Genomic DNA, 112,546 nt, shown 5'->3' with positions numbered 1-112,546 from the left:
GTGCGCCGAAATGCGCGGCATTGCGGGCGGCGAGTACACCGACAATCACATGCGCGAGTCGCCAGGCGATGGTGGTGAAGGCCGCGGGCACCGGCTCGGGATAGGTGTAGTCGATCGTGAAGTCGCCGGTACCGGGCTGGGCCAACGCGGTCGACGTGTCCCGTGGCCGCACCGTCCAAGCATCCGCCGCCGGTGACCAGAAGTACTCATCGTCGGTCAGTCCCCGTAGCCGGGCCCGAATCTGATTGTTCCAGTGGGTTTCCCACTGCTCACGAAGCGTGCGATTCCAGTCTATTTCAGCTGCCATGCACCCACCCTCACACCAATAGCGGACAGAATCGGTCCGCTATTTTGGGAAGGATGGGCGACATGGAAGATGGCGGCCGCCGCGGCACGGAAGCGGCGAATGGCCGCGACCCGGCTGATGCGGCGGGGCGCGACCCGGCCGATATCGCATCCGGTGAGGTGCGCGGTACCACCGAGCGGGTGCTCAACCTGCTCGGGCTGCTGCAGCAACGCCAAGTCTGGACCGGCCCCGAACTCGCCGACCGGCTCGGAGTCACACCGCGTACGGTTCGCCGGGATGTCGAACGCCTTCGTGCACTGGGCTATCCGGTACACGCGAGTCAGGGTGTCGGCGGCGGATATCAGCTCGGGTCCGGGCAGGATCTGCCGCCGCTGCTGCTCGACGATGAGGAGGCGATCGTCACCGCGGTCGCACTGCTGGTCGGCGCGGGTGGCGCGGTCGCCGGTGTCGGTGATGCCGCACTCCGGGCGCTCACCAAGCTGGATCGCGTGCTGCCCAGCCGTTTACGGCATGAGGTGCGCACCCTCACCGGGGCGATCGAATCATTCGACGGGGGCCGCACCCCCGTCGATCCGGAGGTGCTCATGACCCTGGCCAGGTCCTGCCGCGATGAACTCGAGACCGGCTTCGACTATCCGTCCGATGCCACGCTCCGCCGCCGCCGCGTCGAGCCGTACCGACTGGTCGCCTCCGACCGCCGCTGGTACCTGTTCGCTTACGACCTCGACCGCGCAGACTGGCGCAGCTTCCGCGTCGACCGCATGACCGCGGTCACCGCCCGCACCTGGCGTTTCCACCCCCGGCCCGCCCCCGACGCGGTCACCTATGTACAGGAGAGCGTGGCCAGCCGCGTCTACGCCCAGCAGGCCCGATTCCTGGTGCACGCCCCCGCAGCCACGGTCCGCGCGCAAATCCCGGCCGCAGCGGCCGTCGTCCAACCGCGAGGCCGGGAACGCTGCGAAGTGCTCAGTGGCGCAGCCGATCTCGACGCCGTCCTCCTCCATGTCCTACGACTCGGCCACGACTTCGAAGTACTGACCCCTCCCGAACTCGCCACCCGCTGCCACGCGCTGGCAAGCAGACTCCATGCCGCAGGTTCCAATAGTTCAGATTGATCTGAATACAGAATTATCTGTACTATTGGTCGGGTGGAAACGTCGCTACACACCGATGCCCTGGCCCGCTTCGGCCACGCACTCTCGGACCCGACTCGCACCCAAATCCTGCTGAGCCTGCGGACGGAGCCCCGCTACCCTTCCGACCTGGCCGACCGAATCGGCGTCTCCCGTCAGATCCTCTCCAATCACCTTGCCTGCCTACGCGGTTGCGGCTTGGTGGTCGCGGTTCCGGAAGGCCGCCGCGCCCGCTACGAACTGGCCGACCCCCGCATCGCCCGAGCCCTGGAAGACCTCCTGGGCCTCGTCCTGGCCGTAGATCCGGCCTGCTGCGCATCATCCGAAACCGAAGGCTGCTGCTGATATCGCTCGGCATGCCCTCCGTACCGTCGGTCGCGGCCCCCTCTCCTGAGCGAAAAGCGTTGCTAACCAGGCAGATCCGCTGGCTCGTCGCAGCAACCATCTCCTACAACGTGCTCGAAGCGATCATCGCCCTCACCGAAGGCAACCGAGCCTCCTCGACGGCCCTGATCGGCTTCGGCTTGGACTCGATAATCGAAGTCTCCTCCGCAGCCGCCGTGGCCTGGCAGTTCTCCTCCCCGAACCCGGAATCCCGCGAGAAAACCACCCTCCGCCTAATCGCCTTCTCCTTCTTCGCCCTGGCCCTCTACGTCACAGTCGACTCCGCCCGATCCCTCCTCGGCGCAGCAGACGCCGAACACTCCTCCATCGGAATCGCCCTGGCCGCAGCCAGTCTCGCAATAATGCCCGTCCTGTCTTGGTCCCAACGCAGAGCAGGCCGAGAGTTGGGCTCGGCCTCAGCGGTAGCCGACTCCAAACAAACCTTCCTCTCCGCAATCCTCCTAGTCGGCCTCCTCCTCAACACCCTCTTCACCTGGTCCTGGGCAGACCCCCTAGCCGCCCTGGCAATAGCCGCCATAGCCATCAAAGAAGGCATCAACGCCTGGAAAGGCGACTCCTGCTGCCCAACCCCCGCTACCGCGACCGCCGGGCCGGCAGCTTCACATGACTGCGACTGCTGCGCCTGAGCAATTCCCCATCGGACATTCATCCGAGCCGGCGATCTCCAATGTCCTTCAGCGCCAATGGCGATCGCCGATCAGAGCCACTTCCGAACCCCCATCGGCGAAGATGACCTGGCCGGTGACAAAGCGGTTGTCCGCACTGGCGAGCCAGCAGATGAGTTCGGCTACCCATTCCGGCTTTCCGGGGAAACCACCGAATGGTTGTGGCGCGGCGGTTTCCACGGCCTTGCGCACGTTGTCGTCGGCGAAGATGTACGCGGATGCAGGCGTGTCGACGACTCCCGGGGCAATGGCGTTGAGGGCGATTCCGGAACCTGCCCACTCGTCGGTGGCGGCGACATTACGCACCCAGCGATTCAGCGCCCGCTTTGCGATTCCGTATCCGCCGGTCGGACCGCCGGCGGTCGGATCCGATTCGAGATAGGTGACGGCAGCGTTCTCATCGCCCGCGAGGCACGCCAAGACGATCCGCTCATCTGCCGGAGCAAGAGACGAAGTTGATGAAACCACGACCGCGCGCGGCGCGGGGCTGAGCGCGAGTAGCGGTCGAAGCCCTTCCAAGGTCGCTACCGCGCCGAAGTAATTCGTCTCCAGCAGACGGGTTTTGCCGCCGCCTGCGATAGCGAGAACCGCGTCGATCGGGCCGTACTCGCTCACCTGATCGACCAGAGACTGTCTGCCTGCAGGTGTGGACAGATCGGCGTGCACCTCGGCAGCTGCGAGATCGCATCCGACAACCGTGGCCCCACGCTCCCGAAGCAGCCGGGCGGTCGCCGCGCCGATACCGGAGGCCGACCCGGTAACCACGTAGGTACGTCCCGCGAACCCCACCTGTGACGTCATCCGTATCCCTCCCCGTCGAACCAGCCCTGAAATCGGCTGCTGGACAGCTGCTCACAAGGAGCTGGCGGTGCAGTTTCCGCGCCGAAACTGACATAGGTTCCTGGTGATCATCTGACCAGTGACCCTACTTCGAGGCGAAGCGGTTGTGGTGACTAGGCTTCGCTCGCCCTTGCGGGCGGCAAGCCCCGTATTGTCGGCAGGGCCCGTCGCGCGTAGGTTCTCTCGGGTTCCACGGTGATCACATCGAGTTGCTGGACCAGCGTCCTCGGCACTTCCCCGCCCTCGAAATGTGCAGCGCCAGGGACGAAGACGGCTTCGGCGCCCAGGCGGGTTGCTTGCGCCTTCAGCCGAGCCAACGGAGGGCGACCGAACTTCGGGTCGTAGATCACCATGTCGGCGAAGTCGTAGCCGAGACGTGTTGCAAGCCTGCGGATGTAGGGGTCGGCCCTGGGCGCGGTGCCCGAGTTGCCTCGGGTCCGTTTCCCAGGACCGCCCTCCGAACCGGACGTGCGAGTCTCCCCGCATCCGGCTCTCCATGGACATCATGCTGGTGTTGCTGCGTATTCGAGTTGCGCTGCGCGGACACTCCACGGTGTCGGAATCGTGTTGCCCCGGTATCGGTATCGCTCGATGGCCATATCGCTGGGGTTGTAGAGCACGGTCCCATTCTCTTCTGGGCGCTGATCCGGTCTCTCGGTGAGGAACCGGCGTTTGATCTTCCGCCAACCCAGGCGCGGGTGTCGTTTCCTGAGCCACCGAACTACTGCCCACCACGTGTAGTAGGCCAAATAGCTGAAAGTGGCTTTGGAGACCCCGTGTCGGAAATAGAGACACCAGCCCCGAACAACAGTGTTCAGGTATTTGAGTAGCACCTCGAGCGTCTTGTAGGGTGACCCCTGCCTGCGGGTGATGAATCTGACCTTCCTGACGATCGAAGCCAGCGACTTCTTCGAGGGGTAGGTGTAGATCATCTTGGTGTTCGTGCCCGCCTTGATCCGGCGCTGGATGCGCCAGCCGAGGAAGTCGAAACCCGAATCCATATGCACGACATGGGTTTTCTCCGGCGACAAGGATAATCCCATCGGCCGGAGCACCTGCGCGACCTCTGTCCTGATCTCGTGGGCGTGATGTTCTTTCCCGTGGACCAGGACAACGAAATCGTCCGCGTAACGCACGAGACGATAAGTCGCGAATCCCTTGCGGCGCAAGGCCGCCCGCCGCGATTCCGGATAACGCACTCCACCGCCGGCGACATCCCACTCGTGTTGAAAGTGGTCGTCCAGGACCGAGAGTGCGATATTGGCCAGTAGCGGCGAGAGAATCCCGCCCTGCGGTGTTCCCATCAGGGAATTCCGGTCGGTTCCGTCCTCGGACAGAATTCCTGCTTTGAGGAACGACTTGACCAGTGCGAGAACGCGTTTGTCCACGATCCGGTGACGCATCCGCTCCAGCAGAGCGGTGTGATCGATCCGGTCGAAACACGCCTCGATATCCGCTTCGAGCACCCACTGATAGCCCTGGATGCCGAGGAAGTGGATCTCGGCGATCGCGTCCTGAGCACGTCTTCTCGGCCGGAACCCGTAGGAGCTGGGCTGAAAATCGGCTTCGAAGATCGGCTCGAGCACCAACTTCAGCGACGCCTGCACTATCCGGTCCGCTGTGGTCGGTATCCCCAGCCTGCGTTTCTTGGCGGAATTGCCCGGTTTCGGGATCAGCTTCTCCCGCACCAGGTTCGGCCGATAGCTCCGCTCCTTGAGCGCGATCTGCAACTGCGACACCAAGGCGATCAACTCCTTCGGGATCGAGCGAGGGACCACCCCGTCGACACCGGCGGTTCGTCCACCTTTGTTGCCGTGAACCCTTTCCCAAGCATGCACCAGAAACGCAGGGTCATACACAAGGTTGTGCAGGTCATCGAACAGCCGACCCGCCTCACGGGTCGACCACCAGTGCAGCTTGGACTGCATCCGACGTACTCGCGACCAGGCCTCATCGAAGTCCGGCCACGACTCACCCGTATTCACAAGCGTCTCCGTCCATTACGGCTCCTTACCGCGATATCCACTGGGGCCCTTCGCCATGCGGTCCGGCTTTCCCGGCCTCGGACTACTACGGCCCCTCCGCCCCACTCACACACCATCAGCTGACGACGAGCCTGCCCCGGAATCGCCACTGGCCGTGGCTATTCCGGGACGACGCGGAGTGGTTCCCGTGTTCACTGTTATCCATTCGGGACAGGAGGTGGCCAGCTATGCCCCTGCGGCATGGTCACGGCTACGCCGCAGTCCTTCACCGTGACCTCCCTACCGACACTCAGAAACCGGCTCGGGAGTTCCCGTCGCCACGAACGACGACGGTGCGCACCGCAATTCAGCCCAGATCCACCGAGTTTCGAGCTGACGGGACGCTTGAGGGGCTTAATGACACTGGTTCCTTGCGTCCACCTTTGTCCCACGCTTGCCGGACCTGCACCATTCGGCAGTGCTGACACCTCCCGGCGTTGTCAGGGCTGCTCCCATCCTCCCCGGCGTCTCCCGGATCAGACTGCCCTCAGCTACAGCGATCATGCTGCGACACAATCACTTCGGAGTCATCACACCTCCAACATGGATAACAGCGCCTCACGGCGCACCTGGGATTGGTCCCAGAGCTGGGCCACGCCAGAGACATCGGTGCGGAGGTAGCCGACAGCCGTTGGCTTGTACTTCATCACGAGCCCTTCGTCGTGCGGTCCGATCAGTGCACCGCGTCCGGAAAACTCCAGGTGGAACCCTGAGTAGTCATCGGATTCGTCTGCGGCGCTTTGTAGTTCGAACAGGCCGCCGGGAAATTCGTACAACCTGGTCTGCGGCGTGGCCCCGGGTTCGTCGGTCACGGCTGCCTCCTCGGGTCGATGGTGCGGCAGTCCGGGGGCGGGTCGACTGCACCTACCCCGAACGCCTGGAATTCGACGCTAGGAGTCCGCAAGCAACAGACGCCACAAAGTTTCTTGAAGTTTCTTCAAATTGTTCGATTCATTGACCGCTCAACACCGATGGAGCCACCATTGAAGGCGCGAAGAAACTTCGCGAAACACGCTGGGACAGGGAGAAACCCCATGTGGCTGACATTCCTCGGCAAGAACACCACCGGCAATCAATCACCTACGTTGTACCTCTCCGATCGCGGCACCTACGTGTGCCAAGGATGGAAGACGGACACACCCGGCCAGATCGAGATCCCGCACCGGCTACTCGAATTCCTGAAGCCGGGAACATGTTTGGGTACCTTGCTCGAGGACACCGGGCACGGCACATTCGTCCTCAGCGGGGCACCGGTCACCGACCTCGAAGCGCTGGCGCAGATGGCCACCCCCGACCACGAGATGAGTATCGAAGTACCCCTAGGACAGGAGATCCGCCCCGATGCTGTTGCATCACGGTGAGGACGCGGACCGCCTTTTCCGTGCGGATTGGTCTGTAGCGGTTCACCTCGAACTGGAGGACACCTACAGCAAGCCGGAGGAAGACGAGCCGTTCCGCAAGTTCCTGGCCGGCGAACCTGACGACTACGCCTGGTTCGCCGGCTGGGCGAGTGTCGTTCGCGACGCTACGGCTTCCGGGAAGGTCGTGCGGCGGGTCCGTGTAGTCACCGAACCCCATACTGACTACACGCGATTCGCTCTCCATATCGCGCAGCTCAACGCCGAAGCCGGCGAGGACGTCCGATACCTTCCCCGGCACACGGTTGATCCCACACAGCTCGGTGGCGATGACTGGTGGATCTTCGATGACAACCTCGTCGCCTTCAGCGTCTTCACGCCGACCGGTGCTGGGGCTGGATTGGCGACTACGACAGACCCAGTCATCGCCGCGCACATCCGAACTATCCGAGATCGATTGTGGCCGTTGGCCATCCCGTCCGCCGACTACGCTGTAGCCACTGCCGCCCAGTGACCGGTCCCGCACAGCAAGCCAGACAGGCGCTCGGCGGTCGGCTCCGCGAGATCCGCAAGGACGCGGCGCTGACCGCGCGGGCGCTGGCCGCTATGCATGGGTGGCCGCGATCGAAAATGTCGAAGATCGAACTGGGGCACCAGACACCCACCGAGAGCGACATCATCGCCTGGTGTCGTTCGTGCCGCGCGGACAATCAGATACCCGACCTGATTGCGTCCCTGCGGAATGTCGAAGCCGTGTACTTGGAGATCAAGCGAATGCGGCTCCCGGTTCGGCAACGACAGTCGATCAAATGGGAAGCCGAAACCAAGCTGATGCGCTGGTACGAGCCGTGGGTGGTGCCCGGACTGCTCCAGACACCCGCCTACATCGAGGCGCTGATAGGCCGAGTCCTGGACTTCTACCACGGAACCCGCGCGGACCTCGAGGCCATGGTGGCCGCCCGACTGGAACAACAACACGTCCTGTACCGAGGAGATCACCGATTCCACTTCGTCATCGCCGAACAGGCGTTGCATACCACCGTGGGTGACAACGACATCATGATCGGCCAACTCGACCGGTTACTCGTCGCGATGTCACTGCCACGCGTAGTACTCGGCGTGATTCCCGCGGACACCGAATACCTTGTCCCGCAATCGAACTTCTGCATGTTCGACCGCAGGAAGGTGCTCGTGGAAACAATCACCGCCGAACTCACCATCACACAACCACGTGAGATCGCCTTGTACGAGAAGACATTTCGCACACTCACCGAACAAGCCGTGATCGGCACCGCCGCCCGTACTTTGATCATGTCCGAGCTCGACAAACGGCGATAGACGCGCCTATTCCCGCGGCGGATTGGGTTCGATGTCGGCGAAGTCGCTGATCCAGGGGTGTGGGGGGCGGGGTGGGTTGGGTTCGCCGGGGCGGCTCACGCCGATTGCTTGCCAGCCTGCGGCTACGGCGGCGTCGAGTTCGTCGGAGTGGTCGGAGAGGAACAAGATGCTTTCGGCGGGGACTCCTATTGTGCCTGCGATCTTTTCGTAGGAGGAGGCTTCGCGTTTCGGGCCGGCGGTGGTGAGGTCGAAGTGGCCGGTGATCAGTGGGGAGAGGTTGCCGGGGCGGGCGTAGGCGAACCAGTCCTTTTGGTTGCGGACCGAACCGGAGGAGTAGATGTACAGTTCCAGGCCGGATTCGCGCCAGGCTCGGAGCATGGGGGGAACGTCGGGGAAGAATTCGCCGTAGAGGGAACCGTTGCGGAAACCTTCGGCGCAGATGATGCCTTGGGCCGATTTCAGTGGTTCGGCCTTTACGTCCGTGTTCAGCCAATTGATGAGGATGGCGGCAACCGCGGCGACGGACGCGTCCGGCTGCTCGGCCAGGGTGCGTGTCTCGGCGATGATGGATTCCGCTGCGCCGCTGCAGTTTTCGTCGAGCCAGCCGGGTAGGCGGGTGCGGGTGTAGCCGTACAGTTCGTCACGCACGGAACTGGTCGGACTGGTGGTGCCCTCGATATCGAGGACGATGACGTTGATCATGCGGCGAGGAGTTCGTCGAGGGTGGGGAACCCGCCGGAGATCTTGTCGCCGGTGAAATCGCCTATCCAGCCGTCTTTCTCCTCGAAGAAACGGACAGCCACGAATTCGGGCGAAGTACCCATATCGAACCAATGCAGGGTGCCCGCGGGGACCGACACGAGATCGCCTGCGGTGCACACGGTTGCGAGCACCTCATCGCCGAGATGCAGGTAGAAGCAGCCCTGACCGGCGGCGAAGAAACGCACCTCGTCCTCGGCATGCCGGTGCTCGTCCAGGAATTTGGTGCGGGCGGCCACGGCCTTGGCGGGCCACTCCGGGTCGGCCGCATCGGGGTGAATGCGCGCCACATCGATGAACTTGTAGCGCCCGTCCGAATTGAGTGCGTCGATGCGCGACTGATATTCGGCCAGCAGGTCCTCGGTCGAGGTTGCGGCGCTGAAGCCGTCGAACAGCGACCAGCGTTCGAAGGTGATGCCGCGCTTGTTCAATTCGGCGGCGATTACCGCGTCATCGCTGGTGCGCAGCTTGACCTCGGCGGAGTCCTGATCGGACATGATCTGCAGCAGAGTCATTTCGGGTTCCTCCTCGGAACTAATTCTCGCGCACCGGAATCTCACGGTGACCGGTCAAGGTGGTCAATTCGCACATGGCCTCGAGGCATTCGGCTCGATCGCGGGCCTGCGCCAAAGTGGCGCCCCATGCCGTAATCCCATGTCCGGCAATGAACAGCACCGGCGGGGCCTCTGGATGCGCGGTCAGGTACTTCTCGATATCCGCGCCGATCTGCGGCACATCGGCATGATTCGGGAACACCGGGATATCGATGAGGTCGGGGCGTACTCCACCCAGGCCCTTGATCAGCTCGTATCCGGCGAAACGCACGGGCTGCACATCGGCACCGGCCGCACCGATCGACAAGGCGGTCGCATGCGGCGGATGCACATGCACGACCGCGCTCGAATCGGTGGTGCGGTAGACGGCGGTGTGAATCGTGATCTCCGCGGACGGTTTCCGCCCGGTCGCCGATACCGGCTCGGAATCGGCGACCGCGACGGTCACCATGTCGGTCCCGTCGAGCTCCCCCTTGGAAAGCCCACTTGCCGTGACAACAGCCGTATCACCCTGGCGCACCGAGATATTGCCCGCAGTACCGGGCATCCACCCATTGGCGTAAAGCCCCCGCGCAATGGCCGCGATCTCGCGTCCCGCATCGAGTGCGGGATTGCCGAGCACGCCATTTTCGGTGACCACGGCCGTCACCAACTCGGGCGGAGTCACATCGAACGCCGGATTGAAGGTCGGCGTCCCCTCGGGAGCCGTTGCGACACCCCCGAATCCGGTCACCTCCCCCGCCGCCCGCTGCTCCACCACAATGTCACTGCCCCGCGCGGTCGCCACATCCCGAGTGGATTCGGGCGCCACCACAATGAACGGAATCCCATGCCGCCGCGCCGCAATGGCCAGCATGTAGGTGCCGATCTTGTTGGCCACCGAACCATCGGCGGTAATCCGATCCGCGCCGACCATGACCGCGTCCACACCCTCGGTCGCCATCGCCCAGGCGGCAGCGGAATCAATGGTGAGCCGATGCGGAATACCCGCCTCGGCCATCTCCCACGCGGTCAACCGCGCACCCTGCAACAGCGGACGAGTCTCGTCCACAATCACTTCCGCGAGCGCGCCCCGCTGATGCAGCACATTCAACGCGCCGATCGCGGTCCCGACCGCAGTGGTCGCGAGCCGACCGGTATTGCAGTGCGTCAGAATCCGCAGCGGCCGATCCGGGCAGAGCCGCTGCACGAGATCAGCGGCATGCGTGGCCGCGGCCAGATTCACGCGACCATCCTCGGCCAGCATGTCAAGGGCCTCGTCGAGCACGGCTTGCACACCATTCGGCAACTGTGCCAGCGCCCGCTTCACACCCCAGGCGAGATTGACCGCGGTCGGCCGGGCATCGGCGACACGCGCGGACTCGGCTTCGACCAGTTCGGTATTCACCACTCCATCGGTGGTGGCCGCGAGCGCAGCGAGCACCACCCCGAACGCCCCCGAAACCCCGATCGCCGGAGCCCCGCGAATCGCCAGCGATTTGATGGCGTCGATGAGATCGTCGACCGTGGTGATCCGCAGCTCCCGCAATTGCTGCGGTAGCGCACGCTGATCGATGGTGACCAGGGCACCGTCGACCCACTCGATCGAACTCTCAGCCATCTATCGTCTGTCCTCTCGCGAAATCGGCGCGGCCCGCCACGGTTTTCGCATCGCGACCGGCACCCGCCCACCGTATCGAACACGGATCGGCGCGTGACCGGCAGGTTTCAGATCAGCGGAATCCGAATCGGCGACGGTCATGCCGGTCCTGCCGGGTGGGATCGCACCGTTACCTTCTCGTGTTCTGGAGACATACCGCGCTATCCTTCCGGTATGGCGAGAGAACGTCGCACCCGCAAGATCACGGTCACCGTGCCGGAAGACGTCGCCGCCACCTTGGACGACTGGCGCAGCAAGGGCCGTATCGAATCCATCTCCGCCTTCGTCGCGGAATCGGTGAAGGTCCGCGTGGACCGCGCCGAATCGCTGGCCCGTATCGAACAGGTCTTCGGCGGCCGCCCGCCCCTGGATCTCATCAATCGCGCCCGTGCCGTGCAGGGCCTCCCACCCTTATCCGAGGAGGATGCCACCGGCGACCATGCCGGCGCGGCATGATCTCCGCCGGCTCCACCCTCGGCGGCGTCGTCTTCGATACGGCCGCGCTGACCGCATGGGCACATCGCGTCGCCTACGTGCAATCGGTGGTGTGGGCCACCGCCGATGCCGGGCACACCATCATCATTCCGGCGACGGCTCTGGCCGCGGCCCGCGCATTGATCCCGCCCGGCCGCCTGGACATTCTGGCCGTACTGCTGGATCTGCCCAATACCGTCATCCAGCCTCTCGACCGCCCTGCCAGCGACCAGCTCGGCGCGGCCCTGGCCGACCGCATCGACGCCGATGCCCTGATCCCCGCCGGGCACGCGACTATCGAAGCGGTGAGCCGTGATTGGCCCTGCCTGACCGATCGCCCCGACACCCTCCGCAAACTCGACCCGCGCATCCAAACCGACACCCTTCCCTGAATGCCCCATGTCGCGCTCGGGGACCGGCAGGAGACCTGAAGGTTTCGGCGCGAAAGTCGAGCCACCGTTGAACACGCGCGCCGGCGGCCGTCGCGGGTGGAGATTCCGGCCTGGTCTGTCGTTGCCGAAGGACCGGCGTGATCGATGATGGGTGCGTGAATCGGATTCCGGAGTGGCTGCGACCTTCCCGCTGGGGGCTGCGCGTCCGGTCCGCGCTGCTGGCCGCATTGGTGGTGGGTGCGGTGCTGCTGGTCGCCGCCGGAGCCATGCTGTTGCTGCTGCGACAGTCGCTGATGCGCGAACTCGACAATTCCGCCGTCGCCCAGCTGGATGCGATGGCACCCGAGCTGGCGCGGATCTCGGCGCAGGAGCCGCCGGAGAGCGTGGTCGCCCAGTTGCCCGCGTCGCTGTTCTCCACGGGCGGTTCGATCGACGCGGTCCAGGTGATCGATCCGCAAGGGCGGGTCCTGCGCTCCTCCGACCCGAAAACGACTGTGCCCCTGCTCGATCCGGCCAAGTTCGGAGACCGGGTGGTCGGCTGGGAGGCGGTGCCGGACGACGACGATCTGCGGGTCTCCGCGCGTGCGGTGCACACACCGCTGGGCCGATACACCGTCACGGTCGCGGTGAGTACCGAACCGGTCGAGCATGCGGTGACCAAAGTGGCCGCATTGGTCGCCGGCGGCGGCCCGATCGTCGTCGCCGCGGCGGCAGCGGCGACGTATCTACTGGTCGGGCGCTCGCTGCGCTCGGTGGAAGATATCCGTCGCCGGGTCACCGGCATCGGAACAACCGATCTCTCCGAACGCGTACCTGTCCCGCCCGCACACGATGAGATCGCGCGCCTTGCCGAGACCATGAACGCCATGCTGGCCCGCATCGAAGCCGGTCATCTGGCGCAACGCCGGTTCGTCGGCGATGCCTCTCACGAGCTGCGCAGTCCACTGGCGGCGGTCGCCGCGGCTTTGGAGTTGGCGCGCGACCGGCCCGAGGTACTGGACCGCGAACTGATCACCGGTACCCTGCTGCCCGAGACCGAACGCATGCGCCACCTCATCGAGGATCTACTCACCCTCGCCGCCGCCGATGAACACAGACTCGAATTGCGAACAGGCGATGTCGATCTGGACGATCTCGTCGATGCGCAGGCCGCCGCGCTGCGCGGCCGCGCAGCGCTCACCATCCGCACCGATATCCGCCCGACCCGGGTGATCGGCGATCCCGCCAGGCTGGCGCGGGCACTCCGCAATATCGCCGAGAATGCTGCGGCGCACGCCGATTCGAAGATCTCCCTCGCGGTGGCTCAGGACGGTGATTACGCCCGCATCGTCGTCGATGACGACGGCCCCGGCATTCCGGTCGCCGACCGGGCGCGCATCTTCGACCGCTTCGTCCGGCTGGAGCCGGATCGGGCGCGCGCCTCCGGTGGATCCGGGCTCGGCCTGGCGATTGTCGCCGAATTGGTCGCCGCGCACGGCGGCAGCGTCACCGTCGACGAATCACCTTGGGGTGGAGCCAGATTCGTTATCGCTCTGCCCGTCGCCGGTCCCCGGATCGATCAACCGGTAGCCGACGCCCCGTAGCGTCTCGATACTGCTCTGCCCGAACGGCGCGTCGATCTTCTTGCGCAGATAGCCGACATACACTTCGACCACATTCTCCGGGCCTTCATGGTGTGCATCCCAGACATTGCGCAGGATCTCGGCTTTGGTGACGGGAATTCCCTTGTGCCGCAAGAGATACTCAAGCAAGCCGAACTCCCGCGGCGTGAGCGTCAACTCGGTGCCCCCGCGCCGCACCGTCCGTCGCGCCGGATCGAGGATCAGATCCCCCGCCGACAATTGCGCGGGCTGCTGCGGTGACCTCCGGCGCAGCAGTGCCCGCAGTCGCGCGATCAACACCACGAATGAGAACGGCTTGGTCAGATAATCGTCCGCGCCCAGATCGAGGGCGTCGGCCTGCTCGTAATCCCCGTCCTTGGCGGTGAGCATGAGCACCGGCGTCGACACATCCCGGTGCCGTAGCCGCCGCAGCACCTCGTACCCGCTCAATCCCGGCAACATGATGTCGAGCACGATCACATCGAAATCATCCTCGATCGCCCACCACAGCCCCTCGCTGCCGGTGTGCGCGAGCTGCACCACGAAACCCTCCAGCTCGAGCCCGCGCGCAATGGTCCGCGCCAGCCGCTGTTCATCCTCGACCACCAGCACCCGCACCGCCCCAGCATGCACTACCGGCCGGCGCGCGAAGCAGGACGGCTCGGCAGAATTGTCGCGATCGCGGGTCGGCGGATGCGGAACGTCCGGCCGCCGATCCAGGTTCTCAACATCTTCTCAGGCGAAACGTGCCATGGTCGTGGGATGCCGTCCGCAGTTACCGCAAAGCAAATGGAGTCCTCGTCTGTGCCGACACAGCCACACCTGCCGAGTCCCGGCGTGCTCGGCACGCTCGCGGCATTGAGCCTGATAGTCCTCGGGCTCACGGTCGCGGTGCTGGTGCATCCGGGTCCGCTCGGACCGGACGCGAGCATGCTGCAGTGGTTCATCGACCACCGCAATGGCACGGCGACCGTGTTCGCCAAGGGGATCAGCGCGCTCGGCGACACCGCCACCATGACCGTGCTCGGGGTGGTCGTGTGCGCGGGTTTGGCATGGTGGAGGCATTGGGAGACAGCGTTTTTCGTGGGATTCACCGCTTTGGGCGCGGGCGCGCTGGTGTTCTTCGGAAAACTGCTGATCGCTCGCCCGCGCCCGCCGCTGATCGACCGGATGGTGGTCGAGACCAATCACTCCTATCCGTCCGGGCATGCGCTGGGTTCGACCGTTGTTGTGGGCGTGGTGGTCGCGGCGGTATTACTGCCACTGCTGCACGGCATTTGGCGCAGCCTCGTACTGGCGGTGACCGTCCTGTTCGCAGCGGGAGTCGGGGTGTCCCGGCTGTACCTCGGCGTGCACTGGCCGACCGATGTGCTGGCCGGATGGATCTTCGGCGCACTCTGGCTGAGCCTGTGCTTCCATTTCCGGCCCGTGATCGCCGAGCGCGCTCACGCCGTGCTGTCGAAGGTCGCGCCGGATTGATTCGCGCCCTGGGTCAGGCGCGACCCAAGGCGAGGGTGACATTGTGGCCGCCGAAGCCGAACGAATTGCTCAGCGCGTAATCCAGGGTCTGGCGGCGCGGCGCACGCGCGACGATATCCAACGCAGTCCCGGCATCGCCCTGCTCGAAATTCAAAGTGGGCGGGACGATTTGATCCTCGAGGGTCCGTAGCGTGAGGATCGCCTCCAACGCCCCGACCGCGCCGATGGAATGTCCGAGCGCCGACTTGGGTGCATACACCGAGGCGTCCGGGGTCACCGCCCCGATGGCATTGGCCTCGGAGGCGTCCCCGACCGGCGTAGAGGTGGCATGCGCGTTGACGTGCTGAATATCCTTGGCGCTCAACCCCGCTGAGCCGATCGCCTTGCGCATGGCCCGCGCCGCCCCATCACCGTCGGGTGCGGTCCCGGTGATGTGATACCCGTCCGAGGTAATGCCCGCCCCGAGTACCCGCCCATGAATCCGCGCACCCCGCGCCCGTGCGTGTTCCTCTGACTCCAGCACCAGCAATGCCCCCGCCTCCCCGAAGACGAATCCGTCGCGGTCCTTGTCGAAAGGTCGTGAAGCGCGGGCAGGTTCGTCATTGCGGGTGCTCATGGCCCGCATCATGGCGAAACTGGCGATCGGCACCGCATCGATATGCCCTTCGACGCCACCCGCGACCACCACATCGGCCTCGCCGGCCGCAATCAGCCGCCAGCCGTGCGCAATGGCCTCGGCACCCGATGCACACGCCGAAACCGGTGCGTACACACCACCTTTCGCGCCGATCTCCAATCCGACCGTCGCGGCTGGCCCGTTCGGCATGACCATGGGCACCGTCATGGGCGGCACCTTGCGATAGCCGCCGGCTCGCATCGCATCCACCGCGTGCACCAGCGCGTCGCCGCCACCCAGCCCGGTCCCCACCGCGACGGCGAGCCGCTCGGCCTCGACCTCGGGTGTTCCGGCCTCCTGCCAGACGCGCCGCCCGAGCACCAGCGCGAGCTGCTGCACGAACGACATCCGCCGCTGCTCGATTCGGGTCAGTTGCTCCCCCGGCTGATCGGTCAAACGCCCGCCGATGCGCACCGGCAGCTGCTGCTCGGTCACGAAATCATCTGTAAGCGTGCCGATTCCGCTGTCTCCCGCGAGCAGTCGCTCCCAGGTCGTCGCCAGATCGGGACCCAGGCAGGTGGTGACCGCCATGGCGGTCACCACGACACCGCGAGTTTCTGTACCAATTGCTACACCCATGTCGACATGAATACCTGTACCGTCCGCTACAGTCAACCCGTGCCCCGCCCCCTCGACCACGCCCGCCGCGCCGAACTCCTCGACGGCGTCATCGCCTACATAGCCGACCGCGGCCTGGCCGAACTCTCCCTGCGCCCCCTTGCGGAGTACTTGGGCACCAGCTCCCGCATGCTCATCCACTACTTCGGCACCAAGGAACAGATGCTGGTCGCGGCCCTGGAAACCCAGCGCCCCGACATCCCCGCCCTGTTCGCGGGCATAGACGACCCCGAAGTCCTCAAATCCCGCCTGGGCCAATCCTTTACGTTGAACACCACCGGCACCGCCTCGATCAGCATCCGGGTCCTGCTTCAGGTCCTCGGCGCGGCCACCGTCCCCGGCAGTCCCTTCACCGCCTACGCCACCGACGCGATCCAGGTACTCATCTCCGCCATGACCGAGACCCTCGCGCGCATAGACCCGTCGATCGCCGATCCCGAAGCGGCGGCAACCCTCATGATTTCCGGTATGCGCGGCGTGATCATGGACTGGTGGATCACCGGCGACACCGACCGCATCACCCGATCGGTCAATCTCCTGGTGAATCAGCTCTTCTGAAGCGTCCCGGTCAACGTCCCGCTGGCCCGCTCACTGCTGTAACCGGCCGCCCCATCCGCGTGCAGCCCCACCGTAGCCAGCGCCCCACTGTCATCGCACCCCACCCCACTGGTCAGTCGAAATGCGAATGTCAGCTCATTCTCGAACCCAAAAACCATCCGCCCGATGCTCACGCACCGATTGCCGGACCCTTTCGCGACACTCACCACATCCACCACCTCCTCGCCCCCCTTCCCCGATTTGATGGTGAACACCAGATCGAACGCCCCCGCACCCCCACTCACGGTCCCCACCCAATTCCCCAGAAACGCCTGCGGCACAGCCCAAACCGCCGCCACCGGCGTCGTATCCACCGGCCGACTGACAGTAGAACTCGGCGCAGTGGCCCCACTGCCCACCGAATCCCCACCGGACTGGCACCCGCCCACCCCTGCGACAACCCCAATAGTCACCGCAAAGACCGCCACACCCCGCCTCATCGCCCCGATTCTAGTTGAATTCCCTTGTCGCAGTGAGCGCTTCACCCCGAGGTCGATGTAGCCTTCATCGCCCCGAGTAGTTGTGTGAGCCAGGCCGGTGAGACTTATCTTCGCGACGGTGCTCCCCGCGACCGACCTCACCTGTCACGCCGACTGATTCTCGATAAGACCCGGTATCGCACGCCGAGATCGGAGCCGCTGCCGCCGAATCCCGCGATATCGCCACGACGTCGATCAAGGGACGGGAACTGCCTCCAGACTGGACGGCATCCAACCCCTCGCGAGTCTGGAATGGCAAGGGGCATCGGAATTTTGGTGTACAGGTCTTTGGTCCTCAATTTGTCCCGTACCGGGCACTTCGGGCACACCTCGGTGCCGGTGGCACCGGCGGATCTCGGGTAGCCCGCGGCGGCGGTGTACTTCATTGGAAGTGTGCCCAGTACCGTCGCAGACGGGTCCGGTCGGGTTACCTTAGCGCGGCAGCGGCGATCCGGGAATCCGCCCGGCGGCTCGATATCGGAAGCCGTGCGGCATCGAGAATTCGGCCGCGGTGCATCGCAACGCAAAGGAGCCCGGGATGAGCAATCGGAGTGTTCAAATTCGCCGTCTTGTCCTCGAGCAGATGAAATCGTCCCGTGCGTCGTTACCCATCGCGCGGCGGATGGCGCGTTAACGTAATTGTCTCTGGTCTATTTCGCCTTCCGACAACCCTTCCCCGGCGCGGTCGACGACGAGGATTCCACGTAGACCCACGGGGCGGGACGTTCTTCGGCATGCACCGGCGCAAACCGGTGCCTCAGCGCTGTACCGAGCCGTCCGAATCTGTTCCCCGGTGGAAAGGACATGTTTTGTCTACGAGTCACCGCTTGGCCGCTACCGTCGCTGTCTTCGGCGTCCTGCTCGCCGCGCCCCCGCTGATCACCCACGGTGCGGCACTGCCCATTCCGGCGCCACAGGCGACGATGAATTGTCAGGAGTCGGGGACGGTGTCGTGGGCTGCCCCTGGAATACGCAACGAGCCCGCGACCATCGAATGGAATGCCGGGATCGATTTCACCAATTGCACCGGACCGGCCGTCGATCAAGGACACCCGACCCCGGTCCGCCTGACCGAAAAGGGAACCGAACTCGTATCCTGTGACGGCGACGTTTCGGTGCACTCCGGTACCGGAGAAATCACCTGGTCGGACGGTTCCACCAGCAAGATCTCCGCCGGGGTGAACGTGCAGAGCAAATCCGCCGGCGCGGGCCACGGCGCCTTCCCGATCACCATTCTCACGGGCAACAATGTCGGCCATCCGGTAGTGGACGACAACACGGTGACGCCATCGGGCCAATCCTGTCCAGGTCTCACCAAGGCCACACTGACCGGCACGCTTTCCATATTCTGATCGACCCGCGCACCGCTCGGAATGAGCAACAATTCGCGCAGACCGATCCGCGAACCGGTGTGGCTGGTCAACCCTGGAATGCTGCCGAACACCATGACAGGGTTGTGGTCGCCGGACTCCAGCGGACCGCTCGCGGGCGCAGACGCCGATCCGATCACCACCGGTGAGGCCGAGCACGACAGGTTCTTCGGCATCCAACGCGTCTCGGCCGATCCCGCCAGCCTGTGGCGGACGGCCTTGACGCGCAGCCTTCCGCAGCTCAATTCCCAACTCGCCGCACAGATCCCGCCCCGGCACGAACCGAATCTACTCGCTGGGTTGGCTGCCGCGATGCCCCCTGAGGTCTTCCGATCTCTGATGTGGATGCCGGCCACGCCGGCCGACATCCCATGGACTGCGCTGGACTGGTGGGTGCAGGGGCACCGCCTCTTCGCGGTCCTGACTCAGATGACAACGGTGGCCCTGCGCCACGCCTGCCGGCACGAACGCCTGGGAATCCCCATCGCCGCCACCGCGGGCCTCGATATCGCCGCCGCTCTGTTCCATTCCAGCGCCGCGACATTGCGCATCACCGCGAACTTCAGCCCCACCCTCTATCGGGAGCAGATACGACCACTGATGACGCCGCCCCATGTCTCGGCAGGATTCAGCGGACTGCTGTCGGCGGATCATCGTGCGTTGGTCGCGGCGCTGCGGCAATGCCGGTACGGCATGGTAAGTCCTTCGACGCATCCCGGGGTCGCACGGCTGCGGGCCGCACTCGCGACGGTGTACGCGGCGCACGAAGGCGTGTGTGAACGCTTCGTCGGTGACACCGCACCCAGCCTCCGCACGGTGGCGAGCCCCCGCCGGTCGTCCGCGGTCATGGTGCTGCATGAGCTCGGACAACGGCGGATCGGGCTGCTCCCACCGAGTGCGCCCTCACCCGCCGACGACGGCGCTCCGGCTGATCCGATCCCAGGCGGCGGCGACATGCTCGAACCGGGTGGCTGTGCCGCCGATCGCCAGACGAAGCGTGAACACGCCATGAACCACGGTGTGGGACAGATAGATCCGCCCGGAGTCGTTGAGCGATTCGAGCAAGCGCTGATTGGGTTCATCGGTCCCACGAAGCCGGAAACAGACCAGTGACAGCCGATGCGGGGCCATCAACTCGAAGCGTTCGTCCGCACTCACCCATGTGGCGAACTGCTGTGCCAGCGCGACACTGTGCCGCAGGTGCGCCTGCAAACCCTCGACCCCGTAACAGCGGAGAACCGCCCAGAGTTTGAGCGCTCGGAACCGTCGCCCCAGGGGTACTTGCCAGTCCCGATAGTCGACGACCGCACCCGCGTCCGTCGCGGTATTACGCAGATACTCCGGCAGCACCGACAGCGCACCCACCAGTGCCTCCCGGTCGGCGACATAGCAAGCGTCGCAGTCGAATGCGGTGAGCAGCCACTTGTGTGGGTTGGTCGCATACGAATCGGCGTAGGCGGCCACCCCCTGATGAATCCACCGAAACTCCGGGCACACCGCGGCCACTCCGGCGTAGGCCGCATCCACATGCAGCCACACCCCGAATTCCTGGCAGATCTGCCCGATCGACTCGACCGGATCGACCGCGCCCGTGGAGGTGGTACCCACCGTGGCCATTGCCATGACCGGGGTAATACCCTGCGCCACATCCCTTTTCATCGTCGCCCGCAGCACGTCCGGATCCATCGACAGATCCGGGCGCGTTTCGATGAACCGTATCGACGATGTGCCGAGACCGCTGATCCGCACGCCCTTCTCCAGCGCGGAGTTCGCTTGCGTCGAGGTGTACACCGCATAGCGACCGCGCTCGATCCCGTCGCGGGCGACCTGACCGCCCGAGATCCGATGCAACGCGGCCACCAGCGCCACGAGTATCGCGCTCGATGCCGAGTCCTGGATGACACCGCCCCCGGTGCCCGCGAAGGTGAACTTCTCGGGCAACGCGAGCATTCCAGCCAGCCAATCGAGTACGTGCTGTTCCAACTCGGTGCACACCGGACTGGTCTGCCACAACATCCCCTGCACGCCCAGCCCGGACGCGAGCAATTCCGCGAGCACCGCCGGGCCCGAGGTGCTGGTCGGAAAGTAGGCGAAGAATCCTGGATGCTGCCAATGCGTCAGTCCCGGAACCACAATCGTGTCGAGGTCCGCCAGTACAGCGTCGAAGGGCTCACCCGCTTGCGGCGGTGCCGGCGGCAACTGCTCGCGCACCCACCCCGGTGGCACCTGAGACCGCACCGGCAGCGATTCCACTCGTCCCCAGTAATCCGCGATCCAATCCACCGCAGCCCTCCCGTGACGGCGAAACTCCTCGGCGGTCATGTGAACGGGCACAGGTGTTTCGGCCATCGTCGGTCGGGATCACGGCGCTCCAGCAGGCCGCTCTCCCATACTCCTTCTTGTCGTGGGTGCGCTGATGCGGTGGGCATTACCGAAATGCGAACAAACACGAGATGTGGAGCGGTCGGGCAGCGGAGACGATCTTATCCGCGGCTTTGGCCTGGCCGGATCAGCGGGTGTGGTGGAGTTCGGCTGCGAGGGTGAGGAGTTCGGGCATGTGGGGGCCGTCGGTGGCGGCGCGGTTCAGGGCCTCGGGGAGGGGGAAGGTGCGGACTTCGAGGATTTGTTCGGCGTCGTCGGGGTTGGTGGGGGCACCGGTGAGGCGGACGTCGGCGGTGCACCAGAGCCAGGCTTTGCGGGGGTGGGGTTGCCAGGGGCGGTAGGGGGTCGGGCGGTCGGTGATGGCGTGGTGGGCACCGAACCAGTGGATGGGGCCGAGGAGTTCGGCTCCGGCCTCCTCGTGGAGTTCGCGGATTACGCAGTCACGCACCGACTCCGATTCCTCGCGGGTGCCGCCGGGGACGAGCCAGATATCGCGGCTGTCGCGGCAGAGCACGATTTCGTCGCCGACGAAGCAGATGACGTGGATATTGGTGACCAGTTCATCAGGTGGCAGGTCGGTGGAGAATTGGACATCCAGGCCGCCCCATTCCCAGCGGGCGGGAGCGTGCAGCAGGGGGTACCGGTCGGCGAGCGTCACGATTCGACCGTAGCTCGAGGCGGTGTAATCGGCTGGGGCCGTGGAGTGCTGCGAAGCTCTCCGAACGACGCTGCCCGATTCGGGTACTCGCCCGGACGCCTAGAACTCGTTTCAGTATGGTTCCCCCATGACCCTTGTCATCGACAACAGCGTGGAGATCGACGCGCCCGCCGACCTGGTGTGGCAGGTGCTCACCGATGTGGCCAAGTACGGCGAGTGGAACCCCTTCGTCCCCTCCTGCCAGACCACCCTCGAGCCCGGAACCCCGATCGATATGCAGGTGAAACTTCTCGGCTCCAAGCCGCGCCAGCAGCGCGAATTCATCCGAACCCACACTCCGGGCAAGGAATTCAGCTACCAAATGAAGCCTGTACCGGGTATGTTGAACAGCCTGCGCCAGCACAATGTGATCCCGCTGGAGGACGGGCGTACTCGGTACACCTCGCACTTCGAGCTGAACGGTCCGCTGAGCATTGTGGTCAGCACCCTGTTCGGCGGTGCGATGCGCAAGGGATTCGGCGGTATGACCGACGGTCTGAAGAAGCGCGCCGAGGCGCTCGCGGCAGTACAGGGCTGACGAAAGCCGTTGCGCCGAAATCGAAATAGCGCTTATCCATCGAAACCGATGGATAAGCGCTGATCGATTACGCCTCGAACGGAATCGTATTGCCGGCGGCGTCCCGCATTCCCTGGCCGGCTTCGATGGCTTGCACCAGGTCATCGACGGTTGCCCACCGCAAGGGCGGGCGATCGTCGAGATTTCCGATGGTGTACCAGGTGTCGGTGTCGCGGTAGCGAACCAGAGCGGTTCCCGCCTCGTCGACGGCGACATCGAGCGCCCCCGACACCGTCCCTTCCTCCTGGGTCATGACGGCTGCTGCGGCGGGGATTTCGATGACGTCGATTATCTGAACCCTCCTTGTTTTACGCAGTCGTCGACTGCGGTACGCAGTGCTGTGCGCTCGTCGGGATCAACGGTCAGGTTGTATTTTATCTTTATCTGGAGATAGTGGTCGATATAGCCACACCGGAAGCTTCCCGGCGGAAGATAGTGCGCGGCATCCTGATCGCCCTTTGATCTATTCGCCGAGGGATCCGATGCGATGAGATTGATCGCGTCGTTGGCGATGTTCCGGCGGGTGTCCTCATCCATTTTGGCGGCGCCGGAACGCCAGGCTTCGGCCAGCGGGACAATGTGCTCGGCATCCACGCCTGCGGGGTCGGTGATGAACTTGTACGGCTTGAGCTTTCCGGTCTTCGCGTCGAGTACGCCGTACTGGTCTTTCCACCCGCCGTCTTTACCGACCTTCAGGTCACAGGTTTTCGCGTCGAGGGTGACCGCGCCGACCGAGTCGCGCAGCATCATCACATCGCGAGTCGTGCATTTGGCGTACTGCGCGTATGTCTGACCGAACCCGTGCGCGGGCGGATTGGTATCCCAGTGCGGGAACTTCTCCCGGCTGTAACCGGTCATCGGGAGTTCGTCCGCGACAGCGAGTTTCGCCACCAATGCGGCGACCTGTTTACCGTCGGCGGCAGGGGTGGCGGCAGGATCGGGGTGACCGCTGTCGGTGCCGCTCTTGTGGTCGAGGAGGACATAGACGACAACCAGCGCCAGCGTCAGGAACAGTCCGACCAAGGTGGACACGCTCTTGCGCGAGAGGCGTGGGAAGGATGGCTTACTCATGCCGCACCTGCCGCAAAACCCTGGGGCAGTATCGGTTTCCGGGGGCGCGATAGCTCTCTTTGCAACATATCCCGAACACCGTCGCAATCCTCGACCCGAAACGGCAAGTCGCACCGGCGGTTCGGAGACGCGGGTCACATTTGTGCCCCACGACCGAGGCGGTCGGCGAACGCGGTGCTGTCTCCATGGTGGGCCACGGCAAGATCGAGAACAACTGCGCCGCAGCCATTCCCGCAGAACACGCCGAGTACGGGCGCGGCGGAGGTCAGGTCTGATGCAGCCAGGCTATGAAAAACAGTGCCCCGGCGGCGGATAGGACTACCGCGGCTGGAATCGGCCACCACGGACCGAGGCGGCCGAGCAGGCGCGCGGTGAGTAGACGTTGCACGGCACCGAAACCGGCCAGCAACAGAATCCACAGCGGAAGCAGCCCCACACCGAGAAGGCCATGCACGGCCCACGCACCCGCCAATGTCGGCCCACCCCACGAATTTTGATAATCATGCGCCGCGATCAGCGGGTAGGCCACACCGCGCAACGCCCCGACCAGGGCCAGGAACAGTGCGAACCACGAGAGCAACGCGGTGGCCGCCGCCAGCACGGTATGCGCGGCGGCCCGCCACAGGCCGGGCGATTCGAGTTCGAAGGGTTCACGAAATACGCGCCTGGTCACGCGGGCACGAACACTGGTGTCGGCGAACGCGACCGGGAGCGAGAGCAGGCCGTAATACGCCGCGCGCAGCAGACGTTCGATCCTCGACATGAGGACCACGGTAATAGCGGAAGTAACGAAAACGTCGCGCCGACAGCAAAGGTGCTTGCCTCCGCCATGCCGACGCGCGCATCGAATCGGGCGATTCAGGGCCGGATTACCAGAACTCGAACATAGTTGCGATTCTGTGGATACCGTTTCGCACATGATCAGCGCGAAGTGTGGCCTCTGCCGACGACTGACGAACTGCACTCTGCGAGCAGTCGTAAGAGTGTGGTGAGTTGCCCATGCTGATCGGGAGAAAGTACCGGGTGGAGTTCACGGATGAACAGACTCATACCGCAGAAGCTATTGGGGCTGCGTGCCGGGCAGTGTGGAACATAGGCCTCGAGCAGCGGCGTGAGTACCGCAAGCGCGGTGCCTTCATGAACTACGCGCCACAGTGTGTGCAGTTGACGGAGGCAAAGGACGAATTCAGTTGGCTGTCAGAGGCTCCGGCGCAAAGCCTGCAACAGACATTGCGGGATCTGGACCGGGCATGTCGGGAACGGGGAACATTCCGAGTGCATTGGCGCGCAGAGCATCGATGGTCGCCATCGTTTCGTCTCCCAGAGGGCGCCAAGCTCCGCATTGAACGTCTGAACCGGAGATGGGGGCGTGTGAAACTACCGAAGCTGGGCTGGGTGCGTTTCCGATTCTCACGCCCGCTCGATGGTCAGGTCCGGTCGGCAACGGTGTCTCGCGACGGTGACGCTTGGTTCGTATCCTTCCTGATCGAGGACGGCGCAACCACACCTGAGAGCCATGCCAGCGTGTCGGCAGTTGGGGTGGATCGTGGTGTGGTGGTGGCCGTCGCTTGCTCGGATGGCAATCTTCTCGACCGCAAGTTCTCCACGCTGGGCGAGCGCAAACGATACCGGCGGCTCCAGAAGCGACTTGCGCGGCAACAGAAGAAGTCTGTGAATCGAGACAAAACGCGAGCGGCCATGCGACGAATCAAAGGCCGAGAACGGTACCGGCGCAAGGATTTTGCCGCCGTCGCCGCGTACCGCCTGGGTACGCGACATGGCACCGTGGTGATCGAAGACCTCCGCATCCGGAACATGACCAGGTCGGCTCGTGGCACCCTATCCGAGCCAGGTAGTCACGTCGCGCAAAAGGCGGGCCTCAATCGTGCCATCCTCGACAAAGGCTGGCATGTCATAGAGCTGGCTCTACACAATATTGCTCGACGTACGGGTTGTCGGATTGTGAAAGTTCCGCCCGCCTACACGTCACAACGGTGTTCGGAGTGTCATGTCGTGGACGCGAAATCCCGTGAGAGCCAAGCGGTATTTCGATGCACCGCCTGCGGTCATCGCGAGCACGCGGACGTAAATGCTGCGAAGAACATTCTGGCCGACGGGCTGTCGGTCACAGCCTGTGGAGACCTCCAGCCGTCTGGCGGGTCGGTGAAGCAGGAACCAGCACCCCCGCGAGGGGCCGTGCACCAACCCGCCTGAGCGGTGTTGAAATCCTTGCGCAATTCAGCGCTGGGAGGAGGTCATTGGTTGTTGAGCTTGTTCAGACGCTCGCAGGACTCCAGGTACTCCGAGATGAGGCGCTGCACCACGTCGGCGGAACGCTCGATCTTGTTCAGCTGGCCGACGACCTGGCCGACCGGGTTGAAGTTCACGTCCTTGGCGGCTTCGGGGTACTTGTGGCCGCGCTTGACGCCGTCGATGGTGACCATCATCTGCAGCGGCATGCCGAGCGGGTTCGGGGTGTCCTCCCGCTCCCACGCCTCGGTCCAGTCGTTCTTGAGCATGCGGCATGGCTTACCGGTCCAGGACCGCGAGCGCACGGTGTCGCTGCTGGTGGCGTCGATGTAGGTCTGCATCTGCGCGGGCGGCACATTGGCCTCCTCGACGGTCAGCCAGAGCGAACCGGTCCACGCGCCCTGCGCGCCCATGGCCAGCGCGGACGCGACCTGACGGCCGTTGCCGATGCCACCCGCGGCGAGCGCGGGCATATCGCCGATGGCGTCGACGACCTGCGGCCACAACACCATCGAGGAGACCTCGCCGCAGTGGCCACCACCCTCGGTGCCCTGCATGACGACGAAGTCGAGTCCGGCGTTCTTGTGGTTCAGGGCGTGCTTGACCGAACCGCACAGCGCGCCGATCAGGCGGCCGGAGTCCTGGATCTGCTTGATCACGTCATCGGGCGGGGTGCCCAGCGCGTTCGCGACCAGCTTGGCCTTGGGGTGCTTGAGGATTACCTCGATCTGCGGCGCGACCGTGGTGGCGGTCCAGCCCAGCAGCTGGTTCGGGCGCTCGTCCTCGGGCAGCTGCGGGACATTGTGATCAGCGAGGATCTTCGCGGCGAAATCCCGGTGGCCCTGCGGAACCAGCTTGGCCAGTTGGGCTTCCAGCTCCGCGGGGGTCAGGCCCTCGACGCCCTTGCCCTCGTACTTGGAGGGGATGACCAGGTCGACGCCGTACACACCCTGCACATGCTCGTCGAGCCAGGCCAGTTCGACCTCGAGCTGTTCGGCGGTGAAGCCGACCGCGCCGAGCACGCCCAGGCCACCCGCATTGCTGACCGCGGCGGCCACATCGCGGCAATGGGTGAACGCGAAAATGGGTACATCGATGCCCAGGCGGTCGCAGATCTCGGTACGCATGTGGTGGGGGCTCCTCTAACTTCCCGGCACTGGAATGTTCTGCCCATCACACTAGAACATGTTCTACATTCAGACCAGTCTCTCGACGACCGCCGGTTGGTAGCTGTCAACAACATGTTCTAGTTGTCGAGATCGGGCCGGTCAGCGAGGCGACCGTCCGCCACCAGATCGTCGAACAGCAGTTGATCGACGGGAGGAACGTGCGGGCGATCGGCGTAGGTGAACCAGGCCATCTCCTCGATCTCACTGCTGACCGCGAGCGTGCCGGAGTAGTCGGCGATATAGCAGGCCATACGTACCACGGCATCCGGAATCGCAGCCTCGTAAGTGCCAACGTGCGCAACGGATTCCGGCAGTAGCGCGACGGTGAGTTCCTCCTCGATCTCCCGTACCAGCGTCTCCAGATCGGTCTCCGCCCCCTCACGCTTACCGCCCGGGATATAGAAGACGTCCTTACCCTTCGGCCGCGCGCAGAGAATTCGCCCACCCTCGATTCGCACCCACGCCACAGTGTCGATCAGCCGCCGCTCCGTCCGCATCCCCGCAGCCTAAGCCAGCGCACACGTGGGTTACGGGCAGAGGGCGTGGGACATGAGGGTCATTATGTCGGGGTTGGTTTCGGGGGTGCCGGTCATGGCGATGGTGGCGGCTCGGCCTTCCTTGGTGGCTCCGGTGATGGTGGTGTAGCCGGCTATGCCGCCGGTGTGGCCGAAGTATTGGGTGCCGCAGGTCAATTCGGTGTTCCCGATACCCAGGCCATAGTTGAAGGTGGTATCGGGGATGGGAGTGCCGGTGAGCATTTGGTCGAGTTGGGCAGGCGGGACTATCCGGCCGGAGACGACAGATTGGTAGAAGTGGTTCAGGTCGGCGCCTGTTGAGACGATTGCGCCCGCGGTCCAGGCGACGGAGGGTTCGGAGCGGGTTACATCGGTGAGTGCGCCGTCAATGGTGGTGTAGCCGTGCGGGTGAGGGCCGCGGATATCCCGGTCCCCGGAGGCCGGGAGGTAGGTGTCGGCCAGGTGGAACGGGGTGGTGATGCGCCCGGTCAGTTCTTCCGAATAGGTTCTGCCGGTGACCTTTTCGATCAGCATTCCGGCGACGATGTAATTGGTGTTGGTGTAGACGTATTTCGTGCCGGGGGCGAATTTCGCGGGTCGGCGCAGAGCGATCGCGATCTCCTGCGCCGGGGTGTAGGTGCGGCCCGCCAATCCCGCGTGGTACTCGTCGATTTCGGGGTCGTCGGTCAATTCCGGTAGACCACTGCGATGTTGGAGTAGCTGGCGGACCGTGATGTTGCGGCCGTCGACACCGTCTCCGGTGAGCAGGCCGGGCAGGTAGGTGTCGATGGAGTCGTCGAGGCGAATCTTGTTCTCCGCCACCAACTGCATGATGATCGCGGAGGTGAAGGTCTTGGAGATGCTGCCGACCCGGACCTGTTGTGCCGGGGCCATCGGAATCGTCGCACCGGTGGCGCGGTCGGCCACACCCGCGGTGAGCGTCACCGTTTGACCGCCTTCGGTGAGGGTGGCGATCACGCCGGGGATACCGGAGCGCACGAGTGCGTCGATATCGCCGCGCACCTGGTCGACCCGGACGGGTGACACCTGCATCGGAGTCGTGGTGACGAGCTTGGGCGAGCTGTCGGTGCTCACACTCGAGCAGCCCGCCACCGCGAGCACGGCGGCCAAGGCGGTCACGGTCGGCATGATTCGCATGATTCGACGGTAGGCACCGGGGCTGCGGTTGAACATCGGGACTACCCCTGAGACCGGCCCTGAGAAGTCGGCCGGGCGACACCCACCTCCGGTCGGATGCGCGGGTGCCGCTCGGCCGACTTCAGGCAGTCGGGCGCGGTAGTCGCGCCGCCAAGCCGACGACTCCGGCCGCGAGCGCGGCACCGGCGATCACGTACCAGCCGCGCTGGAACGCCTCCAGCGTCGCGTCCGGCCCGACCGGAGAGCCCACCACCGCGACGAGAACCGCTACACCGATGGCCAATCCGAGCTGCCGGGCCATGCTCAGCACCGCCGATCCGGTGGCGAAACGCTGCGGCGGCAATCCGGCGGTCCCGGCGGCCATGCTCGTCGGCAGGGTGAAACCGACGCCCAGGCCGGTGAGCAGCATTCCGCCCAGCATTCCGCCCGCGAAATTCGGCGTCAGGGTGACAGAGATTGCCCACCACAGGATTCCGGCCGCGAACAGTACACCGCCGAGCGCGATCACCGGCCCCACACCGACGCGGGCAATCAGTCGCCCGGCCAGGATAGCCACGATCGGCACCACCAGCGGTCCGGGCGCGATGGCGAGTCCGGTTTGCAGCGCCGACCAACCCCACACGTTCTGCGCCCACAGCACCGCAGACAGCAGCATGCCCGCGAAGGCGATATTGAACAGCAGCGAATTACCCAGCATCAGAGCGAAATTCGGCAATCGGAGCAGTGCGGGATCCACGACCGGGCTGTGATGCCGCCGTGAGGACAGCGCGAACGCGATACCCAGCACGACCGCGGCCACCAGTCCGCCGATCACCCCGGCCGACCCCCAACCCCAATCCTCACCCTTCACGATCGCGAGAATGAGCGTCGCGACCGAGCCGACCAGCATGAGCGCGCCGAACATGTCGGGCAGTGCGCCGCCGTCACCGGCCGGATTCGGCAGCAGCCGCCAGCCGACCGCCAATGCCACGATCCCGATCGGCACGTTCACCAAAAACACCCAGCGCCAATCGATTTCGACGAGCAGCCCACCGAGTACCGGACCCAGTGCCGCGCCGAGTCCACCGAACGCGACCCACAGCCGCACCGCCATGGCCCGGCGCTCCGGCGGCGTCGCCGCGAGCACCAATCCGAGCGAGGCCGGGGTGAGCAGCGCGCCGCCGATGGCCTGCAACGCCCGGAACGCCACCAGCGCACCCACATTCCAGGCCAGCGCACACAGTGCGGACCCGAGAATGAACAGGCCGAGCCCGGTCAGGAAGGTGGTGCGATTGCCACTGCGATCACCCAGCCGCCCGGCGGGCACCAGCAGCGCGGCGAAGACGATCGCATACGCGTTCAGCACCCAGGACAGCCCGGAGATCTTCGATCCGGTGAAGTCGGTGGCGATATTGGGCAGCGCCACATTCACGATGAACAGATCCAGGCTGGACAGCAGGATGCCGACGGCGACGATACCCAGCACCACCCGCCCATCGGTGGTCCGCCGGTCCTGCTCCACCACAACGGTATTCACGATCTCTCCCCCATCGGTCGGCCGGGCAGGCCAGTGAGTTGCATCATGAAACGCACCATAGTCCTAGTGAGTTCTTTGAAGCAACCGACTATGCTCGGGTCATGCGCCGAACCAGCTTCGAGGACATGAACTGCTCCATCGCCCAATGCCTGGAGGTCGTGGGCGAATGGTGGACGCTGTTGATCGTCCGCGACGCACTCTTCGGCATCACCCGCTTCGACGACTTCCGCACCCGCCTCGGCATCGCCCGCAATGTCCTCACCCAGCGACTGGAACACCTGGTGGAACAGGGCGTCATGAGCCGCGAGCCATACCAGGAGAACCCGGTCCGGTACGACTATCGGCTCACCGACAAGGGCCGTGCGCTCTGGACCGTGGTCACCGCCATGCGTCAGTGGGGCGATACCTGGGCCGCGCCGGACGGTCCGCCGATCGAGTCCGTCCACAAAACCTGCGGGCACGTCATGACGGTCCAACCGGTGTGCTCGGAGTGCGGGGAAACTATGCACACCCGAGACATTCGCCTGCAATCAGGACCGGGTGCGCGCACACCGGATCTGCTGCCGACCGGCGGTCAGTGAGCCTACCGTGTGGATCCCGGCCAAAAGCATGCCGGGATGACCCACGGTGTGGGACTACTTGGCGGAGACCGTCAGTGGTGCGGTACCCACGGCGCGGGCCAGGTGCGCGGCTTCGATCTGTAGCTCCGATAGTGGTGCGGGGGCATCGTCGAACATCGAGACGATGAGGTCGGTGTCCACGATCTCCCAGGTGCCGGCGATCCAGCCGTTGATCAGGACGAGTGGGGAGATCCAGCCCGCGGTGCGGCTGACCTTGGCCCGATGTTCGGCGGAGAGTAGAGCGGTATCGCCTGTTCCGGGGCCGAGGACATATTGATCGAACGAACCCAGGAGCCGCACGGATTGTGCGGGTGCGGTGGTGGCGAGCGCGTCGGCGTGTTCGGTGAGCACGAATCCCCGGCGGCCTTCCACGTCGACTTCGGTGAGCCGGTCCCCCATGTCGGAAAACCATTGCCGCAGCGTGGTTTTGCGGATGCTGCCGCGAGACAGCCAGGCATCGAACGTCTCCGGGCTCGCCGGGCCGTATGCCCCGAGATAAGCCGAAATGACCTCGGGTGCGGCCGCATCGGGCTCGGGAATCCCCTTCCAAGCCGGAATCAGCCGCGCTGGACTGGCGAAGGTTACCGAGGTGCTGTCGGCGGGGCCGTGACACAGCGCGCCCTGCCAGGCCAGTGGTTTGAGCAATGCGCCCCAGCCGGAACGCAATTGCTCTTCCAGGGGATGGAACCGGGGTTCGGCGACGATCGCCGACACCAGTTCATCGCGCGTCAGCACCGATCCGTCGAGGATCTCTCCCACCGCGTCGACAAGTGCCGCTATATCCTGCGGTGTCGCCCCGAAATTCTTTGTCCAGGAAGGCTTCTCCCACGTCCGGGCGGAACCCATCAGCGACAGCACGCCGGCCGCGATCTCGGGTGTGAGCGGCGCAGGCACGGGCCTACCGACCGTCAGAGGCGCTCGATAATGGTGGCGTTCGCGAGCCCACCCGCCTCACACATCGTCATGAGGCCGTAGCGGCCGCCGGTCTGCTCCAGGTGGTTGAGCATGGTGGCGAGAATACGCATGCCCGAAGCGCCGAGCGGATGGCCCAGCGCGATCGCCCCGCCGCGCGGGTTCAGTTTGGCGAGGTCCGCGCCGACTTCCCGCGCCCACACCAGCGGCACCGGAGCGAAGGCCTCATTGACCTCGTAGGCGTCGATGTCGCGGATGCTCAATCCCGCTCGATCCAGGACCTTACGGGTGGCCGGAATGACCGCGGTCAGCATGAGCAGCGGATCATCACCGGTGACGGAGAACGAGTGGAAGCGCGCACGCGGCTTCAGCCCGAGCTGGGCGGCCTTCTCTTTGCTCATGATCAGCGCGGCGGATGCGCCATCGGTGAGCGGCGAGGAGTTGCCCGGGGTGATGGACCATTCGATTTCGGGGAATCGAGCCTGGAATTCGGCATCCGCGAAGGCGGGCTTCAGTCCGGACAGGCCCTCGACCGCGGTTGCCGGGCGGATCGTCTCGTCGGCGGTCAGCGTGCCCGCCGCGACGATCTCATTGTCGAATCCGCCGGAAGCCGCGGTGGCAGCTGCCAATTGGTGCGACCGCGCCGCGAACTCGTCCAGCGCGGACCGATCGAACTTCCAGCGCGCCGCGATGACCTCGGCCGAAATCCCCTGCTGCACAAGCCCGTCCGGATACCGGTGCGCGATCGGTCCGCGATTGGGGTCCTTACCTTGTGCATTGGAGAACATCGACACCCGGGACATGGACTCCACGCCGCACGCGATCGCGACGTCATAGGCCCCCGCGATCACGCCCTGGGCGGCGAAGTGCGCGGCCTGCTGTGAAGATCCGCACTGGCGGTCGACGGTTGTGGCGGGCACCGCTTCCGGGAAACCGGCCGCCAGCACAGCCGTGCGGGCGATATTGAAGGCCTGCTCACCGCTCTGGGTGACGCAACCGCCGATAACATCGTCGACCAGTGCCGGATCGATGCCGGTGCGATCGATGAGCGCCTCGAGAACTCCGGACAACAGTGTCGCGGGATGCACTTCCGATAGTCCCCCACCGGATTTCCCCTTGCCGGAGGGCGTGCGGACGACGTCGACAATGACGGCGGAGGTCATGGGCTTCTCCTTGTTCGTACCTGCCTACCGGATGTGAATTCCGGTTAACATCAGTACTGTACCGCACCGTCGCGGCGCCGCGTTCGCGTCGTATTCGAACTGCCGGAGCGCCTCAGATTCGGTTGCTAGCCTGTTGCCATGACCGCCACCGAGGACGTTTCACCAGGCCCTTTCTGGAATCTGGAGACCCGTCTGTCCTCGGTCCTGTCGATGCTGGCCGGATACATCGGCGCGGCCGCCTACGCGCACTCCGCGGGTTACTTCGTCACCTTCATGACCGGCAATACCGAACGCGCCATTATCGGAAACTTCGCCGGCGACCACACCTTGGCGGCAGGTGCGGCCCTGCTCATCGCCTGTTTCGTAGTGGGCGTCTTCGTAGCCTCGATGTGCCGCCGCTACTGGTGGACCAATCATCCGCACGGCGCGACCATGCTCACCACCCTGGCGCTGCTGGTCGCCGCGGTCGCCGATCGCATCGCCGGTGAACGCGGCATCGGGCTGATCCCGATTCTGGCGGTGGCGTTCGGAATGGGCGCGCTGAATACCTCGTTCGTGAAGAACGGTGAGGTGTCGATTCCGGTCAGTTATGTCACCGGCACGCTGGTGAAGCTCGCGCAAGGCGTGGAGCGGCATCTGGCCGGCGGCGGCTCGGTGCGTGACTGGGCCGGATATGCCGTGCAATACGGATCTTTCGCACTCGGCGCACTCCTCGGCGGACTGGTCAGTATTCCGGTCTCCGGTGAATACATGCTGGATGCGGCCGTGGTCGGCTCGGCGCTGGTCGCGGTCTATACCTGGCGGGCCGATGTGCGGTACTGCCGTCGCGGGAAGAATCGCCGAACCGACGGCGCATGCACCACATCACAACCTGACACCACACCGAGCAAATTCACAGAAAACTGACATACCTGGGCATATTCTCCGAAACATGACAACCAGCAAAGAGGAAGTTAACGAAGGGCCGGTGCATGCTCTGGCCCGGAGCGCCTGGCAATCGATCCTGGTCACCGGCATCCTCTCGGTGGTGCTGGGTATCCTGATCCTGGCCTGGCCGGGGAAAACGCTGCTCGTGGCGGGCGTCCTCTTCGGCGTCTATCTGATCGTGTCCGGTTTCTTCCAACTCATCGCGGCCTTCGGTACGCACCTGAGCGCGGGTATGCGAATCCTGGCCTTCATCAGCGCGATTCTGACGCTCATCCTGGGTTTCCTATGCTTCCACGACTGGCGGGACAAGGGTGAGGCCACCGCGGTGCTGCTGCTGGCCATCTGGATCGGCATCAGCTGGATCTTCCGCGGCGTCTCGTCGTTGATCGTCGGCATCTCCGGGGACGGCATGCCGGGCCGCGGCTGGGCGATCTTCTTCGGCATCATGCTGGTCATCGGTGGTGGCTGGCTGATCGCGGCCCCGTTCACCTCGCTGCTCACCCTGACCCTGGTGGTCGGCTGGTGGTTGATCTTCATCGGCATCATGGAGATCTTCAGCGCGTTCCAGGTCAGGCGTGGCGCGAAGAACGTGCCCGCGGGGCTGTAGTCTCCACCCGTTCACTCCGGCGGCCGTCCTTTGGGGCGGTCGCCGGATTATTTTGTGCCCAAATGGTTTTCAGTCAGCGCAGCCGCTTGGGTCGCTTATCCATCAGCCGCAGAATCAGCGGAGTGAAGATGAGCTGCATGGCCAGATCCATCTTCCCGCCCGGCACCACAATGCTGTTGGGCCGCGACATGAACGAATCGTGCAGCATGGACAGCAGATATGGGAAGTCGATCACCTTCGGATCGGCGAAGCGAATCACCACGAAACTCTCGTCCGCGGTGGGAATCGTCCTGGCGGTGAACGGATTCGAGGTGTCGACGGTCGGCACGCGCTGAAAGTTCACATAGGTTCGGGAGAACTGCGGGCAGATGTGCTTCACGTAATCCGGCATGCGCCGCAGGATGGTGTCGATGATCGCCTCGCTGGAGTATCCGCGTTCGGTCTTGTCCCGATGGACCTTCTGAATCCACTCCAGATTGATGATCGGCACCACCCCGACCAGCAGATCGGTATACCGGGCGACATCGATACCCTCGGTGGTGGCCGCGCCGTGCAGGCCCTCGTAGAACAGCAGATCACTGCCCGGCGGCAACTCCTCCCAGGGCGTGAACGTCCCCGGCGGTTGCCCATAGGGTTTGGCCTCGCCCTCGTCGTGCAGATATCTGCGGACGGCCCCCACCCCGGTTTCGCCGTAATCGCGGAAGAGCGTCTCCAATTCGCCGAGCAGGTTCGCCTCCGGCCCGAAGTGTGAGAACTGCAGATTGCGATTCTGCTCCGCCTCGGCCATGGCCAGTTGCATCTCATTGCGGTCGAAGCGATGGAACGAATCCCCTTCCACGAGTACCGCATTGATTCCCTCGCGGCGGAAGATCTCCTGAAAGGTTCGCGTGACGCTGGTCGTCCCCGCACCGGACGACCCGGTGATCGCGACCACCGGATGTTTGACCGACATGGCACCTCCTCGATTGCCGGACAACGAATTTCGGGCTCAGCGCCCGGCCGAACGGAACAGTGAGCGCGATCCGAACAGTGAGGCGTCGAAGCTCGGCCCCTCCTCGGGTTCGGAGTGATAGCGCTCGATGCGCTCGACCTCATTGCGCGATCCGAAGATGAACGGAATCTTCTGATGCAGCTCACCCGGCTGTACCTGCAGAATCCGCTCGTGTCCGGTGATGGCGGCGCCGCCCGCCTGTTCGACGATGAAGGCGATCGGGCTCGCGCCGTAGAGCAGCGAAACTCGGCCGGGGCGTTGCGGATTGCGGGTATCGCGGGGATACATGTAGAGCCCGCCGCGAGTCAGGATGTGGAAGGTGTCGGCGACGAGTGAGGCGACCCAGCGCATATTGAAATCCCGTCCGCGCGGGCCCTCGACGCCCTGCAGGCATTCGTGGACATAGCGGCGCACGGGTCGCTCCCAGAACCGTTCATTGGCGGCGTTGATGGCGAAACCCGAAGTGTCGTCCGGGATTCGCATACGCGGGTGGGTGAGCACGAAGGCGCCCACCTCGCGGTCGAGCGTGAACCCGTCCACCCCATTGCCGGTGGTGAGCACGAGCATGGTGGCGGGCCCGTAGAGGGTGAATCCCGCGCACACCTGCTGTACACCGGGTTGCAGGAAGTCTTCCGAGGTGGCGGCCCGGCCGTCCTCGGGAGCGCGCAGTACGCTGAATATCGTTCCGACAGGCAGGTTTACATCGATATTGCTGGACCCGTCCAGGGGATCGAAGGCGAGTAGATACTTCCCGCGCCTGACTTCGGTCGGCACGGCGTGAAACCCGCTCATCTGCTCGGACACCAGCGCCGAAAGCGGCCCACTCCACTGACTTTCGGCGACCATGATGTCGTGCGCGATGGCATCCATCTTCCGATGCACCGTAACCGGCAGATTGTCCGCCTCATATGCGCCGAGCGACCCCACGATGGCTCCCCGTGTCACCTGATTCGCAATGATCTTGGTGGCGGTGGCGAGCACATTCAGCAGCGCCGAGAACTCCCCGGACGATCCGGGATGCCGGTGCTCCTGCTCGATGGTGTAGCGGGTCAGGGTTTTCAGACCTTCGGGCATACCGCTTCTCAATTCCTCACGTGGCCGGCACCTCCGCGGGGGAGGCGAACACGCTGCTGCCGTAGACGTCGTTGTCTGTCAACGTGATCAGATCGGTGCGGCTCAGTGGCCGGTGCAATTCCACGAGGCGCTTGGCCTGGCGCAGGCGGCAGCGATCCAGGGCATTGCGGACGCTGCGGGCATTGGCGAAGCGGGGGCGGACCATGCGCAGTCGCAGGTACTGCGAAAAGGCTTGGGTGGCAGCCGCATCGAAGTGGAAGTTCTCCTGGGTCACCATGAGCTCGGCGATGGCCAGGAGTTCGTCATGGGTGTAGTCCGGGAATTCGATGTGATGCGCCACGCGTGAGGACAGGCCCGGATTGGCGGAGAAGAACGTGTCCATGCGGTCCGGGTAGCCCGCGAAAATGACTACGAGAGAGGTGCGTTCGTTCTCCATCTCCTGCAGCAGGATTTCGATGACCTCCTGCCCGTAGTCGCGTTCGTTCTCCGGCCGGAACAGGTAGTAGGCCTCATCGATGAACAGGACTCCCCCGGCGGCTTTGGCGAGGGCTTCCTTGGTCTTGGGTGCGGTGTGCCCGATGAACTGGCCGACCAGGTCGTCACGGGTCACCGTGTGCACCTTGGGTTTCCGGATATAGCCGAGCGAATGCAGCATCTCGGCCATGCGCAGGGCGACGGTGGTTTTGCCGGTGCCCGGCCCGCCGGTGAAGCTCATATGCATGGTGGGCCGGGTGGCCTGCAGGCCGAAGCGCTGCCGGGCGCGGTCGATGAGCAGTAGCGCCGCGATCTCGCGCACCCGTCGCTTCACATTGGCGAGGCCGATGAGTTCGGCATCCAGACGCGCGAGAGTGTCCTCGACATCCTTGCCCGCGATATCGGTGGACAGGTCCAGGAGCGCGTCGTCCGCCAGGTGATCGGCCGCATCCTCCGGACCGGAACCCTCGGCAGCCGATCCGCGCGACGGTGCGTTCATGGCCCCGGGCCGGTGCATGTGGAACCCGTTGCCCGCGCGGTCGGCCGCGGGTGCGCGACCGCCCGGAACGGCGGGATGCGGTGTGCTCACGATAGCCCTCCCGGACCGAAATCCGTTCAGCCGCTGTAACGTTCGCCGGGGCGTCGGTCCAGGGCGTACGGGTGGTAGCCGTAGCGCTGACTGCGGTCGGCGGCATCGGTGCGATCGAGACGGAAGCCGGGCTCATCCGGTGGTCGCTGCACCAGGAAGCTCAGCGCCGTGGTCTGGCGGCCGTAGGTGGCGTCGTAGGCGGTGAGGCGAATGTAGTGGCGCGGGAAGGTCGCCCGGCAGGCGTCGATCTCGGCGAGCACGCCATCGGGTTCGTCCAGGTCGAACAGCGGCAGGCCCCACATCTCCCAGTACACATTGCGCGGATGCGGATCGTCGGTGTATTCGATGGAGACCGGCCAATTGTTGAGCAGCGCGTAGCGCACCTGTGCCGCGATATCGGCATCGCTGAAATCCGGCAGGTACGAGAAGGTTCCGTGACGCAGTTGCATTGCGGTTCACCGCCTTTCAGTGGGTGGCTGTCGGGACGGCGTCGGGCGCGTCGGTGGAGGTGTATTCGAAGGTGACATCACCCCAGGTGGCCAGGGCGACCTCGAGGGGGTGATTGGTCTCGGCGGCGCGGCGCAGGATATCCGGGCCTTCCTTGAGCAGGTCGCGACCTTCGTTGCGCGCCTTGACAACTACTTCGAGGGCGACGCGATTGGCCTGCGCGCCCGCGGCGATACCCATGGGGTGCCCGATAGTGCCGCCACCGAATTGCAGGCAGACGTCATCACCGAAGAGGTCCAGGAGTTGATGCATCTGGCCCGCGTGAATACCGCCCGACGCCACCGGCATGACGCCGGGCAGGCTCGCCCAATCCTGATCGAAGAAGATGCCATTGCGTGGATTCGCCGGAATGTGGTTGTCCCGCAACGTGTCATAGAAACCCTTGACCGTGTGCGGATCACCCTCGAGCTTGCCGATGACGGTGCCCGCGTGCAGGTGATCGACACCGATCAACCGGCACCACTTGGCCAGTACCCGGAAGCTCACGCCGTGCGTCTTCTGCCGGGTGTACGTGGAGTGCCCGGCGCGATGCAGATGCAGCAGCATGCCATTGCGCCGCGCCCACTTGGACATGGACTGCATGGCGGTGTAGCCGACCGTCAGGTCGATCATGATGATCACGCTGCCGAGCGATTTGGCGAACTCCGCGCGCTCGTACATGTCCTCCATATCGGCGGCGGTGACATTGAGGTAATGCCCTTTGAGCTCACCGGTATCGGCAATGGCGCGGTTCACGCCCTCCATAGCGAAGAGATAGCGGTCGCGCCAGCGCATGAACGGCTGCGAGTTGATGTTCTCGTCGTCCTTGGTGAAATCGAGTCCGCCCTTACAGGCTTCGTACACCACGCGGCCGTAGTTGCGGGCCGACAGACCGAGTTTCGGTTTCACCGTCGCACCCAGCAGTGGGCGTCCGTACTTATTCAGGTATTCCCGTTCCATAACGATTCCGTGCGGTGGACCCTGAAAGGTCTTCACATATGCCACGGGAATTCGCATGTCCTCCAGGCGCAATGCCTGCAGTGGTTTGAAGCCGAAAACATTGCCGATCACCGAGGAGGTGAGATTGGTGATCGACCCCTCCTCGAAGAGGTCCAGATCGTATGCGACGTAGGCGAAGTACTCCCCCGGGCGGCCCGGCACCTCCTCGACGCGGTAGCACTTGGCCTGGTAGCGGTCGTGCGCGGTGAGGCGGTCGGTCCACACGACGGTCCATGTCGCGGTGGAGGATTCGCCCGCCACGGCTGCGGACGCCTCGATCGGGTCGACCCCCTTCTGAGGCGTCACCCGGAACACCGCGAGCACATCGGTGTCCTTGGGTTCATAGTCGGGCGCGTAATATCCCATCGACGCATACGACTGCACGCCTGGATCCCACCGGCCGCGGGTGCCATCCTGATCATCGGATACGACCATCATTCCTCCTGCGAACCGGGTTGGGCCACTTGCGATTCCCAGGATGACGGCAGTGTTAACGACAAACAATTCGATTGTTTCTCGTCTCCCTCAACCATTTCGTCGTGTTTGCTACCGTCTGACGATGGGTACGGTGAGCGCGGTCCGCATGGAAACGTTTCTCGCGGTGGCCCGGCACAGCAGTATCCGGCGCGCTGCCGCACAGTTGCATATCACCGAAGCGGCGGCCTCCGCGGCAGTTGCGCACATCGAGAAACAGTTGGGCGCCAAACTGATTGCGAAATCGGGGCGCGGAATCGCGCTCACGGAGGCAGGGCGGGTATACGCCGACTACTGCCGCAGCATCCTGGGATTGATGAAGGAGGCGCATGCGGCCGTACGCGAGGCCGAGACGGGGCGGCTGCGCATCGGGGTGGTGGCAACCGCCGGGGAGTATGTGCTGCTGCGGCTGCTGGCCTCGTTCCGGAACCGGTACCCCGAAATCGAGCTGGGGCTCTCCATTCAGCCGCGCGATGTGCTGTACATCGAATTGACCCACCACGAAACGGATCTCGTGGTCGCGGGGCGGCCGCCGCGGGAGGCCGGACTGGTCACTCGGGCACGCCGGCCGTGTGAGCTGGTGGTGGTCGGTGCGCCGGGGCGGTGGCCGGATCCGGCGGAGGCGACCTGGCTGTTGCGGGGTGCGGGCTCGGGAACCCGCGACACCACGCTCGCACTGTTCGATCGACTCCAGATACGGCCGCCCACACTGACTCTCGGTACCCACGGTGCGGCGTTGGCGGCGGCGCGGGAAGGGTTGGGCATCACGCTGATCCACTCCGATGCCATCGAGAGCGATATCGCGGATCGATCACTCGAAGTGCTGCCGATCGAAGGCACGCCATTGAATCGACCTTGGCATGCGGTCACCACACGCACTCCGACGCCGGCGGCACGACTGTTCCTCTCGCACATCACCGACCCGGAACTGGTGGGCGAGAAGGCCTTTCGTGCGGCGTGATCAAAGGTTGAATACGCGCCGCGCGTTCCCGGCCAGGTACAACTCCCGAACCTCCAGATCGAGATCCAGATCATCGAGCCCCTTCAGGGCATGTCCGGGCAGAATCATCGGATAGTTCGTCCCGAACAGCACCTTGCGGCGTCCACTATGGGACTTCATGTACGAAACCAGCTCCGCCGGAAGACGTTTCGTCGTGTACGCGGAGGTGTCGATGTAGACGTTCTCGTGCTTGCGGGCGACCGCGATCATCTCCTCGGTCCACGGATACCCGATATGCCCGCACACAATGGTCAACTCCGGAAAGTCCAGCGCCACTTGATCGATATACGGAATCGGCCGGCCCGGCTCCGACGGCCGCAGCGGCCCCGTATGCCCCACCTGCGTACAGAACGGCAATCCCGCCTCCACGCACGCCGCGTACACCGGATAGAAGCGCCGATCCGTCGGCGGTGTCTCCCATAACCAGGGCAGCACCCGAACCCCCTTGAACCCCAGCTCCGCGCACCGTCGCACCTCCCGAACGGCCTCCATGGGCCGCCGCAACCCCACGGCCGCAACACCATTCAGCCGATCCGGCGCCTCCCCCACCCACGCCGCCACCTCGTCATTGGAGATGAGAACCCCTTCGGGCCCATGCCAAGCCGAAATCAACGCCCGCTCGACACCTGACGCGTCCATCACCCCCAGCGTCACCGACAACGGAATCGCCTCGCTGGGTATGGTCCCACCCGTCCAGCGGCGCAGCGACGCGAACATCTCATGCTCCAGAAATCGCAGCGTCGGATGCTGCGCCCAGACATCAATCGTCACCATGGCAGTCTCCACCCGCGACTATCCGCGCGGCACCGATTCCGGGCATATACGCCCGTGGCCGTACATCGAAATACGCCGGGGGGCGCAAGCTCGTCACCGATTTTCGGCCTACTGTGGTGGACAGCGTATTTGGTTCCCCCCGGTGAGGTGGTTGGCAATGACCGATTTCAGCCCCGCGGTTTTCGGGCCCCCGGCCCTGCGCGTCGGCACAGCAGAACGTGAACAGGCCGCGGAGGCCCTGGGCAAACACTTCGCCGCGGGCCGCCTGGAGGTGGACGAATACGACGAACGCGTCGCCCGCGCCTATGCCGCGAAAACCGCCGACGACCTGTCGGTGCTGTTCACGGATCTGCCCGGGCCGGCGACAATGCGTCCGGTCGCGGCCGCCCCGCCGTCGCGATCCGCACGTGCGTTCCTGCCGCTCGCGCTGATCGCGGTAGTCGTCTTGGCCGCCGTGGTCGCCGTGACCACCCATATCGTCCCGTTCTTCATCTTCCCGCTGTTCTTCTTCCTCTTCCTGCGCTCGCGCGGCGGCTTCGGCCACCGTCATCGCGGTTCCCGCCGGTTCTGACACTCGGCGGCAGTTGTTGTGCCGCTTCAGGATTGGGCGTGGCAAGATCACTGTCACCAATTCGGGCGACTCGATGCAGAGGTGCTGGAACGCATGACAACCGATACGCGGCTGCACCCACTGGGATACGTGGAATCAACACTCATCAATCCCGATAGCGCGCCCCGTCAGGGCGACGAGGGCGCCCCCGACTGCGATCTCGTCCTCGCGCCCGAGTACGCACCGGCCCTCACCGGACTGGCTGCCGGCGCGGAAATCGTAGTGCTCACCTGGCTGGACCGCGCCGCACGTGATGTCCTCGAGGTGCATCCCCGCGGCGACCTGACCCGCCCGCCCACCGGCGTCTTCGCCACCCGCTCACCCCATCGCCCGAACCCCATCGGCCTGCACGTGGTAACGATCCTGGAGATCGCCGGCACCCGCCTGCGCGTCCGCGACCTCGAAGCGCTGAACGGCACACCGGTCCTGGACATCAAACCCGTGCTGGGCCCGGTCGACCGGCGCTGAGCTGCCGGTGGCCCGAACAGTGGAAACCGAGTCGATATGAGCTGAGTCATAATTCGCTGTCCGGTCGGTCCCGATGTCGAAATCTCCGCAGCCCGTTCGAGGAGTACTCGAGCGGCATTCCGGAACACATCGAGGAGATGACAATGCCCAACGTTCGCACCGGTATGACGGTCTCACTGGATGGCTACATCTGTGGGCTCGCCGCGCAGCAGCCGCCCTACCTGGACAAGGAGTTCTTTCGGATCACCGAATGGGCTGTCGCGCATCAGACGTGGCGTGAACGCAGGGGGTTCGACGGCGGATTGCAAGGCGCCGACGACGCACTGCTGAAGGAGATGTTCGAGCAGGGCGGCGCGTATGTGATGGGGCGGAGGATGTTCGACTCCGGGGAGGAGCCGTGGGGCGAGTCGCCACCGTTCCGCGCACCCGTGTTCGTCGTCACTCATCGCGAGCGTGAACCGCTGATCCGCGAGGGCGGCACGACTTTTCATTTCGTCACCGACGGCGTGGCGGCCGCGATCGAGCGAGCGAAGGCCGCCTGTGGTGACCGGAATGTGCATATCAGCGGTGGCGCGACGATCGTGCAGCAGGCGATCGCCGAGGGGCTGCTCAACGAGATGCACGTACACATTGCACCCGTCCTGCTCGGGCAGGGCACCCGGCTGTTCGAGCAACTGCCCGACACCATGATCGAGCTGGACCGGTTTCACGTCCTCGATTCACCCGCCGTCACCCACCTCGGCTTCCGATTCCCCACCGCCGCCTGACCGCAACCAACCGAAGAGAGGCACGAATTCCATGACCAGCCCCGTCCTGACCACCGTCGATTCCCACGACGGCAGCACGATCGCCGTCGAAACCATCGGCTCCGGCACACCGGTGATCCTCATCGGCGGCGCATTCAACGACCGCTCGACCGTTGCCGCGCTCGCCTCGACCCTGGCCCCGCACGTCACCGCGGTCAGCTACGACCGCCGCGGCCGTGGCGGAAGCACCGATGTCCGTGGCGACTTTGCCGTGCAATCCGAAATCGACGATCTGGCAGCCGTAATCAAGCACGTAGGCGGCGCCGCGCACGTGTTCGGTCATTCGTCCGGTGCGGCGCTGGCTTTGGAAGGCGTGCTACGCGAGCTGCCGATCGACAAGGTCGCGGTATACGAGATGCCCGCGGTGGTCGATGGCAACCGCGCGGAACCGCGGGCCGACGTCTTCGATCGGCTCGTCGCCCGCCTTGCCGACGGCGATTACGATGGTGCGGCCGAACTGTTCCTCACCGAGCAGGTCGAGGTGCCGGCGCCGATAGTTGCCGATATGCGTAACTCGCCGGTGTGGGAATTCCTGCGCGCCCAGGCCAACAGCCTGCCCTACGACGTCGCCGTATCCGGTCCCCGGATGCGTCTGCAATCGGACCGTTACGCCACGATCACCATCCCGGCGCTGGTCGTCAATGGTGATCAGACCTGGCCCTGGATCCAGACCGCGAACCAGGCCTTGGCCGCCGCCATCCCGAGCGCACGCCGGGTAGTCCTGCCCGGTGCCGATCACGAAATCCTCAACCAGCCCGAACTGCTCGAGCTGTTACTGCTCGACTTCTTCGGCTGAACAGGGCGCGGCGCTCATCTACCGGCGCACGCGACTCCGGACATCCCATGCGGTCGACTTCGAGCATCGACATGATCACCTCCGGTCGAGAGGGTGGGGCACATCACCATTTCGTTAGTTAGCCTTATGCAACTATATTGGGCGAGGTTCGTTCAAACAGTTTCTGGAGGCTCTTGATGGCTGCGGCCCCGACCACCGAGCTCGATCCCGGTGATGTCCAGACCATTCGGAGACGACTCCGGGTGGATCGCGATCATCCGCATTACAAGTGGGTGGCGCTGTCGAATACGACCTTGGGCATGTTGATGGTCACCATCAACTCGTCGATTGTGATCATCTCGCTGCCCGCGATCTTCCGGGGCATCGACCTGAACCCGCTCGAACCCGGCAATGTCAGTTACCTGCTGTGGCTGCTGATGGGATTCCTGCTCAGCTCCGCGGTGCTGGTTGTCCTGTTCGGGCGGCTCGGGGACATGTTCGGCCGCGTGAAGATCTACAACCTCGGGTTCGTGGTGTTCACGGTGTGCGCGCTGGCGCTGTCGTTCGATCCGTTCACGCATGGGGCCGGGGCGATCTGGTTGATCGCGTGGCGGGTGCTGCAGGGTGTCGGCGGGGCCATGTTGATGGCGAACTCGGCGGCGATCCTGACCGATGCCTTCCCGGCGAATCGGCGGGGTGTGGCGCTGGGCATCAATCAGGTTGCGGCCGTTGCCGGTTCGTTCCTGGGTCTGCTAGTCGGCGGTGTGCTGTCGGAGTGGGATTGGAAGGCGATCTTCTGGGTGAGCGTGCCGTTCGGCATTCTCGGCACCGTGTGGTCGTACCGGTCGCTGCACGACAATGGCATGCGCACGCCGGGCTCGCTGGATCTGCCGGGCACCATCACCTTCGCGCTGGGTTTGACCGCGCTGCTCACCGGCATCACCTATGGTATTCAGCCACACGGTGATTCGAAGACCGGCTGGGACAATCCGTGGGTGCTGGGCGCGGTATTCGGTGGTCTCGCGCTGCTGGCGCTGTTCTGCTACATCGAATCCAAGGTCAGTCAGCCGATGTTCAAGCTGGCGCTGTTCAAGAATCGCGCGTTCGGGCTCGGCAACCTGGCCAGCCTGATGGCGTCGATCGGGCGCGGCGGAATGCAGTTCATGCTGATCATCTGGCTGCAGGGCATCTGGTTGCCGTTGCACGGGTACGACTTCGAGTCCACTCCCCTGTGGGCCGGAATCTATATGCTGCCGTTGACCGTCGGGTTCCTGGTGGCGGGTCCGATCTCCGGTTGGTTGAGCGATAAGTACGGTGCGCGGCTGTTCGCCACCGGCGGTCTGCTGCTCGCGGCGGTCACGTTCGTGCTGCTCGTGGTGATTCCGGTGGACTTCAACTACTGGCTGTTCGCGCTGATCATCCTGCTGAACGGTTTGGGCACCGGTATTTTCACCTCACCCAATACCGCGGAGATTATGTCGGCGGTGCCCGCCTCACAGCGCGGTGTGGCCTCGGGTATGCGCGCCACGCTGATGAACGGCGGAATGGCGCTCTCGATCGGCGTGTTCTTCTCGCTCATGATTGTCGGCCTGTCCGGAACCCTGCCCGGCGCAATGGATTCCGGGCTCCGCGCCCAAGGTGTACCCGCTCCGGTGGCGGGGCAGATCGCGGATATGCCGCCCGTCGGCAGCCTCTTCGCGACGTTCCTGGGCTACAACCCGTTCAAGGAACTGCTCGGACCCAGCGGCACTCTCGACCAGCCGGGCGTGAACAGCGACGTCCTCACCGGCCAGGAGTTCTTCCCGCACTTGATTTCCGACCCCTTCCACTCGGGTCTGGTGGTCGTCTTCCTCGCGGCCGCACTTATGATGCTGATCGGTGCGATCGCTTCATGGTTCGCGGGCAGCGGGAAGGTTCCCGACGAGACCACCGAACTCCGCGAAGCCGACCGCGCGGGAATCTGACCCCATGATCGAGGAGGCCACACTGCATCAGCCCACGAGTGTCGCCGACCCCGATCAGCTGACGGAGGCGGCCGAGCTCTACCACACCATCGGCCGCCTGCTCCGGCAGCTGCGCCACTCGGGTGACCTCGGCCACCTCAGCCCGGGCGCGGCCTCGGCGCTGGCGACGCTCGCCCGCAGCGGGCCGATGCGGCTGAGCGATCTGGCGAATGTCGAAAGGGTCAGTGCCCCAACGATGTCCCGCATGGTGACCGGGTTGGAGAAGGGCGGCTTCATCGTCCGCGAAGCCGATCCCGAGGACGGTCGCGCCCAGCTCCTGAGCGCGACCGCCAGCGCCCACGACCTCGTCACCGGTCTGACCTCCGCCCGTATCCAGCGTTTCGCCGCGGCAATGGGCAGCCTGGACCAGCCCCAGCGCGCGGCGCTCATGGCATCCCTGGAGACCCTGATCGAAGCCCTCGACCAGGAGCCCAACCCGGCCTGAGCGCTGTCAGCCCCGCACATGCAGCCCGAAACCGGTGCGCCCCACGTGCTCCAGCCCTTCCTTCAGATGCAGTGCGGGGATCCCGTAATCACCGAAGTTCTGCTGCCGGAACGCGATCGGCTCGGTCGACTCCAGGGTGAGCAGGCGTTGCCCTGGGAGAAGGTGCCATCGGGGATGACGGTGTGCATCAAGACGATGAGCCAGCGCATCGGAATAATTCTGTTCGATTGGGAGCCGGGCCTTGATGAGAAGGCCGGAAAGGTCACCGTCTCTGGAACGGTGTGGCGGCCAACCAAATAGGACCCAAGCCGGTGATATCGGCTGGCCTCCCGCAAGTACTGGACGATCGATCACCGGGACATGAGGGTTGGTTTTTCGGACAAAATCCAACCCTCATGTCCCGGTGATCGCTTGTCCAGCTTGATATCTGCGGAGCGCTGTTCGAATTTGGGACAATTCATCCGAAGCGACTGTCTAACTTGAATGGCGCTCTGGGCTCGCCGTGACCAGTTCGATTCGTTCTATTTGTCTGAAATATGTGCTGCACAAAGAGTTTAGAGTATTTAGATGATCATGAATTGGGTCAATACGGGATCAAAGATTGGCTGGTGGTTCATAATTAGCGATATTGATCGATCCATCCGCAAGGGAGGGTCGGCCCTTGCCAGTCAGCGAATCGAGGGTGACCAATGTCGTATCCTCAACAGCCGCCGCCTCCCCCGTCGGGTGGACTGCCCGGATATGGGCAGGGATATCCGGCACCTCCGCCTAAGAAACGGAAGATTTGGCCGTGGGTGCTGCTCGGTGTGATTGTCCTATTTTTCGGAGGGTGTTTCGCCATCTTCGGGACGGCGGCGAACGAGGTGTCCAAGAGCATCGACAAGCCCAAATCGGTGTCGCCGGTGGGGTCCGAGGTGCGGGACGGGAAGTTCGCGTTCGTGGTGACGGCAGTCGATCCGCCGGTTGCGTCGGTGGGCGACAACGACATTATGCGTAAGACCGCGCAGGGCGAGTTCGTGCTGGTGCACGTCGATATCACCAATACCGGCGATAAGGCGCAAACGTATTTCGGCGAGAATCAGAAAGTCATCGACGATCAGGGTCGGCAGTACAGTAATGACACCTCGGCGGAGATGGCCATCAACGCGGACCTCATGGCGGAGATAAATCCGGGCAACAAGGTCTCGGTGATCATCCCGTTCGATGTTCCGAAAGGCACTGTGCCGGTCAGTATCGAGTTCCACGATTCGATGTTTTCCGGCGGGGCACGAGTGGCGTTGAAATAGGAATCGACGATCACATTCGGCCGATCCCGGCTACCGGGATCGGCCGAATGTGTATGGCGCTCAGGCGTTGTCGTATGCGTCCTGCAGTGTCTTCAGGTCGATCTTGGACATGGCGCGCAGGGCGGTGGTGACCGCGGCGGTGCGGGCGGGTTCGGTGCCGCCCATCAACGCGGGCAGGCCGGAGGGGACGATTTGCCAGGAGAGGCCGTACTCGTCGGTGAGCCAGCCGCAGGGGCCGGGGGTGCCATCCGCGGTGAAGGCGGACCAGAGGCGGTCGACCTCTTCTTGTCCGTCTACGACGACCTGGATGGAGGCGGCGTCGGTGTGCGGGTGGGCGGGGCCGCCGTTCATGAGGGTGATGGAGTGGCCGGCGAGTTCCAGGGAGACGATGAAGGCCGAGCCGTCAGGCATGCGGGAGATATCGGTGATGCGCGAGTCCGCGACGAGTGAGGTGTAGAGGTTGGCGGCCTCTTCGGCCTGGGTGTCGAACCAGAGGAAGGTGGTGACGGTGGTGGTCAAGATGGGCTCCTGGGGTGTTGGCGGACTGCTTTCACCTACAGGTCGGAGCCAATCACGTTCCTTCGACGTATCCCGGGAGATTTCTCGAAATCAGATCGGGAGTCCGAGAAAGATCAGCATATTGTTCGAGTTCGGCGTGCGGAGCGCCCGGAAGACCTGCGGCACGATCACCCGCTCCTCACCGGTGCCGAGATCACGCAATCGCAGTGCGGGTTGCACGCGGTGGAAGGTGACATGTCCGCTGTTCCAGCTTTCCCGGAAGATCGAATGCTCACCGTACGAGGCGACCAGCTCGGCCGACCAGGCCCACTCACCGACCTGACCGAGGAGTCCGCGCCACCACTGCACCGCGAACCGCACCCCGTCCTCCCACTCGACCATCGTCTGCCGGGATCGCTCGTCATTGAGCAGCCAGCACAGCAGATTGCCGCCATCGGTGAGCCCGGGGAAGGCTTGCGCGAAATTCTCGTTGCAGGCCAGCACATTCAGGCGGGTGTCGAGGTATGCGGTCGGCTTGGGCCGGTACAGCTCGAGCCCGTTGCGCATATCGGTGGTGATCTCGGCCTGAAGTTCCGCGACGGTCGGCGGTTCCCGGTCCACCGTGCCGGACAGTTCGATGAGATGCCGGCGTAGCAGCATCCCGAAGCACGGCCGCAACAGCATTGCGTCGCCGAGCGATTCTTCCGTCATCACCAAGACATTCCTCTAGCCGAACCGGCGCGCCATTGCGGCGTGCCGGACCGAACATAGCCGCTAGCTCGATCAGACGGCTACTTGGTGGCTAACAGTGAATGTCACTCTGCCTCAACTGGACTGGAGCATACGGCGACCGCTACTGGCGATAGGTGGCGAGGAAACGGCCGATGCGCTCGATAATGGCCTCGAGATCATCGGCGTACGGCAGCGTGACGATGCGGAAGTGATCGGGCCGCGGCCAGTTGAATCCGGTGCCCTGCACGATATGGATCTTCTCCTGCAGCAGCAGGTCCAGGACGAACTGCTCATCACTGCGGATCGGGTACATATCCAGGTCGATGCGCGGGAAAGCGTAAAGCGCACCGCGGGGTTTCACACATGAGATACCCGGAATCGCATTGAGCGCCTCCCAGGCGCGGTCACGCTGTTCGCGCAGTCGGCCGCCGGGCAGCGTCAGGTCGAAGATGCTCTGATGCCCGCCGAGCGCGGCTTGAATCGCTTGCTGCGCAGGCACATTCGCACACAGCCGCAGACCCGCGAGCATGGTGAGGCCCTCGAGATAGTTCTGCGCGTGCTCGACGGGACCCGAGACCACCAGCCATCCGGAGCGGAATCCGGCCGCCCGGTAGGACTTCGAGAGCCCGGAGAAGGTCAGCACCAGCAGGTCCGGAGCCAGCGAGGCGGTCGCGGTGTGCCGCATATCGTCGTAGAGGATCTTGTCGTAGATCTCGTCGGAGAACACCACCAGGTTGTGCCGGCGCGCGACCTCGAGGACCTGGCGCACCACCTCCGGCGAATACACCGCCCCGGTCGGATTGTTCGGATTGATCAGTACGATCGCCCGCGTCCGGTCGGTGACCTTGGATTCGATATCGGCCACATCCGGGAACCAGTCCGAACCCTCATCGCAGATGTAATGGACGGGCCTACCGCCATTGAGCGCGGTGGCCGCGGTCCAGAGCGGGAAATCCGGTGCGGGAACGAGTACTTCGTCGCCGTTCTCCAGCAGCGCGGTCATGGCCATCATGATCAGTTCGGAGACGCCGTTGCCCAGGAACACCTCTTCGACATCGACTCCGTCCACGCCGAGCGTCTGGTAGTACTGCACCACCGCGCGCCGCGCCGCGAGCAGGCCCTTGGAGGACGAGTAGCCGCTGGAGACGGGCAGGTTCCGCACCATGTCCTGCAGCATGTCGGCGGGGGCTTCGAAGCCGAAGGTCAGCGGATTGCCGGTATTGAGTTTCACCACGTGGTGTCCCTCGGCTTCCAGGCGTGCCGCGTGCTCGGCCACCGGCCCACGGATCTCATACGACACGCCCGCCAGCTTGCTCGACTGCTTGACCTGCATGGAAGTCCCTTCTGAATGCGGTTGCGGCACACTCTACTTGGAAATTCCAAGTTCGCACTTTGTTTTTCCAAGTAACAAGCTACAGTAGAGCCGTGCCCCGCCGAAGCTACGACCACTACTGCGCCGTCAGCCGCGCCCTCGACATCGTCGGCGACCGCTGGAACCTGCTGGTCGTGCGCGAATTGTGTTCCGGCCCCCGCCGCTACAGCGACCTCTTCGCCGACCTGCCCGGCATCAGCACCGACGTCCTGGCGGCCCGCCTCAAGGAACTCGAACGCGATGACATCCTGACCCGCCGCAAGGTCGGCCCCCGCACCGCGACCGCCGTCTACGAACTCACCCCCACCGGCATGGCCCTACGCCCTGCCTTGGACGCGCTCTCCGCCTGGGGCACCGAGCACCTCGGCGAACGCCGACCCACCGATGCCGTCCGCGCGCACTGGTTCGCCCTACCGCTGGGACGCGCTGTCGCGCAGGTACTGCCGATCGGCACCGCGACGGTGCACATCGGCGAAACCACCCTGCATTACGTCATCACCGAGGAGGGCATCACGCACCACGATGGCCCGGCCCCCGCCTCGGACCTCGAACTACGCCTCGATCTGGCGACAGCGACCGAGGTGGCGTCGGGTGCGCGTCCGCTCCCGACGCAAACTCAATCAACCCTGTAGGTATCGCACCAGATGCTCGCGCTCGTTCTCGAGTTCGGAGATCTGGCTCTTGACCACATCGCCGATGCTGACAATGCCGACCATTCGCCCATCCTGCAGCACCGGCAGATGCCGGATCCGGTGCTGAGTCATGGTGTGGTTCAACGTCTCCACCCGATCCTCGGGCGAACAGGTGTGCACCGCCGCCGTCATGATCTCCGCGACCGGTGCGTCCAGTAGGCCGGCACCGACGCCGTGCAGCCGCCGCACAATATCGCGTTCGGAGGCGATGCCGAAGATGAGAACTCCATCCGGCGACACCACCACCGCGCCGACATTGTGTTCGGCGAGTACTCCTAGCAGTTCACGCACGGTTGCATCGGGTGCAATCGTGACCACGCCGGGCCCTTTCCGACGCAAAATCTCCGAGATTCGCATATGTCCACCGCCATTTGCTCGAACCATCGATGTCTATCAGAATGGACCGTTTGCAAGCGTCTGAACAGCAACGATTTGCGCGGTGATGTCTAACTTGCAGCGAGTGCATCGAGGGCGGCCTCGATGGCCCGGTGGAAGGTCGGGTAGGCGTAGATCATTCGGCGCAGGGTGCTGGTCGGGATCTCGGCGTGCACCGCGAGAGTCAGTACGGCCAGGACTTCGCCGCCGTCAGGGCCTGCTGACGTGGCACCGACGAGCACGCCGCGGTCGGTGTCCTCGACGAGTTTGATGAAACCGGCATTGCCTGCCTTGTGCAGCCAGCCTCGGGTGGAGTCCGAGAGGTTGGACAAGCCCGTTCGGATATTGAGGCCCTGTGCCCGAGCCTGGGATTCGGTGAGGCCGACACCGCCGATCTCCGGATCGGTGAAGGTGACGTGCGGGACGGCGTGGTACTGGGCGGTCTCGTCGGAAGTGCCGAGGATATCGGCGGCGGCGATGCGGGAGTGGTACATGGAGATGTGAGTGAAGGCTCCGCGCCCGGCGACATCACCGATGGCCCAGACTTTGTCGGCGGCGCGCAGGCGCTTGTCGACGGTAATGCCGCGCGCCGACTCGTCCAGGCCGATGGAGCCGATTCCCAAGGCGGACAGGTCGATTCGACGTCCGGTGGCGATCAGCAGATGCTGGGCGCGGACGGGGTCGCCGCTGTCGAGTTCGACCGTGAACTGTGTTCCGTCATGAGTCACGGCGGTGCCGTGGCCGCTGCGCACGGCGATGCCCTCGGCCTCGAATACCTCGGCCAGCAACTCCCCCGCCTCGGGTTCGTTCTGTGGCACAAGGCGACTGGCGATGACGGTGACCTGCGCTCCGAATCGGGCGAAGACTTGCGCGAACTCCACGCCCACCGGTCCGCCGCCCATGACGATGAGCGATTCGGGCACCTCGGTGACGGCGACGGCCTCTCGATTGGTCCAGTACGGGGTTTCGGCCAGGCCGGGCAGTGGCGGAACCTGCGGTGCGGTACCGGGATTCAGCACGATTGCCCGGTTCGCCCGGAACACGCGATCACCCTCGGCGGTCGCGACGGTGACCTCACCGGCCCCGCTGATCCGCCCCCAGCCGCGAACGAACCGTCCCCCGGCCTTCTCGAACTTCTCCACGGCCGCAGCGTCATTCCAGTTATCGGTGATCTCATCGCGCACCCGGGCGGCGACAATGCTCCAATCCGGTCTCACCTCAGCCGATCCCGCGAGCTCGCCCACGCGCCGCGCTTCGGCCAGCACTCCGGCCGCCCGCACCATCGCCTTGGTGGGTACGCATGCGTAGTACGGGCATTCGCCGCCGACCAGTCGTCCGTCGACACCCACGACGGAGAGCCCGGCCACCGTCAGTCGGGTCGCCAGATCCTCACCGCCCGGCCCCATTCCGATTACGACTGCATCCACGGCTTCGGCGGGCATAGCTCCTCTTTCATCGAAAGGAATCAGTGTTCGGCAGCGACTCCTCTGCGACGTTAATGTGCGCTCGCGCAGGGCAACACCCGCCCCGCCGATTCGACCCGGTTCGGTAATACCTCGCCGCGCGGCCGGTTCCGTCGCGACGCGCTGAGGCAATCCGGCGAACCTGCCACCAGCACTCATATCGAACACGTACCATCCGGTGCGTGGCCGAAGCGAAGCGTCCCGCCGCGTTGCGGGTTCTCGTTTACAGCAATGACGCCGATACTCGGAGGCAGGTGATGCTGGCTCTGGGTAGACGCCCGCATCCGGAATTGCCGCCGATCGAGTACGTCGAGGTGGCCACCGGTCCGATTGTGCTCGAGCGCATGGATGCCCATGAGCTGGATTTGGCCATTCTGGATGGTGAATCCGCGCCGACCGGTGGCCTGGGCCTGGCCAAACAGTTGAAGGACGAGATCGCGGATTGCCCGCCGATCGTGGTCCTGACCGGCCGCCCGGACGATGCCTGGTTGGCGAACTGGTCGCGGGCCGATGCGGCGGTCTCGCATCCGCTGGATCCGATCCGGTTGACCGACGCGGTGCTGGGCGTGCTGCGGAACCGTTCCGCCGCCTGATTTCCCGCTCCCCGCGACCTGGGGAAATCTATGTCACGTGACATTCGCGATTCCGTCGAATCGGTCATGAAAGACCGTTCCGAATTCGATCAAACAGGGTCGCGAAACGTCATGTATCTTCCTGGCTGAGTTGTAGGCTGTGCCGTAGCTCACACGAGCGCAGGCAACGGTATCAATGAAGCCGCCGCGTCAGTCCCCCGTAGTCCGCGCCCTCGGCGAGTGGTGCCCTGGATGTGACTGACCCGGCAGACGACGACGTCAGCCCGCCTCGGCAGCTGCCGTCCGCAAGTGCGTCCAGTCCGCAGGAGGGGTAGTGCTGTTGTGAATATCGAGGTGCCAACGCTCGTCCTCGGCGCGGTTGCCGCCGCGTTCGGGGTGTTCTCCGTTTTCCTTGCGGCCCTGATCGGGCCCAAGCGCAATAACCGCGCCAAGCTAGAGGCGTATGAGTGCGGTATCGAGCCGACCCCGCACGCCGTCGGCGGCGGGCCGGGAAATGCTGCGGGACAACGTTTTCCGGTGAAGTACTACCTTACCGCCATGTTGTTCATCATCTTCGACATCGAGATCGTCTTCCTCTATCCGTGGGCCGTGCACTTCGACTCGCTCGGTCTGTTCGGACTGGCGGCGATGGCGCTGTTCATCTTCAACGTCTCGGTGGCCTACGCCTACGAGTGGAGGCGAGGCGGGCTCAGCTGGGACTGAGCCGCACACAGGGGATTCCAACCAGAGCGCCCCGCCCGGTGCGGGGCGTTCCGATCCGGGAGATGTAGTTCGACATGGGTCTCGAGGAGAAACTGCCCAGCGGCTTCCTGCTGAGCACGGTGGAAGATTTCGCCGGTTACATGCGCAAGAGTTCGCTGTGGCCCGCAACATTCGGCCTGGCCTGCTGTGCGATCGAGATGATGGCCACGGGCGGTGGGCGGTTCGATATCGCCCGCTTCGGTATGGAGGCGTTCCGCGCCTCGCCGCGCCAGGCCGATTTGATGATCGTCGCCGGACGGGTGAGCCAGAAGATGGCCCCCGTCCTGCGTCAGGTCTACGACCAGATGACCGAACCGAAATGGGTGCTGGCCATGGGTGTCTGCGCATCCTCGGGCGGCATGTTCAACAACTATGCCGTCGTGCAGGGCGTGGATCACGTTGTGCCGGTGGACATATACCTGCCCGGCTGCCCGCCGCGCCCGGAGATGCTGTTGAACGCGATCCTGAAGCTGCACGAGAAGATTCAGGAGATGCCACTCGGCGTGAATCGCGAGGAGGCCGTGCGCGCCGCCGAGGCCGCCGCCCTCGCCAGCCCCACCACCATTCAGATGAAGGGGCTGCTGCGATGACCTTCGATACACCGACCGGTACGGAGAGCCCCCCGGAGGACGTCTTGAAATCGCACGGGGATGCCGACAAGAAGCCCGAGCCGGTGCAGGAGCCCGCCGCCGGTGAAATCGAGTCTGCCGCAACAGAACCCACCGCCCCGGCCGATGAGGTGATCGGCGTGCGCAAGGGCATGTTCGGCGTCTCGGGCTCCGGTGACACCTCCGGTTACGGCCGCCTGGTGCGCACGGTGAGCCTGCCCGGCGGCAGTGCGCCCCCGTACGGCGGGTACTTCGACGAGATGGTCGCGGTGCTGCACGATGTGCTGGCGGTGTCGAGTGTGCGCTTCGAGGATGCCATCGAGAAGATCGTGGTCTTCCGGGACGAACTCACCCTGCATGTGCGGCGCGAGTACCTGCCCGTGGTGGCGAAGACGTTGCGCGACAACGAGAAACTGCGTTTCGAGCTCTGCCTGGGCGTGAACGGCGCGCACTTCCCCGAGGACACCGGTCGCGAATTGCACGCGGTGTATCACCTGAACTCCATCACCCACAATCGCCGGGTGCGCCTCGAGGTGTCGGTGCCGGACGCCGATCCGCATATGCCCTCGCTTTACTCCGTGTACCCGACCACGGATTGGCATGAGCGCGAAACCTACGACTTCTTCGGCATCCTGTTCGACGGTCACCCGTCGCTGACCAGGATCTCGATGCCCGATGACTGGCGCGGTCACCCCCAGCGCAAGGACTACCCGCTCGGCGGGATCCCGGTCGAATACAAGGGTGCGCGTATCCCGCCGCCCGACGAGCGGAGGGCGTACTCGTAATGAACGACACCGATATCAAGTCCCGTCCGGAGTCCGCGGAACGACCCGAACGCGTTATCACGGTCGGCGGCAATGACTGGGACGAAATCTCCGCTGCCCTGGACGGGGCCGCCGAGGAACGCATAGTCGTGAATATGGGCCCACAGCACCCCAGTACACACGGGGTGCTACGGCTGATTCTGGAGATCGAGGGCGAGACGGTTACCGAGGCCCGGTGCGGTATCGGGTACCTGCACACCGGGATCGAGAAGAATCTCGAGTACCGGAGTTGGGTGCAGGGGGTCACATTCGTCACGCGCATGGACTATCTGTCGCCGTTCTTCAATGAGACGGCGTACTGCCTGGGCGTGGAGAAGCTGCTCGGGATCACCGACGATATTCCCGAGCGCGCCAATGTCATTCGCGTCATGCTCATGGAGCTCAACCGCATCTCCTCGCATCTGGTGGCGCTTGCTACCGGCGGTATGGAGTTGGGTGCGTTGACGGCCATGCTGTTCGGATTCCGTGAGCGCGAACTGATTCTCGATGTCTTCGAGAACATCACCGGACTGCGCATGAATCACGCGTACATCCGGCCCGGCGGCGTCTCCCAAGACCTGCCCGAGGATGGCGTGGCCAAGGTGCGCGAGCTCCTGGAGCTGCTGCCGAAGCGCCTGCGCGACATGGAGTTGCTCCTCAATGAGAACCCCGTTTGGAAGGCCCGCACCCGCAATGTCGGCGTGCTGGACCTGACCGGCTGTATGGCGCTGGGCATTACCGGCCCGATGCTGCGCTCCACCGGACTCCCCCACGATCTGCGCAAGGCTCAGCCGTACTGCGGTTATGAGACATACGAATTCGATGTCATGACCGATACCGGCTGCGACTGCTACGGCCGCTACCTCATCCGGGTGAACGAGATGAAGGAGTCGCTCAAGATCGTCGAGCAGTGCCTGGATCGGCTACGACCGGGTCCGATCATGGTGGCGGACAAGAAGATCGCCTGGCCGGCCGATTTGCAGCTCGGGCCGGATGGTCTCGGTAATTCGCCGGAGTACATCGGCAAGATCATGGGTAAGTCCATGGAGTCGCTCATCCACCACTTCAAGTTGGTGACCGAGGGCCTGCGCGTCCCACCCGGCCAGGTGTACGTGGCGGTGGAATCCCCGCGCGGCGAGCTCGGCGTGCACATGGTCAGTGACGGCGGCACCCGGCCGTATCGGGTGCATTACCGCGACCCCTCGTTCACGAATCTGCAAGCGGTGGCGGCAATGTGCGAGGGCGGATTGCTCGCCGATGTCATTGCCGCGGTGGCCAGTATCGATCCCGTCATGGGCGGAGTGGACCGTTGACAGAGATTCTTCTCAACCTGACCGTGCGCCCCATCCCGTATCCGCAGGAGGTGCACGACCGGCTGCAATTGGAAGCCAAGGAGATTATCGCGCGGTATCCGGAGCCGCGTTCGGCACTGCTGCCGCTTCTGCATCTCGTGCAATCGGTGGAGAGCTATGTCTCGGGTACAGGTATCGAATTCTGTGCCGAGCAGCTGGGATTGACCGATGCCGAGGTGACCGCGGTCGCCACCTTCTACTCCATGTATCGGCGCGGCCGCACCGGCGACTACCACGTCGGGGTGTGCACCAACACGCTCTGCGCGGTTATGGGCGGCGATGAGATCTTCGCGGAATTGAAGCAGCACTTGGGTATCAAGCACGGGGAGACCACCGCCGACGGCGCGGTCACCCTGGAGCACATCGAGTGCAATGCCGCCTGCGACTACGCGCCGGTGGTCATGGTGAATTGGGAGTTCTTCGACAATCAGACACCGGAATCGGCTCGGGTCATGGTGGATTCGCTGCGCAAGGGCGATGAGGTGACCGGCTCACGCAGCGGTATTCCGCTGTGCAAATTCCGCGATACCGCACGCATTCTGGCCGGCTATCCCGATGCGCGTCCCGGCGCGACCGATGGTGCGCCCGGACCTGCCACTCTCGCGGGTCTGCAAGCGGCCGATCAGGATTCGACAGGAGGCGGGAAATGACCCAGACCCAGGCCGCCCCGTGCGGGCTGACGCCCGTCCTGTCCAAGTACTGGGCTGAACCCGACTCCTGGACCCTGGCGGCGTATCGCAGCCAGGGCGGTTATCGCGGTTTACCCAAGGCACTGCGCATGCAGCCCGATGAGGTGATCGCGACCGTCAAGGACTCCGGTCTGCGCGGGCGTGGTGGCGCGGGCTTCCCGACCGGTATGAAGTGGGGTTTCATCCCGCAGGGTCCCGGCGCGGACGGCGTGACCAAGCCGCACTACCTGGTGGTCAATGCCGATGAGTCGGAACCGGGTACCTGCAAGGACATGCCGCTCATGCTGGCGAGCCCGCACACCCTCATCGAGGGCGTGATCATCGCCTCGTACGCGATTCGCGCCTCGCATGCCTTCATCTATGTGCGCGGTGAAGTGGTGCCGGTGCTGCGCCGTTTGCAGGCGGCGGTCGAACAGGCTTATGCCGCAGGGTATCTCGGCCAGAACATCAAGGGCTCGCGGTACAACCTCGACATTGTGGTGCATGCCGGTGCCGGCGCGTACATCTGCGGTGAGGAGACCGCGCTCCTGGATTCGCTGGAGGGCCGTCGCGGTCAGCCGCGCCTACGCCCGCCGTTCCCGGCTGTCGCCGGGCTCTATGCCTGCCCGACCGTGGTCAATAATGTGGAGTCCATTGCCTCGGTGCCGTCGATTCTCGCCAATGGCGTGGATTGGTTCCGGTCCTTCGGTAGCGAGAAGTCACCGGGCTTCACCCTCTACTCGCTCTCGGGTCACGTGACGCGACCCGGCCAGTACGAAGCGGCCCTCGGAATCACCCTGCGCGAGTTGCTGACTCACGCAGGCGGCGTCCGCCAGGGCCACACCCTCAAGTTTTGGACCCCGGGCGGCTCCTCCACCCCGATCTTCACCGAAGAGCACCTCGATGTCCCTCTCGACTACGAGGGCGTCGCCGCCGCCGGTTCCATGCTCGGCACCAAGGCACTGCAGATCTTCGACGACACCACGTGTGTGGTGCGCGCCGTCCTGCGCTGGACCGAGTTCTACGCCCACGAATCCTGCGGTAAGTGCACCCCCTGCCGCGAGGGCACGTACTGGCTGGTCCAGCTCCTGGAGCGGCTGGAGAATGGCACCGGTCACGAGACCGATCTCGACAAGCTGATGGATATCGCCGACAACATCAACGGAAAGTCCTTCTGCGCGTTGGGCGATGGCGCTGCGAGCCCGATCTTCTCCTCCCTGAAGTACTTCCGCGACGAGTACGTCGAGCACATCCGCCTCGGCGCCTGCCCGTTCGACCCGGCCCGGTCCACCGCCTGGGCCGAAGGAGCGCGATGACTGCGATAGCGAACTCCAACACCAATGAGGTGACGCCCACCGATATGGTGAGCGTAATCATCGATGGCACAACGGTTTCCGTGCCCGTGGGCACGCTGGTGATTCGTGCCGCCGAACTCATCGGCGTGCAGATCCCCCGGTTCTGTGATCACCCGCTACTCGATCCGGTGGGTGCCTGCCGCCAGTGCTTGGTCGAGGTGGAGGGGCAGCGCAAGCCGGTTGCCTCCTGTACCCAGACGGTCAGTGAAGGCATGGTGATCCACACCCAGCTGTCCTCCCCCGTCGCCGAGAAGGCGCAGGAGGGTGTGATGGAGCTGCTGCTCATCAATCACCCCTTGGACTGCCCGGTCTGCGATAAGGGCGGCGAATGCCCATTGCAGAACCAGGCCATGTCCAACGGGCGGGCCGAATCGCGGTTCGATGGTGAGAAGCGCACGTATCCCAAGCCGATTCCGCTGTCCTCGGCGATTCTGCTGGATCGCGAGCGCTGTGTGCTCTGCGCGCGGTGTACCCGTTTCTCCCAGCAGGTGGCGGGTGACCCGTTCATCGAATTGATGGATCGTGGTGCGCTGCAACAGGTCGGGATTGCCGCCGGGGAGCCGCTGGACTCCTACTTCTCCGGCAATACCGTGCAGATCTGCCCGGTGGGTGCGCTCACCGGCAGCACCTACCGCTTCCGGGCGCGGCCCTTCGACCTGGTGTCCAGCCCCGCGGTGTGTGAGCACTGCGCCTCGGGCTGTGCCCAGCGCACCGATCATCGGCGCGGAAAGGTCATGCGCCGCTTGGCCGGTGACGATCCGCAGGTCAATGAGGAGTGGAACTGCGATAAGGGCCGCTTCGCGTTCCAGTACGCGACCGAACGGGATCGGCTCACCACCCCGCTGGTGCGCACCTGGGACGGCACCCTGCAGCCCGCCTCGTGGTCCGAGGCCATCGCGCATGCCGCGCGTGGTCTAGCCGCGGCGCGTGGGAATGCGGGTGTGCTGGTCGGCGGTCGCGTCACCTTGGAGGACGCGTACGCCTACTCCAAGTTCGCGCGAATCGGCTTGGCCACCAATGACATCGACTTCCGTGCCCGCGCACACTCCGCGGAGGAGGCCGACTTCCTGGCGGCCCGTATCGCCGGGCAGGGCATCACCGTCGACTATGCCGCACTGGAGCGCGCCCCGATCGTGGTATTGGCCGGCTTCGAGGCCGAAGAAGAATCACCGATGGTCTACCTGCGCCTGCGCAAGGCCGCGCGCAAGCACGGCACCGAGGTCTACTCGCTCGCGCCGTACACCACGCGCGGATTGCAGCGGATGAAGGGCACGCTGCTGCCAACCGTTCCGGGTGGCGAACCACATCTCCTGGAGGCCATCCGCACCGGCGAAACCGATTCCGTCGCAGTGGCTCCCGGGCATCTGCAGCACATCGCGACACTGCTGCGCGAGCCCGGTGCGCTCATCCTGGTCGGTGAGCGGCTCGGCGGTATTCCGGGTGGTCTGTCGGCCGCCGCGCGCCTGGTCGATGACACCGGGGCCGCACTGGCGTGGATTCCGCGTCGCGCCGGCGAACGCGGAGCCCTGGAGGCGGGTGCCCTGCCCGTCCTGCTCCCCGGTGGCCGTCCGCTCGCGGATCACGTTGCGCGCCAACAGATTCGCGATGCCTGGGGTACCGATGAGCTGCCCGTGAACCCGGGCCGTGACACCTCCGCCATCCTGGCCGCCGCGCCCACGCTGGGCGCACTGCTCATCGGCGGCGTGGAGGCCGGCGATATGCCCGACCCGGTTGCCGCGCTCACCGCCATAGACGCCGCGAGTTTCGTGGTGAGCCTGGAACTTCGGGCCGGCGATATCACCGATCGCGCCGATGTGGTGTTCCCGGTGGCCTCGGCCATGGAGAAGGCGGGCACCTTCCTCACCTGGGAGGGCCGCCACCGTCAGTTCGAGGCGGCGCTGCGCGATTCGACCGTGCGGCGCGAGGCCGCGCCCATGCCCGAACACCGGGTCCTGGACGCCATCGCACAGGAGATGGGTGTGCGTCTCGGCCTGCCCGATATCTCCAGTGCCCGAGCCGAATTGGCGGATATGGGCGCGTGGGACGGCCCGGCCGCCGCGACCCCGGTGCACCGCCCGCATCCGGTGGCCCAGCCCACCTCGGGCACCGCGATTCTCGCCGCCTGGCGCATGCTCATCGATCGCGGCAAATTGCAGGACGGCGAACCCAATCTCGCCGGTACCGCGCGTCCACCGGTGGTGCGGCTCTCGCACGACACCGCGGCCGAAATCGGTGCCACCACAGGCGATCCGGTGACCGTCGGCAATGATCACGGCCATATCACCCTCCCGCTCGTCATTACCGAGATGCCGGATCGGGTCGTGTGGCTGCCCATGAATTCCCCCGGGGCCGATGTGCTGGTGCAGCTGGGCACCACACCCGGTCACCTCGTGCGCATCCGTCGGGAGGACCACCGTGAGTGATCTGAGTATGTTCGGCCACGATCCGTGGTGGCTGGTGCTGATCAAATCCATCGGCATCTTCGTCTTCCTGCTGCTGATCCCGATGATCGCGGTGTACGCCGAGCGCAAGATCGTGGCATTCATGCAGATGCGCGTCGGCCCCAACCGGGTCGGACCACGCGGGAGTCTGCAATCCATCGCCGACGGCGTGAAGATGCTCCTCAAAGAGGACATCATCCCGGCCATCGTCGATAAGCCGATCTTCATTCTCGCGCCGATCATTTCGCTGATTCCGGCCGTGATGGCGTTCGCGGTGATTCCGTTCGGGCCCGAGGTCAGCATGTTCGGGCATCGCACGCCGCTGCAGTTGACCGATATGCCGGTGGGTGTGCTGTACATCCTGGCCGTGGCTTCGGTCGGCGTGTACGGAATCGTGCTGGCGGGCTGGGCCTCCGGGTCGACCTATCCGCTGCTGGGTGGGCTGCGATCCACCGCGCAGGTCATCTCCTACGAGATCGCCATGGCGCTGTGCTTCGCGGCGGTATTCCTGCTCTCGGGTTCGATGGCCACTTCGGCAATCGTCAAGGCGCAGTATGGCACCTGGTATGTGTTCCTGCTGCTGCCGTCGTTCCTCATCTACGCGGTGTCGATGGTCGGTGAGACCAACCGCGCGCCCTTCGACCTCCCCGAGGCCGAGGGTGAGCTGGTCGGTGGTTTCCACACCGAGTACTCCTCGCTCAAGTTCGCCATGTTCATGATGGCCGAATACATCAACATGGCAACGGTTTCCGCGCTGGCGACGACGCTGTTCTTCGGTGGCTGGCACGCACCCTTCCCGATCAGCCTGTGGGCGGGTGCGAACTCGGGTTGGTTGCCGATGGTGTGGTTCACCGCCAAGGTGTGGCTGTTCCTGTTCGTCTTCATCTGGTTGCGCGGCACGCTGCCGCGGCTGCGCTACGACCAGTTCATGAATCTCGGCTGGAAGCTGCTGATTCCGGTCTCGCTGGCCTGGGTCATGTTCGTGGCCACCATGCGGGCGCTGGAGAACGAGGGCATTCACATTCAGCGGACGGGCATGATCGTCGGCGGTCTTATAGTCGCCGCACTGTTGGTCGGCTTGGTGCTCAAGGCCGGACATGCGGGCGATGACCGCACCAAGGCCGCCCCGGATGCCGAAGCGACGACCAAGTATTCGGATTTCCCGGTGCCGCCCATGCCGGCCGAGCCCATGACGGCCACGCCGAAACCCGGTCTGCTGGAGCCGCTCGGCGGGTTCTATGTCACCGCCTCCACCATGTTCAAGAAGCCCAATACCGAGCTGTACCCGGAGGTCAAGACGCCGACCCAGCCGCGCTATCACGGTCGGCACCAGCTCAATCGGCATCCGGACGGACTCGAGAAGTGCATCGGCTGCGAGCTGTGCGCCTGGGCCTGCCCGGCGGACGCGATCTTCGTCGAAGGCGCGGACAACACCGAGGAAGCGCGTTTCTCGCCCGGTGAGCGTTATGGCCAGGTCTACCAGATCAATTACCTGCGCTGCATCGGCTGCGGGCTGTGCATCGAAGCCTGCCCGACTCGCGCGTTGACCATGACCAACGAATACGAGTTGGCCGACGACAATCGCGCGGATCTCATCCTCGAGAAGCAGGATCTGCTCGCACCGATGGAACCGGGGATGGCCCCCGCACCGCACGCCATGTACCCGGGTGCGGATGAGGGCTCCTACTACCGCGGTGAAGTTCCCGGTGCGCCGAGCGAACTCGCCGGAGTCGAAGGGGGAACGAAGAAATGACCTCGCTCCTCGCCCAGCCTGCCCAGCAGCTGGTCACACACACCTCCACCGGTGAGGCCGTGCAGTTCTGGATTCTCTCGGTGATCGCCGTGGGCGGTGCGCTCGGCATGGTGTGGGCGCGTAAGGCCGTGCACTCGGCGCTGTGCCTGGCCGCCACCATGATCACATTGTCGGCGTTCTATATCGCCGAGAACGCGCTGTTCCTGGGCATCGTGCAGGTTGTCGTCTACACCGGTGCGGTCATGATGCTGTTCCTGTTCGTGCTCATGCTGGTCGGTGTCGACTCCACGGAGTCGCTGCGAGAGACCTTGCGCGGGCAGCGAATCGCGGTGCTCATCGTCGGCATCGGCTTCGGCATGCTGGTGATCTCCGCCGTCGCGCGCGGTATGGATGCCGAGAGTGTTGCCGAGACCGGACCCGGAATCGGCGGTAATTACGCCATCGGCGCGCTCGCCGAACTCATCTTCGTGCGCTACGTATGGGCGTTCGAGCTGACCGGTTCGCTGCTCATCACCGCCACTATCGGTGCGATGGTGCTCGCGCATCGCGAGAAGTTCGGCCCGCGCACCGATCAGCGCACGCTGTCCAAGGAGCGGTTCCGGGACGGTAAGCGGGTCACGCCGCTGCCGACGCCCGGCGTGTACGCCCGCCACAATGCCGTCGACGCGCCGGCTCGACTGCCGGACGGTTCCTTCGAGGAGCTGTCGGTCAGCAGCATTCTGCGGCACCGCCGCAATCGGGCTCATGAGGAGGCCGTGGTGCGCACAGTCGGCAGTGCCGTCGAAGTGAACGGCAACGGCGACAACGATTCTCCCGAGGAAGGCTTGCGGTGAACCCGGACAATTATCTGTATCTCTCCGCCCTGCTCTTCACCATCGGCGCGGCCGGAGTGCTGGTGCGGCGCAATGCGATCGTGGTCTTCATGTGCATCGAGCTCATGCTCAATGCGGTGAATCTGGCCTTCGTCACCTTCGCCCGGCTGCACGCCAATCTGGATGGACAGGTATTCGCCTTCTTCACCATGGTGGTCGCCGCCGCCGAAGTCGTTGTCGGCCTGGCCATCATCATGACCATCTTCCGTGCCCGCCGCTCGACCTCGGTCGATGATGCGAATCTGCTGAGGTATTGAGGTGGACAACGCACACATGATGCTGTGGCTGCTGCCCGCGCTGCCTCTGGCCGGCGCCGTATTGCTGCTGCTGATGGGAGGTGTCAGCGATAAGTGGGGGCATCTCGTCGGAACCGTCCTGGCGCTGGGCTCCTTCGGAGTCGCGGTGTGGGCTTTCTCCGAAATGCTGGACCGCTCCGATGCCACTCGCGCCGTGCACTACAGCCTGTTCAGCTGGGTGCCGGTCACCGGGCTGAAGGTCGATGCCGCACTGCAATTGGATCAGCTGTCGATGTGTTTCGCGCTGCTGATCACCGGAGTGGGATCGCTCATCCACATCTATTCGATCGGCTATATGGCGCATGATCCGGGGCGGCGCAGGTTCTTCGCGTACCTGAATCTGTTCCTGGCCGCCATGCTGGTGCTGGTGCTCGCGGACAACTACCTGGTGCTGTATCTCGGGTGGGAAGGCGTGGGTCTGGCGTCGTATCTGCTGATCGGTTTCTGGTACCACAAGCCTTCCGCCGCAACGGCTGCCAAGAAGGCGTTCATTGTGAACCGGGTCGGCGATATGGGATTGGCCATCGCGCTGATGGTCATGTTCGCGACATTCGGGAGCATCGATTTCCGGACCGTATTCGGTGCGGCGGATCAGGCAGCTAGCGGAACCCTCACGGCCATAGGGCTTTTGTTGCTGCTCGGAGCTTGCGGTAAGTCCGCTCAGGTGCCGCTGCAAGCCTGGCTCGGGGATGCGATGGAGGGCCCGACGCCGGTGTCGGCGCTCATCCACGCGGCGACCATGGTCACCGCCGGTGTGTACCTGATCGCGCGATCCAATCCGATCTTCGATCTGGCGCCCGGCGCACAGGCCGCGGTCATGGCGGTCGGTGCGATCACGCTGCTCTACGGTGCGATCATCGGTTGCGCCAAGGACGACATCAAGAAGGCCCTGGCCGCTTCGACCATGAGCCAGATCGGGTACATGATTCTCGCCGCCGGTCTCGGCCCGGTCGGATATGCCGCGGCCATCATGCATCTGCTCACGCACGGCTTCTTCAAGGCCGGACTGTTCCTCGGCGCGGGCTCGGTCATGCACGCCATGGATGACGAAACCGATATGCGGCGGTACGGCGGATTGCGCAAATTGCTGCCGATCACCTACGTCACCTTCGGACTCGGCTACCTCGCCATTCTCGGTGTGCCGCCGTTCGCGGGGTTCTTCTCCAAGGATCGGATTATCGAGGCGGCCTTCGCGCACGGCGGATTCGGTGGCATTGTCACCGGGCTCGCGGCGCTGGCCGGCGCGGGTATCACCGCGTTCTATATGACCCGCGTCATGCTGCTCACCTTCTTCGGCGAAAAGCGTTGGAAGGAAGGCACTCACCCGCATGAGTCCCCCGCCTCCATGACCGGGCCGATGATCCTGCTGGCGTTCGGCTCCGTCGCCTCGGGGGCGTTGCTGGCCTATGGTTCCTCGCTGCAGAACTGGCTGGCTCCGGTCGTCGGTACGCATCACGGCGAACCAATCATCCCGGTGTGGGGCATTACCTTCTTCGCTCTCGCGGTGGTCGCGGCGGGCGTGTGGGTGGCCTACGACCAGTACGCGAGTCGTCCGGTACCCGAAACCGCCCCTGCCGGAACGCCTCTCACTGTGGCCGCCCGTCAGGATCTGTACGGCGATGCGTTCAATGAGGGCGCGTTCATGCGTCCCGGGCAGCATCTGACCCGCTCGCTCGTATTCGTCGACAATCGCGGAATCGACGGTCTGGTCAATACCACCGCCGCGGTTATCGGCGGCCTCTCCGCTCGAATCCGGCGCGTACAAACCGGTTTCGTGCGCTCGTACGCCCTGTCCATGTTCACCGGCGCGGCACTGGTGGCCGCCGCCCTGCTGGCGGTGAGGTTGTTTTGAGTGACTTTCCCTGGCTGACGACGCTCTGGGCGGTTCCGCTGGTCGGGGCCGCGCTGGTGCTGTTCTTCCCCGCCTCCTGGCGTACCGGAGCGCGGTCGTTCGCGCTGGTGGTGTCGCTGGGCACGCTCGGTGTGGCGATTTGGCTCGCCACACAGTTCGAAACCGGTGGGGCGCAATACCAATTCGTGGAATCGCGGGAGTGGATACCGGCCTTCGGGGCGGGCTACACGCTCGGCATGGATGGCATCGCCCTGGTGCTGGTGCTGCTCACCGCCGGGCTCATGCCGCTGCTCATGCTCGCGGGCTGGCAGGACGAGCGCGAGGTCGGCAACGGTCCGCGAGTGGTGCACTACTACGTGGCGCTCATGCTCGTCGTGGAATCCATGGTGCTGATCTCGTTCACCGCCTTGGACATTCTGCTGTTCTACGTGTTCTTCGAGGTCATGCTCATTCCGATGTACTTCCTCATCGGCGGGTTCGGGCCGCGCACCGGTGATCCGGCGGTGCGGGCGCAGCGGTCCCGGGCGGCGGTGAAATTCCTGCTGTACAACCTGTTCGGCGGGTTGATCATGCTGGCGGCGGTCATCGGACTGTATGTGGTGACCGCGCAGGACAAGCTCGGCGCGAACGGCAATGGCACCTTCGACTTCCGGAAAGTCATGGAGGCCGCCAACTCCGGTCACTTGGGTGCCGGGCCGGCGGTGCTGAACGCGCTGTTCCTCGGCTTCATGTTCGCGTTCGCGGTGAAGGCGCCGCTCTGGCCACTGCACACCTGGCTGCCCGACGCCGCCGTCTCGGCCACTCCGGCCAGTGCGGTGCTCATGATGGCGGTGGTCGACAAGGTCGGCACCTTCGGCATGCTGCGCTACTGCCTGCTGCTGTTCCCTTCGGCCACTTCGACTTACGCGCCGGTGATCAGTGTGCTCGCGGTGATCGGGATCATCTACGGTGCGCTGCTGGCCATCGGGCAGACCGATGTCATGCGGCTCATCGCCTACACCTCGATCTCGCACTTCGGCTTCATTATTCTCGGCATCTTCGCGCTCACCACGCAGGGCGGGACCGGGGCGGCGCTGTACATGGTCAATCACGGGATCTCGACGGCGGCACTGTTCCTGATCGCGGGATTCCTGGTCTCGCGCAGGGGAACCCGGCTCATCGCCGAATACGGCGGGGTACAGAAGGTCGCGCCGATTCTGGCGGGGACATTCCTCATCTCCGGCCTGGCCACCCTGTCACTGCCCGGGCTCGCACCGTTCATCAGTGAGTTCCTGGTGCTGATCGGCACCTTCACCCGGTACCCGGTGGCGGCCGTATTCGCCTCCACCGCACTGGTTCTCGCCGCGCTCTACATCCTCTGGATGTACCAGCGCATGATGACCGGCCCGGTGAAGAAGGGTAATGAGCGGCTCTACGATCTACTGCCGCGCGAAATGCTGGTGGTGGTGCCGTTGATCGCCGCACTGCTGTTCCTGGGCGCGTACCCCAAGCCCGTGCTCGATCGCATCGACCCGGCGGTGGCGCGGACACTCACCACCATCGGACAGCATGATCCGGCTCCCGCGGTGAAACCGTACGAGGCCGCCCAGACATCTAGCGGAGGTGCTCACAAGTGAGTGCTACACCTTTGATCCTCGCCGCGGTATCCGAATCGCGGCTCGCCGCGGCCGTGCCCGCACCGAGTATCGAATATCGCGATCTCTCTCCCATGCTCATCGTCTTCGGTGTCGCCGTGGCCGCGGTGCTGGTGGAGGCGTTCGCGCCCAGGCGATCCCGGTATGTCGTGCAGTTGATTCTCGGGCTCGGCGGTATGGGCGTCGCGCTCGGTGCGGTTATCGGATTGCGCGGCACCAATGAGACGGCTGTCGTCGGCGCGGTTGCCGTCGACGGTGTGACGCTGTTCCTGCAGGGCACGATTCTGGTGGTGTCGATCCTCGGCCTGCTCCTGATTGCCGAGCGGCGTGCGGATCGGATGCCGGTTCACAAGGAAGGGCCGGGTACCTGGAGCCTGGCCGCGTCGCGCGGCGTCGATGCCTTCGCCCCGCAGGCGGCCGCCATGCCGGGCAGCTCCGACGAGATCGCGGCCACGAAGGCCGGCGTCGCCACCACCGAGGTCTTCCCGCTCACGCTGTTCGCGGTCGCCGGGCTGATGCTCTTCCCGGCCTCCAATGATCTGCTGACCATGTTCGTTGCGCTGGAAGTGCTTTCGCTGCCGCTGTATCTGCTGTGCGGGCTGGCCCGTCGGCGGCGGCTGCTCTCGCAGGAGGCGGCGCTGAAGTACTTCCTGCTCGGCGCATTCTCCTCGGCGTTCTTCCTCTACGGGATGGCGCTGCTCTACGGGTACGCGGGCACCGTGCGTATGTCGGGCATCGCCGATGCGGTGGCACGGGATACCGGTAACTCGCACACCCTGGCCGTGCTCGGTGTGGCCATGCTGGCGGTCGGGCTGCTGTTCAAGATCGGTGCGGTGCCGTTCCAGTCCTGGGTACCGGACGTGTACCAGGGTGCGCCCACTCCCATCACCGGATTCATGGCTGCCGCAACGAAAATCGCGGCTGTCGGGGCTTTGCTGCGGGTGCTGTATGTCGCGGTGCCGGACCTGCGTAACGACTGGCGACCCATTCTGGCGGCCATAGCCATTGCGACCATGGTGGTCGGCGCGGTACTGGCCATCACCCAGACGGATATGAAGCGCATGCTCGCCTACTCGTCGGTCGCGCACGCGGGCTTCATCCTGACGGCCCTGGTGGCGGCCAATGAATCCGGTGTCTCGTCGGTGCTGTTCTATCTCGCCGTCTACGGCCTCGGGACGCTCGGCGCATTCGCCATTGTCACCCTGGTCCGCGACGAAAACGGTGATGAGGCAACGGCTCTCCCCGCCTGGGCGGGTATGGGCCGCCGATCTCCTTGGCTGGCAACGATTTTCTCGCTCTTCCTGCTGTCCTTCGCGGGTATCCCGCTGACCAGCGGCTTCATCGCCAAGTTCAGTGTTTTCGCGGCGGCTTCCTCCGGCGGCATGTCCACTTTGGTGATCGTCGGTGTGCTCAGCAGCGCCATCGCGGCCTTCTTCTACATTCGCGTTATCGTGCTGATGTTCTTCACCGACGCACCGGCCAACGGCCCCACCGTCGTATCCCCCACTCTCACAACAACAGTCATCGCCATGACCGCGGCGTCCACCCTGGTGCTCGGCATCTTCCCCCAGCCCCTGTTGGACCTGGCGAAGCACGCCGCCACCTTCGCTCACTGATCACCCGAGACAAAAGCCCGCCGCGTGTTCGCGGCGGGCTTTTTCGTTCTCGCGCATGGCTTTACGCCCCGGGGTGCGCCGACTTGACCTCGACGAGAACGACATCCACTTCGCCCGACAGCAATTCCCAGGAGTGATCGAACGAGTCCGCCTGCCAGACGACCAAACCGGGATTCAAATCCACTATCTGCTCAGTCCCGTCCCCGAAGGTCACTTTCTGACGGCCGGAGCCGAGGCTGATCACGACCATCGGCAGGTGTGAGTGCATCGGACTCTGCCAAGACTGCGAAGCGCGCGAGTGGATCACTCGAACGTGTTCGTTCTCGAACAGGACCGGGTGCGCGTCGGGATCCATGACGGTTGCGTGCTGGTGCTGCTGAGCTGGAGCGAGGGTGGGGGTCGGAAGCGAAGTGCTCATCTGAGGTTCCTATCTGTCCAGGATGACTCCTAAACAATAACCATGTCTAGTTGTTAAAAACAACCACTGAAACTGGTGGTTTAGGATCAGCATCGACGAAGGAGAGGGGACCCATGCCGACTATCCGCAGCTACCGGGACTCATGCGGTGTCGCCCGCGCTCTGGACGTAGTCGGGGAACGATGGGCGCTGCTCGTCGTCCGAGAGCTCCTCTTCATGCCGCAACGCTTCTCCGAACTCCGAACCGCGCTACCCCACGCCAGCTCGAACCTGCTCGCCGACCGCCTGCGAGAACTCGAGAATCACGGCGTAATCCATCGCCGCAAACTGTCCTCCACGGCAACCGCGCACGCCTACGAACTGACCGACCGGGGCCGCCAACTCGAGCCGATCGTCCTGGCCCTCGGCAACTGGGGCATCGACGCCCCCACCCCACCCGAGCCCACCTCCCTCAGCGCCACCTCGGCCCTGATCTTCCTGCGCGGCAACATCTTCCACGCCCCCACCGCTCCCCCGATCATTTGCCGCCTCGACCTCAACGGCTCGGTCTGGACCGTCCGCGTGAACTCCGGAAAAGTCGACGTCCAGACCGGTGAACCCACCACAGCCGACATCTCCCTGCGCACCGACCCGAAAACCCTAGGCACCCTGATGGCCAACCCGGCCGCCCTGGACACCGCGCTCGCCGACGGAACAGTGGCCCTGGTCGGCGACCCACTAACCCTCAGCCGCCTGCTGTACGGCGATAAGCACGAGTAGCGGTCGCCGGAACGCTCTCGAGCCGAAGGGCCTGCCACCGGTCACGTGATCAGGCCCCCGTTTGCAACAGACAGCGGACACCTTCATCGACCATCTATCGCGGTCGACGAAGTCGAGATGGTGGGGGTTCCGGACTGGCAGGGACCGTTATTCAAGTAGTCGGTATTCGAGGCGGCGGTCTAGGTTGTGTCTCCCAATGGTATTGATCGACCGGTCCCGCGAAGCGGGGTTGGTGGTGCATCATGTTCGCCGTGGCGAGGCTGACAGGTGATCGGTATCAGGTTCTGACAGACAAGCACTGGGAGCTGCTCGAGCTACTGCTGCCCAAATCCGAAGGGAACGTGGGCCGGTAACTTCAGCAACAACCGCCTGGTGGTGGAGGGGTTGCTGTATCGGCTGCGGACCGGCGTGCCGTGGCGGGACCTGCCCGAACACTTCGGGCCGTGGCAGACGGTGTGGAAACGACACCGCCGCTACGCCGACGACGGCACCTGGGACAGGGTGTCGACCGCGTTGCTCGCGTTGGCGGACACCACCGGCGATCTGGACTGGGTGGTCTCGATCGATTCCACGATCGTGCGGGCGCACCAGCACGCCGCCGGCGCGGCCGCGGACTCGGTGAGCGGGCTATGAACCGGCCGATCACGCCCTCGGGCGTTCCCGTGGCGGGTTGACAACCAAAGTTCATCTCGCCGCCGACGGGGCAGGTCACGGCCTGGCCGTGCTGCTCACACCCGGACAAACCAACGATTCACCGCTACTGCCGCCGTTGCTCGACGCGGTCGTGGTGCCCTGCCTCGAGGGCGGCCCGCCACGACGTAATCCGGAGGTGGTGATCGCCGATCGAGCCTATTGCGCGGCATCGAATCGAACCCTGTTGCGGCGCAAACGGATCCGGGCAGTGATCCCGGAACGGCGTGATCAGGTGGCCAACCGCAAACGCAAGGGACGCGAACTTCGACCCACAGACGGGACTGCCCCGAGTTCGGTTGACTCGCGGGTGTGGTGGTTCAGACCGCGAGCGCGGGCTGGTTTTGGCTTCGTCGCGCTGGCCCAGCGTGGAATAGGCGTTGACGAGGTTGTCGAGTGCGGCCTCGGCGCTGGGGTAGTCGAAGCCGCTGGGGTAGTCGAAGTCGAGGATACGCACGCGGTCGGCGTGAGCGCGCCGCGCGTATTTGATGACCCGCGCCTGCTCGACCAGGCTGGAACGCGCGCCAGCTATCTGCCGGAGTTGGTGCAGCTCAGCGGCTTTCGGATGGCGATAGCGAACGGCAACCGGTGTCGTGCACGATCGGGGACTATGGCCGTTTGGAGACTCGTAGAACGAGGGGACGCCATCGCCCGCTCCCTTATGCCTGTTCGAACCCCCAACACTGGTTCAAGCCCTGCCACTGATCCCACAGCTGTATCGGCGTCCCATTGGCAGGGTTTCCGTGGTCCGACAGTTCGACATTGATGGGTCGGGGCTGGCCAGGAACGAGCAGACGGTAATACGACCGATCTTGTACATCGGGCCAGATTTCCCATGCGAATGGGTCCTGCACTGCCACGACTGGGGTTGCGTCACCCATCCTTGCTCCCAGAATGCCCAGGTATTGACCGGTCCCGACGTTCCGGACGGTCCATGCGTTGTCTGCGTGCGCAGCGATCGCTGGTTACGTGTGTCGGCGGAAGATCCTCGGCGGCTAGTCCGGTGCGGCTACCGCCGCTCAGTCAACTATGTGCGCAGCAGCTGTTGCAGTCTGCTACCGCCACCCCAAAGCCTCTGCGCTGCAAAGACCTTCGTCGTCGACTCCGCTCGACCCCGCCCGAACCGCAACTCCCTCGAGTACCGATCCGAGACCGGCTCCCACTCATAACCGCCACCGACCACCGTCCAGTAACTGCTACGGCAAGGCATCCGAACCCAAAATGACCGCACCCATTCTCCGTCGGCCCAGTCCGCGACCAAGGAGCCACAGAGCTGCAGCCGCAGAGAACTGTCGCAAACCCTCACCGGCGTGTCGTCTGTACGACGTCACACCACAGTCCAGGGCTCGATTGGGCGGCTCGGACCTTCGCTCGCAGCCATGGGTGTGCGGCGGGGTACTCGCACGGGGATCGCGGCTCCAGACCTGATCACGGAAAGTGGGCCAGAACCCAGAATTCGTACTTACAGCCACGTGACGTCGTACAGACCGCGAGCTTCGGCGACAGCCGGTCCACCGCCGATCCCGCCGTTGTCACCGCAGATGTCCCCGGTCTCGTTGGGATCGGGGCAGTCGTTGTGTCGCTCCCACCGTTATCCCCGCAGTTGGCGTTATCGCAGCCATGGGGCGGAGGTGGCGGAGGTGGCACGGGCACGGGCACGGCGTCGTTACCGGCGGGCCCCCAAGACCGATCGACCTGCACCACGCCGGGCGCAGCGCCCGGCGCCGCCCCGGCCGGAACCGCCACCATCGCAGGAAGCGCCATCACTACCCCCGCCAAGACGGCTGCGGTGCACAGCTGACGCGTGGTGCTTCGGTGAGTCTGGTCAGTCATCATCACTGCTTTCCGGCGAGCTGGACGAACCGGCCGGTTCGGCGAGAGCATTGCCTTCCCGACCCGATGCAGCGTATTCAGCTGGTTGTCGCCGGCGCGGCCGCCGATCCGGGGACGTACCCGACACTCCGGTCACCGGTCCGCGAACGGTTTCAGCATCTCCGGGGACATCGTCCACGAGATACCCACGTGCGATCGTCCTGGGACAGAGCCTACTCAGGCTGCTCACCAACTGGTAGAGGGCCGGTGTTTAGACCTTGCGGTATTCCTATTGATCGGCTGACAGTCAACGGCTGCGAGGTAGGCGGACCAGCTTGTCTGCGCGAACTGCGCCCAGGCGTGGGCGGTGGTCGGGGGAATGCCGAACAGGTCACTGACCACGACGGCGTCCAGGTCGGTGATGTTGGCCATCATCGCGGTGTTGCGGGCGTAGATGGTCGGAAGTCCCCGGGCGGCCAGCTCGTTAGTGATGCCGCTCGCGCTGCGCGGCCGGCTGGGCGGCCTCCTCTGCGCCGATTGCGCTGGGTTCACCGCCTCCTACCGCTGCTCGCGCTGCCAGCACGAAGGCAAACTCCACGCCCAGCGCCTCTGCACCCGCCGCACCTTCGCGGACCAGTTGGGCGAACTGCTCGACGACGGCACCGGCCAGATCCCCCCTGGCGCACCGCATCCCACCTGCGGGAACTGTTGATGGCCTGCGGCGACCTTCCGATGATCGACAAGCAGGTCTGCGCGTTCGAGCGATAGCTGATCGATCACCTCGCCACCATCACCGACCCCGATCACGCTCGACTGATTCGCCGCTTCGTCACCTGGGAAGTGCTGCCGCAGTTGCGATCCCGCGCCGAGCACAAGCCGCTGACCGTCGCCAGCCGTCGGGGATGCTCCCCATCCGGATGGACACCACGAACGCGCGACAGTTGAATACGCGCCTCTGCCAGTCCGGAACCCCTGGTGGGCCTGCGAGTGCTGCGAGTTGATCTGCCACCTCGGTCGGCGGGTTCCGGGTGTCGATCTCCGTGGTCGCCGCCGAGCGGAGCAGTGGCTCGATTCGGTCGGCGCGCCACTGCGGCTCCGAGCCGTCGGGGTGCGGGATGGCTTCGATCCAGCCGCGGTAATCGGTATCCACTACCCGATATCCGCGCTGCCCCAACGCGATCAGCACCGTCGACTTGCCTGTACCCGACATGCCCGTCACCAGGATTACCGCCATCAGCGGATGTTATGAGACACCCGGCGGTTGGTGATACGGAAAGGTGGGGTTCGTTGATGAATTCGGGTCTGGGGAAACCGATTACGAGTCCTGCAGGAATCTGGAGCGAGGAGCGGCTTGGTGGAAGCAACGTTCGATGTGGCTGGGTTGGTCGGGTATAGCTATCGTGCGGACGACTACTACGAAGTCGGTCGGGAGAAGATCCGCGAGTATGCGCGAGCGGTCCGGGATTTCCACCCGGCGCACTGGAGTGAGGATGCTGCCGGCGAGCTCGGGTACATCGGGTTGGTCGCGCCGACCACATTCATCTCCACGGCCGCGATGCTGGCCAACCGTAAGCTCTTCGAAACGGTCATCACGGGCTACGACGTGTTGGTGCAGACCGATCAGGTATTCGAGATGTACAAGCCGGTGCTCGCCGGTGACCAGCTGATCAGCGATGTCGAACTGAGTGCGGTTCGCCGGGTCGCGGGCAAGGATCTGCTCACCGTCACCAACACCTTTACCGACCAGACCGGCGCGGTGGTCCAGATCATGCACACGACCGTCATCGGAATTACCGGCGAAGAGGTCGACGCCGGTATCAGTGCCGCGATCGAGCGGGTGGTCATGCAAGGCATCGACATGTCGTCTCGAACCGCGGCCTCGGCCCTACCCGTTCAGGATGGGACCGACCCGGTTTCCGAGTCCGGCCCGCGACTGTCCCCGATCTCGCGTACGCGGGTGCCGCACACCGCAATCCGATTCGAGGACGTCACCGTCGGTGACGAGCTTCCCGCCCGGATTGTGCAGCTGACGCGCGGTGATCTGGTGAATTACGCAGGCGTCTCCGGTGACGCGAACCCGATCCACTGGCATGACGAGGTCGCCGGGCTGGTAGGTCTCCCGGACGTGATCGCGCACGGCATGCTCACCATGGGTCTCGGCGCGGGATTCGTCACCGGGTGGCTGGGTGATCCGGGCGCGATCACCTGGTACGGGGTCCGGCTCTCGAACTACACGGTCGTCGAAGCAGCCTCCGCCGGAACCGTCGAGTTCACCGGCCGCATCAAGTCGGTCAACCCCGAGACCCGGTCGGCTGTTGTCGTCATCGTCGCAAAGTCCGCGGGGCGCAAGATCTTCGGCCTGGCCACCGCGGATATCCGCCTCGCATAGTCGAGCAGAACAGGGCGCCGCGAACTGGTAGCGGCGCCCGCTCCGGCTCACCTATCGCAGTCCGCCGGAGCGCTCTTCGGTGATGCCCGCGTAGCGGGCCGGGGTGAACGGCTACCCGGACGGTATCTGCCTCGACGCCGAGGGTGCGGTGTGGGCGGCGGCCATGGGCCGCTGCCTGCGTATCGAAGAGGGCGACCGGGTGCTCGCCGAGGTGGAGCTGGATCGCGCACCGTTCGCCTGCATGCTCGGCGGCGACACGCTGTATATCGTTGCGGCGGAACGGAAAGGCACGGAAGGGATGACACCGGAGCGTCGCACCGGCCGAGTCCTCACCGTGCACGCCCCGGCACCAGGTGCGGGGCGGCCCTGACCCGGCAACCATGCGGCACTTCGATAACTTCGGATGTGAACCGCGCAAACGTGCCATACCGTGGACATCACCCCGAGCCGGACAGACGGAAGGACGGGCAGATGCGGCATCAGCCGGCGGCGATCGGATTCCTTCGCCATGATGTATCCCGTGCGCAGCAGCGCTGGGATCAAGCCCAAATGCGGCATCTCGCAAGGCGTTTGGGCTACGACCTGTGTCGAACACTCGTATGCGGTCCGGCGACAGCCGAACTGATGGAAGAGGTGCGCGCCGCCATATCCCAGACCGAGGCCGATGCGGTGATCACCCCCAGCCTCGACCATTTCGACGGTGCGGTCCCCGACCCGCTGGTGCAGGTCGCGGACGTCATCACCGTCTCCCCCGAGAACACCTACGCCCGCTGGCGCACCAGGCCCGCCTGAAAACGACAGTGCACTCATGGCGGTGACCCGCCGAAGCGGTCCGCCACGAGTGCACACTCACGACCTCAGTTGTCCTGCAGCACTTCCCGAACTCGCTTGGCGAACGCCTCCGGATCTTCCATGAAGCCGGTGTGATCGCCGGGGAACATGGTGGGCTCGATATCCAGGGCCGCGCCGAGCGCACGCGAGGTGCGGTCGCAGAACAGATCGGTGGAGGTGTCACCGATACCGATGATGATGCGGGTCGAGGTGGCGCGCAGGCCGTCCAGATCCGGACGCCAACTGGCGTACGGGAGTTCGTGCACATAGAAGAAGCGTTCGTCGGCGAGCTGCTCCGGGGTGCGCTCACCGCCGAAGAGATGCTCGAATACCGCCTCCGGCATGGTGAGACCCGTGCTGGCGATGAACCTGCGGATCGCACTGATCCGATCACCGGCAAGGTAGGTGGCGGTGATGTCCTCGCCTTCGGCGCGCAGTTCGGCCCGATCATCGAGGAGTTCACGCAGTGGCGGCTCGTGGGCGATGAGCGTGGTCATGACCTCGGGGCGGTAGAGCGCCAGCGCGAGTCCGGTGATCGCGCCGCCGCTGGAGCCGATCACAATGGCCGGGCCCGCATCGAGATCGGCGATGATCCGGGCCAGATCGTCGGCCCGCAGCTCCGGGGTGGAGTCCTGCTCGCGATCATTGACGATGCTTTTGCCGTGCCCGCGCGGGTCCAGGGTCAGCACGGTGAAGTCCGAGGCCAGTAGGTCCGCGACCGGGATGAACGGCACCGAATCCATGGGCGAGCCGACGAATGCGAGAAGCGGTCCGCTGCCGCGGACCTCGTAGTAGAGGGAACCGTCGGGGACGGTCAAGGTCCTCGAGGTGACGGGGGTGGTCGAGGTCATGGGTACTCCCAATAGGCCGACTGGATGGTCACGAGTGCAGACGGGTTGCCGACGCAGGAATCATCGGTCGGGTCGAACATTTCACCGATCCCGCTCGAACAGTCCGTCGCTGTCTATCGGCAGTGCGGCCGCACCGGTGCGCTCCGCTGGGGGTTGCGCCGCCCACGAGGCCAGAATGCGCAGCGCCTCATGACTGGGTGATCCGACCGGGGCGGTGTAGGTGACCAGCGATTGTCCGGTGGTGGAAAGCACCTGTAGCACTTGCCAATCCAACTCCAGATCGCCGACCACGGGATGATGCATGCGTTTGCGCCCGCCCGCCATGGCCCGCACGCCGTGCCCCGCCCACCAGCGGCGGAAATCGGCATCGTGCACGGACAGTTCACCCACCAACTGCGTGAGGCGGGGATCGTCCGGGGTGCGCGCGGCGGCCATCCGCAGCCGGTCCACGGCCTCGGCGGCGACGGCCTCCCAATCGGTGAATACCGCGCGCATGCGCGGGTCCAGGAAGACCAGTCGCACCAGGGCACGCTGCTGGACCGGAATCTCGGCGAAGTCGACGAAAAGCGCTGCGGCAGCGGCATTCCAGGCGAGGATATCGGTGCGCGGACCCAGTACGAACGCCGGTGTGGGCAGCGTATCGAGCAGGTCACGCAGGGCCTGACTCACCTCCGGTGCGGACTGCCCGCGCCGGGCCGGGCGTGCCCGCACGAGCATGCGCAGGTATTCGTGCTCCTCCTCGTTGAGCCGCAGCGCCCGGGCAATACCCGCCAGCAGATTCTCCGAGGCCGCGGCAACCCGGCCCTGTTCCAAGCGGGTGTAGTGATCCACGCTGACCGCGGCCAGCAACGCCACCTCCTCACGGCGCAGGCCCCGCACCCGGCGGGGATTGCCGATGGCGGGCAGGCCGACATCCTCCGGGGATATCGACGCGCGCTTTGCCTTCAGGAATTCGCCCAGCTCACTCACGGGTCCAGTCTCGCATTCGGCGGCGTGGTGTTCCTGGGGGTGCGAACCCCAGGGACGCGGCCCCCGGGTACGACACCACCCTGGTTCGATGGCGTGAAAGCTATGAATCTCATTGGCATGACGAATATTTCGCTCGACACCGCAGCCCGAATCACCGCCGCGGGCATCAAGGCCGCCGCCGCCATCGAGACCCCGATGAATATCGCCATTGTCGATGCGGCAGGGCATCTGCTGCACTTCGCGCGGATGCAGGACGCCCTGCTCGGCTCCATCGATTTGGCGCAGCGAAAGGCCAAGACCTCCATCCTCTTCCACATGCCGTCCGCGCTGCTCGGCACGCTGTCCCGGCCGGATGGGCCGATCTACGGCATCGAGTTGAGCAATGACGGACTCGTCTCCTTCGGTGGCGGCCTGCCGATCGCCGATGCCGAGGGCAGGGTGATCGGGGCGGTCGGGGTCTCGGGTGGGACCGCCGATCAGGATGTGGAGGTGGCGCAAGTCTGCCTCACGGCGCTGTAAAGAGGTTTGCCCGGCTGGCCTTCCTATGTATATTAGGTTTCTGCCTAAGGTTCATAGGAAGGAGCGGGCGTGGCACCACGAGCTGGACTCTCCGCAGACCGGATCACCCGCGCCGCAGCCGAACTCGCCGATGAGATCGGATTCGACAATGTGACCCTGGCGGCGGTGGCGAAGAAATTCGGCGTCAAGGATCCGAGCCTGTACTCGCATGTGCGAAACCTGCGCGATCTGCGCGTGCGGATCGCACTGCAGGGCGCGCTGGAAATGACGGATGATATCGCCGCGGCGGTCGCGGGCCGATCCGGCAAGGACGCGCTCATCGGCTTCGCGAATGCCTATCGCGACTATGCCGTCCGGCACCCCGGCCGCTATGCCGCGACACAGAGCCGCCTGGATCCGACCGAGGTCGCCGACGCGCCCGGGGCCATTCGCAGCGTCGAACTCACCACCGCCATGCTGCGCGCCTACGACCTCGACGACGAGGACCTCATCGACGCGGGTCGCCTGTTACGCAGCACTTTTCACGGCTACGCCACCCTCGAGACAAGCGGCGGTTTCGCACATGGCCGCGACACCGACACCTCGTGGGCACACATTATCGACGCCCTGCACCAATTGCTGACGCAGTGGCCCGAACGCAAGGAGACCCGATGAGATCCGATACCCTGCGCGTCCCCGGCGCGAGCATCCACTACGAGGTGCGCGGGAATGGTCCACTGCTACTGCTGATTCCGGGCGGTGGCGGAGACGCGGCGGTCGTGGACCCGATCGCCGACCGCCTCGCCGAGCACTTCACCGTGGCCTGCCTGGATCCGCGCGGCTACTCGCACAGCACCATCGACCCGGGTGAACCGCTGGACCAGCGCGTCGAGGTGCAGAGTGACGACGCCTACCGGCTGATCACACACCTCACCGATGAGCCCGCCTACCTCTTCGGCGGCAGCAGCGGCGCGATCGTCGGCATGGATCTGCTCGCCCGCCACCCGGACCGAGTGCACCGCCTGGTCGCCCACGAACCGCCGTGCTTCGCAATCCTTCCCGACGCGGACGCACAGCGCGCCTTCATCGACGAGGTCTACACCCTCTTCCGCACCGAAGGCATGGCCGCGGCCGGAGCCCGCTTCCTCCAAGGCATCGGCGGCACCATGAAACCCTTCCCCACACTCACCGACCTGCCACCCCGCACCCTAGCCATGATGGCCCGCCTACAAGCCAATGCCCCCATCATGATGGAACACGAACTCCGCCGATTCACTTCACACATCCCCGACACCGCCGCCCTGACCCAGGTCGCAGACCGTCTGGTCCTGGCCGCCGGCCGCGAAACCGGCACCCACCTCCCGGCCCGCCCCGCAGCCGTCCTCGCCACCCGCCTCGGCATCGAAGTAACCCAATTCCCCGGCGGCCACAGCGGTTTCACCGACGAACCCGAACCCCTCGCCACCCTCCTTCTCGAAACCCTCCTGACGCCGGCACCGACCCCCTAGTTTCCAACCCCTCCAACCCCTCCGACCCCGTCATCCCGGCATGCTTTTGGCCGGGATCCACAGCTCGCGTCGCCAGCCTTCACGTTTTCCCCCGGATTCGCTGTTAGCGTCGCTCCATGATCAATGGTGCACACACCATCATCTATGCCTCCGACGCGGAGCGAGCCCGAGCGTTCTTCCGAGACGTCCTGAACCTCCCGAGCGTCGATGCCGGAGGCGATTGGCTCATCTTCAAATCGCCACCGGCAGAACTCGCCTTCCACCCCTCGGCCGCACCCGAAAGCGGCCTGCACGCCCTGTATTTCATGTGCGACAACCTCGAAACCACCATGGCCGGCTTGGCCGACAAGGGCGTCGAGTTCAACTCCGAGATCACCGAGGCCCGTTGGGGTCGAATCACGAGCTTTCTGGTGCCGGGCGCGGGCGAGGTCGGCCTCTACCAACCCCTGCACCCACTCGCCACCGACCTGGATTGAGCGTTTCGCAAGCTTCGAGAGTCGTAAGTATTCATCTCCAAGCCGTTCCACCCGTGCGATTTTCGTGTATTCCTGGACAGGGCGATGCGTTCTCAGGCCACTGGTGAAGGGGTTCAAATGATTGTGGTGACGGGTGCGACCGGCAATGTGGGCGCGGATCTGGTGCGGGCCATCTCAGGTGGGGCGGAGCCGGTGCGGGCGTTGGTGCGCGATCCCGCGCGGGCTTCGCTGCCCGCGGGTGTCGAGGGATTCGCGGCGGATCTGACTGCACCGGAGGGTCTTTCGGCGGCATTTGAGGGGGCGCGGGCGGTGTTCCTGCTTCCCGGATACCCGGGGGTGGCGCAGGCCGCCGCCAAGGCGGGAGTCGAGCATATCGTGCAGCTGTCGGGGGTGTCCGCAGCTACCGGTGACGCGGGCAATGCGGTGACGCGGTACATGATGGCCTCCGAGCGGGAGGCCGTCGAATCCGGTGCGGCCTGGACGATTCTGCGGCCGTGCGCGTTCGACTCGAATGCCCTGCGCTGGTTGCCGCAACTCACGGCGGGTGATGTGGTGCGGGCTCCGTTCCCGGAGGTTCGCACGGCCAGCCTGGACTCCTACGATCTGGCGGCCGTGGCCTCACATGTCCTGCTCGAGGATGCCTACCGTGGCGAAATCCTTTGGCCCACAGGCCCGGAACCGCTGCGCCCGGCCGATCAGGTTGCCGTTCTCGCGCAGATCCTGGACCGGGATCTGGTCTGTATCGGACTCACCGACGAGGAGGCGCGCGCGGATATGCTGCGCACCACCCCGGTCGAATACGTGGACGCGTTCTTCGACTTCTATGTCGACGGCGCGATCGACGAATCCATCGTGCGGCCCACCGTCGAGGAGATCACCGGCCGCGCGCCCCGCACCTTCGCACAGTGGGCCACGGTGCACGCCGACGCCTTCCATCGGGGCGGCACTGCCGAATAGGCCGCCCCGGAACGGGTTTCGCTATCCGGTCAAGCCCCGGCGGGTCAGCAGCGGCTGGATCTCCGGGGCGCGGCCGCGGAATGACGCGTATGCCTCGAGGGGGTCGACCGATCCGCCCTTGGCGAGCAGGCCGCGGCGAAATTGTTCGCCTTTGTCGCGGATCGGGGCGGTGCCGTCCTCGAACCATTCGACGGTGTCGGCGTCGAGGACTTCGCTCCAGATGTAGGAGTAGTAGCCCGCGCCATATCCGCCCGCGAAGATATGCGCGAAGTAGCCGGTGCGATAGCGCGGCGGGATCGCGGAGAGCGCGAGTCCGGCTTTGCGCAGGGCGGATTCCTCGAACAGTTCGGCATCGATATCGGCGGACTGATCGGCGGTGATGCGATGCCAGGCCCAGTCCAGCAGGGTCGCGCCCAGGTATTCGACGGTGCGGAAGCCTTCGCCGAATCGTTCTGCGGCGGCGCGCTTTTCGAGCAGTTCGACCGGGATCGGTGCGCCGGTTTCGACATGCTTGGCATAGTTGGCCAGGATTTCGGGGCGGCCGGCCCACATCTCATTGACCTGCGACGGGAACTCCACGAAATCGCGGGGCACCGACGTCCCGGCGAAGAACGGGTACTCCACATCGGAGAACAATCCGTGCAGGGCGTGCCCGAACTCGTGGAAGAGCGTGCGAACGTTATCCCAGGTCAACAGTGCGGGCTCACCCTTGGGTGGCTTCACGATATTGAGATTGTTCACCACCACGGCACGCGTGCCCTCGAGGCCGGACTGGCCTACGAGTTCATTCATCCACGCGCCGCCCCGCTTGGACGGGCGGGCGAAGAAGTCACCCAGGAACAGGCCCAGACCACTGCCGTCGGCGTCGAAGACCTCGAAGACGCGGACCTCGGGGTGGTAGCCGACCAGATCCGTGCGTTCCTGAAAAGTGAGCCCGTACACCAGTTCCGCGGCGTGGAAGACACCGTCACGCAGCACCCGCTCCAATTCGAGATAGGGGCGCAGGGCATCCGCATCGAGTGAGAAGCGTTCGGCGCGAACCTTTTCCGACCAGTACTGCCAATCCCAGGAGCGCAATTCGGTATCGCCGTCCGGATCAGCCGCACGCATGGCGGCGGTGAGCTCGGCGGCCTCCCGCTCGGCATTGAGGATGGCCGGGGCGATGAGCTGAGCGAGCATATCCTCGACCGCGTCGGTGGTCCCGGCGGTCTGGTCGGCGACCGTATACGCGGCATGATCGGAGTAACCGAGCAGGGCGGCGCGGTTGGCGCGCAGGTTCGCGATACGGCCCGCCAGTTCGGCATTCGGGCTGCTGCCGAAACCGCGGCCGAGGGAGGCCATCATCATGCGGCGGCGTACTTCACGGTCGGCCAGCTCGGCGAGCACCGGTTGGTTGGAGACATTCTGCAGGCTCAGCGCCCAACCCTCTTGGCCGAGCGCGCGGGCGTTCTCGGCAGCCGCGGTGACCGCCGCCGGTGTGAGACCGGCCAGTTCTTCCTCGGTGTCCAGCACCAGCGTGGCGGCCTTGGTGGCGGCCATGATGTTGTGTTTGAAGTCGGTTGTCGCCGAGGCCAATTCCATATTCCAGGCCCGCAGTCGGTCCCGTTCGGCTTCGCTCAAAGCCGCTCCGGCGCGCACGAAGCGCGTGTAGTACCGCTCCAGCAGCCGTGCTTGTTCAGCGCTCGACCCCAGGTTCTCGCGCTGGTCGTACAGTGCGCGAATGCGGGCGAACAGGTCCTGATTCAGCAGCATGGCATCGCTGAGCGCGGCCAGCTTCGGCGACATCTCGCCCTCGATGACATCGGTGGCGGTGGTCGAATCCGAGGACGAGATATTGAAGAAAACATTCGCGACTCGCGTCAGCACGGCCCCCGAACGCTCCAACGCCACCACCGTGTTCGCGAAGGTCGGTCCTTCGGGATTCACGGCGATGGCGTCGATCTCGGCGAGCTTCTCCGCTATACCCGCCTGGAACGCGGGCAGGTAGTGCTCCTCGCGGATGTCCGCGAACGGCGGCAGCTGATACGGCAGGGTGCTGGGTTCGAAGAACGGATTGCTCACCAGCAAACCCTATGCCGGAATGCCGGGCGAGGTGCTGTCAGTGCGCGTTGCGATTCCGGTACTCGACCGCATAGCCCAGCTTGCCCGGCTTATCGGCCGAGTACGGCTGCGAGATCTTGGCGAATTCGCCCTTGTCCTCGGCCTTGCCGTCATTCCAGGCGCTGAGCTGATCGAGCTCCTTGGCGGTCTTGCCCTCGGCGACAATGGTTTCCGGGGACAGCGCGACCTGCGCCTCGGTGACGGTCTTCAAGGTGGCCAGGTAGGCGTTGAAATCATTACGATTCCACTCGCCGCCGATATTGCCGCGGCGCATCCAGTCGCCCCAGAAGAACTCCTCGAACGGCAGATCGCCGACGTGGTAGCCGATATCGCGGGCGAAGTACATCATGCTGCGGTAATTGTCATCGGCGAAGTTGGCCAGGCCCAGCGACTTCGGCAGCTGATCCACCGCTACCGGGTTGCCGGCGACATCTTTGAGCCACACCCAGCCATTGGCCTTCATCTGCGTCCAGAAGTCGGTGTCCGCGAGGGTGCTGAGGTTGCCGAGCACCCGCAGGCGCACGTGCATATCCGCGCCGCCGTCCGGGGTCTCCAGGTAGGAGGTGAGGGTGTGGTGACCGTCGGTGAGGTACGGCTTGCCGCCGGGACCGATGACCACGGTCTTCATGGCGGCAATGCTCTCGGCGGTCTCCTGACCCACGGCCAGCTTGCACTGGAACGAGGACGGATCGCTCAGGCGCGCACCCGGTTTGGCCGAGACGACCCCCTGCTGACCATTGCTCTCGCACCAGTCGTTGAACTTGGAGTTGATATCGTCCTTGCCGAGCGTGTACCGGCCCAGCTTGTAGTAGATCTCGTCGTAGCCCAGTGACGGCTGGGTGGCCAGCACATCGCCGATGCGCACATCCAGCAGATCACCCGCCGCCGCACAGGAATACGACGATCCCGCCGAGCCGCTCGGTAGCGCGCATAGCGGGTCCGCTCCCGCATCGCCCGGGGCGACCCAGGTGATGCCACTGGTCAAAGCCACCAGGGCTCCGGCGATGGCCGCGGTCCAACGACCCCGTCCGACGGTGGTAGTGCTCATCGAAATCCTCACATCCTGCACATCATCCAAGCCGCATCACCGTGACCAGCTCCCATGACGGCCCGGCCATCCGACGGCAGACGAATGCTGTTCGCTCGGAAAACAATTCGTAAACTCGCTACGCCGCACTCCACAGCGCCTCGCCCGGCTTTTCCGGATCCACCCACTCCTGATCGAAGTACCACACCAGCCCTTGCGCATCCGCCGCGATCCGCAATGCGATCACCGATCCGAACACCGCGCCCAAACCGTGCGAATCATCCAGCGCCATCTCGATATTCACCACCTGAGTGGTGCCCGCCAAATGCGCTCGAACCCGATCGGCCCCCGGCCCCACCGCCCCGATCAGCGACTCCCCCAATGCCTCCCCCACCTGAGCGACCACCTCCGCCCCGGTCACACTGGAGATTCGCATGCCGGCCCCGGCGGCCTTCCACTCCACGAAAATGTCCTTCTCCGCGGTGATTTGAAGATTCACCAGCGCATCCTCCAACGCCGCCTCCACGACATCGGCACCCTCGAAGAATCCCTCGGCCAACGTCCAAAGATCAGCACTGGATATCCAATCCCACATCTCGGACCCATCCAGCTCGACAAATTCCCCGCAGTACACGCTGATCCACTCCGCCACGGCCCCACCGTAATACCCGAATCACCAGATGGGTGTGGCATGCGGGAGTCAGGGCACGAGGGGGCGGACCTGGTCGGCGACGAACCGGATGAACGCGTCGGGATCGGGTTCGTCAGCTGTCGGTTGCAGGATGACGCTGGTCGCGCCTGCCTCGGACCAGCGCAGGACGGTGTCGGCGATGGCTTGGGCGTCACCGGCAACGCCCACATCAGGGATGGTGTCCCGGTCCTTCGTGCGTAGTTCCGCGGCCACTCGTTCGGCGGCGCTCGGACCGGTTGCCGCCAGCAGGTAGACGACGATCGGGAAGGGCTCGGCGGCAACCGGTTCGGGGCGGGCCGACCGCAGAATCTCGGCCGCCGCGCGAATGCCCTCGGCCGAGGTGGAGGAGGTGAGGACAACGCCGTCAGCGGATTCACCCACCAGCCGAACGGTTTTCGGCCCGGTAGCCGCGGCGAGAATCGGCGGAGCGACGGCAGGCGGCCAGTCCAGCGCCACATCATCCAGTCGGATATACCGCCCCTTCACGGTGATCCGCTGCCCCGCAAGCAATCCACGCAGCGCCTCGAGATACTCACGCAACAACGTCACCGGCGAACCCACCCGCCCACCGACCTGCCCCATCCACTCCTGAACCCCATGCCCCACACCGAATATCCCGCGCCCGGGGAACATCCGCTCGAGCGTGGCAATCTCCATGGCCGTCAAGGCAACATTGCGCAACGGCACCGGCAGCACCCCCACCCCGATCCGCACCCGCTCACTCCACGCGAGCGCCGCTGCCGCACTGGAGATTCCACCCTCCAGAAAACAGTCCTCCCACAACCAAAGCTCCTCCAACCCCGAATCGTCCGCGACCCGAACCGCCTCCCGCAGTCCCTCCGGCGGATTCTCCGGACGAAAAACAGCTCCCAAAGTCGTCATGAATCCATCACTACCAGATTCCGGATCTCCGGACGCCCGTCCCAGTGCTTCAGAGTTTCCCGGGAGGTGGAACCTCCAGCCCGGCTTGACCTTTGCCGCAACGCATGCCTCATCGGGCGTGTAACTCCGGGTAGCATGTGGTGACATGATTCTGGAGGGGAACAACATGTCGTCGAACAGTCACCGAGAGCAGCTCGCTGATCCACGCGCCCGATGGCGCCGCCTGCCCGCCGAACCCGCCCACTACGTCGAGGAAACCCACATCGACGGGAGTTCGTCGAGCTACACGGTGCCCGCCGTCGACCCGACCCAGGACTTCATTCGCCTCTACGGCGGCTAGCACCCGGTTCAACCACGACGAATAGGTCGGCACGAACGCCAGTTCCACATCGTTGGCGGCGCACCATTCCCGAACCTCGCACCCTTGTGGACCGAGGAATTGTTCAGAATCAGGCCTCGAGGATCTGCCGCAGCGTCTAACGGGTGGTATCGGCGATACCGTTGTGCCACAACATCTTTACCAGTTTCGATTGTCTCCACGCGAAAACGTGGACGCGAAGAGTCCGTCAGGTCCAGGTGGCGGTGTCCGGGTTTATGCCTTGGGCGCGGGCGTTGGCGGAGATGACTTGGTGAAGCCAGGTGTTCAGGCCGGGGGTCAGGGTGTTGTAGTAGGTGGCGAAGTCGGGGTCGTCGATGTACGTGCGGGCTATGCAGACTTGCATTGAGTGGGTGCAGTCGAAGTAGGGGGTGAAGGAGCCTCGGTGGCGTTCGGCGAGGGCGTTGGCCTCGGGGGTGCCGGGGGCGATGTCGGCTTGGAATGCCGCTGCCAGTTCGGCATTGAGTGCATTGGTGGAGTCGGTGATCTGTTGCCATTCGGTGGCGGTGCGGGTGGCGGAGCGTTCGGCGTATTGGGTCCATTGCGGGGTGCCGGACCAACGCGAGTGGGCTTCGGTCACCCAATCCGGTTTCCAGTGGTTGCCGAAGATGGCGACCTGTTCTTCGGGAGTCAGCAGGATTCCGGACTGCCGGGCTTCGATCAAGCGGTCGAGGGCTTCCGTCATTTGCTGGAGGTGGGTGATGCGGGCGCGCAGTCGATCGCGTTGCTGGAGTAGGGCTTCGGTGGCCACAGCCGTGGGAGCGTCCAGGAGCGGGGCGATTTCGGTCAGCGGGACATCCAATTCGCGGTAGATCAGAACACGGTGGATACGGGTGAGGTCGGCGGCGGTGTACACGCGGTAGCCGCCGGGGGTGCGGGCCGAGGGGGTGACCAGGCCGAGTGCGTCCCAATGGTGCAGGGCTCGGATTGTGATGCCCACCAGCGATGCGACCGCACCGACAGTTAGGCCGTCGTGGTCAGGCATCGGGGGCGGTGATGCCGATGGAGCGTAGGAATTCGGCTTCGGGGCCGGAGGGGTCGTAGGGGCGGGCGGCGGTCATCACCACTCGGGTGTTTTCGGGGGTGCGGATCTCCAGTTCGGTCGAGTTCCATGGCATTTGGCGGGGACCGGTGGTGCAGCCGGGGGTGAGTCGCTCGCAGGCGGAGGCGATCTCGTCCAATTGGGTTGGGACGCAGGCGAAACTGACAGTTTGTGCAGGGGTCTCGGCGGGGTGGTCACCAGGGACCAACAGGACATCCTGGAAGGCCCAGCGGCGCAGGTGGGTTAGTTGGCCCGGGACGGTGAACAGGTCGAAGAAGCCCAGGCCCCGGGTCCAGAAGTGCACGGATTCAGCCAGATCGGCGGTGGCGACGGTGACGAACATGGGCATTCCGTACAGGCCGTGGAAGAGTTCGGGAGCCTCGGCGTCAAGGGCCGGGACGGGCACCGGGCTGATATCGAAGGCGGGGTAGGTGTCTGCCATGGAACGATCATGAACCCTCCCCTAACGTGAGGGTCAAGTGCATTATCGGGTGGATTGGGCAGAGATTCGGTCGAGTGCGCGGATGATGGCGGCGGCGGGGCTGGTCGGTGATTCGGGGGTGCGCCAGGCGATGAAGTGGTCGGGGCGTACCAGGATTGCGCCGGTGTCGCCGATGCCGGCGGTAGTGCTCCAGTCGCCCGGGATGATTCGGTGTACGGACAACCCGGCCGGGTGTGATTCGGCGACCGATTGGGCGGCGCGCTGCCAATGCCGGCTCGCGGTCAGGAGGGTGAATCCGGGGCCGACGAGGTCGAGTGTGGAGACGCGGTGCCCATCGTGGTCCAGCCAGCGGTGCGGGAGGCGCGAACCTGGGCTGCCGTCGAGATTCAGGGAAAGATCCTCGGTGGAGGGCAGTTTCAGGTCGGCGTCGATTACGGCGGCCGAGTCGTAGCGGTAGCCGAGTTGGACCACGGGCGCGTTGAGCACACCTGCCGCCTGCCGGGCCGCCGCGATCTCCGGTCCACTGCCCCAATGCAATTGGGGGTCGGGTAGTCGTCGCACGGCCTGGTCGAGGGTCGTCTGTGCGACCGGACGACGTTCGGCCGTATAGGTGTCCAACAGTGCGGCCCCGGCCCGGCCCGAGTGCACGGCCGCGATTTTCCACGCGAGATTGTGGCCGTCCGCGATTCCGGTATTGAGGCCGAACGCCCCCAGCGGTGGCACGGCATGCGCGGCATCACCGACCAGGAAGACCCGGCCGACCTGGAATCGGTCGGCGACCAATCCGCGTGGCCGCCAGGGCAATACGCTGACAATCTCCACGTCGATGGTCGGATCGCCGATGGCGGCGCGAATCAAGGACCGGCATTCGTCCTCGGAGAATGCATCGACTGCCTCGGTGCACTCGGTGTGCAGAATCCATTCCTTCGCACCGTCGACGGTGGCCAGCATGCCGCGCACCCCGGGATTATCGACATTGCACGTGACGAATCGCCGCCCTTGTAGATACGAGGTGAGATCGGCGCGAAAGAGCATGCTCATCATGGGATTTCCGAGCGCGCCCGGCCCGGAGACCCCGACTCGGACAGCCTCCCGCACTCCGCTGCGCACGCCATCCGCGCCGATCAGGTAGTCCGCGCGCACGATGGAATCATCGGACAACCGCACCCGCACCCCGTTCGAGCCCTGCGCGAAGGATTCCATCCGGGTCGAATACCGCACCACCGCACCGCGTTCGCGCGCGGCGGGCAGCATGACCGAGTCGAGTCGATGCTGCGGGCAGAGGCCGCGAACGCGTCCGGGACTGATGTCGTCACCACCCCACATCCGCCGCAGCGGCGTCACCAGCGGCAGCGCGGCGAAATCCGTCTCGGCGAGAGTGCGCACGTAAATCTTGCCGAGCCCGCCATCAGTCATATTCACGCACACCGCGTCGACGGCCTCCTGAAGCCCGGCCTCGCGCAACAACTCCGCGGTGCGCGGGCCGAGACCGGTGGCACGCGGATGCGCGGAGGGCCCGTCCTGCGCCTCCACCACCAGCGATTCGATACCCCGGTCGGCCAGGAAGAGTGCCGTCGCGAGCCCGACCGAACCGCCCCCGGCAATGAGTACCGGAACCTGCTTATCCGTCATGAGAATCTCCCTGTGGATACGGTGTTGCCGTAATGGCTACACCGTATCCACAGTGCTAGTCTGTGCGCAACGCCGAATTTCGAACCAGAAGGGCAGGCAATGCTGGACAACACCCCGCAACTCGTGTGGAGCAGGGACCGCCGCACCCCGGCCCGCCGCGCCCCCAGCGTGGATCGCATTGTCGGCGCGGCGCTCACCATCGCCGATAGCGAAGGGCTGGAGGCGGTTTCCATGCGCCGCGTCGCCACCGAACTGGCCTCGGGCACCGCATCGCTCTACCGCTACGTCGCCAATCGCGACGAACTCGTGGACCTCATGGTCGACACCGCCCAGGGCGAAATTGCGGTACCGGAGTTGACCGGTGACTGGCGTACCGATATCGCCGCCGTCGCACACCAATTGCGAGCGACCCTGCTGCAACACCCGTGGCTCGGCGCGGAACTCTCCGGCCGCCCCGCCCTCGGCCCGAATGCTTTGCGCCGCCACGATATCGCGCTCGCCGCGCTCACCCCGCTCACCGGGGACATCACCCTGGCATCCAACATCGCCGACGCCGTCACCTCGTACGTCTTCGGCGCGGTCAATCAGGAACTTGCCGAACTTCGCGCACATCATCGCACCGGACTCACCGAGGAACAATGGCGTGCGACCGTCGGCCCGTATCTGCGCGAGGCCATCGCCACGGGCGACTATCCGCATTTCGCGCGGCGCGTCATCGACGCCGAAGACACCATTCCCCCAGCCCGATTCGACTTCGGGCTGGATTGCCTACTCGAGGGCGTGAGCCGCACCGCCTAACGCGTCGCGGATGGTATCTCGCAGCCAACGTTGAGCCGGATCGGCATCGAGGCGGGCATGCCAGAGCAGACGAACTTCGACCTCCGGTAGGTCGGCGGGAATGGGAAACCAGCGCAGGCCCAAGGTCGAACCGTATTGCTCGGCCAGGCGCTGCGGAACCAGTCCGACATATTCGCTCGAAGCCACCAAGAGTGCGGCGACGGCCTGGGTGGGGACCACGGCGGCTACCTGTCGTTGCAGGCCTTCGGCCTCGAGCGCGTCGTCGAGCGGGCCCCGCGCCCGGCCGCGGCGGGACGCCGAAACGTGCGGATAGTGGCTCAGCTGCACCAGGGTTGGGCGGCGATGCCTGCCCAGCGGGCTGTCGGCACGGACGATGCCGACCAATCGCTCGCGATACAGTGCAGCGGTTCGAATATCGGGGGCGGTGTCGTCGCCCGCACCGATATCCAGATCGATCGAGCCGTCCCGCAGCGCCTCGATACTCTCATTCCCCTCGGTGACGAAGCGCAATGCCACGCCCGGCGCGACCGCTGCCGTGGCCTCCACGGCAGCGGTCACCAATGTCGCGGCAATACCGTCACTGATGCGAATCGTGAAGGTGCGCTGCAATTTTCCGACCTCGAGTTCGCGATCCGCGCTGATCAATGCCGAGGCTTCCTCGAGCAGCGCGCGCACCCGAGGCGCGGTGCGCACCGCGAACGGCGTCGGAGCCATACCCCGCCCGGCGCGCACCAGAATGGGATCGTTCATGGCCCGCCGCAATCGCCCGAGCGCGCGACTGGTCGCCGGGATCGACAGATGCAGGCGTTCGGAGGCCGAGGTGACACTGCCGTCCTGGAGTAATGCGTCGAATACGCGCAGCAGATTCAGATCGAGCTGTTCGGCCATAGTTGCATTGTACGCAATCAACTCTTGCCAAAGTTGCGTCGCGCGCATGCCTGCCTGGTCCATAGCGTGCTTTCCATGGCACTCAATGATCTGATTCGCGATCAACCACCCGCATTGCGGTCATCCGCACCGGTCTCACAGCGGAGTCTGCTCGCGCTCATGTGCGCCTGCGTCGTGCTCGTGGTCGGGATGGTCGCCGCGATCAATCTCGCCGTCCCCATGCTCGCCGCCGGCGCGCTGCACCCGTCCGCCTCGGCACTGGTGTGGATTGTCGACACCTATGTCATCTTCTTCGCCTGTCTGGTGATTCCGGGCGGCGCGGCCGGAGATCGCTTCGGGCGCAAGGGCGTACTGCTGGCCGGGCTCATGCTCTTCGCGGCGGGGGCATTGCTGTCGGCGATCGCGCCGAATGTGGCGCTGCTGCTACTCGGCCGCGCCGTAACCGGCGTCGGCGCGGCGGCGGTGCTGCCCAATACGCTGGCAGTACTGCTGCACGCGGTCCCGGCCGAGCGCAAAGGCGCGACCATCGCGATCTGGGCGTCCATGACGGGAATCGGCGGAGTCGTCGGCAATGTCGGTGGCGGAGCGGTCCTTTCGAGCGGATCCTGGCGCTGGCTGTTCCTCGCCGCCGTCCCGATCGCGCTGCTGCTGGCCGCGCTGGTGGCCGGTTTCGCACCCTGGTCGGCACGCCATGATCGACGACTGGATTGGCTCGGCACGCTACTGCTCGTCGCCGCCTCGGTGGCACTGCTGATCGGCATAGTCCAGGGACCGGAAGCAGGCTGGGGCGGCGCGCTCGTCATCACCGGATTCGTCGGCGCCGCAGCACTGTTCGCACTCTGGACCGTTGTCGAACTGAAGATCGAACACCCACTGCTCGACCCCCGCCTGTTCCGCCTACCGGCGCTGCGCAGCGCCTGCCTGGGCATGACCGCGGTCTTCTTCGGCATGTTCGCACTGTTCTACGTCAATGCGTCATTTCTGCAGTACGCCAAGGGATTCGGCCTGCTGCAAACCGGTCTCGGCATCATCCCGCTGACCATTCCGATCATCCTCGGCGCCCGCCATGTCGGCCGCCTGACCCAGCGCATCGGCATGAACGCCACCATTGCCCTGGCCTTCCTGTTCGTCGGCGGCGGCCTGCTCGGCCTGTCGCTGAGCGACACGCAAACCCCTTATCCCGCATACGCCGCCTGGCTGCTCGTGACCGGAATCGGTGTGGCACTTGCCCTTCCAACCCTGTCCGGAGCGATCGCGGTTTCCCTGCCGCCCGCTCAGGCCGGCGTCGGCGCGGGATTACAGGCCACCACCCGCGAATTCGGCAGCGCCCTCGGTGTCGCCGTCATCGGCACCGTCCTGACCGGGCGGTTCATCGCCGCCCTCCCGCCCGATATTCGCGCCGCTCACGACCCGCACACCGTCGCCCAAGCGCTTGCCGGCACCCCCGACCGCGCCAATGACATTGTGTCCGCGTTCGTTTCGGGCGCCGACCTCGGCTTCCGAGTGATCGGGGTAAGCGTCCTCATCCTCGGCGCACTTGTCGTCGCTGAGTCCCTGCTGTCCCGCAAAACCAAGGAGAACTGACATGGATGTCTTCGTCACCGGAGCCACCGGATGGATCGGCTCGACCGTCGTCGACCAACTGCTCGAGGCCGGTTACGCGGTCACCGGACTCGCTCGATCGGATGCCGCCGCCACCACTCTGGAACGCAAAGGTGTGCGAGCACTGCGCGGCGACCTCGACGACCTGGCGAGTATTCGCACCGGCGCGGACAGCGCCGAAGCCGTTGTCCACCTTGCCAATAAGCACGACTTCGCCAATATGGCCCGCCACCAACAAGGCCGAGCGCGATGCCGTGCGGGCCATAGGCGACACCCTCGCAGGCTCGCACCGTCCCTTCCTGCTCGCCGCCGGCCTGTACTTCGTGGCACCCGGCCGCATCGCGACCGAACAGGACCGCTCACCCTTCCACGGCGTCGATTCCTCACGCGGCGGCGGTGAGAACCTCGCCCTGGAACTCGTAGAGCAGGGCATCCACACGATCATCACGCGCTTCGCGCCCTCCGTGCACGGCGCGGGCGATTACGGATTCATGGCCGGAATCGTGACAACCGCACGCGCCAAAGGGGTTTCGGCCTACATCGACGACGGCACGAACCGCTGGGCGGCAATCGGGCGCGTCGATGCCGGGCGAATCGTGCGACTCGCCCTCGACGAGCGCACCCCGGCAGGCACAACCCTGCACGCCGTCGCCGAAACGGGTATCACCACCCGGGAAATCGCCGAGGCCGTCGCCCGCGGCCTCCGGCTACCCGTCGTATCAATTCCCGCCGAACAGGCGCCCGCGCATTTCGGCTGGCTGAGCCGGTTCTTCGGTACCGACATGGCCGCGAGCAGCACAGCCACCGCCGCCCTGCTCGCGTGGAAGCCCAACCAGCCCACCCTGTTCGAGGACCTGGACAGCGGCTACTACTATCGCTGAGCGCCCAGCTGCGGCTGGGTCACTTGAACCCCGCAATGGCGCGCGACACCCATTCGGCGAAGGTGCGGGTGGGCATCCGAGCAGCCGTTCGACATCGGGGCTGACGGCTTGCTCGGCGGCGGACGGTGTGCCGTCCTGTGCCCAGGCCATGGGACGACAACAGCACCTAGGGGAAAGTGGGATAGGGACAGACAACCGTGCTGACGGGAATCGGCCCCCTCGGTTGAGCAGGCCCTGAAAGCGCGCCGCACTGTGTGGTGCCGGCTAGGGCCTCAGTACGATTTTGCCGTGGGTGTGTCTGCGTTCGAGTTCGGTGTAGGCCTGACGAACCTGCGTCAACGGGTAGACGTTCGCGATCGGGACTTCGAGGTGTCCGTCGGCAATCAGGCCGGCCAATTCGGCGAGCACCTCGGCGCCCGGCCTGACCTTGGTCCCGGGCTCAGTTTTGACCCCATACTTTGCGGCTGCTGCGAAATCGGCGATGGTGTCGATCCGCTCGATTGCGACGCCGAGAGCGAGGGCCAGTTCGACGTACCCGCCGCCGTAGGTATCGATGAAGGCATGGATGCCGTTGGGTGCGGCGGCCTTGATCCGGTCCGCGACGCCGTCACCGTATGCGACGGGGATCACGCTGTGGCTTTGCAGCCACTCGTGGTTGCCCTCGCTCGCCAGGCCGATGACCGTGGCTCCGGCACGGCGCGCGAGCTGAACGGCGAGCGAGCCGACTCCTCCGGCTGCTCCGGAGATGACGACGCTCTCGCCCTTCTCGAGCTGTACGGAATGCACTGCCCCCCATGCAGTCACGCCGGCGACGTACAGGCCGCCCGCCACCTCCCATGAGACGTTCTTCGGTTTGGGGGTGAGGTTGTCGACGTCGACCAGGACCAGCTCGGCCTGGGCGGCCCGCAGCTCGGAGAATCCGATCACCTCGTCGCCGGGCGAGAATCGGTCGGCTCCGGCGCCGATCTCGGCGACAACTCCGGCGAGATCGCTGCCCTGCCCGGACGGGAAGGTCGAGGGAAAGATGTCCGCCATCGCGCCGGTGCGTATGGCCGCCTCACCGGGGTTGATGCCTGCCGCTCTTACCTGCACGAGGACCTGCCTGTCCGCGGGCACCGGGCGGTCGACCTCGTCGATCCGCAGGACGTCGATTCCGCCGAATTCGTCGTACCTGACTGCCTTTGTCATTGTCTTGCTTCTCCTCCGGCGCGCGATGCGCGGCTGACTCGGGAATGGTTCGCACCGGCATGCCCGTCACCAGGGCACTGTTCCGGCATCGTCGAAGAATCCGCCGGTCGGTCCGTCGTCGGGCAGGGTCGCGAGGTGAATCGCGATCGCCGCCCCCTGTTCTGGTGTGCGGACGCCGCGGAAGCCGTTGAGGTCGGTGGCGGTGAAACCGGGGCAGCCGGAGTTGATCAGGATGTTGGTGTCGCTCAGTTCCTTGACGTATTGGATGGTGACGGCGTTGAGGAAGGTCTTCGACGCCAAGTACGCAGCGGGAACCGGGCCCATATCGATGCCGGGCGCGGTCTGCAGGGCGAGCGAGCCCACGCTACTGGACATGTTGACGATTCGCGGTGAGGCCGAGCCGCGCAGCATGGGCAGCATCGCGTTGGTGACCCGGATGACGCCGATCACGTTGGTCTCCACGACAACTCGCACGGTCGCGGGATCGACCGTGGTGGGTGTCTGTGGCATACCGCCGGTGATCGCGGCATTGTTGACCAGGACGTCGAGCCCTCCGGCATAGTCGGCGATCAGCTCGGCCGCGGCAGCGACACTCGCGTCGTCCTCCACGTCGAGCGGCACGCCGAACGCATCGGTCCCGGCCGCGCGCAGCTTCTCCACCGCGGCCTCGCGGCGTTGTCGATCCCTCGCGCCCACACCGATTCGCCAGCCAAGGGCGCCCAGGCCCGCCGCGATCTCGTATCCGATTCCTTTGTTCGCGCCGGTCACCAGCGCGATCGTCCGTTCACTCATGCCGTTGATCATGTTGCCGACCCGGGTGGGGCGTCCAAGACCGATTGGGTGGGCGGCGATACCACACGGGTATTGGCCGTGGTGAGCGCCGGATACGATGCCATGGTGGAGACGCGGGAGTTACGGTACTTCGTCGCCGTCGCCGAGGAGTTGCACTTCGGGCGGGCGGCACAACGGCTCGTGATGGCGCAACCACCGCTGTCGCGGGCGATCCAGCAGCTCGAACGGCGGCTCGGAGTCGTTCTGCTGCAACGCAATTCTCGCGCGATCACGTTGACCGAGGCCGGGTCGGTGCTGCTGCGGGAGGCTCGGACCGCCCTCGAAGCGGTCGAAGCGGCCGAGCGCCGCACCCGCCGCGCCGCTGCCGACCGACCCGGTCTGGTGCTGGCCACCAAGGCAGGAGCATCCCGCGAACTGTTGTCGAAGCTGCTGGACGCCTACGCCGCCGAACCCGGCGCTGTCGCAGTCGAGGTGGTGCTCTGCGGGCCCGGCGAATCGGAAAGCCTGCTACGCGACGGGCGTGCCGACGTTGCTCTGCTCCACCGGCCCTACGACACGACGGCCGGATTCGACACCGAGGACCTGCACACCGAACAGCAGGTCGTGGTCCTGCCCGCGGGGCACCCCCTCGCCAACCGACCCCACATGTCGATGGCCGAGGTCAACGCCCTGACCGACCTGCCCCTACCGCGCTGGCCTCGACCGGATGGTCGATACCCGGACGGCCCCGGCCCGCAGGTCCGCGACCATACCCAGTTGACCCAGCTGATCACGCTCGGACGGGCCTGCGCGGTCATGCCCGAGTCGCTCCGAGCCCAGCTACGCGACGATCTCGCCATCGTGCCGGTGCCGGACGCACCGGCCGTCACGACCGTCATCGCCTGGCCACCACACAGCAGATCCAAAGCCATCGCCGACCTCGTCCGTACGGCGATACGCCTCTAGCCGATAAGATCCGCAAATGCCGCGTACCGCGCGATGTGATGGTCAAAAACGAACGTTTTCGACCCATCACCAGCCGAGGCGACACCCGTCGGGAAACCGGCGGCTCACACCCAGCCCGCCTTGGGTCATAGCCCGTACAACGTCATCGAGTCCCGGAACCGCGCTAACAGCGTGATCTACTACGGCAAGACCGGCGAGCTGGCCTCCAACCGTGCCGACGAGCAGGAGTTGAGTGTGCAGTGCCTGCGGATCGTCCAGGCGTCCCTCGGCTACGTCAACACCCTGATGATCCAGGATCTGCTCGGCGACCCCGATACCGGTGACATCCTGGTTACCCCGGCCGACAAGCGCGGCGTGACCCCGCTGTTCTGGGAACACATCCTGCCCTACGGCGAGGTCAAACTGAACATGACCAGCCGACTCATCCTCAGCGGGTGAGGCAGTCTCGCGTCGCGGCCCCGCCCCGAATTCGTTGTCGCTCAGGGAAGGCCGGGGAAGTACCGAGGGTCGGGATGAGCCACATCCCCGGATCTCAAAAGCTGTTTTTTGAACGTTTTTCTCGCGAGTCGCAGGAAATGCGAACGCTCGCGTGCCTGAACGGCCCTCCGGTGCTCGGCGTTTGCATCAGATGCCGCCGAACGCAAACCGCGGACCCGTATCGAGGTGAGATGAGCTCCCGGCACAGGCGTCCGTGGTGCAGTCGCATCGTCCGGGCGCTGGGAGGTCGATTTCGGGTTGTGGTGCGGCGGTGTGGAGTGGTGAGACTGCGACGTGTTTCTGTTCTCGCCGCGAATGTCATACTCCGGCAAGGTTGTTCATCGCGTATCGGCCTCGGATCGTAGGAGTTTCTTCGAGGGCTACGCACCCGTTATCGCTGTGCTCGGCGGGGTGCTCGTGCGACACTTGATCTCAGGCCGACGTTAGGGGTTTCCGTGACGGGTGGATCACTGGTAGTGGCAGGCTCCGGAATTAAGGGTGTTGCCCACCTGACGCAGGAAGCCGCCGGCTGGATCGCGCGGGCCGACCATGTCGTGTATTGCGTGTCCGACGCCGTGACCGACGTGTGGATTCGACGGCACAGCAAGTCTTCTGATGACCTGTACCGGCTCTATGGAAACGACAAACGACGCGCCCAGACCTACCGCGAGATGGCCAACGCGATGGTGGAGCCGGTTCGCGGTGGTATGAACGTCTGCGGTGTCTTCTACGGGCACCCGGGAGTCTTCGCCAACCCCGGGCACGCGGCGATCCGCACCCTTCGCGACGAAGGATATCCGGCGATGATGCTGCCTGGTGTCTCCGCGCTGGACTGTCTGTTCGCCGATCTGGGTGTGGACCCATCCAGGCCTGGTTGCCAGGAATTGGAAGCCACCGACATGCTGTTGCGCGATAGGCCACTGCTGGTGGAATCCCATGTCGTGTTGTGGCAGGCCGGGTGCGTCGGCGATCTCGGGTTCAACTTCGCCGGCTTCACGAACAAGCATCTCGGGGTGCTGGCCGAGTACCTCGACCGCTTCTATCCACCGGATCACCAGGTCACCCACTATCAGGCATCTCAATATCCGGTCTGTGCACCCCACATCCGCACCTTTGCGTTGCGGGAGTTGCGGCAGGAGCCGTTGACTGGCATCTCCACCCTGTATTTTCCGCCCATCGGCCCACGGCCGGTCAACCCGGAGATGGTCGAGAGGCTCGGGCTGGCCGGTCAACTCTCGGGCACTGTGGCCTCGGTGCCGGCGGCGACCGCCGAGCGTCCACCGAGCCCAAGCAGGAAAGGCGCGATCGACCACTATGTGCCGACCCGCTACCCCAGCCCGCTGGCCGACTACCTGACCGATCTGGCAACCGATCCGGCCCGCCTCGCCGAGCATATGCGCGACCCCGAATCCGCCTCGGCGCAAGCCGCACTCAGTAACGACGAACGCTCCGCGCTCCTCGGCCGGATCGGTGGATCGATCCGCAGGGCGATGAAGGACACTACGGTCCGATGACTCTCCCGACCGCCCGATGGGCGGCCGGGAGGGGCCCGTCGGGCCCGCTAACCGCAGCAAATCGTTTCAAAGGAGGAAGCCATGTACTCACACGAAACGACCGAACCGCAGGGAACCGACCTGCGGTACGCGGTCATGGATGTCACCCGGCAGGCGTCCACCGACGCCTCCACCTTGATGGTGGAAGGCGCCGTCGTCGAAGTCGCGGAAGTCGAAGTCGTCGAAGAATAAGGCTTCATCATCTAGTAGTTGATCTACCCGAGCTTTTCGGAAAGCTCCCAACCGCTGCAGATGTCTAGCTATGCCATCTTCAGAGCTGGCTGTTCTGTCTCGTCAGGTCTGGCGGCGTGGACCGAACAGGGGTGGGTGAGATGACGGGCCTGTACCAACCGATGGCGTTCTCGATTGAGACAGAGAGATTGTCGCTGAGGTTGTGCGGTCCCGAGGATGCAGCCTGCAATCTCGAGTTGCTGGGTGAGCACGAGGGTGGCACCACTGCCACGCTGGCCGAAGTTCGACAGCGCTTGGTCGATCAGCGGGCGAAGGCTCACGAGAACGGCATCGGTCTTCTCGCGATCCGGCGGCGAGCCGAACAGGATCCGATCGGCCATTGCGGCTTCTTCGTCGGCGGCGGAAGCTTCGATGAGCCAGAGATCGGGTATGAGCTTCTTCGTCGCGCACATGGGTGTGGCTATGCGACGGAGGCGGCGCACGCGGTCGTGGACGCTGCCTTCGCGACGGGCAGGCGCCGCCTGTGGTCAACCGTGAGGGCAGGACCGCCGAACTGTCGGCCGACCCGATCCGCAAGTTCCTCGCCGACATCGCCGGACAGGCCCCATCCACCCGCAAGCGCAAGAGGGCGGCGGTGGCGTCGTTCTGTCGGTGGGCGGTGCGCCATGAACTGCTCGAGCACAACCCGATGGACCGCATCGACACCATCGACGTTCCCAAGACCCTGCCCCGGCCCGCGGCAACCGGGGACGTCAAGGCGGTGTTCGACGTGATCTGCTCGCGGCGGCCACGCAAGGACGTGCCCCTGGACGTGCTGCGGGACCGGGTGCTGTTCGAGACCGCCTACGTGTGCGGCGCCAGGGCGTCGGAGGTATGCGGCCTCGAGGTCGAGGACCTCGACCTCACCCTCGACGACGAGCACGTCCGCATCCACGGCAAGGGCGGCACCGTGCGGACCGTGCTGCTCGACGACCGCGGCTACGTCGCGCTGCTCAAGCTCTACCTGGCGCGATCGGGCTACACCTCCGGGGCGGTGTTCCGCGCCAGCATCAACGGCAACGGCGGCCCGCTGTCCTACGACGCCGCACACAACCGCTGGCAGAAACACTGCGCCGCAGCCGGTGTCGGCATAGGAATCCATCAACTCCGTCATAGCCACGCCACCGAGCTGATCAACAGCGGTGTCTCCATCGAGGTCGTGCGCCGCCGCCAGGGACACGCCTCCACCGAAACCACACAGATCTACACCCTGCTCGCCGACAAGGTCGCCGACACCGAGATCCGCGCCGCCAGAAGCAAACGCGAACGCGGCCAACGACGCTGATCGCAACCCCGCGCCGCACTTTGCACTTCATGAGAGCTTCGGGAGTTTCAGCTCGACGCCCCGCGGGTTCAGCGGGAGTGAAGGCGCTTCATGTACCTGGTGACACGATCCTTAATGGCACCCCATTTTCGGTGGGTACTACGGCGACCCCCAAACCCCTCGTTGTTCGTGATTACGAAGAGGGCCGCAACCTCATTCGAGGCTCTTACCCGCCTCCACGATCAGCTCGAGCAGATCATCTCCGCGGCCGAGGGCTTCGGCGGCCCGGCCGAGGGCGGTTAGCTTCTCGGCATCCCAGACGGGGAGGTCGAACATGCGCTGCCAGTTCGGCGGGGACATTACCTCGGCGACGGGAAGTAGTTCCGCCCAAGCGTTTTCGCGATGCACCGATTCGACCATGTGGGTCAGGACCTCATCGCTCATCCCGGCGGTCGCGTCGGCCACCCTGCCGAGCGTCTTATCGCTGAGGAACTGCATGAACGTGAACGCTTCTATGAAGCGGTCCTGCTCGTGCGCGGACTGGAGCATGGCGCGAATACGATCGTCCGGCAACTGGGAGAGCACCACCTCGAATCGGTCTGCGACCGAATCCAATTCGGCATGGAACCCGACCTGGAGCATGTCCTCTGCCCGGTCGATATGGGGCACCACATTCAGCAGTTGCCGATCGGTGGCGGCCACCAGGAACCGGGCCAGGGTCACATAGTCCTCGCGCCGGGGGTCGCGGCGTCCGGATCCACGTAAGGCGCGAGATCGGCGAGGAAATCCACGGGTACATGCCCGATGAGCCCCACCGCACGCTCCGGGGTGAGTGAACTGGCGATCATCCCGCACAGCATAGGCCCGAAGTACCGGGTCGCGATAGCGATGGCGAGCGAATTCGGCACCAGCGCACTGACTTTCGCCAGCCGCTGGAACATGGGCCGGTAGGGCGCGTCCAGCGAGCGGTGCATGCGCTGGCGCACCCGCCGGATGGCGGTCGGATCACTGTCGAGTAGGAAGGCGAGGTTCTCCGGCGCGGTATCGAGTTCGCGTGCCAGTTTCACCACTTCCGCACGGGCCGCCAGATTCGTCATTACCGCCTCAGGAGAACAGCATGCGGCGCACCGCGGAGCGCACCAGCGATGGCACTACGGTGAGCCCTTGATCGATGGCGGCGCTCAAATCGCGTTCACGTTTATCGCGGGCATGTTCGAACGCGGTGCGCAGTACGGCGTAGTGGTCCTCGTAGAGATCACCGAGCGCGGCGAGATCGGCGCGCGGCACACGACTGGCATCATGCAGTCGATCGATCTCCGACACGATCTTCAGCGTAACCGAATTGCCTTGCCGCGAATCGGGTTTCGCAAGGGCCGCAGCCCCTGCGCGATGAGCTCGGCAATCGCCTGGTGCTCATCCGCGCGCAATGCGGGCAGCGTCGCCGACAGCGATTCCAGCACGCCCATCCACGGAGAACCGGCCTCGCGCAACGCCATTCGCATGACCTCGATACCCGCACGATGCTCGCTCAACAACCGTTCGCCCGGTTCGGGGAAGGCGGCGGCGAATTCCAGCACCACGGCGAGATGATCGGAGAGTTCACCGTTGTCCAGCACGAGTCCGGGTGTCCGATACAGCTGTTTGAACCGCTTGGGATGACCGAAGGTCTCGATATATTCGGTCGCCAATGCCAGCGGCACACCACGCTCGAGATGATTCAGCAGCGGCTGCAGGGGCGCGCCGATCGGCTCCGGCAGTGCCGCCACGGTGCGGCACAGCAGTGACAGCGAATCCAGCAGTCCCTCATCGGGATACGCGAGCAGTCGCGACTGCACCTGCCAGGCCCCGGATCGCATCGAGTCGGTGAGGTTCACTTACGGTGCCTCCCGTCGACTTGCTCGGTATCGGCAAATATCTGGGAATTGGTGCGTATGTGGGGTGTCAGAGGGTCGCGCCCACGCCACTGCGCTCGAATCGCGCCGACGTCCAGATCTCGGTGACCCCCAGTGCGACCGTGAACAATCCGACCGCCACCGACAGCGAGACCACCGATTCGAACGGCCCCACCGCGACCACCATGCCAACACCCGCCGTCACCAGCCCGACGACCTCCTGCCAACCCGACCCCACGAACTCGTCCGACCAGGCCGCCGTAATCGCCACCACCACCCCGCGAACCATCCACCCCATACCGATCCACAAGGCCAGCAACAACACCCACTGCCCACTATTGATGCACCACAATGCCAGCAACAACGTGGTAACCCCGGCAATGAACTGCAACACCTTCAACGCGGTAGCGACATGCGCGCCGAACGCCACAATCAACTCCACCGCCGCGGTCGCCAGCAACACCAGCCCGCACAACGTCCCCTCCACCATCACGGATTTGTCCGGCCACACCGCCAAGGTGATCCCGACCCCCACCGAGCACACACCTGTGACCAGCAGTGCCTGCCAAGCCCAGTCGGCAAACACCGCGGTGCGCCCCTCGATCCGATTGGTGGGCATAGCCGAATTGTATGACCGATAAGTTCAAATAGCCGCCGGACAGACACATTCCGCACGTCAGCACCGCGCGCCGCCGTCCAAGTCAGGGGGTGATGCTTGCGAAGACGCCTCGTATGGTGACGCCGTCAGCGGTCGACCATGGTGCTTCCACCCTGGTCGCGGGCGAGGTGTCCGGGGTGATGATGCGGTGGAGTCGGATTACCTGGTGATCGGCGGCGAAGGCGATCTCGGTCCAGCGGGTGGTATCGGTGGCCGAAGCTGTATCGAATCCGGTTGTGGGCGAGTTGAATCCGGCGGTCAGGACCGTCACCGAGGAGTCGATGGTGTCGCTTTCGTTGCGGTCCTGTGGCTGGGCGTCGCCGGACAGGAGGCGGGCGAGCTGTTCCACGAATACCGGGTCGTGGGGTGCGTCGTAGAACCAGCGCTTGCCGAGGACGCCGTGCTCGGAGGTGCCGATCAGGGCGTCGTCGGCACCGTCCAGGGGTGCACCGCGATATGTCATGGGGGTCAGATACGCGACCGGGGTGAGGCCGGAAGTATCTGCCACCACGACGAATTCGATACCGACCTCGCCTGCCGGATCGTCCAGGCGGAAACCGCCGCCTGCCCGTTCGAATCGCGGCGCCACACCGCCTTCGAACCAGGGCCGGGTCGGGAGCCAGGCCGCCAGCAAGTCGAGTTTGCCGGGGACCAGGGTGGTGTCGTAAACGAGGGCCATGGGGTCAGCTTGGCATGGCCGCCCGGGGATCCGCTCAGCGGAGCTTGCGGAAGAAATCGCGGAGGTCGGCGGTGAGCAGGTCGGGGGTTTCCATCGCGGCGAAATGGCCGCCACGCTCGAATTCGGACCAGTGCACGACGGTGTTCTGCTTCTCCGCGACGCCGCGAATCGTGTTGTTGCCCGGGAAGACTGCCACGCCGGTGGGGACACCCGAGTCGGGCAGCTCCACACCCCAGTGACCGGACTCCTTGTACAGGCGCATCGATGAACCGATGGTATTGGTGAACCAGAGCGTCGCGATATTGGTCAGCAGCATGTCGCGATCGATGGCGGCGTCCGGGGTCGGCTCGGCAGGATCGCTGAAGGTATTGACGACATCGAGGACCCACGCGAGCAGGCCCGCCGGGGAATCCGAGACAGCGGGAGCCAGCGTCTGCGGGCGAGTGGAGTGGATGCCCGCGTATCCGGAGGTCTCCTTACTGCTCCAATCCCGCAGGGCGGCCAGCTTCTCCTGATCGCTTGCGCTGTAAGCGGATCCGTCATCACCCCAAGCCGGGATAGTAATGGGGTCATTGAGATGGATACCCGCCAGATGCTCGGCATCAATACGACCCAACTGCGGGACGATGAAGGAACCGGCATCGCCACCCTGCGCGCCGTATCGGGTATACCCCAGGGCCGCCATGAGTTTCGCGATCAGCTCGGCACTGCGCTCGGTGGCGGCCTCCCCCGGCCGCTTCGTGGGCCCGGAGAACCCGAACCCCGGCAGGGTCGGAATCACCAGGTGGTAGGCGTCTTCCGCGAGTCCGCCATGCGCGACGGGATCGGTGAGCGGCCCGATCACCTCGGTGAAATCCTGGAACGGCCAACCGTGCACCAGTACCAACGGCAGCGCGTCCGGCTGCGCCGAGCGAACATGCAGGAAGTGCATCCGCTGCCCATCGATCTCGGTTACGAACTGCGGGAAGCGATTCAACGCCGCCTCCCTGGTCCGCCAGTCGAACCCCGTACGCCAGTAGTCGGCGAGTTCGCGAACATAACCCGTCGGAATCCCGTAACTCCACTCCACACCGGGCAGCTCATCCGGCCAGCGAGTGGCGGCGAGGCGGGCGTTGAGATCGTCGATCGCGGCGGATGGGATATCGATGCGGAAGGGCTCGAAACTGGTCATGTCCTAAACGGTAGGAACGAAGTAGGTCAGTGCTTGTCCTAGCTCGACAATGTATCGGTCGACTGTCGGTGCGAGGATGTTCAATAGAGGAATGACCGAGGGTGGGGCGCAGGTTCAGGTCTACGCATCAGTGGTGGAATTCGTCGAGAACTATCTCAGCCTGGTGTACCGGCGCGATGTGACCGACAGTCGACGGCGCGTCTGGTGCCCCGAGTGGTGGAAACATGCCGAGGCCATGGCGCGGCTCGATGGCATCTGGCGGGCTTGGGAGTATCTGCGGCGGGACGGGCATACCGGGTTGAGCGTCTGGTTCCTCGATCACGCCGACCCGCAAATGCGCCAACTGTTCGATTCGGAGGGCCCATTCAAGTTCTGCTCGCCGGTGAACGGGCATTCGGATCGGCTCCCTCCATTGCCGTCGACATCGCCGCCGCAGGGCATCTTCGACTCTGTCAGGTGGCGGTGAGCGAGTGTTCGGCAGCGGTCTCGGCGACCCGATACTCGAACCAGGTTGCGTCACAGTGACGTTCGCGAAGACGCTCTCGGCGTGTTGGGGTGCGAAGTCGGCTCGGCACTGCCACCGCGAAGCCAGGCGCTCTAGGCTGTAATGAGCGTCTCAGGCGGCCGCAGTGCAGCGGCCCTTGCGAAGGGATCAGCATTGTGACCACCGCGTACCCACCAGGCCCCTGGTTGCCGAAGATCGTGCAGACGACACTTTACGCGAAGTGGCGTGGTGCGCTATTGCATTGGTCGGCCCGCAAGTACGGCGATGCTTTCACCCTGAATCTGATCCCGCCGTACTCGGAGAAGGTGGTGGTGTTCTCCCGGCCCGAACACATTCGGGAGATCTTCGCCGCCGATCCGGCGGATCTGCACGCGGGCGAGGGCAATCGGCTGCTGGTGCACATTATGGGTGAGCATTCGCTACTGCTCACCGATGAGGCCGAGCATGCCCGCGCCCGGCGACTGCTCATGCCCGCATTCGCCGGATCCTCACTGCGCGGCTACCGCACCCTGGTCGAGGCCATTGCCAAGACCCATGTGGATCGCTGGGGGCCCGGTTCGACCGTGCACACCCTGGACCGGATGAACGAGCTCACCCTCGACGTCATCATGCAGGTGGTCTTCGGTATGGCCGATGAACGCCGTCGCGGTGAGCTCGCACCGCGCCTGCGCCGGATCGTGAATGTCAATCCGATCATCTTCCTCGGCTGGAAGTATCCGTGGCTGGAGGGGCGCGGGCCGTGGAAGCGCTTCCGCGACAATCAGAATGCGATGAACGAGCTGCTCTACAGCGAGATCACCCAGCGCCGTGCCCATCCGGACCTCGATCAGCGGGCCGATGTGCTGTCCCGGCTGCTCGCGGTCGGCTCGGGTGAGAACCCTTCCGACGCACCGCTTTCCGATGAGGAGCTGCGCGATCAACTGATCACGCTACTGCTCGCCGGTCATGAGACCACCGCCTCCGCGCTGTCCTGGGCCTGCCATGAACTCGCCGTGCATCCGCAGGTGCAGGAGTCCGCCCGCCGGGCCGCACACGACGGCGATGAAAAATACCTCGAGGCGGTACTCAAGGAGTCCATGCGCCGCCGCACCGTCATTGCCGCCACCGGCCGCATGCTCACCCGCGATATGACCATCGGCGGGCAGTCGCTACCGCGCGGTGCGGTCGTCTCCACCTCGATTCTGCTGGCGCACAGTCGCACCGACAGCTTCCCGGACGGCACCGAATTCCGTCCCGAACGCTTCCTCGACGGTTCGGTTGCCCCCAATACCTGGCTACCCTTCGGCGGCGGGGTGCGTCGCTGCATCGGCGCGGGCTTCTCACTCATGGAGGGCACCGCCGTGCTGCGCGAAATCCTGACCCGCTACCAACTCTCCCTACCCGCGGGAGTCACGGGCGAGAGCTCTCGCATCCGGAATATCACCCACGTGCCCGCCCACGGCGCACCGGTGCAGGTCACCCTACTCTGAGCAACTAGGAGGCGCGGACCGGAACAGGGTTGTGCCGGGGGAATTCGACGCCGGCTCTGGTGAATTCGGAGCAGTCGGGGCAGTCCGCGATCACCGGATGGCTGCATTCGGTCAGGTGCTCGAGGAAGCGGTCGGTCGTGCGCAGTAACTCGACCTGCCGCTGAATCTCGGCGCGCTTGTCATTGATCAGCCCCCGCCGATCGTCGCACCCGGCGAGGCCGAGCTGCCGAATCTGGTGCAGCGACAACCCTGTTCGCTGCAACAGGCGAATGATCCGCGCAACATCCAAGGTATTGGGGTCGTAGCTGCGATGCCCGGAGGGGCTGCGCGGCGGATTGAGCAGCCCGACCGATTCCCAGTGCCGCAGCACATGCGCCTCGATCCCGAGCGCGGCCGCGGCATCGCCGATCCGCATATCCTGCGCGGTAGTCACAATTCGCCTCTTTACTTCATGTCGACGTGAAGTTTTAGCCTTCCAGCACCCCGGCGAAAGACGCTCGCCGGGCACCGTGAACGGAGAGTGCAACCGATGTCGAACCCCGTGCGTTCCCCCAGTCTCGCCCAGTGCTGCGCCGCGGCAACAGGTCTGCTGTCCGGTCTGGTGCGCCCGCGCCCCGTCGACGAGCGTTTTCTGCGTTCGATCACCGATGCGGGCCTGCCCACCCCGAGTCGCACCGTGCGGGTGACGGCCCTCGATCAGGCCCCGCGCTCGGTGCCGACGGCCATGGTGGTGGAGGGCACCTTCCAGCCCCGCCGCATCACCAATTCACTGACCACCTTCGTCGTGCGGCACCCGGACGCGACCTTCCTGGTGGACCCGAGCGTCTGTCTGGACGCCGAGCATCGCGCCATCGCCCAGCTTCCGTCGGCCTTGCGCCGCGTGGTCCGCCCGCCCGCCGAGACACTCGCGACGATTACCGCGCTGGGCCTCGAACCCGATTTGCCCGCACCGGATTTCGCCCTGCCCACGCACGCGCACTGGGATCATGTGTGCGGACTCCTCGACCTGCCCGGGCTACCCATTCACCTGCACCGCCCCGAACACGAATGGATCAGCGCGGGACCGGTCGCACCGGTCGGCGGCGTCCGGGATTCGCTCCTCGACCGTCCCATGGTCGAATTCGAGCTGGACGGCCCACCCGTACTCACCTTCACCCGCAGCCGAGATCTGTTCGGCGACGGCAGCATTGTGCTGGTGGATCTGGCGGGTCACACGCCCGGCAGTATCGGCATCCTCGCGCATACCGAGCGCGGCTGGATTCTGCTGGCGGGCGATGCGGCCTGGCATGAACTGCAGGTCGAGAAGATCCGCCAAAAGTCGGCCTTCCCAGGCAATTTCGTCGACGAGAACCGCGACGAGGCGTTCAAGACTCTGCATCGACTACACCTGGCGCGCACCTTCGCCACCGTCATTCCCACCCATGACCATGATGCGACCCGACAGCTGAACCGGACTACTGCGGTGCGGTAACCGGGTGAATCTGCAAGTGGCAGGAGTCGATTCGAGCGATGACGGTCACCGTGTCGGTGGTATTCGGCGCGGTGACACGGAGATCGGTATACGTGGCGCACTGATTGCCATCGGAATTGAAGGCCACACCCTCGATGATCGCCTGCGCGCCGTGCTCGCTGTCCAGCAGCACGGTCGGCGGGTTATCATCGCCGGGCGGCAGACCGCCCATGTATCCGCGCGGGGTGCGCTCGGCGTGCAGCAGCGGGCCGCCGGCCCCGGTATCCACGCCGGGATATCCGATCAGAGTGCAGGAGCGGCTGTCCCGCGCGACCGAAAAGTTCAGGCGGACACCGCGATGGCCCATGCCCGGCGACATGATGGTCGCGTCGACCACGACCTGACCATTGCCACACGGGCCGGGCGTATTCGCGTTCACCGAGGGTGAGGTTTGCGGGACGGAGGTTGGAGCGTCAGTGGTCGCCGGGGTAGCTGCGGGCGTTGGAATCAAGCTGCTCGTAGGTGTGGCCGAAGGTTGCCCCGAATCGTTGGAACCACTCGCGCAGCCGGTCACTCCCAGCAGTGCGCAACAGGCCGCCACCCCCGCGTATCGTGCTGTCCTGGAACCCATTTCCACCACTCCCCTCCTGTGTAGTCGGCGATATTCCCATTGTCGTCCCCTATGCACCCGATGTTGCGGGCGCGGATCGGACACCGCCAGTACGGTGAAGAAATGGATATCACCGTTCGTCAGGCGCAACGATCGGATATTCCGGAGCTGGGTCGGGTGCTCGGACTCGCCTTCGCCGATGATCCGATCATCTCCTGGCTGCTCCCCGATGACGCGTCGCGAATTCGGCGCGCCGCCACCATGTTCGCCACGCTGGCCCGGCACGACCGCATCGACCACGGCGGTATCGATGTCGCGATCGACGACTCCGGCGCCATGGTCGGCGCGGCCATATGGGTGCCGCCGGGCTACTCGGGTGATCGCAGTAACCTGCGCGCTCTACCCGGATTGATTCGCGCCTTCGGCACGCGTCTACTTGCCGCTGGGAAATTGGGCGAAAAGATGGCCGCCGCACATCCGCATGATCAGCCGCACTGGTACCTGGCCTTCATCGGCACCCTGCCGACGACCCGCGGCAAGGGGTACGGCGAGGCGTTGCTGAAGGCCCGCCTGGATCTCTGCGATGCCGAGCGCATTCCGGCGTATCTGGAGTCCAGCAAGCCCGGCAATATCCCGTACTACGAGCGATTCGGCTTCGAGGTCACCGATGAGCTCGATGTCACCGGCGGCGGTCCGCTGATGTGGAAGATGTGGCGCGAGCCCCGCACCTGACACGCCGTCCGCTCAACCAGGCGGTATCCGAATCGAACGTTACGATCGGCCAGGTCGACCGACGTACCGTTCACCACAAAGGAGTTGGTCATGGGTCTGATCGCCGGGGTGATCGGTTGGCTGCTGACGGCATTCGTGCTGCTGATGCTGGCCCGGATGGTGCTGGACTGGGTCGCGGTCGCGGGCAATCTGCCGGAGTGGGGATTGAAGGCGCGCAGCTTCGCCCATAAATGGACCGAACCGGTGATCGCTCCCGTGCGCCGGGTGCTGCCGCCGCTGCGTGCGGGCGGACTGGCCATCGATCTCGCGTTCACGATCGTGTTCATCCTCGCGCTGGTGCTGCGCTCGGTCGCCTTCGGCTTGGCGTAGCGTGCAAACGATCCGGGCTGGTGAGATCACCAACCCGGATCGACGAAATGCTTTATGCCCGTAGGTAATAGCGCGTCAGGGCTTGCGTGCCAGCCCCGCTACGATCATTTCTTCCCAATCGGTGAGCACATGCTCGCCCTTACCGGGCGCCGGGCGCCATTTCGCGCACGGGACAATGCCCGGGTCGAGAATCTCCAGGTCACCGTAGAAGGACCGGATATCCTCATCGGTGCGCCAACTGCCGCGGCCGAACGCCTCCAGGATCTTGCGTTCGGTGGCTTGGGCCTCGCGGGTGCCGCCGGTGCGGAAATGCGAGATGTAGATGCGGCTTTCGGACGGGATCTGATCGGTCCAGAACTTCACCACGCCCGCGGGATCCTCGTCGTCCTCCAGGAAGCTCAGTGTGACGGCGAAGAGAATCCCGACCGGCTGCTCGAAATCGATGAGTCGCTGCACCGCCGGGTGTTCGCGAATCCACGCGGTCTTGCCGACATCACCCTCGATCGCGTCGATACCTTCGTCGACGGCGAGCAGGGCGCGACCGTGCGCGACCACGAACGGATCATTGTCCACGTAGACGACCTTGGCATCGGGATGCACGCGGCGCGCTACGTCGTGGACGTTCTCGGTCGCGGGCAGGCCACAACCCATATCGATGAACTGGCGAATGCCATCGGAGGCCATGCTGTGCACAGCGCGGAGGACGGCTTCGCGGTTGGTAATCGCGAGCTGCTCGGAACCGGGCAGATCACCCATGAAGTAGTCGCCGACGTTCTTGTCGACGCCGTAGTTGTCTCGTCCACCGAGTACGTAGCTGTACACGCGCGCCACACTCGGCCGGGATTGCCGTGCTCGCATGGCGTTGATATTCAAGTGACACCCCTTTACTTTCCGTGCCCCGGCGGTCACCGGTCCACGGGTAGTCCTGTCGGCCAGAACCTTTGATTGAAGATCATTGCAGATCGGGTCCGCGCGGAGCGCTCTTTCCTTCCTGACGATACCGCCGTTTGCCCTCCGAAATCTCCCGCATTGCTGCACGTTCCGATGTCTTTTCACATGTTGCGGACGGTCACGCGTGCACCGAAACGTGACGAACCAGACGGTCATTCACCAACCGTGCTCTTATCGGCCACCGAACGGCGTACGGCCACAAGCGCATCCAGTTGCTGCTCGGCACGCTCGGCACGCGCGAGGATCTGCTGCCGGGCATCATCGAGTGCGGCGATGCGGGCGGTCGCCTCGCTGCGCGCGTGGTCCAGGGTCGCCGCGGCCTCCGCGCGCAGAGCGGAGATGTCAGCGGCGGCGGTTTGCCGAGCGGTCGCGGACTCGGCGCGCGAACGCTCCAGCTCCGCCCGCGCCCGGCCCAACTCGTCCCGGGTCTCGGCGACCGCCTGATTGCGTTCGACCACAGCCTGTTCCGCGCGCTCGATGGCGCGCTCGGCATCCGCGGCCCGCTGCACCGCCAGATCCCGTTCGGCCGCCGCGGCGGTGATCCGCTGGCTACTGTCCCGGCGCACCTGCTCCACCTCGGCGGCGGTCTTGGATCGAGCCAGTTCGATCTCCTCGGTTGCCTGCTGCCGAGCCCGCTCCACATCCTCCTGCGCCTCGCGCCGCACCGTCCGCACCTCCGCCTCGGCCTCGGTGCGCGCGGCGAACACATCATCGGCGGCCTGCTTGGTGATCCGCTCCACCTCACGCAGCGCGTCATCACGCGAACTCGATGCCTCGCCGATCCGAGCCTCCGCCTCTTCGGCGGCATTCCCGGCATCCTCCGCCGCCGATTCCGCTGCCGCCCTGGCCTCTTCGGCCTCGCGCCGCGCCCGCTCTGCCGCCACGGTCGCCATCTCTGCCTCGGCGATCCGCCGCGCTGCATCCGCCCGCACCGCCTGGACCTGCGCCTCCGCCACGGAAGGATCTGCCAGAGTGGACAATTCGGCCACCGCCCCCGACAGTGTGTTCCCCAACTGATCGGCGAGCGTCCGGAACTGAATCAGCAACTCATCGGCCCGCATTCGAGCCACGGTCACCGGACCCTGTTGCGTCACAGTGACGTTCGTCGCCGGTACCTCGACCTCCTCCTGCAACCGCCGCTGCCGCTCCCGCCACGCCCTCCATCGCGTGTGATCGGGATGCTCACAGTATTCCGACGGCCGCCCCGGCCCCCCGCCCCTGGTAATCGGTTTCGTGCACCCCGGGTAGTTACAAACGCTCGACATTGCCAAATCGTAGCGTTGGTTTCGTCAAATCCAACGGAACAACACGAAACGAATCCTCTTGTGCCCTAAATCAACCGCCGCCGTTCTGACCGCCGATAAGTGAACGTTATCGGCGGTCAGGCTCGCACATTCCCCCGCTCAACCTCGATTTCTAATACGTTTAGTTTGGTCACATCCAACGAAACGTAACCACAACGGAACTCCTCAAAAACTGTGCACCCCTGTGATCGGACCTGTCAGTTCTCAACTGATCTGTCGGAGTCTCATGGAATCTGTCGTACATGTGGCGTGTTCTCATCTGATCTGTCGGAAACGACCCTTTGATCTTGTGAACTCGCGACGATGGACCGGTGCTGAGCGTGCCTGCGGACCAATGGGGTCCGGGCCGGGGCATGGACGCCGACGAGTTCGAGGCCGCGTTCGTGTCGGGGTCCGGGCAGGAGCGGCGAGTCCGGTGGCAGGGGCTACCTGCGGTCGTGGGTGAGATCGCTGGTCCAGTTCGTTCGTTCCGGTCACATCGCGGTCAGCGCAATTTTCCTGGCTGGTACTAATCGGCGGCGATGGGCAGACGCGTCGGTTTCGAGT

General features: G+C 65.0%; 124 protein-coding genes and 2 pseudogenes (2 of these 126 cut by a window edge). 68 read left to right on the top strand and 58 right to left on the bottom strand.

Translation table 11 applies throughout. From position 1 onward, the window contains the following. Positions 1–307 carry the 5' portion of a Rid family hydrolase gene (locus tag GFY24_RS43430; RefSeq protein WP_309231303.1) on the bottom strand. Its footprint begins 659 nt before the window's first position, so 307 of the gene's 966 nt are visible here — the first part of the coding sequence; it begins with the start codon at positions 305–307; the stop codon falls past the left edge of the window. Positions 308–465: 158 nt separating this feature from the next. Between GFY24_RS43430 and GFY24_RS25035 the strand changes: the two genes are divergently transcribed. Genes GFY24_RS25035 through GFY24_RS25025 form a run of 3 tightly spaced genes read left to right on the top strand, consistent with a single transcriptional unit; the run spans position 466 to position 2,471 of the window. Further along, on the top strand, positions 466–1,422 hold the full coding sequence (locus GFY24_RS25035; RefSeq protein ID WP_309231315.1) for a YafY family protein: 957 nt from the start codon (positions 466–468) through the stop codon (positions 1,420–1,422). Between the two features lie 33 nt (positions 1,423–1,455). Continuing rightward, on the top strand, positions 1,456–1,785 hold the full coding sequence (locus GFY24_RS25030; protein WP_309231302.1) for a metalloregulator ArsR/SmtB family transcription factor: 330 nt from the start codon (positions 1,456–1,458) through the stop codon (positions 1,783–1,785). A gap of 11 nt (positions 1,786–1,796) precedes the next feature. Continuing rightward, the gene (locus tag GFY24_RS25025; protein WP_194853012.1) at positions 1,797–2,471 is read left to right on the top strand and encodes a cation transporter; all 675 of its coding nucleotides are present in this window, start codon (positions 1,797–1,799) and stop codon (positions 2,469–2,471) included. Between the two features lie 48 nt (positions 2,472–2,519). Here GFY24_RS25025 and GFY24_RS25020 read toward each other — a convergent pair whose 3' ends face one another. The 3 genes from GFY24_RS25020 to GFY24_RS25010 all read right to left on the bottom strand — a co-directional run bounded on the left by GFY24_RS25020 (position 2,520) and on the right by GFY24_RS25010 (position 6,186). Next, on the bottom strand, positions 2,520–3,311 hold the full coding sequence (locus GFY24_RS25020; RefSeq protein WP_153807524.1) for an SDR family oxidoreductase: 792 nt from the start codon (positions 3,309–3,311) through the stop codon (positions 2,520–2,522). A 542-nt stretch (positions 3,312–3,853) separates the two neighbouring features. Continuing rightward, positions 3,854–5,335 carry a group II intron reverse transcriptase/maturase gene (gene ltrA / locus GFY24_RS25015; RefSeq protein WP_309231301.1) on the bottom strand — a complete coding sequence of 494 codons (1,482 nt, stop codon included), beginning with the start codon at positions 5,333–5,335 and terminating at the stop codon, positions 3,854–3,856. A gap of 569 nt (positions 5,336–5,904) precedes the next feature. Then, positions 5,905–6,186: a hypothetical protein gene (locus tag GFY24_RS25010; protein ID WP_153807523.1), complete on the bottom strand. Its 282-nt coding sequence runs from the start codon at positions 6,184–6,186 to the stop codon at positions 5,905–5,907. A gap of 222 nt (positions 6,187–6,408) precedes the next feature. On the opposite strand from GFY24_RS25010, the gene GFY24_RS25005 reads away from it, so the two are divergent. Genes GFY24_RS25005 through GFY24_RS24995 form a run of 3 tightly spaced genes read left to right on the top strand, consistent with a single transcriptional unit; the run spans position 6,409 to position 8,070 of the window. Then, entirely contained in the window at positions 6,409–6,735 is a 327-nt protein-coding gene (locus GFY24_RS25005; protein ID WP_153807522.1) for a hypothetical protein, read from the top strand. Then, positions 6,716–7,246 (top strand): DUF6879 family protein, encoded by a 531-nt coding sequence (locus GFY24_RS25000; RefSeq protein ID WP_153807521.1) that lies wholly within the window; start codon positions 6,716–6,718, stop codon positions 7,244–7,246. Before GFY24_RS25005 ends, GFY24_RS25000 begins: the two co-directional genes overlap by 20 nt. Next, the gene (locus GFY24_RS24995; protein ID WP_309231300.1) at positions 7,243–8,070 is read left to right on the top strand and encodes a DUF5753 domain-containing protein; all 828 of its coding nucleotides are present in this window, start codon (positions 7,243–7,245) and stop codon (positions 8,068–8,070) included. The genes GFY24_RS25000 and GFY24_RS24995 overlap by 4 nt, the downstream gene beginning before the upstream one ends. Positions 8,071–8,076: 6 nt before the next feature. On the opposite strand, the gene mtnC is transcribed toward GFY24_RS24995, so the two are convergent. From mtnC to mtnA, 3 genes are read right to left on the bottom strand one after another with little or no spacing between them, the layout of a single operon-like run. Then, a complete protein-coding gene (gene mtnC / locus GFY24_RS24990; RefSeq protein WP_153807520.1) occupies positions 8,077–8,772 on the bottom strand; it encodes an acireductone synthase in 696 nt (231 codons plus the stop codon). Beyond that, positions 8,769–9,344 (bottom strand): acireductone dioxygenase, encoded by a 576-nt coding sequence (locus GFY24_RS24985; RefSeq protein ID WP_153807519.1) that lies wholly within the window; start codon positions 9,342–9,344, stop codon positions 8,769–8,771. The genes mtnC and GFY24_RS24985 overlap by 4 nt, the downstream gene beginning before the upstream one ends. Positions 9,345–9,363: 19 nt before the next feature. Then, entirely contained in the window at positions 9,364–10,983 is a 1,620-nt protein-coding gene (gene mtnA / locus GFY24_RS24980) for an S-methyl-5-thioribose-1-phosphate isomerase (RefSeq protein WP_153807518.1), read from the bottom strand. A gap of 213 nt (positions 10,984–11,196) precedes the next feature. Between mtnA and GFY24_RS24975 the strand changes: the two genes are divergently transcribed. The 3 genes from GFY24_RS24975 (at position 11,197) to GFY24_RS24965 (ending at position 13,471) form a co-directional block, all read left to right on the top strand. Next, positions 11,197–11,478: a hypothetical protein gene (locus tag GFY24_RS24975; protein WP_153807517.1), complete on the top strand. Its 282-nt coding sequence runs from the start codon at positions 11,197–11,199 to the stop codon at positions 11,476–11,478. Further along, on the top strand, positions 11,475–11,888 hold the full coding sequence (locus tag GFY24_RS24970; RefSeq protein WP_153807516.1) for a hypothetical protein: 414 nt from the start codon (positions 11,475–11,477) through the stop codon (positions 11,886–11,888). The genes GFY24_RS24975 and GFY24_RS24970 overlap by 4 nt, the downstream gene beginning before the upstream one ends. Before the next feature lie 137 nt (positions 11,889–12,025). After that, positions 12,026–13,471: an ATP-binding protein gene (locus GFY24_RS24965; RefSeq protein WP_309231299.1), complete on the top strand. Its 1,446-nt coding sequence runs from the start codon at positions 12,026–12,028 to the stop codon at positions 13,469–13,471. Here GFY24_RS24965 and GFY24_RS24960 read toward each other — a convergent pair. Next, entirely contained in the window at positions 13,388–14,107 is a 720-nt protein-coding gene (locus tag GFY24_RS24960) for a response regulator transcription factor (RefSeq protein ID WP_309231298.1), read from the bottom strand. The two genes, GFY24_RS24965 and GFY24_RS24960, sit on opposite strands and share 84 nt — an antisense overlap. A gap of 171 nt (positions 14,108–14,278) precedes the next feature. On the opposite strand from GFY24_RS24960, the gene GFY24_RS24955 reads away from it, so the two are divergent. Further along, positions 14,279–14,968: a phosphatase PAP2 family protein gene (locus GFY24_RS24955; RefSeq protein ID WP_194853011.1), complete on the top strand. Its 690-nt coding sequence runs from the start codon at positions 14,279–14,281 to the stop codon at positions 14,966–14,968. 13 nt (positions 14,969–14,981) lie between these two features. Here the strand turns inward: GFY24_RS24955 and GFY24_RS24950 are convergent, their stop codons facing one another. Further along, positions 14,982–16,223, bottom strand: coding sequence for a KasA/KasB family beta-ketoacyl-ACP synthase (locus tag GFY24_RS24950; RefSeq protein WP_153807514.1), 1,242 nt, complete (start codon positions 16,221–16,223; stop codon positions 14,982–14,984). A gap of 39 nt (positions 16,224–16,262) precedes the next feature. Between GFY24_RS24950 and GFY24_RS24945 the strand changes: the two genes are divergently transcribed. Further along, positions 16,263–16,820 carry a TetR/AcrR family transcriptional regulator gene (locus GFY24_RS24945; RefSeq protein ID WP_309231297.1) on the top strand — a complete coding sequence of 186 codons (558 nt, stop codon included), beginning with the start codon at positions 16,263–16,265 and terminating at the stop codon, positions 16,818–16,820. Positions 16,821–18,147: 1,327 nt separating this feature from the next. After that, complete coding sequence (locus GFY24_RS24940; RefSeq protein WP_153807512.1) at positions 18,148–18,690, top strand: hypothetical protein; 543 nt, start codon at positions 18,148–18,150, stop codon at positions 18,688–18,690. A gap of 921 nt (positions 18,691–19,611) precedes the next feature. Here GFY24_RS24940 and GFY24_RS24935 read toward each other — a convergent pair. Further along, positions 19,612–20,991 carry an aminotransferase class V-fold PLP-dependent enzyme gene (locus tag GFY24_RS24935; protein ID WP_309231296.1) on the bottom strand — a complete coding sequence of 460 codons (1,380 nt, stop codon included), beginning with the start codon at positions 20,989–20,991 and terminating at the stop codon, positions 19,612–19,614. Between the two features lie 226 nt (positions 20,992–21,217). Then, positions 21,218–21,748, bottom strand: a complete 531-nt coding sequence (locus GFY24_RS24930; protein ID WP_309231295.1) for an NUDIX hydrolase — start codon at positions 21,746–21,748, stop codon at positions 21,218–21,220. 127 nt (positions 21,749–21,875) lie between these two features. Between GFY24_RS24930 and GFY24_RS24925 the strand changes: the two genes are divergently transcribed. Then, on the top strand, positions 21,876–22,325 hold the full coding sequence (locus GFY24_RS24925; protein ID WP_153807511.1) for an SRPBCC domain-containing protein: 450 nt from the start codon (positions 21,876–21,878) through the stop codon (positions 22,323–22,325). Positions 22,326–22,392: 67 nt separating this feature from the next. On the opposite strand, the gene GFY24_RS24920 is transcribed toward GFY24_RS24925, so the two are convergent. The 3 genes from GFY24_RS24920 to GFY24_RS24910 form a co-directional block, all read right to left on the bottom strand. Continuing rightward, entirely contained in the window at positions 22,393–22,617 is a 225-nt protein-coding gene (locus GFY24_RS24920) for a hypothetical protein (protein ID WP_153807510.1), read from the bottom strand. Positions 22,618–22,652: 35 nt separating this feature from the next. Further along, positions 22,653–23,435: an HNH endonuclease family protein gene (locus GFY24_RS24915; RefSeq protein WP_153807509.1), complete on the bottom strand. Its 783-nt coding sequence runs from the start codon at positions 23,433–23,435 to the stop codon at positions 22,653–22,655. 265 nt (positions 23,436–23,700) lie between these two features. Beyond that, complete coding sequence (locus GFY24_RS24910; RefSeq protein WP_153807508.1) at positions 23,701–24,198, bottom strand: hypothetical protein; 498 nt, start codon at positions 24,196–24,198, stop codon at positions 23,701–23,703. A 236-nt stretch (positions 24,199–24,434) separates the two neighbouring features. On the opposite strand from GFY24_RS24910, the gene GFY24_RS24905 reads away from it, so the two are divergent. After that, positions 24,435–25,649: an RNA-guided endonuclease TnpB family protein gene (locus GFY24_RS24905; protein WP_153807571.1), complete on the top strand. Its 1,215-nt coding sequence runs from the start codon at positions 24,435–24,437 to the stop codon at positions 25,647–25,649. Between the two features lie 41 nt (positions 25,650–25,690). Here the strand turns inward: GFY24_RS24905 and GFY24_RS24900 are convergent, their stop codons facing one another. The 4 genes from GFY24_RS24900 to GFY24_RS24885 all read right to left on the bottom strand — a co-directional run bounded on the left by GFY24_RS24900 (position 25,691) and on the right by GFY24_RS24885 (position 30,043). Beyond that, positions 25,691–26,812 carry a nitronate monooxygenase family protein gene (locus GFY24_RS24900; RefSeq protein ID WP_153807507.1) on the bottom strand — a complete coding sequence of 374 codons (1,122 nt, stop codon included), beginning with the start codon at positions 26,810–26,812 and terminating at the stop codon, positions 25,691–25,693. Positions 26,813–26,931: 119 nt separating this feature from the next. Then, entirely contained in the window at positions 26,932–27,351 is a 420-nt protein-coding gene (locus GFY24_RS24895) for an NUDIX domain-containing protein (protein ID WP_153807506.1), read from the bottom strand. A 30-nt stretch (positions 27,352–27,381) separates the two neighbouring features. Then, a complete protein-coding gene (locus tag GFY24_RS24890) occupies positions 27,382–28,527 on the bottom strand; it encodes a serine hydrolase (RefSeq protein WP_153807505.1) in 1,146 nt (381 codons plus the stop codon). 121 nt (positions 28,528–28,648) lie between these two features. Further along, complete coding sequence (locus GFY24_RS24885) at positions 28,649–30,043, bottom strand: MFS transporter (RefSeq protein WP_309231294.1); 1,395 nt, start codon at positions 30,041–30,043, stop codon at positions 28,649–28,651. 101 nt (positions 30,044–30,144) lie between these two features. Here GFY24_RS24885 and GFY24_RS24880 point away from each other — a divergent pair, with 101 nt between their 5' ends. Continuing rightward, a complete protein-coding gene (locus GFY24_RS24880; RefSeq protein ID WP_153807504.1) occupies positions 30,145–30,624 on the top strand; it encodes a helix-turn-helix domain-containing protein in 480 nt (159 codons plus the stop codon). Between the two features lie 54 nt (positions 30,625–30,678). On the opposite strand, the gene GFY24_RS24875 is transcribed toward GFY24_RS24880, so the two are convergent. Then, positions 30,679–31,557: a DNA glycosylase AlkZ-like family protein gene (locus tag GFY24_RS24875; protein ID WP_309231293.1), complete on the bottom strand. Its 879-nt coding sequence runs from the start codon at positions 31,555–31,557 to the stop codon at positions 30,679–30,681. A gap of 14 nt (positions 31,558–31,571) precedes the next feature. Beyond that, positions 31,572–32,738: a thiolase family protein gene (locus GFY24_RS24870; RefSeq protein WP_153807503.1), complete on the bottom strand. Its 1,167-nt coding sequence runs from the start codon at positions 32,736–32,738 to the stop codon at positions 31,572–31,574. Between the two features lie 138 nt (positions 32,739–32,876). Between GFY24_RS24870 and GFY24_RS24865 the strand changes: the two genes are divergently transcribed. Together GFY24_RS24865 and GFY24_RS24860 are read left to right on the top strand one after the other, a co-directional pair. Then, positions 32,877–33,644 (top strand): YoaK family protein, encoded by a 768-nt coding sequence (locus GFY24_RS24865; protein WP_153807502.1) that lies wholly within the window; start codon positions 32,877–32,879, stop codon positions 33,642–33,644. A gap of 25 nt (positions 33,645–33,669) precedes the next feature. Next, entirely contained in the window at positions 33,670–34,272 is a 603-nt protein-coding gene (locus GFY24_RS24860) for an HdeD family acid-resistance protein (RefSeq protein ID WP_153807501.1), read from the top strand. A gap of 73 nt (positions 34,273–34,345) precedes the next feature. Here the strand turns inward: GFY24_RS24860 and GFY24_RS24855 are convergent, their stop codons facing one another. Genes GFY24_RS24855 through GFY24_RS24835 form a run of 5 tightly spaced genes read right to left on the bottom strand, consistent with a single transcriptional unit; the run spans position 34,346 to position 39,323 of the window. After that, a complete protein-coding gene (locus GFY24_RS24855) occupies positions 34,346–35,224 on the bottom strand; it encodes a phosphoribulokinase (RefSeq protein ID WP_153807500.1) in 879 nt (292 codons plus the stop codon). Between the two features lie 36 nt (positions 35,225–35,260). Further along, entirely contained in the window at positions 35,261–36,337 is a 1,077-nt protein-coding gene (locus GFY24_RS24850; RefSeq protein ID WP_153807499.1) for a class 1 fructose-bisphosphatase, read from the bottom strand. A 16-nt stretch (positions 36,338–36,353) separates the two neighbouring features. Continuing rightward, a complete protein-coding gene (locus GFY24_RS24845; RefSeq protein ID WP_309231292.1) occupies positions 36,354–37,400 on the bottom strand; it encodes an AAA family ATPase in 1,047 nt (348 codons plus the stop codon). A gap of 26 nt (positions 37,401–37,426) precedes the next feature. Then, positions 37,427–37,849, bottom strand: a complete 423-nt coding sequence (locus GFY24_RS24840) for a ribulose bisphosphate carboxylase small subunit (protein ID WP_153807498.1) — start codon at positions 37,847–37,849, stop codon at positions 37,427–37,429. Positions 37,850–37,865: 16 nt separating this feature from the next. Further along, positions 37,866–39,323: a form I ribulose bisphosphate carboxylase large subunit gene (locus tag GFY24_RS24835; protein WP_228566617.1), complete on the bottom strand. Its 1,458-nt coding sequence runs from the start codon at positions 39,321–39,323 to the stop codon at positions 37,866–37,868. A gap of 121 nt (positions 39,324–39,444) precedes the next feature. Here GFY24_RS24835 and GFY24_RS24830 point away from each other — a divergent pair, with 121 nt between their 5' ends. Further along, entirely contained in the window at positions 39,445–40,320 is an 876-nt protein-coding gene (locus tag GFY24_RS24830) for a LysR family transcriptional regulator (RefSeq protein ID WP_228566616.1), read from the top strand. Here GFY24_RS24830 and GFY24_RS24825 read toward each other — a convergent pair whose 3' ends face one another. Next, complete coding sequence (locus GFY24_RS24825) at positions 40,321–41,130, bottom strand: amidohydrolase family protein (protein ID WP_309231314.1); 810 nt, start codon at positions 41,128–41,130, stop codon at positions 40,321–40,323. It abuts the gene before it with no gap. 160 nt (positions 41,131–41,290) lie between these two features. Here GFY24_RS24825 and GFY24_RS24820 point away from each other — a divergent pair, with 160 nt between their 5' ends. The 8 genes from GFY24_RS24820 (at position 41,291) to GFY24_RS24785 (ending at position 47,526) form a co-directional block, all read left to right on the top strand. Further along, the gene (locus tag GFY24_RS24820) at positions 41,291–41,704 is read left to right on the top strand and encodes a DUF1707 domain-containing protein (protein WP_153807496.1); all 414 of its coding nucleotides are present in this window, start codon (positions 41,291–41,293) and stop codon (positions 41,702–41,704) included. 93 nt (positions 41,705–41,797) lie between these two features. Beyond that, on the top strand, positions 41,798–42,211 hold the full coding sequence (gene tsaA / locus GFY24_RS24815; RefSeq protein WP_153807495.1) for a tRNA (N6-threonylcarbamoyladenosine(37)-N6)-methyltransferase TrmO: 414 nt from the start codon (positions 41,798–41,800) through the stop codon (positions 42,209–42,211). Between the two features lie 143 nt (positions 42,212–42,354). Further along, on the top strand, positions 42,355–42,978 hold the full coding sequence (locus GFY24_RS24810) for a dihydrofolate reductase family protein (protein WP_228566615.1): 624 nt from the start codon (positions 42,355–42,357) through the stop codon (positions 42,976–42,978). Positions 42,979–43,009: 31 nt separating this feature from the next. Continuing rightward, positions 43,010–43,813: an alpha/beta fold hydrolase gene (locus GFY24_RS24805; protein ID WP_153807493.1), complete on the top strand. Its 804-nt coding sequence runs from the start codon at positions 43,010–43,012 to the stop codon at positions 43,811–43,813. Between the two features lie 176 nt (positions 43,814–43,989). After that, positions 43,990–45,756, top strand: a complete 1,767-nt coding sequence (locus tag GFY24_RS24800; RefSeq protein WP_153807492.1) for an MFS transporter — start codon at positions 43,990–43,992, stop codon at positions 45,754–45,756. 4 nt (positions 45,757–45,760) lie between these two features. Continuing rightward, complete coding sequence (locus GFY24_RS24795; protein ID WP_153807491.1) at positions 45,761–46,240, top strand: MarR family winged helix-turn-helix transcriptional regulator; 480 nt, start codon at positions 45,761–45,763, stop codon at positions 46,238–46,240. A gap of 18 nt (positions 46,241–46,258) precedes the next feature. Next, positions 46,259–46,540 (top strand): hypothetical protein, encoded by a 282-nt coding sequence (locus tag GFY24_RS42245; RefSeq protein WP_228566614.1) that lies wholly within the window; start codon positions 46,259–46,261, stop codon positions 46,538–46,540. A 563-nt stretch (positions 46,541–47,103) separates the two neighbouring features. Continuing rightward, a complete protein-coding gene (locus GFY24_RS24785) occupies positions 47,104–47,526 on the top strand; it encodes a DUF4352 domain-containing protein (RefSeq protein WP_309231291.1) in 423 nt (140 codons plus the stop codon). Positions 47,527–47,586: 60 nt separating this feature from the next. Here the strand turns inward: GFY24_RS24785 and GFY24_RS24780 are convergent, their stop codons facing one another. The 3 genes from GFY24_RS24780 to GFY24_RS24770 all read right to left on the bottom strand — a co-directional run bounded on the left by GFY24_RS24780 (position 47,587) and on the right by GFY24_RS24770 (position 50,089). Continuing rightward, positions 47,587–48,045 (bottom strand): VOC family protein, encoded by a 459-nt coding sequence (locus GFY24_RS24780; protein WP_153807489.1) that lies wholly within the window; start codon positions 48,043–48,045, stop codon positions 47,587–47,589. Between the two features lie 90 nt (positions 48,046–48,135). Next, the gene (locus GFY24_RS24775; RefSeq protein ID WP_153807488.1) at positions 48,136–48,735 is read right to left on the bottom strand and encodes a hypothetical protein; all 600 of its coding nucleotides are present in this window, start codon (positions 48,733–48,735) and stop codon (positions 48,136–48,138) included. Between the two features lie 142 nt (positions 48,736–48,877). Further along, positions 48,878–50,089 (bottom strand): pyridoxal phosphate-dependent aminotransferase, encoded by a 1,212-nt coding sequence (locus GFY24_RS24770; protein ID WP_153807487.1) that lies wholly within the window; start codon positions 50,087–50,089, stop codon positions 48,878–48,880. Between the two features lie 92 nt (positions 50,090–50,181). On the opposite strand from GFY24_RS24770, the gene GFY24_RS24765 reads away from it, so the two are divergent. Continuing rightward, on the top strand, positions 50,182–50,760 hold the full coding sequence (locus GFY24_RS24765) for a helix-turn-helix domain-containing protein (RefSeq protein WP_309231290.1): 579 nt from the start codon (positions 50,182–50,184) through the stop codon (positions 50,758–50,760). On the opposite strand, the gene GFY24_RS24760 is transcribed toward GFY24_RS24765, so the two are convergent. Then, complete coding sequence (locus tag GFY24_RS24760) at positions 50,749–51,177, bottom strand: CBS domain-containing protein (protein ID WP_153807485.1); 429 nt, start codon at positions 51,175–51,177, stop codon at positions 50,749–50,751. The two genes, GFY24_RS24765 and GFY24_RS24760, sit on opposite strands and share 12 nt — an antisense overlap. A gap of 89 nt (positions 51,178–51,266) precedes the next feature. Next, positions 51,267–52,637, bottom strand: a complete 1,371-nt coding sequence (locus GFY24_RS24755) for an NAD(P)/FAD-dependent oxidoreductase (RefSeq protein WP_153807484.1) — start codon at positions 52,635–52,637, stop codon at positions 51,267–51,269. Between the two features lie 203 nt (positions 52,638–52,840). On the opposite strand from GFY24_RS24755, the gene GFY24_RS24750 reads away from it, so the two are divergent. The 14 genes from GFY24_RS24750 to nuoN all read left to right on the top strand — a co-directional run bounded on the left by GFY24_RS24750 (position 52,841) and on the right by nuoN (position 69,242). Beyond that, positions 52,841–53,251, top strand: coding sequence for a hypothetical protein (locus GFY24_RS24750; protein WP_375336094.1), 411 nt, complete (start codon positions 52,841–52,843; stop codon positions 53,249–53,251). A gap of 321 nt (positions 53,252–53,572) precedes the next feature. Continuing rightward, positions 53,573–53,953 carry an NADH-quinone oxidoreductase subunit A gene (locus GFY24_RS24745; protein WP_309231289.1) on the top strand — a complete coding sequence of 127 codons (381 nt, stop codon included), beginning with the start codon at positions 53,573–53,575 and terminating at the stop codon, positions 53,951–53,953. Positions 53,954–54,027: 74 nt separating this feature from the next. After that, the gene (locus GFY24_RS24740) at positions 54,028–54,582 is read left to right on the top strand and encodes an NADH-quinone oxidoreductase subunit B family protein (protein ID WP_067563628.1); all 555 of its coding nucleotides are present in this window, start codon (positions 54,028–54,030) and stop codon (positions 54,580–54,582) included. Beyond that, the gene (locus GFY24_RS24735; RefSeq protein ID WP_153807482.1) at positions 54,579–55,385 is read left to right on the top strand and encodes an NADH-quinone oxidoreductase subunit C; all 807 of its coding nucleotides are present in this window, start codon (positions 54,579–54,581) and stop codon (positions 55,383–55,385) included. The genes GFY24_RS24740 and GFY24_RS24735 overlap by 4 nt, the downstream gene beginning before the upstream one ends. Continuing rightward, positions 55,385–56,716, top strand: a complete 1,332-nt coding sequence (gene nuoD, locus GFY24_RS24730) for an NADH dehydrogenase (quinone) subunit D (protein WP_153807481.1) — start codon at positions 55,385–55,387, stop codon at positions 56,714–56,716. Before GFY24_RS24735 ends, nuoD begins: the two co-directional genes overlap by 1 nt. Further along, positions 56,713–57,405, top strand: coding sequence for an NADH-quinone oxidoreductase subunit NuoE (nuoE, locus tag GFY24_RS24725; protein ID WP_153807480.1), 693 nt, complete (start codon positions 56,713–56,715; stop codon positions 57,403–57,405). The genes nuoD and nuoE overlap by 4 nt, the downstream gene beginning before the upstream one ends. Continuing rightward, on the top strand, positions 57,402–58,739 hold the full coding sequence (gene nuoF / locus GFY24_RS24720) for an NADH-quinone oxidoreductase subunit NuoF (RefSeq protein WP_153807479.1): 1,338 nt from the start codon (positions 57,402–57,404) through the stop codon (positions 58,737–58,739). Before nuoE ends, nuoF begins: the two co-directional genes overlap by 4 nt. Then, complete coding sequence (locus GFY24_RS24715; RefSeq protein WP_153807478.1) at positions 58,736–61,201, top strand: NADH-quinone oxidoreductase subunit G; 2,466 nt, start codon at positions 58,736–58,738, stop codon at positions 61,199–61,201. The genes nuoF and GFY24_RS24715 overlap by 4 nt, the downstream gene beginning before the upstream one ends. A gap of 7 nt (positions 61,202–61,208) precedes the next feature. Continuing rightward, positions 61,209–62,972: an NADH-quinone oxidoreductase subunit NuoH gene (nuoH, locus tag GFY24_RS24710; RefSeq protein ID WP_375336096.1), complete on the top strand. Its 1,764-nt coding sequence runs from the start codon at positions 61,209–61,211 to the stop codon at positions 62,970–62,972. Beyond that, entirely contained in the window at positions 62,969–63,805 is an 837-nt protein-coding gene (locus GFY24_RS24705) for an NADH-quinone oxidoreductase subunit J (RefSeq protein WP_153807476.1), read from the top strand. The genes nuoH and GFY24_RS24705 overlap by 4 nt, the downstream gene beginning before the upstream one ends. After that, a complete protein-coding gene (gene nuoK, locus GFY24_RS24700) occupies positions 63,802–64,101 on the top strand; it encodes an NADH-quinone oxidoreductase subunit NuoK (protein ID WP_067563639.1) in 300 nt (99 codons plus the stop codon). Before GFY24_RS24705 ends, nuoK begins: the two co-directional genes overlap by 4 nt. Before the next feature lie 19 nt (positions 64,102–64,120). Further along, positions 64,121–65,992 carry an NADH-quinone oxidoreductase subunit L gene (gene nuoL, locus GFY24_RS24695; protein ID WP_153807563.1) on the top strand — a complete coding sequence of 624 codons (1,872 nt, stop codon included), beginning with the start codon at positions 64,121–64,123 and terminating at the stop codon, positions 65,990–65,992. Continuing rightward, positions 65,989–67,608 carry an NADH-quinone oxidoreductase subunit M gene (locus GFY24_RS24690; protein WP_153807475.1) on the top strand — a complete coding sequence of 540 codons (1,620 nt, stop codon included), beginning with the start codon at positions 65,989–65,991 and terminating at the stop codon, positions 67,606–67,608. Before nuoL ends, GFY24_RS24690 begins: the two co-directional genes overlap by 4 nt. 14 nt (positions 67,609–67,622) lie before the next feature. Further along, positions 67,623–69,242: an NADH-quinone oxidoreductase subunit NuoN gene (nuoN, locus tag GFY24_RS24685; RefSeq protein ID WP_309231312.1), complete on the top strand. Its 1,620-nt coding sequence runs from the start codon at positions 67,623–67,625 to the stop codon at positions 69,240–69,242. A 61-nt stretch (positions 69,243–69,303) separates the two neighbouring features. Here nuoN and GFY24_RS24680 read toward each other — a convergent pair whose 3' ends face one another. Next, positions 69,304–69,660, bottom strand: a complete 357-nt coding sequence (locus GFY24_RS24680; RefSeq protein ID WP_153807474.1) for a hypothetical protein — start codon at positions 69,658–69,660, stop codon at positions 69,304–69,306. A gap of 113 nt (positions 69,661–69,773) precedes the next feature. On the opposite strand from GFY24_RS24680, the gene GFY24_RS24675 reads away from it, so the two are divergent. From GFY24_RS24675 to GFY24_RS43830, 3 genes are all read left to right on the top strand, one after another. Continuing rightward, complete coding sequence (locus tag GFY24_RS24675; RefSeq protein WP_153807473.1) at positions 69,774–70,418, top strand: winged helix-turn-helix transcriptional regulator; 645 nt, start codon at positions 69,774–69,776, stop codon at positions 70,416–70,418. 372 nt (positions 70,419–70,790) lie between these two features. Continuing rightward, positions 70,791–71,051, top strand: coding sequence for a transposase (locus GFY24_RS41225; protein ID WP_194853010.1), 261 nt, complete (start codon positions 70,791–70,793; stop codon positions 71,049–71,051). 37 nt (positions 71,052–71,088) lie between these two features. Further along, a complete protein-coding gene (locus tag GFY24_RS43830; RefSeq protein ID WP_194853009.1) occupies positions 71,089–71,874 on the top strand; it encodes a transposase in 786 nt (261 codons plus the stop codon). On the opposite strand, the gene GFY24_RS43825 is transcribed toward GFY24_RS43830, so the two are convergent. The 3 genes from GFY24_RS43825 to GFY24_RS43820 all read right to left on the bottom strand — a co-directional run bounded on the left by GFY24_RS43825 (position 71,768) and on the right by GFY24_RS43820 (position 74,154). Then, positions 71,768–72,067: an RICIN domain-containing protein gene (locus GFY24_RS43825; RefSeq protein ID WP_375336095.1), complete on the bottom strand. Its 300-nt coding sequence runs from the start codon at positions 72,065–72,067 to the stop codon at positions 71,768–71,770. The genes GFY24_RS43830 and GFY24_RS43825 overlap by 107 nt on opposite strands. A 1,337-nt stretch (positions 72,068–73,404) precedes the next feature. Beyond that, positions 73,405–73,611: a hypothetical protein gene (locus GFY24_RS24660; protein WP_153807472.1), complete on the bottom strand. Its 207-nt coding sequence runs from the start codon at positions 73,609–73,611 to the stop codon at positions 73,405–73,407. A 138-nt stretch (positions 73,612–73,749) separates the two neighbouring features. Next, on the bottom strand, positions 73,750–74,154 hold the full coding sequence (locus tag GFY24_RS43820) for a hypothetical protein (protein ID WP_228566613.1): 405 nt from the start codon (positions 74,152–74,154) through the stop codon (positions 73,750–73,752). A gap of 117 nt (positions 74,155–74,271) precedes the next feature. Between GFY24_RS43820 and GFY24_RS24650 the strand changes: the two genes are divergently transcribed. The 3 genes from GFY24_RS24650 (at position 74,272) to GFY24_RS24640 (ending at position 76,101) form a co-directional block, all read left to right on the top strand. Then, positions 74,272–75,309, top strand: a complete 1,038-nt coding sequence (locus tag GFY24_RS24650; RefSeq protein ID WP_153807471.1) for a fused (3R)-hydroxyacyl-ACP dehydratase subunits HadA/HadB — start codon at positions 74,272–74,274, stop codon at positions 75,307–75,309. 103 nt (positions 75,310–75,412) lie between these two features. Then, positions 75,413–75,679 (top strand): SMP-30/gluconolactonase/LRE family protein, encoded by a 267-nt coding sequence (locus GFY24_RS24645; RefSeq protein WP_309231288.1) that lies wholly within the window; start codon positions 75,413–75,415, stop codon positions 75,677–75,679. A gap of 101 nt (positions 75,680–75,780) precedes the next feature. Next, entirely contained in the window at positions 75,781–76,101 is a 321-nt protein-coding gene (locus GFY24_RS24640; protein ID WP_153807470.1) for a hypothetical protein, read from the top strand. Positions 76,102–76,166: 65 nt separating this feature from the next. On the opposite strand, the gene GFY24_RS24635 is transcribed toward GFY24_RS24640, so the two are convergent. Together GFY24_RS24635 and GFY24_RS24630 are read right to left on the bottom strand one after the other, a co-directional pair. Continuing rightward, on the bottom strand, positions 76,167–76,991 hold the full coding sequence (locus GFY24_RS24635) for an alpha/beta fold hydrolase (RefSeq protein ID WP_153807469.1): 825 nt from the start codon (positions 76,989–76,991) through the stop codon (positions 76,167–76,169). Between the two features lie 81 nt (positions 76,992–77,072). Continuing rightward, positions 77,073–77,960: a helix-turn-helix transcriptional regulator gene (locus GFY24_RS24630; RefSeq protein ID WP_309231287.1), complete on the bottom strand. Its 888-nt coding sequence runs from the start codon at positions 77,958–77,960 to the stop codon at positions 77,073–77,075. 117 nt (positions 77,961–78,077) lie between these two features. On the opposite strand from GFY24_RS24630, the gene GFY24_RS24625 reads away from it, so the two are divergent. From GFY24_RS24625 to GFY24_RS24605, 5 genes are all read left to right on the top strand, one after another. Further along, positions 78,078–78,479 carry a heme-binding protein gene (locus GFY24_RS24625; protein ID WP_153807468.1) on the top strand — a complete coding sequence of 134 codons (402 nt, stop codon included), beginning with the start codon at positions 78,078–78,080 and terminating at the stop codon, positions 78,477–78,479. 69 nt (positions 78,480–78,548) lie between these two features. After that, positions 78,549–79,133 carry a WHG domain-containing protein gene (locus GFY24_RS24620; RefSeq protein WP_309231286.1) on the top strand — a complete coding sequence of 195 codons (585 nt, stop codon included), beginning with the start codon at positions 78,549–78,551 and terminating at the stop codon, positions 79,131–79,133. Next, positions 79,130–79,966: an alpha/beta fold hydrolase gene (locus tag GFY24_RS24615; RefSeq protein ID WP_153807467.1), complete on the top strand. Its 837-nt coding sequence runs from the start codon at positions 79,130–79,132 to the stop codon at positions 79,964–79,966. The genes GFY24_RS24620 and GFY24_RS24615 overlap by 4 nt, the downstream gene beginning before the upstream one ends. Positions 79,967–80,082: 116 nt before the next feature. Continuing rightward, a complete protein-coding gene (locus GFY24_RS24610; RefSeq protein ID WP_153807466.1) occupies positions 80,083–80,442 on the top strand; it encodes a VOC family protein in 360 nt (119 codons plus the stop codon). A gap of 117 nt (positions 80,443–80,559) precedes the next feature. Beyond that, positions 80,560–81,399, top strand: a complete 840-nt coding sequence (locus tag GFY24_RS24605; protein WP_153807465.1) for an NAD(P)H-binding protein — start codon at positions 80,560–80,562, stop codon at positions 81,397–81,399. A gap of 21 nt (positions 81,400–81,420) precedes the next feature. Here the strand turns inward: GFY24_RS24605 and GFY24_RS24600 are convergent, their stop codons facing one another. From GFY24_RS24600 to GFY24_RS24585, 4 genes are all read right to left on the bottom strand, one after another. Beyond that, on the bottom strand, positions 81,421–83,460 hold the full coding sequence (locus tag GFY24_RS24600) for a M3 family metallopeptidase (protein WP_309231285.1): 2,040 nt from the start codon (positions 83,458–83,460) through the stop codon (positions 81,421–81,423). Positions 83,461–83,497: 37 nt separating this feature from the next. Continuing rightward, complete coding sequence (locus GFY24_RS24595) at positions 83,498–84,547, bottom strand: ParB/Srx family N-terminal domain-containing protein (RefSeq protein WP_153807464.1); 1,050 nt, start codon at positions 84,545–84,547, stop codon at positions 83,498–83,500. Positions 84,548–84,665: 118 nt separating this feature from the next. Then, entirely contained in the window at positions 84,666–85,178 is a 513-nt protein-coding gene (locus tag GFY24_RS43040; protein WP_153807463.1) for a hypothetical protein, read from the bottom strand. A 48-nt stretch (positions 85,179–85,226) separates the two neighbouring features. Beyond that, positions 85,227–86,099, bottom strand: a complete 873-nt coding sequence (locus GFY24_RS24585; RefSeq protein ID WP_153807462.1) for an LLM class flavin-dependent oxidoreductase — start codon at positions 86,097–86,099, stop codon at positions 85,227–85,229. Between the two features lie 145 nt (positions 86,100–86,244). Between GFY24_RS24585 and GFY24_RS24580 the strand changes: the two genes are divergently transcribed. Next, complete coding sequence (locus tag GFY24_RS24580; protein WP_153807461.1) at positions 86,245–86,439, top strand: hypothetical protein; 195 nt, start codon at positions 86,245–86,247, stop codon at positions 86,437–86,439. Between the two features lie 226 nt (positions 86,440–86,665). Here GFY24_RS24580 and GFY24_RS24575 read toward each other — a convergent pair whose 3' ends face one another. From GFY24_RS24575 to GFY24_RS24565, 3 genes are read right to left on the bottom strand one after another with little or no spacing between them, the layout of a single operon-like run. After that, positions 86,666–87,460 carry a MerR family transcriptional regulator gene (locus GFY24_RS24575; RefSeq protein WP_153807460.1) on the bottom strand — a complete coding sequence of 265 codons (795 nt, stop codon included), beginning with the start codon at positions 87,458–87,460 and terminating at the stop codon, positions 86,666–86,668. Next, complete coding sequence (locus GFY24_RS24570) at positions 87,453–87,959, bottom strand: VOC family protein (protein ID WP_153807459.1); 507 nt, start codon at positions 87,957–87,959, stop codon at positions 87,453–87,455. The genes GFY24_RS24575 and GFY24_RS24570 overlap by 8 nt, the downstream gene beginning before the upstream one ends. Before the next feature lie 42 nt (positions 87,960–88,001). Beyond that, on the bottom strand, positions 88,002–89,591 hold the full coding sequence (locus GFY24_RS24565) for an FAD-dependent monooxygenase (protein WP_153807458.1): 1,590 nt from the start codon (positions 89,589–89,591) through the stop codon (positions 88,002–88,004). 99 nt (positions 89,592–89,690) lie between these two features. Here GFY24_RS24565 and GFY24_RS24560 point away from each other — a divergent pair, with 99 nt between their 5' ends. Further along, on the top strand, positions 89,691–90,389 hold the full coding sequence (locus GFY24_RS24560) for a TetR/AcrR family transcriptional regulator (RefSeq protein ID WP_153807457.1): 699 nt from the start codon (positions 89,691–89,693) through the stop codon (positions 90,387–90,389). Here the strand turns inward: GFY24_RS24560 and GFY24_RS24555 are convergent. Next, positions 90,360–91,277: a LysR family transcriptional regulator gene (locus tag GFY24_RS24555; protein ID WP_153807456.1), complete on the bottom strand. Its 918-nt coding sequence runs from the start codon at positions 91,275–91,277 to the stop codon at positions 90,360–90,362. The two genes, GFY24_RS24560 and GFY24_RS24555, sit on opposite strands and share 30 nt — an antisense overlap. 75 nt (positions 91,278–91,352) lie before the next feature. On the opposite strand from GFY24_RS24555, the gene GFY24_RS24550 reads away from it, so the two are divergent. Together GFY24_RS24550 and GFY24_RS24545 are read left to right on the top strand one after the other, a co-directional pair. Then, positions 91,353–92,861: an MFS transporter gene (locus tag GFY24_RS24550; RefSeq protein ID WP_194853008.1), complete on the top strand. Its 1,509-nt coding sequence runs from the start codon at positions 91,353–91,355 to the stop codon at positions 92,859–92,861. A 1-nt stretch (position 92,862) separates the two neighbouring features. After that, positions 92,863–93,760: pseudogene (locus GFY24_RS24545) on the top strand (NAD-dependent epimerase/dehydratase family protein). A 264-nt stretch (positions 93,761–94,024) separates the two neighbouring features. Here the strand turns inward: GFY24_RS24545 and GFY24_RS24540 are convergent. Both GFY24_RS24540 and GFY24_RS24535 read right to left on the bottom strand, forming a co-directional pair. Then, entirely contained in the window at positions 94,025–94,948 is a 924-nt protein-coding gene (locus GFY24_RS24540; RefSeq protein WP_153807455.1) for an NADP-dependent oxidoreductase, read from the bottom strand. A gap of 66 nt (positions 94,949–95,014) precedes the next feature. Continuing rightward, positions 95,015–95,740: an SDR family oxidoreductase gene (locus GFY24_RS24535; protein ID WP_153807454.1), complete on the bottom strand. Its 726-nt coding sequence runs from the start codon at positions 95,738–95,740 to the stop codon at positions 95,015–95,017. Between the two features lie 48 nt (positions 95,741–95,788). Between GFY24_RS24535 and GFY24_RS24530 the strand changes: the two genes are divergently transcribed. From GFY24_RS24530 to GFY24_RS24505, 6 genes and pseudogenes are all read left to right on the top strand, one after another. Continuing rightward, positions 95,789–96,685, top strand: coding sequence for a LysR family transcriptional regulator (locus tag GFY24_RS24530; RefSeq protein WP_309231284.1), 897 nt, complete (start codon positions 95,789–95,791; stop codon positions 96,683–96,685). Positions 96,686–96,805: 120 nt separating this feature from the next. Continuing rightward, positions 96,806–97,123 carry a Tn3 family transposase gene (locus tag GFY24_RS24525; RefSeq protein ID WP_153807453.1) on the top strand — a complete coding sequence of 106 codons (318 nt, stop codon included), beginning with the start codon at positions 96,806–96,808 and terminating at the stop codon, positions 97,121–97,123. Between the two features lie 515 nt (positions 97,124–97,638). Continuing rightward, positions 97,639–98,676 (top strand): SAM-dependent methyltransferase, encoded by a 1,038-nt coding sequence (locus GFY24_RS24520; RefSeq protein ID WP_309231282.1) that lies wholly within the window; start codon positions 97,639–97,641, stop codon positions 98,674–98,676. A gap of 81 nt (positions 98,677–98,757) precedes the next feature. Beyond that, the gene (locus GFY24_RS24515) at positions 98,758–98,907 is read left to right on the top strand and encodes a hypothetical protein (RefSeq protein WP_153807452.1); all 150 of its coding nucleotides are present in this window, start codon (positions 98,758–98,760) and stop codon (positions 98,905–98,907) included. Positions 98,908–99,047: 140 nt separating this feature from the next. Beyond that, a pseudogene (locus GFY24_RS43815) lies at positions 99,048–99,389 on the top strand (GNAT family N-acetyltransferase); the annotation flags it as partial. 41 nt (positions 99,390–99,430) lie between these two features. After that, on the top strand, positions 99,431–100,231 hold the full coding sequence (locus tag GFY24_RS24505) for a tyrosine-type recombinase/integrase (protein ID WP_309231281.1): 801 nt from the start codon (positions 99,431–99,433) through the stop codon (positions 100,229–100,231). 192 nt (positions 100,232–100,423) lie between these two features. On the opposite strand, the gene GFY24_RS24500 is transcribed toward GFY24_RS24505, so the two are convergent. The 7 genes from GFY24_RS24500 to GFY24_RS24470 form a co-directional block, all read right to left on the bottom strand. Continuing rightward, on the bottom strand, positions 100,424–100,933 hold the full coding sequence (locus GFY24_RS24500) for a hypothetical protein (protein ID WP_153807451.1): 510 nt from the start codon (positions 100,931–100,933) through the stop codon (positions 100,424–100,426). Next, positions 100,930–101,307 (bottom strand): hypothetical protein, encoded by a 378-nt coding sequence (locus tag GFY24_RS24495; protein WP_153807450.1) that lies wholly within the window; start codon positions 101,305–101,307, stop codon positions 100,930–100,932. Before GFY24_RS24495 ends, GFY24_RS24500 begins: the two co-directional genes overlap by 4 nt. Positions 101,308–101,314: 7 nt before the next feature. Then, positions 101,315–101,533 carry a hypothetical protein gene (locus GFY24_RS24490; protein ID WP_153807449.1) on the bottom strand — a complete coding sequence of 73 codons (219 nt, stop codon included), beginning with the start codon at positions 101,531–101,533 and terminating at the stop codon, positions 101,315–101,317. 5 nt (positions 101,534–101,538) lie between these two features. After that, complete coding sequence (locus tag GFY24_RS24485) at positions 101,539–102,084, bottom strand: nitrate reductase molybdenum cofactor assembly chaperone (protein ID WP_153807448.1); 546 nt, start codon at positions 102,082–102,084, stop codon at positions 101,539–101,541. Between the two features lie 67 nt (positions 102,085–102,151). Further along, positions 102,152–102,721: a DUF308 domain-containing protein gene (locus GFY24_RS43035; RefSeq protein WP_153807447.1), complete on the bottom strand. Its 570-nt coding sequence runs from the start codon at positions 102,719–102,721 to the stop codon at positions 102,152–102,154. Positions 102,722–102,803: 82 nt separating this feature from the next. After that, entirely contained in the window at positions 102,804–103,439 is a 636-nt protein-coding gene (locus GFY24_RS24475; protein ID WP_153807446.1) for a 1,4-alpha-glucan branching protein, read from the bottom strand. 34 nt (positions 103,440–103,473) lie between these two features. Further along, positions 103,474–104,610 (bottom strand): epoxide hydrolase family protein, encoded by a 1,137-nt coding sequence (locus tag GFY24_RS24470; protein ID WP_153807445.1) that lies wholly within the window; start codon positions 104,608–104,610, stop codon positions 103,474–103,476. Positions 104,611–104,701: 91 nt separating this feature from the next. On the opposite strand from GFY24_RS24470, the gene GFY24_RS24465 reads away from it, so the two are divergent. Both GFY24_RS24465 and GFY24_RS24460 read left to right on the top strand, forming a co-directional pair. Then, positions 104,702–105,076 (top strand): DUF4913 domain-containing protein, encoded by a 375-nt coding sequence (locus GFY24_RS24465; RefSeq protein WP_153807444.1) that lies wholly within the window; start codon positions 104,702–104,704, stop codon positions 105,074–105,076. Between the two features lie 194 nt (positions 105,077–105,270). Then, positions 105,271–106,584 carry a cytochrome P450 gene (locus GFY24_RS24460; protein ID WP_309231280.1) on the top strand — a complete coding sequence of 438 codons (1,314 nt, stop codon included), beginning with the start codon at positions 105,271–105,273 and terminating at the stop codon, positions 106,582–106,584. Positions 106,585–106,588: 4 nt separating this feature from the next. Here the strand turns inward: GFY24_RS24460 and GFY24_RS24455 are convergent, their stop codons facing one another. Further along, a complete protein-coding gene (locus GFY24_RS24455; RefSeq protein ID WP_153807443.1) occupies positions 106,589–107,017 on the bottom strand; it encodes a MerR family transcriptional regulator in 429 nt (142 codons plus the stop codon). A 96-nt stretch (positions 107,018–107,113) separates the two neighbouring features. Here GFY24_RS24455 and GFY24_RS24450 point away from each other — a divergent pair, with 96 nt between their 5' ends. Next, positions 107,114–108,055 carry an MBL fold metallo-hydrolase gene (locus GFY24_RS24450; protein ID WP_153807442.1) on the top strand — a complete coding sequence of 314 codons (942 nt, stop codon included), beginning with the start codon at positions 107,114–107,116 and terminating at the stop codon, positions 108,053–108,055. Here the strand turns inward: GFY24_RS24450 and GFY24_RS24445 are convergent. Next, a complete protein-coding gene (locus GFY24_RS24445) occupies positions 108,039–108,473 on the bottom strand; it encodes a DUF4232 domain-containing protein (protein WP_309231279.1) in 435 nt (144 codons plus the stop codon). The two genes, GFY24_RS24450 and GFY24_RS24445, sit on opposite strands and share 17 nt — an antisense overlap. Before the next feature lie 294 nt (positions 108,474–108,767). On the opposite strand from GFY24_RS24445, the gene GFY24_RS24440 reads away from it, so the two are divergent. Continuing rightward, entirely contained in the window at positions 108,768–109,376 is a 609-nt protein-coding gene (locus GFY24_RS24440; protein WP_153807440.1) for a GNAT family N-acetyltransferase, read from the top strand. 90 nt (positions 109,377–109,466) lie between these two features. Beyond that, entirely contained in the window at positions 109,467–109,745 is a 279-nt protein-coding gene (locus tag GFY24_RS24435) for a YggT family protein (protein ID WP_153807439.1), read from the top strand. Between the two features lie 75 nt (positions 109,746–109,820). On the opposite strand, the gene GFY24_RS24430 is transcribed toward GFY24_RS24435, so the two are convergent. Both GFY24_RS24430 and GFY24_RS24425 read right to left on the bottom strand, forming a co-directional pair. Beyond that, complete coding sequence (locus tag GFY24_RS24430) at positions 109,821–110,603, bottom strand: SAM-dependent methyltransferase (RefSeq protein WP_153807438.1); 783 nt, start codon at positions 110,601–110,603, stop codon at positions 109,821–109,823. Between the two features lie 245 nt (positions 110,604–110,848). After that, a complete protein-coding gene (locus GFY24_RS24425) occupies positions 110,849–111,790 on the bottom strand; it encodes a hypothetical protein (protein ID WP_309231278.1) in 942 nt (313 codons plus the stop codon). Positions 111,791–112,521: 731 nt separating this feature from the next. On the opposite strand from GFY24_RS24425, the gene GFY24_RS24420 reads away from it, so the two are divergent. After that, on the top strand, positions 112,522–112,546 hold the 5' portion of the coding sequence (locus GFY24_RS24420) for a TnsA-like heteromeric transposase endonuclease subunit (protein WP_228566612.1). It continues 578 nt past the right edge of the window; 25 of the gene's 603 nt are visible here — the first part of the coding sequence; the start codon lies at positions 112,522–112,524; the stop codon falls past the right edge of the window.

Source organism: Nocardia sp. SYP-A9097, assembly GCF_009649815.1.
Classification (GTDB): domain Bacteria; phylum Actinomycetota; class Actinomycetes; order Mycobacteriales; family Mycobacteriaceae; genus Nocardia.
The sequence above is the reverse complement of the archived record's forward strand: the minus strand, read 5'-3'. Positions and strand labels throughout refer to the sequence as shown.

Coding starts and splice junctions, on each gene's coding strand:
- GFY24_RS42245 (WP_228566614.1), top strand. CDS start 46,259: ATGCAGCCCGAAACCGGTGCGCCCCACGTGCTCCAGCCCTTCCTTCAG.
- GFY24_RS24550 (WP_194853008.1), top strand. CDS start 91,353: ATGGCACTCAATGATCTGATTCGCGATCAACCACCCGCATTGCGGTCA.
- GFY24_RS24580 (WP_153807461.1), top strand. CDS start 86,245: ATGATTCTGGAGGGGAACAACATGTCGTCGAACAGTCACCGAGAGCAG.
- GFY24_RS24955 (WP_194853011.1), top strand. CDS start 14,279: ATGGAGTCCTCGTCTGTGCCGACACAGCCACACCTGCCGAGTCCCGGC.
- GFY24_RS24925 (WP_153807511.1), top strand. CDS start 21,876: ATGACCCTTGTCATCGACAACAGCGTGGAGATCGACGCGCCCGCCGAC.
- nuoD (WP_153807481.1), top strand. CDS start 55,385: ATGAACGACACCGATATCAAGTCCCGTCCGGAGTCCGCGGAACGACCC.
- GFY24_RS24560 (WP_153807457.1), top strand. CDS start 89,691: ATGCTGGACAACACCCCGCAACTCGTGTGGAGCAGGGACCGCCGCACC.
- GFY24_RS24680 (WP_153807474.1), bottom strand. CDS start 69,660: ATGAGCACTTCGCTTCCGACCCCCACCCTCGCTCCAGCTCAGCAGCAC.
- GFY24_RS24900 (WP_153807507.1), bottom strand. CDS start 26,812: ATGCGTACCGAGATCTGCGACCGCCTGGGCATCGATGTACCCATTTTC.
- GFY24_RS24470 (WP_153807445.1), bottom strand. CDS start 104,610: ATGACCAGTTTCGAGCCCTTCCGCATCGATATCCCATCCGCCGCGATC.
- GFY24_RS25020 (WP_153807524.1), bottom strand. CDS start 3,311: ATGACGTCACAGGTGGGGTTCGCGGGACGTACCTACGTGGTTACCGGG.
- GFY24_RS24570 (WP_153807459.1), bottom strand. CDS start 87,959: ATGGCAGACACCTACCCCGCCTTCGATATCAGCCCGGTGCCCGTCCCG.
- GFY24_RS24800 (WP_153807492.1), top strand. CDS start 43,990: ATGGCTGCGGCCCCGACCACCGAGCTCGATCCCGGTGATGTCCAGACC.
- GFY24_RS24515 (WP_153807452.1), top strand. CDS start 98,758: ATGTACTCACACGAAACGACCGAACCGCAGGGAACCGACCTGCGGTAC.
- GFY24_RS24860 (WP_153807501.1), top strand. CDS start 33,670: ATGACAACCAGCAAAGAGGAAGTTAACGAAGGGCCGGTGCATGCTCTG.
- GFY24_RS24610 (WP_153807466.1), top strand. CDS start 80,083: ATGATCAATGGTGCACACACCATCATCTATGCCTCCGACGCGGAGCGA.
- nuoH (WP_375336096.1), top strand. CDS start 61,209: ATGTTCGGCCACGATCCGTGGTGGCTGGTGCTGATCAAATCCATCGGC.
- GFY24_RS24895 (WP_153807506.1), bottom strand. CDS start 27,351: ATGCGGACGGAGCGGCGGCTGATCGACACTGTGGCGTGGGTGCGAATC.
- GFY24_RS24755 (WP_153807484.1), bottom strand. CDS start 52,637: ATGCCCGCCGAAGCCGTGGATGCAGTCGTAATCGGAATGGGGCCGGGC.
- GFY24_RS24985 (WP_153807519.1), bottom strand. CDS start 9,344: ATGACTCTGCTGCAGATCATGTCCGATCAGGACTCCGCCGAGGTCAAG.
- GFY24_RS24910 (WP_153807508.1), bottom strand. CDS start 24,198: ATGTCGAGGATCGAACGTCTGCTGCGCGCGGCGTATTACGGCCTGCTC.
- nuoL (WP_153807563.1), top strand. CDS start 64,121: ATGCTGTGGCTGCTGCCCGCGCTGCCTCTGGCCGGCGCCGTATTGCTG.
- GFY24_RS24565 (WP_153807458.1), bottom strand. CDS start 89,591: ATGACGGATAAGCAGGTTCCGGTACTCATTGCCGGGGGCGGTTCGGTC.
- GFY24_RS24540 (WP_153807455.1), bottom strand. CDS start 94,948: ATGACAAAGGCAGTCAGGTACGACGAATTCGGCGGAATCGACGTCCTG.
- GFY24_RS24715 (WP_153807478.1), top strand. CDS start 58,736: ATGACTGCGATAGCGAACTCCAACACCAATGAGGTGACGCCCACCGAT.
- GFY24_RS24430 (WP_153807438.1), bottom strand. CDS start 110,603: ATGCGAGCACGGCAATCCCGGCCGAGTGTGGCGCGCGTGTACAGCTAC.
- GFY24_RS24450 (WP_153807442.1), top strand. CDS start 107,114: ATGTCGAACCCCGTGCGTTCCCCCAGTCTCGCCCAGTGCTGCGCCGCG.
- GFY24_RS24950 (WP_153807514.1), bottom strand. CDS start 16,223: ATGGGTGTAGCAATTGGTACAGAAACTCGCGGTGTCGTGGTGACCGCC.
- GFY24_RS24830 (WP_228566616.1), top strand. CDS start 39,445: ATGGGTACGGTGAGCGCGGTCCGCATGGAAACGTTTCTCGCGGTGGCC.
- GFY24_RS24855 (WP_153807500.1), bottom strand. CDS start 35,224: ATGTCGGTCAAACATCCGGTGGTCGCGATCACCGGGTCGTCCGGTGCG.
- GFY24_RS25025 (WP_194853012.1), top strand. CDS start 1,797: ATGCCCTCCGTACCGTCGGTCGCGGCCCCCTCTCCTGAGCGAAAAGCG.
- GFY24_RS24840 (WP_153807498.1), bottom strand. CDS start 37,849: ATGCAACTGCGTCACGGAACCTTCTCGTACCTGCCGGATTTCAGCGAT.
- GFY24_RS24760 (WP_153807485.1), bottom strand. CDS start 51,177: ATGCGAATCTCGGAGATTTTGCGTCGGAAAGGGCCCGGCGTGGTCACG.
- GFY24_RS24465 (WP_153807444.1), top strand. CDS start 104,702: ATGACCGAGGGTGGGGCGCAGGTTCAGGTCTACGCATCAGTGGTGGAA.
- GFY24_RS24810 (WP_228566615.1), top strand. CDS start 42,355: ATGCCCAACGTTCGCACCGGTATGACGGTCTCACTGGATGGCTACATC.
- GFY24_RS24905 (WP_153807571.1), top strand. CDS start 24,435: ATGCTGATCGGGAGAAAGTACCGGGTGGAGTTCACGGATGAACAGACT.
- GFY24_RS24970 (WP_153807516.1), top strand. CDS start 11,475: ATGATCTCCGCCGGCTCCACCCTCGGCGGCGTCGTCTTCGATACGGCC.
- GFY24_RS24605 (WP_153807465.1), top strand. CDS start 80,560: ATGATTGTGGTGACGGGTGCGACCGGCAATGTGGGCGCGGATCTGGTG.
- mtnC (WP_153807520.1), bottom strand. CDS start 8,772: ATGATCAACGTCATCGTCCTCGATATCGAGGGCACCACCAGTCCGACC.
- GFY24_RS24625 (WP_153807468.1), top strand. CDS start 78,078: ATGACGAATATTTCGCTCGACACCGCAGCCCGAATCACCGCCGCGGGC.
- GFY24_RS24890 (WP_153807505.1), bottom strand. CDS start 28,527: ATGCGAATCATGCCGACCGTGACCGCCTTGGCCGCCGTGCTCGCGGTG.
- GFY24_RS43035 (WP_153807447.1), bottom strand. CDS start 102,721: ATGCCCACCAATCGGATCGAGGGGCGCACCGCGGTGTTTGCCGACTGG.
- mtnA (WP_153807518.1), bottom strand. CDS start 10,983: ATGGCTGAGAGTTCGATCGAGTGGGTCGACGGTGCCCTGGTCACCATC.
- nuoF (WP_153807479.1), top strand. CDS start 57,402: ATGACCCAGACCCAGGCCGCCCCGTGCGGGCTGACGCCCGTCCTGTCC.
- GFY24_RS24615 (WP_153807467.1), top strand. CDS start 79,130: ATGAGATCCGATACCCTGCGCGTCCCCGGCGCGAGCATCCACTACGAG.
- GFY24_RS24915 (WP_153807509.1), bottom strand. CDS start 23,435: ATGAGTAAGCCATCCTTCCCACGCCTCTCGCGCAAGAGCGTGTCCACC.
- GFY24_RS24640 (WP_153807470.1), top strand. CDS start 75,781: ATGCGGCATCAGCCGGCGGCGATCGGATTCCTTCGCCATGATGTATCC.
- GFY24_RS25000 (WP_153807521.1), top strand. CDS start 6,716: ATGCTGTTGCATCACGGTGAGGACGCGGACCGCCTTTTCCGTGCGGAT.
- GFY24_RS24770 (WP_153807487.1), bottom strand. CDS start 50,089: ATGCAGGTCAAGCAGTCGAGCAAGCTGGCGGGCGTGTCGTATGAGATC.
- GFY24_RS24795 (WP_153807491.1), top strand. CDS start 45,761: ATGATCGAGGAGGCCACACTGCATCAGCCCACGAGTGTCGCCGACCCC.
- GFY24_RS24440 (WP_153807440.1), top strand. CDS start 108,768: ATGGATATCACCGTTCGTCAGGCGCAACGATCGGATATTCCGGAGCTG.
- GFY24_RS24920 (WP_153807510.1), bottom strand. CDS start 22,617: ATGACCCAGGAGGAAGGGACGGTGTCGGGGGCGCTCGATGTCGCCGTC.
- GFY24_RS24595 (WP_153807464.1), bottom strand. CDS start 84,547: ATGAGCACTACCACCGTCGGACGGGGTCGTTGGACCGCGGCCATCGCC.
- GFY24_RS24805 (WP_153807493.1), top strand. CDS start 43,010: ATGACCAGCCCCGTCCTGACCACCGTCGATTCCCACGACGGCAGCACG.
- GFY24_RS24435 (WP_153807439.1), top strand. CDS start 109,467: ATGGGTCTGATCGCCGGGGTGATCGGTTGGCTGCTGACGGCATTCGTG.
- GFY24_RS24555 (WP_153807456.1), bottom strand. CDS start 91,277: ATGGCCGAACAGCTCGATCTGAATCTGCTGCGCGTATTCGACGCATTA.
- GFY24_RS24535 (WP_153807454.1), bottom strand. CDS start 95,740: ATGAGTGAACGGACGATCGCGCTGGTGACCGGCGCGAACAAAGGAATC.
- GFY24_RS24575 (WP_153807460.1), bottom strand. CDS start 87,460: ATGCCTGACCACGACGGCCTAACTGTCGGTGCGGTCGCATCGCTGGTG.
- GFY24_RS24975 (WP_153807517.1), top strand. CDS start 11,197: ATGGCGAGAGAACGTCGCACCCGCAAGATCACGGTCACCGTGCCGGAA.
- GFY24_RS24635 (WP_153807469.1), bottom strand. CDS start 76,991: ATGACCTCGACCACCCCCGTCACCTCGAGGACCTTGACCGTCCCCGAC.
- GFY24_RS24675 (WP_153807473.1), top strand. CDS start 69,774: ATGCCGACTATCCGCAGCTACCGGGACTCATGCGGTGTCGCCCGCGCT.
- GFY24_RS24585 (WP_153807462.1), bottom strand. CDS start 86,099: ATGACGACTTTGGGAGCTGTTTTTCGTCCGGAGAATCCGCCGGAGGGA.
- GFY24_RS24850 (WP_153807499.1), bottom strand. CDS start 36,337: ATGCCCGAAGGTCTGAAAACCCTGACCCGCTACACCATCGAGCAGGAG.
- GFY24_RS43820 (WP_228566613.1), bottom strand. CDS start 74,154: ATGGCGGTAATCCTGGTGACGGGCATGTCGGGTACAGGCAAGTCGACG.
- GFY24_RS24870 (WP_153807503.1), bottom strand. CDS start 32,738: ATGACCTCCGCCGTCATTGTCGACGTCGTCCGCACGCCCTCCGGCAAG.
- GFY24_RS24820 (WP_153807496.1), top strand. CDS start 41,291: ATGACCGATTTCAGCCCCGCGGTTTTCGGGCCCCCGGCCCTGCGCGTC.
- GFY24_RS24775 (WP_153807488.1), bottom strand. CDS start 48,735: ATGACGGAAGAATCGCTCGGCGACGCAATGCTGTTGCGGCCGTGCTTC.
- GFY24_RS24880 (WP_153807504.1), top strand. CDS start 30,145: ATGCGCCGAACCAGCTTCGAGGACATGAACTGCTCCATCGCCCAATGC.
- GFY24_RS24835 (WP_228566617.1), bottom strand. CDS start 39,323: ATGATGGTCGTATCCGATGATCAGGATGGCACCCGCGGCCGGTGGGAT.
- GFY24_RS24865 (WP_153807502.1), top strand. CDS start 32,877: ATGACCGCCACCGAGGACGTTTCACCAGGCCCTTTCTGGAATCTGGAG.
- GFY24_RS24740 (WP_067563628.1), top strand. CDS start 54,028: ATGGGTCTCGAGGAGAAACTGCCCAGCGGCTTCCTGCTGAGCACGGTG.
- GFY24_RS24495 (WP_153807450.1), bottom strand. CDS start 101,307: ATGACGAATCTGGCGGCCCGTGCGGAAGTGGTGAAACTGGCACGCGAA.
- GFY24_RS24475 (WP_153807446.1), bottom strand. CDS start 103,439: ATGGCCCTCGTTTACGACACCACCCTGGTCCCCGGCAAACTCGACTTG.
- GFY24_RS24735 (WP_153807482.1), top strand. CDS start 54,579: ATGACCTTCGATACACCGACCGGTACGGAGAGCCCCCCGGAGGACGTC.
- tsaA (WP_153807495.1), top strand. CDS start 41,798: ATGACAACCGATACGCGGCTGCACCCACTGGGATACGTGGAATCAACA.
- GFY24_RS24660 (WP_153807472.1), bottom strand. CDS start 73,611: ATGCGGTGCGCCAGGGGGGATCTGGCCGGTGCCGTCGTCGAGCAGTTC.
- GFY24_RS25005 (WP_153807522.1), top strand. CDS start 6,409: ATGTGGCTGACATTCCTCGGCAAGAACACCACCGGCAATCAATCACCT.
- GFY24_RS24705 (WP_153807476.1), top strand. CDS start 62,969: ATGACCTCGCTCCTCGCCCAGCCTGCCCAGCAGCTGGTCACACACACC.